Annotated in this window: 109 protein-coding genes and 2 pseudogenes (2 of these 111 running past the window's edge); 28 read left to right on the forward strand and 83 right to left on the reverse strand. The window is 69.6% G+C overall.

Translation table 11 applies throughout. The features are described from left to right. Together MQP27_RS33990 and MQP27_RS33995 are read right to left on the reverse strand one after the other, a co-directional pair. On the reverse strand, positions 1–1,980 hold the 5' portion of the coding sequence (locus MQP27_RS33990; RefSeq protein ID WP_242772246.1) for a serine/threonine kinase C-terminal domain-containing protein. It extends 1,239 nt beyond the left edge of the window; 1,980 of the gene's 3,219 nt are visible here — the first part of the coding sequence; it begins with the start codon at positions 1,978–1,980; its stop codon lies beyond the left edge, outside the window. Positions 1,981–2,137: 157 nt separating this feature from the next. After that, a complete protein-coding gene (locus MQP27_RS33995; RefSeq protein WP_242772249.1) occupies positions 2,138–4,531 on the reverse strand; it encodes a serine/threonine-protein kinase in 2,394 nt (797 codons plus the stop codon). A 487-nt stretch (positions 4,532–5,018) separates the two neighbouring features. Between MQP27_RS33995 and MQP27_RS34000 the strand changes: the two genes are divergently transcribed. Continuing rightward, positions 5,019–6,203, forward strand: coding sequence for a serine hydrolase domain-containing protein (locus tag MQP27_RS34000; RefSeq protein ID WP_242772252.1), 1,185 nt, complete (start codon positions 5,019–5,021; stop codon positions 6,201–6,203). 264 nt (positions 6,204–6,467) lie between these two features. On the opposite strand, the gene MQP27_RS34005 is transcribed toward MQP27_RS34000, so the two are convergent. After that, a complete protein-coding gene (locus tag MQP27_RS34005; RefSeq protein ID WP_242772255.1) occupies positions 6,468–8,174 on the reverse strand; it encodes a glycerol-3-phosphate dehydrogenase/oxidase in 1,707 nt (568 codons plus the stop codon). Between the two features lie 262 nt (positions 8,175–8,436). Here MQP27_RS34005 and MQP27_RS34010 point away from each other — a divergent pair, with 262 nt between their 5' ends. Together MQP27_RS34010 and MQP27_RS34015 are read left to right on the forward strand one after the other, a co-directional pair. Next, positions 8,437–9,645, forward strand: coding sequence for a nucleotide sugar dehydrogenase (locus MQP27_RS34010; protein ID WP_242772265.1), 1,209 nt, complete (start codon positions 8,437–8,439; stop codon positions 9,643–9,645). Positions 9,646–9,779: 134 nt separating this feature from the next. Further along, positions 9,780–10,349, forward strand: coding sequence for a hypothetical protein (locus tag MQP27_RS34015; RefSeq protein ID WP_242772267.1), 570 nt, complete (start codon positions 9,780–9,782; stop codon positions 10,347–10,349). Between the two features lie 697 nt (positions 10,350–11,046). Here MQP27_RS34015 and MQP27_RS34020 read toward each other — a convergent pair. The 4 genes from MQP27_RS34020 to MQP27_RS34035 form a co-directional block, all read right to left on the reverse strand. After that, positions 11,047–12,171: a GuaB3 family IMP dehydrogenase-related protein gene (locus MQP27_RS34020; RefSeq protein WP_242772270.1), complete on the reverse strand. Its 1,125-nt coding sequence runs from the start codon at positions 12,169–12,171 to the stop codon at positions 11,047–11,049. A 105-nt stretch (positions 12,172–12,276) separates the two neighbouring features. Next, the gene (gene guaB / locus MQP27_RS34025) at positions 12,277–13,779 is read right to left on the reverse strand and encodes an IMP dehydrogenase (RefSeq protein WP_242772273.1); all 1,503 of its coding nucleotides are present in this window, start codon (positions 13,777–13,779) and stop codon (positions 12,277–12,279) included. Between the two features lie 173 nt (positions 13,780–13,952). Beyond that, on the reverse strand, positions 13,953–14,540 hold the full coding sequence (locus tag MQP27_RS34030; protein ID WP_242772277.1) for a sigma-70 family RNA polymerase sigma factor: 588 nt from the start codon (positions 14,538–14,540) through the stop codon (positions 13,953–13,955). Between the two features lie 321 nt (positions 14,541–14,861). Next, positions 14,862–15,473, reverse strand: a complete 612-nt coding sequence (locus MQP27_RS34035) for a response regulator transcription factor (RefSeq protein ID WP_003948568.1) — start codon at positions 15,471–15,473, stop codon at positions 14,862–14,864. A 381-nt stretch (positions 15,474–15,854) separates the two neighbouring features. On the opposite strand from MQP27_RS34035, the gene MQP27_RS34040 reads away from it, so the two are divergent. Beyond that, a complete protein-coding gene (locus MQP27_RS34040) occupies positions 15,855–16,184 on the forward strand; it encodes a WhiB family transcriptional regulator (RefSeq protein ID WP_242772286.1) in 330 nt (109 codons plus the stop codon). Positions 16,185–16,312: 128 nt separating this feature from the next. Here MQP27_RS34040 and MQP27_RS34045 read toward each other — a convergent pair whose 3' ends face one another. Beyond that, the gene (locus MQP27_RS34045; RefSeq protein WP_242772289.1) at positions 16,313–17,224 is read right to left on the reverse strand and encodes a LysR family transcriptional regulator; all 912 of its coding nucleotides are present in this window, start codon (positions 17,222–17,224) and stop codon (positions 16,313–16,315) included. Positions 17,225–17,304: 80 nt separating this feature from the next. On the opposite strand from MQP27_RS34045, the gene MQP27_RS34050 reads away from it, so the two are divergent. After that, on the forward strand, positions 17,305–17,973 hold the full coding sequence (locus tag MQP27_RS34050) for an MOSC domain-containing protein (protein WP_242772292.1): 669 nt from the start codon (positions 17,305–17,307) through the stop codon (positions 17,971–17,973). Positions 17,974–18,069: 96 nt separating this feature from the next. After that, positions 18,070–18,843: an SDR family NAD(P)-dependent oxidoreductase gene (locus MQP27_RS34055; protein WP_242772295.1), complete on the forward strand. Its 774-nt coding sequence runs from the start codon at positions 18,070–18,072 to the stop codon at positions 18,841–18,843. Here the strand turns inward: MQP27_RS34055 and MQP27_RS34060 are convergent. Continuing rightward, positions 18,806–22,366 (reverse strand): hypothetical protein, encoded by a 3,561-nt coding sequence (locus tag MQP27_RS34060; protein WP_242772297.1) that lies wholly within the window; start codon positions 22,364–22,366, stop codon positions 18,806–18,808. The genes MQP27_RS34055 and MQP27_RS34060 overlap by 38 nt on opposite strands. Positions 22,367–22,446: 80 nt before the next feature. On the opposite strand from MQP27_RS34060, the gene MQP27_RS34065 reads away from it, so the two are divergent. After that, complete coding sequence (locus MQP27_RS34065) at positions 22,447–23,154, forward strand: ester cyclase (protein ID WP_242772299.1); 708 nt, start codon at positions 22,447–22,449, stop codon at positions 23,152–23,154. Positions 23,155–23,211: 57 nt separating this feature from the next. Here MQP27_RS34065 and groL read toward each other — a convergent pair whose 3' ends face one another. The 4 genes from groL to MQP27_RS34085 form a co-directional block, all read right to left on the reverse strand. Next, on the reverse strand, positions 23,212–24,837 hold the full coding sequence (gene groL, locus MQP27_RS34070; protein WP_242772302.1) for a chaperonin GroEL: 1,626 nt from the start codon (positions 24,835–24,837) through the stop codon (positions 23,212–23,214). A 128-nt stretch (positions 24,838–24,965) separates the two neighbouring features. After that, complete coding sequence (groES, locus tag MQP27_RS34075; protein WP_055493212.1) at positions 24,966–25,274, reverse strand: co-chaperone GroES; 309 nt, start codon at positions 25,272–25,274, stop codon at positions 24,966–24,968. A 213-nt stretch (positions 25,275–25,487) separates the two neighbouring features. Next, a complete protein-coding gene (locus MQP27_RS34080; RefSeq protein WP_242772305.1) occupies positions 25,488–26,213 on the reverse strand; it encodes a polysaccharide deacetylase family protein in 726 nt (241 codons plus the stop codon). Next, a complete protein-coding gene (locus tag MQP27_RS34085; RefSeq protein WP_242772308.1) occupies positions 26,210–27,142 on the reverse strand; it encodes a polysaccharide deacetylase family protein in 933 nt (310 codons plus the stop codon). The genes MQP27_RS34080 and MQP27_RS34085 overlap by 4 nt, the downstream gene beginning before the upstream one ends. A 90-nt stretch (positions 27,143–27,232) precedes the next feature. On the opposite strand from MQP27_RS34085, the gene MQP27_RS34090 reads away from it, so the two are divergent. Then, the gene (locus MQP27_RS34090) at positions 27,233–28,393 is read left to right on the forward strand and encodes a THUMP-like domain-containing protein (protein ID WP_443735761.1); all 1,161 of its coding nucleotides are present in this window, start codon (positions 27,233–27,235) and stop codon (positions 28,391–28,393) included. Positions 28,394–28,396: 3 nt separating this feature from the next. Here the strand turns inward: MQP27_RS34090 and MQP27_RS34095 are convergent, their stop codons facing one another. From MQP27_RS34095 to MQP27_RS34110, 4 genes are all read right to left on the reverse strand, one after another. Further along, positions 28,397–30,421 (reverse strand): cell wall-binding repeat-containing protein, encoded by a 2,025-nt coding sequence (locus MQP27_RS34095; RefSeq protein ID WP_242772312.1) that lies wholly within the window; start codon positions 30,419–30,421, stop codon positions 28,397–28,399. Positions 30,422–30,570: 149 nt separating this feature from the next. After that, positions 30,571–31,848 (reverse strand): RNA polymerase sigma factor, encoded by a 1,278-nt coding sequence (locus MQP27_RS34100; RefSeq protein ID WP_242772314.1) that lies wholly within the window; start codon positions 31,846–31,848, stop codon positions 30,571–30,573. Positions 31,849–31,891: 43 nt separating this feature from the next. Continuing rightward, entirely contained in the window at positions 31,892–32,248 is a 357-nt protein-coding gene (locus tag MQP27_RS34105; protein ID WP_242772316.1) for a YciI family protein, read from the reverse strand. Between the two features lie 156 nt (positions 32,249–32,404). Further along, positions 32,405–33,808 (reverse strand): FG-GAP-like repeat-containing protein, encoded by a 1,404-nt coding sequence (locus tag MQP27_RS34110; RefSeq protein ID WP_242772318.1) that lies wholly within the window; start codon positions 33,806–33,808, stop codon positions 32,405–32,407. 145 nt (positions 33,809–33,953) lie between these two features. Here MQP27_RS34110 and MQP27_RS34115 point away from each other — a divergent pair, with 145 nt between their 5' ends. Then, the gene (locus MQP27_RS34115) at positions 33,954–34,745 is read left to right on the forward strand and encodes a hypothetical protein (protein ID WP_242772320.1); all 792 of its coding nucleotides are present in this window, start codon (positions 33,954–33,956) and stop codon (positions 34,743–34,745) included. Between the two features lie 14 nt (positions 34,746–34,759). On the opposite strand, the gene MQP27_RS34120 is transcribed toward MQP27_RS34115, so the two are convergent. The 3 genes from MQP27_RS34120 to MQP27_RS34130 all read right to left on the reverse strand — a co-directional run bounded on the left by MQP27_RS34120 (position 34,760) and on the right by MQP27_RS34130 (position 38,418). Beyond that, positions 34,760–35,833: an LCP family protein gene (locus MQP27_RS34120; RefSeq protein ID WP_242772329.1), complete on the reverse strand. Its 1,074-nt coding sequence runs from the start codon at positions 35,831–35,833 to the stop codon at positions 34,760–34,762. Between the two features lie 94 nt (positions 35,834–35,927). Continuing rightward, complete coding sequence (locus tag MQP27_RS34125; RefSeq protein WP_242772332.1) at positions 35,928–37,265, reverse strand: endo-1,4-beta-xylanase; 1,338 nt, start codon at positions 37,263–37,265, stop codon at positions 35,928–35,930. 88 nt (positions 37,266–37,353) lie between these two features. After that, a complete protein-coding gene (locus MQP27_RS34130) occupies positions 37,354–38,418 on the reverse strand; it encodes a LacI family DNA-binding transcriptional regulator (protein ID WP_242772335.1) in 1,065 nt (354 codons plus the stop codon). 143 nt (positions 38,419–38,561) lie between these two features. Here MQP27_RS34130 and MQP27_RS34135 point away from each other — a divergent pair, with 143 nt between their 5' ends. Continuing rightward, positions 38,562–40,865, forward strand: a complete 2,304-nt coding sequence (locus MQP27_RS34135; protein ID WP_242772338.1) for a beta-xylosidase/alpha-l-arabinosidase — start codon at positions 38,562–38,564, stop codon at positions 40,863–40,865. A gap of 27 nt (positions 40,866–40,892) precedes the next feature. Next, on the forward strand, positions 40,893–41,288 hold the full coding sequence (locus tag MQP27_RS34140; RefSeq protein WP_242772341.1) for a hypothetical protein: 396 nt from the start codon (positions 40,893–40,895) through the stop codon (positions 41,286–41,288). On the opposite strand, the gene MQP27_RS34145 is transcribed toward MQP27_RS34140, so the two are convergent. The 4 genes from MQP27_RS34145 to tsaB are packed head-to-tail and all read right to left on the reverse strand — an operon-like array spanning position 41,239 to position 43,730. After that, positions 41,239–41,496, reverse strand: a complete 258-nt coding sequence (locus tag MQP27_RS34145) for a hypothetical protein (protein ID WP_242772344.1) — start codon at positions 41,494–41,496, stop codon at positions 41,239–41,241. The two genes, MQP27_RS34140 and MQP27_RS34145, sit on opposite strands and share 50 nt — an antisense overlap. Beyond that, positions 41,493–42,578 (reverse strand): tRNA (adenosine(37)-N6)-threonylcarbamoyltransferase complex transferase subunit TsaD, encoded by a 1,086-nt coding sequence (tsaD, locus tag MQP27_RS34150; protein WP_242772347.1) that lies wholly within the window; start codon positions 42,576–42,578, stop codon positions 41,493–41,495. Before tsaD ends, MQP27_RS34145 begins: the two co-directional genes overlap by 4 nt. After that, entirely contained in the window at positions 42,571–43,077 is a 507-nt protein-coding gene (gene rimI, locus MQP27_RS34155) for a ribosomal protein S18-alanine N-acetyltransferase (protein ID WP_242772349.1), read from the reverse strand. Before rimI ends, tsaD begins: the two co-directional genes overlap by 8 nt. Then, complete coding sequence (gene tsaB, locus MQP27_RS34160) at positions 43,074–43,730, reverse strand: tRNA (adenosine(37)-N6)-threonylcarbamoyltransferase complex dimerization subunit type 1 TsaB (protein ID WP_242772354.1); 657 nt, start codon at positions 43,728–43,730, stop codon at positions 43,074–43,076. The genes rimI and tsaB overlap by 4 nt, the downstream gene beginning before the upstream one ends. A 114-nt stretch (positions 43,731–43,844) precedes the next feature. Between tsaB and MQP27_RS34165 the strand changes: the two genes are divergently transcribed. Continuing rightward, a complete protein-coding gene (locus MQP27_RS34165; RefSeq protein WP_242772357.1) occupies positions 43,845–44,396 on the forward strand; it encodes a hypothetical protein in 552 nt (183 codons plus the stop codon). Here MQP27_RS34165 and MQP27_RS34170 read toward each other — a convergent pair. From MQP27_RS34170 to MQP27_RS34190, 5 genes are all read right to left on the reverse strand, one after another. Beyond that, a complete protein-coding gene (locus tag MQP27_RS34170) occupies positions 44,393–44,563 on the reverse strand; it encodes a hypothetical protein (RefSeq protein ID WP_242772359.1) in 171 nt (56 codons plus the stop codon). The genes MQP27_RS34165 and MQP27_RS34170 overlap by 4 nt on opposite strands. Positions 44,564–44,733: 170 nt before the next feature. Beyond that, positions 44,734–45,246, reverse strand: a complete 513-nt coding sequence (gene tsaE / locus MQP27_RS34175; protein ID WP_242772374.1) for a tRNA (adenosine(37)-N6)-threonylcarbamoyltransferase complex ATPase subunit type 1 TsaE — start codon at positions 45,244–45,246, stop codon at positions 44,734–44,736. Continuing rightward, entirely contained in the window at positions 45,212–46,453 is a 1,242-nt protein-coding gene (locus MQP27_RS34180) for an alpha/beta fold hydrolase (RefSeq protein WP_242772377.1), read from the reverse strand. The genes tsaE and MQP27_RS34180 overlap by 35 nt, the downstream gene beginning before the upstream one ends. A gap of 129 nt (positions 46,454–46,582) precedes the next feature. Next, entirely contained in the window at positions 46,583–47,752 is a 1,170-nt protein-coding gene (gene alr, locus MQP27_RS34185; protein ID WP_242772380.1) for an alanine racemase, read from the reverse strand. Positions 47,753–47,797: 45 nt separating this feature from the next. Further along, positions 47,798–48,703: a L,D-transpeptidase family protein gene (locus MQP27_RS34190; protein ID WP_242772383.1), complete on the reverse strand. Its 906-nt coding sequence runs from the start codon at positions 48,701–48,703 to the stop codon at positions 47,798–47,800. A gap of 134 nt (positions 48,704–48,837) precedes the next feature. Between MQP27_RS34190 and MQP27_RS34195 the strand changes: the two genes are divergently transcribed. Then, positions 48,838–49,215 (forward strand): VOC family protein, encoded by a 378-nt coding sequence (locus MQP27_RS34195; RefSeq protein WP_242772386.1) that lies wholly within the window; start codon positions 48,838–48,840, stop codon positions 49,213–49,215. Between the two features lie 18 nt (positions 49,216–49,233). Here the strand turns inward: MQP27_RS34195 and MQP27_RS51750 are convergent. From MQP27_RS51750 to MQP27_RS34215, 5 genes and pseudogenes are all read right to left on the reverse strand, one after another. Next, positions 49,234–50,391 (reverse strand): annotated as a pseudogene (locus MQP27_RS51750) (NAD(P)H-hydrate dehydratase); the annotation flags it as partial. Positions 50,392–50,874: 483 nt separating this feature from the next. Continuing rightward, positions 50,875–51,192, reverse strand: a pseudogene (locus MQP27_RS51755) (NAD(P)H-hydrate epimerase); the annotation flags it as partial. A gap of 16 nt (positions 51,193–51,208) precedes the next feature. Beyond that, the gene (locus tag MQP27_RS34205) at positions 51,209–51,580 is read right to left on the reverse strand and encodes a holo-ACP synthase (RefSeq protein ID WP_242772393.1); all 372 of its coding nucleotides are present in this window, start codon (positions 51,578–51,580) and stop codon (positions 51,209–51,211) included. A gap of 41 nt (positions 51,581–51,621) precedes the next feature. Next, positions 51,622–51,864 (reverse strand): hypothetical protein, encoded by a 243-nt coding sequence (locus MQP27_RS34210; protein ID WP_242772398.1) that lies wholly within the window; start codon positions 51,862–51,864, stop codon positions 51,622–51,624. 166 nt (positions 51,865–52,030) lie between these two features. Next, on the reverse strand, positions 52,031–52,669 hold the full coding sequence (locus MQP27_RS34215) for a winged helix-turn-helix transcriptional regulator (RefSeq protein ID WP_242772401.1): 639 nt from the start codon (positions 52,667–52,669) through the stop codon (positions 52,031–52,033). A gap of 108 nt (positions 52,670–52,777) precedes the next feature. Between MQP27_RS34215 and MQP27_RS34220 the strand changes: the two genes are divergently transcribed. Further along, a complete protein-coding gene (locus MQP27_RS34220; protein WP_242772404.1) occupies positions 52,778–54,349 on the forward strand; it encodes an MFS transporter in 1,572 nt (523 codons plus the stop codon). Continuing rightward, complete coding sequence (locus MQP27_RS34225; protein ID WP_242772414.1) at positions 54,346–55,176, forward strand: SAM-dependent methyltransferase; 831 nt, start codon at positions 54,346–54,348, stop codon at positions 55,174–55,176. Before MQP27_RS34220 ends, MQP27_RS34225 begins: the two co-directional genes overlap by 4 nt. Positions 55,177–55,183: 7 nt before the next feature. Here the strand turns inward: MQP27_RS34225 and glmS are convergent, their stop codons facing one another. Beyond that, entirely contained in the window at positions 55,184–57,031 is a 1,848-nt protein-coding gene (gene glmS / locus MQP27_RS34230; RefSeq protein WP_242772417.1) for a glutamine--fructose-6-phosphate transaminase (isomerizing), read from the reverse strand. A gap of 176 nt (positions 57,032–57,207) precedes the next feature. Between glmS and coaA the strand changes: the two genes are divergently transcribed. Both coaA and MQP27_RS34240 read left to right on the forward strand, forming a co-directional pair. Beyond that, entirely contained in the window at positions 57,208–58,176 is a 969-nt protein-coding gene (coaA, locus tag MQP27_RS34235) for a type I pantothenate kinase (protein WP_242772419.1), read from the forward strand. A 16-nt stretch (positions 58,177–58,192) separates the two neighbouring features. Continuing rightward, positions 58,193–59,125 (forward strand): DUF389 domain-containing protein, encoded by a 933-nt coding sequence (locus MQP27_RS34240; protein WP_242772421.1) that lies wholly within the window; start codon positions 58,193–58,195, stop codon positions 59,123–59,125. A gap of 7 nt (positions 59,126–59,132) precedes the next feature. Here the strand turns inward: MQP27_RS34240 and glmM are convergent, their stop codons facing one another. The 3 genes from glmM to rplM all read right to left on the reverse strand — a co-directional run bounded on the left by glmM (position 59,133) and on the right by rplM (position 61,653). Continuing rightward, positions 59,133–60,491, reverse strand: coding sequence for a phosphoglucosamine mutase (gene glmM / locus MQP27_RS34245; RefSeq protein WP_242772423.1), 1,359 nt, complete (start codon positions 60,489–60,491; stop codon positions 59,133–59,135). A 154-nt stretch (positions 60,492–60,645) separates the two neighbouring features. Beyond that, positions 60,646–61,167, reverse strand: coding sequence for a 30S ribosomal protein S9 (rpsI, locus tag MQP27_RS34250; RefSeq protein ID WP_242772426.1), 522 nt, complete (start codon positions 61,165–61,167; stop codon positions 60,646–60,648). A 42-nt stretch (positions 61,168–61,209) separates the two neighbouring features. Then, complete coding sequence (gene rplM, locus MQP27_RS34255; RefSeq protein ID WP_242772429.1) at positions 61,210–61,653, reverse strand: 50S ribosomal protein L13; 444 nt, start codon at positions 61,651–61,653, stop codon at positions 61,210–61,212. A 263-nt stretch (positions 61,654–61,916) separates the two neighbouring features. On the opposite strand from rplM, the gene MQP27_RS34260 reads away from it, so the two are divergent. After that, on the forward strand, positions 61,917–62,798 hold the full coding sequence (locus MQP27_RS34260) for a hypothetical protein (protein WP_242772432.1): 882 nt from the start codon (positions 61,917–61,919) through the stop codon (positions 62,796–62,798). Here MQP27_RS34260 and MQP27_RS34265 read toward each other — a convergent pair. From MQP27_RS34265 to MQP27_RS34295, 7 genes are read right to left on the reverse strand one after another with little or no spacing between them, the layout of a single operon-like run. After that, positions 62,771–63,265, reverse strand: a complete 495-nt coding sequence (locus tag MQP27_RS34265) for a GtrA family protein (protein WP_242772435.1) — start codon at positions 63,263–63,265, stop codon at positions 62,771–62,773. The genes MQP27_RS34260 and MQP27_RS34265 overlap by 28 nt on opposite strands. An 8-nt stretch (positions 63,266–63,273) precedes the next feature. After that, positions 63,274–64,035, reverse strand: coding sequence for a polyprenol monophosphomannose synthase (locus tag MQP27_RS34270; protein WP_242772438.1), 762 nt, complete (start codon positions 64,033–64,035; stop codon positions 63,274–63,276). Positions 64,036–64,052: 17 nt separating this feature from the next. Next, the gene (locus MQP27_RS34275) at positions 64,053–65,372 is read right to left on the reverse strand and encodes a UDP-glucose dehydrogenase family protein (protein ID WP_242772441.1); all 1,320 of its coding nucleotides are present in this window, start codon (positions 65,370–65,372) and stop codon (positions 64,053–64,055) included. Between the two features lie 33 nt (positions 65,373–65,405). Then, positions 65,406–66,947, reverse strand: a complete 1,542-nt coding sequence (locus tag MQP27_RS34280; RefSeq protein WP_242772444.1) for a glycosyltransferase family 39 protein — start codon at positions 66,945–66,947, stop codon at positions 65,406–65,408. Then, positions 66,944–68,620, reverse strand: coding sequence for a hypothetical protein (locus MQP27_RS34285; protein WP_242772447.1), 1,677 nt, complete (start codon positions 68,618–68,620; stop codon positions 66,944–66,946). The genes MQP27_RS34280 and MQP27_RS34285 overlap by 4 nt, the downstream gene beginning before the upstream one ends. Beyond that, on the reverse strand, positions 68,617–69,621 hold the full coding sequence (locus tag MQP27_RS34290) for a glycoside hydrolase family 26 protein (RefSeq protein WP_242772450.1): 1,005 nt from the start codon (positions 69,619–69,621) through the stop codon (positions 68,617–68,619). The genes MQP27_RS34285 and MQP27_RS34290 overlap by 4 nt, the downstream gene beginning before the upstream one ends. Next, a complete protein-coding gene (locus tag MQP27_RS34295; RefSeq protein ID WP_242772453.1) occupies positions 69,618–71,084 on the reverse strand; it encodes a glycosyltransferase family 2 protein in 1,467 nt (488 codons plus the stop codon). Before MQP27_RS34295 ends, MQP27_RS34290 begins: the two co-directional genes overlap by 4 nt. Before the next feature lie 464 nt (positions 71,085–71,548). Between MQP27_RS34295 and MQP27_RS34300 the strand changes: the two genes are divergently transcribed. The 3 genes from MQP27_RS34300 (at position 71,549) to MQP27_RS34310 (ending at position 77,780) form a co-directional block, all read left to right on the forward strand. Beyond that, complete coding sequence (locus tag MQP27_RS34300; RefSeq protein WP_242772455.1) at positions 71,549–72,757, forward strand: right-handed parallel beta-helix repeat-containing protein; 1,209 nt, start codon at positions 71,549–71,551, stop codon at positions 72,755–72,757. A gap of 165 nt (positions 72,758–72,922) precedes the next feature. Beyond that, complete coding sequence (locus tag MQP27_RS34305; protein ID WP_242772457.1) at positions 72,923–77,311, forward strand: Ig-like domain-containing protein; 4,389 nt, start codon at positions 72,923–72,925, stop codon at positions 77,309–77,311. A gap of 64 nt (positions 77,312–77,375) precedes the next feature. Beyond that, entirely contained in the window at positions 77,376–77,780 is a 405-nt protein-coding gene (locus MQP27_RS34310) for a DUF6193 family natural product biosynthesis protein (protein ID WP_242772469.1), read from the forward strand. Between the two features lie 18 nt (positions 77,781–77,798). Here the strand turns inward: MQP27_RS34310 and truA are convergent, their stop codons facing one another. The 31 genes from truA to rpsJ all read right to left on the reverse strand — a co-directional run bounded on the left by truA (position 77,799) and on the right by rpsJ (position 95,282). Further along, on the reverse strand, positions 77,799–78,662 hold the full coding sequence (gene truA / locus MQP27_RS34315) for a tRNA pseudouridine(38-40) synthase TruA (protein ID WP_242772492.1): 864 nt from the start codon (positions 78,660–78,662) through the stop codon (positions 77,799–77,801). A gap of 143 nt (positions 78,663–78,805) precedes the next feature. Continuing rightward, entirely contained in the window at positions 78,806–79,315 is a 510-nt protein-coding gene (gene rplQ, locus MQP27_RS34320; protein WP_242772495.1) for a 50S ribosomal protein L17, read from the reverse strand. A gap of 104 nt (positions 79,316–79,419) precedes the next feature. Continuing rightward, on the reverse strand, positions 79,420–80,442 hold the full coding sequence (locus tag MQP27_RS34325; protein WP_003966937.1) for a DNA-directed RNA polymerase subunit alpha: 1,023 nt from the start codon (positions 80,440–80,442) through the stop codon (positions 79,420–79,422). Between the two features lie 144 nt (positions 80,443–80,586). Further along, positions 80,587–80,991: a 30S ribosomal protein S11 gene (gene rpsK, locus MQP27_RS34330; protein WP_003956432.1), complete on the reverse strand. Its 405-nt coding sequence runs from the start codon at positions 80,989–80,991 to the stop codon at positions 80,587–80,589. A 70-nt stretch (positions 80,992–81,061) separates the two neighbouring features. After that, complete coding sequence (gene rpsM, locus MQP27_RS34335; RefSeq protein WP_242772498.1) at positions 81,062–81,442, reverse strand: 30S ribosomal protein S13; 381 nt, start codon at positions 81,440–81,442, stop codon at positions 81,062–81,064. A gap of 196 nt (positions 81,443–81,638) precedes the next feature. Further along, positions 81,639–81,752, reverse strand: coding sequence for a 50S ribosomal protein L36 (rpmJ, locus tag MQP27_RS34340; protein ID WP_003998809.1), 114 nt, complete (start codon positions 81,750–81,752; stop codon positions 81,639–81,641). Positions 81,753–81,781: 29 nt separating this feature from the next. Then, complete coding sequence (infA, locus tag MQP27_RS34345; protein ID WP_003948620.1) at positions 81,782–82,003, reverse strand: translation initiation factor IF-1; 222 nt, start codon at positions 82,001–82,003, stop codon at positions 81,782–81,784. Positions 82,004–82,424: 421 nt separating this feature from the next. Continuing rightward, entirely contained in the window at positions 82,425–83,261 is an 837-nt protein-coding gene (map, locus tag MQP27_RS34355) for a type I methionyl aminopeptidase (protein ID WP_242772501.1), read from the reverse strand. Between the two features lie 97 nt (positions 83,262–83,358). Beyond that, complete coding sequence (locus MQP27_RS34360) at positions 83,359–84,021, reverse strand: adenylate kinase (RefSeq protein ID WP_242772503.1); 663 nt, start codon at positions 84,019–84,021, stop codon at positions 83,359–83,361. Beyond that, a complete protein-coding gene (gene secY, locus MQP27_RS34365; protein WP_242772505.1) occupies positions 84,021–85,334 on the reverse strand; it encodes a preprotein translocase subunit SecY in 1,314 nt (437 codons plus the stop codon). Before secY ends, MQP27_RS34360 begins: the two co-directional genes overlap by 1 nt. A 188-nt stretch (positions 85,335–85,522) precedes the next feature. Continuing rightward, positions 85,523–85,978, reverse strand: a complete 456-nt coding sequence (rplO, locus tag MQP27_RS34370; RefSeq protein WP_242772507.1) for a 50S ribosomal protein L15 — start codon at positions 85,976–85,978, stop codon at positions 85,523–85,525. Positions 85,979–85,980: 2 nt separating this feature from the next. Continuing rightward, on the reverse strand, positions 85,981–86,163 hold the full coding sequence (gene rpmD / locus MQP27_RS34375; RefSeq protein ID WP_004927226.1) for a 50S ribosomal protein L30: 183 nt from the start codon (positions 86,161–86,163) through the stop codon (positions 85,981–85,983). Positions 86,164–86,165: 2 nt separating this feature from the next. Then, positions 86,166–86,771 (reverse strand): 30S ribosomal protein S5, encoded by a 606-nt coding sequence (rpsE, locus tag MQP27_RS34380; protein WP_009190144.1) that lies wholly within the window; start codon positions 86,769–86,771, stop codon positions 86,166–86,168. Positions 86,772–86,807: 36 nt separating this feature from the next. Then, entirely contained in the window at positions 86,808–87,191 is a 384-nt protein-coding gene (rplR, locus tag MQP27_RS34385; RefSeq protein ID WP_071364959.1) for a 50S ribosomal protein L18, read from the reverse strand. Positions 87,192–87,194: 3 nt separating this feature from the next. Beyond that, the gene (gene rplF / locus MQP27_RS34390) at positions 87,195–87,734 is read right to left on the reverse strand and encodes a 50S ribosomal protein L6 (protein ID WP_242772509.1); all 540 of its coding nucleotides are present in this window, start codon (positions 87,732–87,734) and stop codon (positions 87,195–87,197) included. 24 nt (positions 87,735–87,758) lie between these two features. Next, positions 87,759–88,157, reverse strand: coding sequence for a 30S ribosomal protein S8 (rpsH, locus tag MQP27_RS34395; protein WP_007384075.1), 399 nt, complete (start codon positions 88,155–88,157; stop codon positions 87,759–87,761). A 213-nt stretch (positions 88,158–88,370) separates the two neighbouring features. Beyond that, the gene (locus MQP27_RS34400) at positions 88,371–88,556 is read right to left on the reverse strand and encodes a type Z 30S ribosomal protein S14 (protein WP_003956452.1); all 186 of its coding nucleotides are present in this window, start codon (positions 88,554–88,556) and stop codon (positions 88,371–88,373) included. Between the two features lie 5 nt (positions 88,557–88,561). Then, a complete protein-coding gene (gene rplE / locus MQP27_RS34405) occupies positions 88,562–89,119 on the reverse strand; it encodes a 50S ribosomal protein L5 (RefSeq protein ID WP_020135807.1) in 558 nt (185 codons plus the stop codon). Then, positions 89,119–89,442 (reverse strand): 50S ribosomal protein L24, encoded by a 324-nt coding sequence (gene rplX, locus MQP27_RS34410; RefSeq protein ID WP_003992365.1) that lies wholly within the window; start codon positions 89,440–89,442, stop codon positions 89,119–89,121. The genes rplE and rplX overlap by 1 nt, the downstream gene beginning before the upstream one ends. 2 nt (positions 89,443–89,444) lie before the next feature. After that, on the reverse strand, positions 89,445–89,813 hold the full coding sequence (rplN, locus tag MQP27_RS34415; RefSeq protein WP_003998823.1) for a 50S ribosomal protein L14: 369 nt from the start codon (positions 89,811–89,813) through the stop codon (positions 89,445–89,447). A gap of 97 nt (positions 89,814–89,910) precedes the next feature. Beyond that, the gene (rpsQ, locus tag MQP27_RS34420) at positions 89,911–90,198 is read right to left on the reverse strand and encodes a 30S ribosomal protein S17 (protein ID WP_007384073.1); all 288 of its coding nucleotides are present in this window, start codon (positions 90,196–90,198) and stop codon (positions 89,911–89,913) included. Beyond that, on the reverse strand, positions 90,198–90,422 hold the full coding sequence (gene rpmC, locus MQP27_RS34425) for a 50S ribosomal protein L29 (RefSeq protein ID WP_003974259.1): 225 nt from the start codon (positions 90,420–90,422) through the stop codon (positions 90,198–90,200). Before rpmC ends, rpsQ begins: the two co-directional genes overlap by 1 nt. Further along, positions 90,422–90,841 (reverse strand): 50S ribosomal protein L16, encoded by a 420-nt coding sequence (gene rplP, locus MQP27_RS34430; protein WP_030788270.1) that lies wholly within the window; start codon positions 90,839–90,841, stop codon positions 90,422–90,424. The genes rpmC and rplP overlap by 1 nt, the downstream gene beginning before the upstream one ends. 5 nt (positions 90,842–90,846) lie before the next feature. Beyond that, positions 90,847–91,668, reverse strand: coding sequence for a 30S ribosomal protein S3 (gene rpsC, locus MQP27_RS34435; RefSeq protein ID WP_031477835.1), 822 nt, complete (start codon positions 91,666–91,668; stop codon positions 90,847–90,849). Continuing rightward, the gene (rplV, locus tag MQP27_RS34440) at positions 91,668–92,015 is read right to left on the reverse strand and encodes a 50S ribosomal protein L22 (RefSeq protein WP_003974262.1); all 348 of its coding nucleotides are present in this window, start codon (positions 92,013–92,015) and stop codon (positions 91,668–91,670) included. Before rplV ends, rpsC begins: the two co-directional genes overlap by 1 nt. 44 nt (positions 92,016–92,059) lie before the next feature. Further along, positions 92,060–92,341: a 30S ribosomal protein S19 gene (gene rpsS, locus MQP27_RS34445; protein ID WP_019753092.1), complete on the reverse strand. Its 282-nt coding sequence runs from the start codon at positions 92,339–92,341 to the stop codon at positions 92,060–92,062. Between the two features lie 12 nt (positions 92,342–92,353). After that, positions 92,354–93,190 carry a 50S ribosomal protein L2 gene (gene rplB / locus MQP27_RS34450; protein WP_242772511.1) on the reverse strand — a complete coding sequence of 279 codons (837 nt, stop codon included), beginning with the start codon at positions 93,188–93,190 and terminating at the stop codon, positions 92,354–92,356. A 38-nt stretch (positions 93,191–93,228) separates the two neighbouring features. Beyond that, a complete protein-coding gene (gene rplW, locus MQP27_RS34455; protein WP_242772513.1) occupies positions 93,229–93,648 on the reverse strand; it encodes a 50S ribosomal protein L23 in 420 nt (139 codons plus the stop codon). After that, on the reverse strand, positions 93,648–94,304 hold the full coding sequence (rplD, locus tag MQP27_RS34460) for a 50S ribosomal protein L4 (RefSeq protein WP_242772515.1): 657 nt from the start codon (positions 94,302–94,304) through the stop codon (positions 93,648–93,650). The genes rplW and rplD overlap by 1 nt, the downstream gene beginning before the upstream one ends. Positions 94,305–94,311: 7 nt before the next feature. Further along, on the reverse strand, positions 94,312–94,956 hold the full coding sequence (gene rplC / locus MQP27_RS34465) for a 50S ribosomal protein L3 (protein WP_242772518.1): 645 nt from the start codon (positions 94,954–94,956) through the stop codon (positions 94,312–94,314). A gap of 17 nt (positions 94,957–94,973) precedes the next feature. Then, positions 94,974–95,282, reverse strand: coding sequence for a 30S ribosomal protein S10 (rpsJ, locus tag MQP27_RS34470; RefSeq protein WP_003948644.1), 309 nt, complete (start codon positions 95,280–95,282; stop codon positions 94,974–94,976). Between the two features lie 507 nt (positions 95,283–95,789). On the opposite strand from rpsJ, the gene MQP27_RS34475 reads away from it, so the two are divergent. Then, positions 95,790–98,054: a tetratricopeptide repeat protein gene (locus MQP27_RS34475; protein WP_242772521.1), complete on the forward strand. Its 2,265-nt coding sequence runs from the start codon at positions 95,790–95,792 to the stop codon at positions 98,052–98,054. A gap of 34 nt (positions 98,055–98,088) precedes the next feature. Here MQP27_RS34475 and MQP27_RS34480 read toward each other — a convergent pair whose 3' ends face one another. The 7 genes from MQP27_RS34480 to MQP27_RS34510 form a co-directional block, all read right to left on the reverse strand. Beyond that, entirely contained in the window at positions 98,089–98,916 is an 828-nt protein-coding gene (locus tag MQP27_RS34480; protein WP_242772524.1) for a hypothetical protein, read from the reverse strand. A 56-nt stretch (positions 98,917–98,972) separates the two neighbouring features. Further along, entirely contained in the window at positions 98,973–100,112 is a 1,140-nt protein-coding gene (locus MQP27_RS34485) for an acyltransferase family protein (protein WP_242772527.1), read from the reverse strand. A gap of 263 nt (positions 100,113–100,375) precedes the next feature. Then, complete coding sequence (gene tuf / locus MQP27_RS34490; protein WP_242772530.1) at positions 100,376–101,569, reverse strand: elongation factor Tu; 1,194 nt, start codon at positions 101,567–101,569, stop codon at positions 100,376–100,378. A 171-nt stretch (positions 101,570–101,740) separates the two neighbouring features. Beyond that, on the reverse strand, positions 101,741–103,867 hold the full coding sequence (gene fusA, locus MQP27_RS34495; RefSeq protein WP_242772532.1) for an elongation factor G: 2,127 nt from the start codon (positions 103,865–103,867) through the stop codon (positions 101,741–101,743). Between the two features lie 39 nt (positions 103,868–103,906). Beyond that, on the reverse strand, positions 103,907–104,377 hold the full coding sequence (gene rpsG, locus MQP27_RS34500; RefSeq protein WP_003998848.1) for a 30S ribosomal protein S7: 471 nt from the start codon (positions 104,375–104,377) through the stop codon (positions 103,907–103,909). 2 nt (positions 104,378–104,379) lie between these two features. Continuing rightward, positions 104,380–104,751 carry a 30S ribosomal protein S12 gene (rpsL, locus tag MQP27_RS34505; RefSeq protein WP_003948652.1) on the reverse strand — a complete coding sequence of 124 codons (372 nt, stop codon included), beginning with the start codon at positions 104,749–104,751 and terminating at the stop codon, positions 104,380–104,382. A 337-nt stretch (positions 104,752–105,088) separates the two neighbouring features. Continuing rightward, positions 105,089–105,637: a DUF1707 and DUF4190 domain-containing protein gene (locus MQP27_RS34510; protein ID WP_242772534.1), complete on the reverse strand. Its 549-nt coding sequence runs from the start codon at positions 105,635–105,637 to the stop codon at positions 105,089–105,091. 215 nt (positions 105,638–105,852) lie between these two features. On the opposite strand from MQP27_RS34510, the gene MQP27_RS34515 reads away from it, so the two are divergent. The 6 genes from MQP27_RS34515 to MQP27_RS34540 form a co-directional block, all read left to right on the forward strand. Continuing rightward, complete coding sequence (locus MQP27_RS34515) at positions 105,853–106,620, forward strand: Crp/Fnr family transcriptional regulator (protein ID WP_242772536.1); 768 nt, start codon at positions 105,853–105,855, stop codon at positions 106,618–106,620. Between the two features lie 132 nt (positions 106,621–106,752). Continuing rightward, complete coding sequence (locus MQP27_RS34520) at positions 106,753–107,499, forward strand: hypothetical protein (protein ID WP_242772538.1); 747 nt, start codon at positions 106,753–106,755, stop codon at positions 107,497–107,499. Further along, positions 107,496–109,631 (forward strand): hypothetical protein, encoded by a 2,136-nt coding sequence (locus MQP27_RS34525; RefSeq protein ID WP_242772540.1) that lies wholly within the window; start codon positions 107,496–107,498, stop codon positions 109,629–109,631. The genes MQP27_RS34520 and MQP27_RS34525 overlap by 4 nt, the downstream gene beginning before the upstream one ends. Positions 109,632–109,699: 68 nt before the next feature. Next, positions 109,700–110,941 (forward strand): hypothetical protein, encoded by a 1,242-nt coding sequence (locus MQP27_RS34530; RefSeq protein ID WP_242772542.1) that lies wholly within the window; start codon positions 109,700–109,702, stop codon positions 110,939–110,941. A gap of 110 nt (positions 110,942–111,051) precedes the next feature. After that, entirely contained in the window at positions 111,052–111,465 is a 414-nt protein-coding gene (locus MQP27_RS34535) for a Pycsar system effector family protein (protein ID WP_308290041.1), read from the forward strand. A gap of 333 nt (positions 111,466–111,798) precedes the next feature. Further along, on the forward strand, positions 111,799–112,493 hold the 5' portion of the coding sequence (locus MQP27_RS34540; RefSeq protein WP_242772547.1) for a M48 family metalloprotease. It continues 133 nt past the right edge of the window; only the first 695 of its 828 coding nucleotides appear in the window; its start codon is at positions 111,799–111,801; the stop codon falls past the right edge of the window.

Consider the following 112,493-nt stretch of genomic DNA (forward strand, 5'->3'; position numbering starts at 1 on the left):
CCGCGCCCGCTCGGCAGCGAGCGCGGTGGCGGGGCCGCGGGGTGGGGCGGGGGGCGGGGCGGGGGTACCGGCTACCAAGTCGTGCCAGTGGGTGGGGGGTTGGGGGGTGGGGGAGGGGTGGGAGGAGGGTGCTTCGGGGGCGGGGGAAGGGTGGGGGGAGGGTGCGTCGAGGGCGGGGGTGCCTTCGGGAGCGAGGGCGGGCATGCCGGGTGCGGGACTCCCGCCGAAGCCGGGGCCCGGGAGGCCGGTCGGGGGTGCCGTGTCCAGGTCGGCGGGGCCGTTGCCCGTGGCACCGGCAGCCGCGCCGCCGTTCCCGGCAACGCCACGCGGAGTGGCCCCGTGCCAGGACGTGCCGCCCACGCCGTAGGGGTCGGCGATCTGCCCCGGCGGCGTGACGCTGCTGCGGGCATCCTGCACGCCTTCGCCGGAGGCGTACGGCTGTGCGGTGCCGTTGGCAGCCGGGCCGACAGTGCCCTCACCGGGCGCATACGGTTGCAGCGCCGAACCGTTGGCCTGGCCGGCGGAGCCGACGTCACCGGCCGGGTGGGCCTGCGCCGAGCCGTAGGCCTGGTCCCCGAGGCTGCCGTCAACGGCCGGGGCGGACTGTGCTGAACCGTTGGCCTGCCCGCCGAAGCCACCGTCACCGCCCGGGTGAGCGTGTGCCGAACCGTAGCCCTGGCCCGCCAGGCCGCCGTCACCGCCGGGGGCAGCCTGTGCTGAACCGTTGGCCTGCCCCCCGAAGCCGACGTCACCAGCCGAATGGGCCTGCGCCGAACCGTAACCCTGGCCCACCACGCCGCCGTCACCGGCCGGATACGCCTGCGTCGCACCGTTGCCCGTCGCGCCGACCCCGCCCTCGGGTGCCAGGCGCGCTCCCGGCAGGGCCGCGCGGCCGTTCTGCGCCTCCTGCACCCTGGCCGCCGCCCGGGCGCCCGCCCGATACGCGGCGATGGCCCCGGCCCGCGCCGCCCTGACGTCGCCGCCGCTCGCAAGAGCCTTGGGAGCGAGGGCCCCCGCCCCACCACTCCGTTGCCCCGAATCCGTCTCCGCACTCGGCAACCCGCCGGCCGAACGCGCCCTGATGGCAGCACTCCGAGCAGCCACAGGATCCATACCGCCAGGAGCCGCGCCCCCCTGCGCCCCTCCTATGCCGACGTGGCCACCCGGCCCACCGGACAGGCCACCGGGACCGCCACGCCCCAGGGCACCGCCACCAGGACCACCCGGGCCACCCGGGCCACCGAACGTACCGCCGACACCGCCGCTGCCATGCCCTCCAGTGCCACCGCCACCGCCACGGGCACCGGCACCGCCCCCGTCACCACTTCCGCCCCCGACCCCGCCGTCACCCGCCGGCGCCGGTACCGGGTCGTAGCCGCACAGGGCCTCCTCCGCCGCGCCCACCGCCAGGCCCGTCAGCATCACGCGGCCGTCGTCGCAGATCAGCACGGTACGGGCGGTGATGTTCCGGTGTACCCAGCCATGCGCGTGCAGCACCCGCAACGCCATCAGCACGTCGGACGCGACCTCAGCCGCCCGGTACGGCGTCAGCGGCTTCTCCGCGAGGAACGCCGCCAGCGGCCGCGCCGCCACGAACTCGCTCACGATCCACAGCGACCCACCCTCGGCGAACACGTCGAAGACCTGGTCGAGCCGAGGATGATCGGGTATTCGCGCCGCGGCCTGCGCCGCCTCCACCGCGCGCCGCACGGCGGGATCCGTCGGCCGGCGCGGCCCCGTACGCGTCGGCGACCGTCGAGCCCCCCGCTCCCGGGGCTCACGCGCCGTGAACCCGTCGGGCAGCCCCTCCGCGTCGAGCACCTCCGCCTCGACGACCTCCGGCAACGGCACCTGCCGGACGAGGACTTCCTGCCCGCTGTACGTGTCGAAGGCGCGGGTCTCGGTGAGTTCGTACTCGTCGGAGGGCGGCAGCGGCAGGCGGTAGCGGTCGGCGAGAACCCGACCCGCGTAGTCGTCCACATTGCCTCCCTCGGCCGCCCGGTTGGTCAATTCCGTTCGCCTTGTGCCCCGTTCCGGACGCATACCCGGATGCGTACGGTCCGCAAGCCTTCACGATACGTGCCGGAGGCAACCTGCAAAGAGCGGATGCCGGATCTCATTCCTCAAACACGCACAGTTACTTCGACGACTCGGGCTCGAACGTGTTCGCGAGCGTCTTCCACGTGTCCTTACGAAGCTCAGTGCCCCAATTGACCGCTTTCGCGGTGTACATCAGCGCATACCCGAGATGACTGTTGACGACGAACCCGCGGTCGATCGTCCGGTACTCGGTCCCGCTCTCCACATAGGTGAACTCCCAGTCGGCCGTGTTCCAGCCGCGGTAGCTCACCTCCTCTATTCGGATCTTCCGGTACTGCGAGCGCGTCATGTAGCGCTCCTGGTTCTTCCAGTCGGCCACCGGGTCGCTCTTGGGCGTGCTGGTCCAGGCGACCAGCAGCTTCTGCCCGTCGGGCCCGGTGAACCGGTCCCCCGCGGCCCCCGTCGACTCGTACTTCCACCCCTTGGGCAACCCGATCGAGTACCCCTGACCGCCCTTGTACGTCTTCTCGACCGCGCTGCCACCGGACGAACCGTCAACCCCCGCACCGCTGCCACCGGACGCGGACGGACTGTTGCTGGGCGTGCTCCCGCCCGCCGCGGCACCGGGAGACGCCGTCGAACCGCTGCCCGTCCCGCTCCCGCCGCTCTTGTCCTCCTTGGTGTCGGCACTCGCCGACGCGCTCGCAACGGCCTTGCCGCCACCGCCCTTCGCCCCGTCGGAGCTCTTGCCGTCGTCCCCGCTCAGCGTGATCGCCAGCACGGTCCCGAGCACCGCCAGCGCCACGACCACGGCGATGATCACCAGGGTCCGCTTCGGCACCACATCGGTGATCGGCGCCCTCGGCACGGGCCGCGGCGGCAGCTCCGGCAGATCCGGCGGCGTCATCTTGGGCCATCCCGAACTCGCCCCGCCCGCGGCTCCCTTGGCAGAGCCCGCGGAGGAAGCAGCTGCGGAAGATGCCGACCCGGAGGAGGCAGACCCCGAGGAACTCGAGGACCCCGAGGTAGAGGAGAAGCCGGACGAGCCCTTGGCGCCCGCGGACGTCGAGGAACCCACCGGGGCACCCGCCGCCGACCTGCCACCGGACCTGGCCGGCGGAACAGGCGGAGCAGACGGAGCAGACGGAGCGGGCGGAGCAGACGGCGACGACGAAGCCGCCCCCGCCACCGCGGCGGAGCCCGAAGCAGCAGAACCCGAACCCCCCGCAGCCTTACCACCAGAACCGGAACCAGAACCGGAACCAGAACCGGACACCGAACCGGAACCGGCCCCTGTCCGCGTCCCCGCTCCGGCCGCCCCGGCCACCCCGGCGCTCCCAGCCACCCCGGCCGACCCACCCGACGCACTCCCGCCGGTCTCCGAACCCGCCTTGCCGCTCCCCGACTTCCCCCGGGACGCGGCCGCCGATCCGGCCGCCGACCCCGCGGCCACCGCGGCCTTGCGCATCGAACGCAGCGCCCCGCGCAGCTTCTCCGCCGCCTCCTCGCCCCGCTTGCCGACGGAGCCACCCGAACTCCCCTTGCCCGAAGGCCCGTCGGGCTGCGCCGGGATCGGCACGACCCGGGTCGCGTCGGCCGGCGGCTCCGGCTCGGCGGCCTTCGGCTCGGGCGCGTGGATCACCGCGTTGAACATCGCCCGGGCCCCCGCGTCGTCCAGCCGCTTCGCCGGGTCCTTGGTGAGCAGCCCGTAGATGACGTCCTTCAGCGGCCCGGCGTTCTTCGGCTCCTCCAGCGGCTCCGTCATCACCGCGGTCAGCGTCGCGATCGCCGACCCCTTGTCATACGGCGGCACGCCCTCGACCGCCGCGTACAGCAGTCCGCCGAGCGACCACAGGTCGGCCGCGGGGCCCGGCTTGTGCCCGCGGGCCCGCTCCGGGGAGATGTAGGAGGGCGCGCCGACGAGCATGCCGGTCGAGGTGATGGACGGGTCGCCCTCGACCTGGGCGATGCCGAAGTCGGTGAGCACGACGCGGTCGGTGTCGGACTCCAGCAGCACGTTGGACGGCTTCACGTCACGGTGCAGGATGCCCTCGCGGTGCGCCGAACGCAGCACGTCGAGTATCGCGAGCCCCACCTCCGCCGCCCGCTTCGGCTCCAGCAGGCCGTCCTCCCGGATGACCTCGGCCAGCGACTTGCCCTCGACGAGCTCCATCACGATCCAGGGCCGGTCGTCCTCCTCGACCACGTCGAAGACCGTCACCGCGCTGTTGTTGCGGATCCGCGCGATCGCCTTGGCCTCGCGCAGCGTCCGTGTGATCAGCCGGCGCTTCTCGTCCTCGTCGATGTTCGACGGGAACCGCAGCTCCTTGACGGCCACCGTCCGGCCCAGGGTCTCGTCCTCTGCCCGCCACACCGTGCCCATGCCGCCGCGGCCGAGCACCCCTCCCAGCCGGTACCGCCCGGCGAGAAGACGCTCGTTCTTGTCCTGACGAGTGTCCTGACGAGATGTCCCCGCCCGCTCCTCCGACATGCGTCCCCTCATACAACCCGCCCTGACAGAGCCTCCATTGTCCCTCACCCGACAAGTGCCCGACGCCTAGGGTGCCCCTGTTCCCGCACGAGGCCCCGGACACCGGTTCGACACCGCCCCCGTCCCCCCGCGCCCCCACGAACGGCCCCACACAACCACCTCAAAGCCCCCACCCAGCCACGGCCCACGGCGCACCCCACGCAGATCCGCCGCGGTGCCCCGGGGGGCGACCCTCACGGGTCTGTCGCGGTGCCCTGGAGGACAGCCCTCGCGGGTCTGTCGCGGTGTCCTGGGGGACGGCCCTCGCGGGTCTGCCGCGATGCCCGAGGACAGCCCACGCGGGCCCGCCGCGATTCCCGGGAACAGCCCACGCAAGTCCACCGCCGGTCCCGAGGACAGCCCCCCGCAAGTCCACCGCCGGTCCCGGCGGCGACCCGCACAGGTCCGCCCTGCATGATGGCCCGCAACAAGGAAGGGACCCCCCACGATGCCGTCGCTGAGGACGCTCCTGGCCGTGCCGGTGTCCCTGACCCTGCTGGCCCTCGCCCCGGCCACTACCACCAAGCCGCCACCCTCGACCCCTCCCCCAGCCACCGCCTCCACATCCCCGACCTCGGCCCCGGCCTCGGCCCCGACGACGGCCCCGACCGCAGACGCGATCCTCCACCTCCTCACCACCCAGGGCCGCGCCCCCGCCGCCGCCCTCCTCACCCGCGAGGAACCGAACACCCGCACCACGCCCAGCACCGCCGGCATCGGCACAGCCCCCGCCCCCACCCCCGTCACCAGCCCCATCACCACCCACTACGCCCAGGCCGGCCAGGACATCGCCCGCGCCGACCACTTCCGCGCCGGCAGCATCACCAAGACCTTCATCGCGACCGTCGTCCTCCAACTGGCCGCCGAACACCGCCTGTCGCTGGACGACACCGTCGAGCAGCACCTGCCCGGCCTGATCCGCGGCGCCGGCAACGACGGCCGCACGATGACCCTGCGCGCCCTGCTCACCCACACCAGCGGCCTGAACGACTTCACCGTCGAAACCAAGGGCGTCGTCCCCCTCTCCCCGCTTCAGGCCGTACGCATCGCCCTCACCCACCCCCCGACCGACCCCGGCCGCTACCACTACTCCAACACCGACTACGTCCTGCTCGGCATGGTCATCCAGCAGGTCACCGGCCGCTCCTACGCCACCGAGGCCGAGCGGCGCATCATCGCTCCGCTGGGTCTGACCGGCACCTCCTTCCCCGGTTCCCGCACCTCCCTCCCCTCCCCGCACGGCCGCGCCTACGCCGCCGACGGAACCGACGTCACCGAGCTCGACCCGCGGGTGGCCGGGGCCGCGGGCGAGCTGGTGAGCACCCTCGCCGACCTGGACCGCTTCTACGCGGCGCTGCTCGGCGGCGAGCTGCTGCCCCCGCGCCTGCTGCGCGAGATGCTCGACACCCGTACCGCACACGGCCTGTACGGCATGGGCCTGTTTCCCCAGAAGCTGTCGTGCGGCATCACGGTGTGGGGGCACAACGGCCGTATCACCGGCAGCTACGTGCGCACCGCGGCCACCGTGGACGGTCGTCGCGTCCTCACCTTCCGGGTGAACACGACGGCGATCGCAGACCCCGACCTCGAACCGGCCCTGCTCACCGCCGAGTTCTGCCCCCGCACCTCGTAGAACGACCAGCTCCCGAACGAAGATCCCACTCCGCGACACCCGTTCGAGTGAACCGTTCACCGACGGTCCCCCAAGCGCCCCGGGGAGCACCCCCGAACGCCCTGGACATGCCCGGACACCTTGGACGTGCCCGGACACCCCAGATGCCCCAGACACCCCGGACGCCCAGATGTCCCAGACGCCCCGGACACCCCAGATGTCCCGGACGCCCCGGACGCCCAGATGCCCCAGACGCCCCAGACGCCCCGGACGCCCCCAGACCGCCTACAACGGCACGATGTCCGGCGCCCCCAGCCGCGCCGCGTCCGCCGTCAGATCGTCCGGCTGCCGCTGCGACTCCCGCTCGGCCTCCACCCGCTTCTCGTAGTGCTCGACCTCGCGCTCGATCTGGTCCTTGTCCCACCCCAGCACCGGCGCCATCAGCTCGGCGGCCTCACGAGCACTCCGCGTCCCCCGGTCGAAGGTCTCGATGGAGATGCGGGTGCGCCGGGTCAGCACGTCGTCCAGGTGCCGCGCACCCTCGTGCGAGGCGGCGTACACGATCTCGGCGCGCAGATAGTCGTCGGCCGCCTGCAGCGGCTCGCCCAGTGAGGAGTCGGAGGCGACGAGGTCGAGGACCTCCTCCGCCATCGAGCCGTAACGGTTCAGCAGATGCTCCACGCGCACCACGTGCAGACCCGTGCGCGCCGCGATCCGCGCTCGCGCGTTCCACAGCGCCCGGTACCCCTCGGCGCCCAGCAGCGGCACGTCCTCCGTCACGCACTCGGCGACGCGCAGGTCGAGCCCGTGCACCGCCTCGTCCACCGCGTCCTTGGCCATCACCCGGTAGGTCGTGTACTTGCCGCCCGCCACGACGACAAGACCCGGCACGGGATGTGCCACGGTGTGCTCGCGCGACAGCTTGCTGGTGGCGTCGGACTCGCCGGCCAGCAGTGGCCGCAGCCCGGCGTACACGCCCTGCACGTCGTCCCGGGTCAGCGGCACCGAGAGCACCGAGTTCACGTGCTCCAGGAGGTAGTCGATGTCCGCGCTGGACGCGGCCGGGTGGGCCTTGTCGAGGTCCCAGTCGGTGTCCGTGGTGCCGATGATCCAGTGCCGTCCCCAGGGGATGACGAACAGTACCGACTTCTCGGTGCGCAGGATCAGGCCGGTCGAGGAGTTGATGCGGTCCTTCGGCACGACGAGGTGGATGCCCTTGGAGGCCCGGACGTGGAACTGCCCGCGCTCCCCCACCATCGCCTGGGTGTCGTCGGTCCACACGCCCGTCGCGTTGACGACCTGCTTGGCGCGGATCTCGTACTCGCCCCCCGCCTCGACGTCCTGCACGCGCGCGCCGACGACCCGTTCGCCCTCACGCAGGAAGCCCGTCACGCGCGCGCGGTTGGCGACCTTCGCGCCGTAGGCAGCCGCCGTACGCACCAGCGTGGCCACGTAACGCGCGTCGTCCATCTGGGCGTCGTAGTACTGCAGGGCCCCGACCAGCGCGTCCTTCTTCAAGGCGGGCGCCACCCGCAGCGCGTGACGGCGGCTCAGGTGACGGTGTGCCGGCAGGCCCCGCCCGTGCCCGCGGGCCATCGACATGGCGTCGTAGAGCGCGACGCCCGAACCGGCGTACAGGCGCTCCCAGCCCTGGTGCTGCAGTGGGTACAGGAACGGCACCGGTTTCACCAGATGCGGGGCGAGCCGCTCCAGCAGCAGTCCGCGCTCCTTCAGCGCCTCCCGTACGAGGGCGAAGTCGAGCATCTCCAGATAGCGCAGGCCGCCGTGGATCAGCTTGCTGGACCTGCTGGAGGTGCCCGACGCCCAGTCGCGGGCCTCCACCAGCCCGGTGGCCAGGCCGCGTGTCACGGCGTCCAGGGCGGTGCCCGCGCCGACCACGCCACCGCCCACCACCAGCACGTCCAGCTCGCGCTCGGCCATTGCTGCCAGTGACTCGGCGCGCTGCGCCGGCCCCAGTGTCGCTGTCCTCACCGCTGCCTCCTGGTTATCGGTAGCACCGGCCGCACCCGTCGGGCGAAGCCCGTTCCCTCTCCCCCATGCCCAAATTCTGACCGGCTTGCCCGACTTCAGCCACCACTCACCCCCAGCCTGTGGACAACACTCACGGAAACTCGACGAACCAATCCCGCAAATCGGTCATATTTACTCCTAGTCTGACATTGCGCTCGCTCGTTCTGTCCACAGGGCTTGCGCACCTGTCCCGCTTCGGTTACTGGGAAGGACGGCCCACGCCATGCCCGCAGATCTCGCCGTCATCGGACTCGGCCCGTTCGGCCTGCCCCTCGCCCAGGCGGCCGTCGCCGCCGGAATCCCCACCGTCGGCTACAAGACCGGCCCCGAGCCCGGCTCGCTGAGCGCGGCCGACCTGCGCCGGATGCTCTCGGGGGGCTTCCGGCACGCGACCGGCCCGGCCGAACTCGGCCGTGTGCGCACCGCCGTGATCTGCGCGCCCACCCCGCGCGGCGCCGACGGCGGCCTGGACCTCACCCAGGTGGAGTCGGCCGCCCGCACCCTCGCCGCGCACCTGCGCCCGCACACCACGGTCATCCTCGAATCGCCGGTCCCCCCGGGCACCACCGAGGACCTCCTGCGGCCGATCCTCGAAGAGGGTTCGCGCCTGCGCGCGGGACGCGACTTCCACCTCGCCTACTCCCCCAGCCGGGTCGACCCCGGCAACCGCGACTTCACCCCCGCCAACACCCCCAAGGTGATCGGCGGCCTCACACCCGCGTGCACCGAGTCGGCCGCCGCCTTCTACGGCCGCCTCACCGACAAGGTGGTACGCGCGCGTGGACCGCGCGAGGCGGAGACGGTCCAGCTCCTGGAGACCAACTTCCGGCACGTCAACATCGCGCTCGTCAACGAGATGGCCGTCCTCTGCCACGACCTCGGCGTCGACCTCTGGGACGTCGTCCGCTGCGCGGAGACGAAACCCTTCGGCTTCCACGCCTTCCGCCCCGGCCCCGGCGTCGGCGGCCACGCCCTCCCCCAGGACCTGACCGGCCCCACCGGCCGCACCCTGCGCATGGTCGAACTGGCCCAGCAGGTCAACAGCCAGATGCCTCGTTACGTCGTCCAGCGCGCCGCCACCCTGCTCAACGAGCACGGCAAGTCGGCCCGCGCCGCCCGTGTCCTCCTCCTCGGCGTCACCTACAAGACCGACCTCGCCGACCAACAGGCCACTCCCGCGCGCGAGATCGCGATCCGCCTGATGGAGCTCGGCGCCCAGGTCAGCTACCACGACCCGCACGTCCCGTCGTGGAACGTCCTGGACCGCCCGGTCCCGCGCGCCGACTCCCTCTACGAGGCGGCGGCCGACGCCGACCTGACGATCCTCCTCCAGCACCACCGCACGTACGACCTCCAGGGCCTGTCGGTGAAGGCCCAGCTCCTGCTGGACACAAGGGGAACGACTCCTACCGGTGCGGCCCACCGCCTCTGACGCCCGCTGACGTCAAATTCGCTGGTGGCACTGTCACACCCAGCTGTTACTCTCCCCTCACTCGTCGCACACTCGTGCGCACGCATCTGAGCTTCACCATTCCGCTCGTTCCATCCCGTGGGGGGATCTCTGTCATGACCCAGTCAGTTCCACCGCCGCAGCCGCAGCCCCAGCCGGTCGACGGCAACCCGTACGCGCAGGCCGCCGACGGCGCCCCGGATGCCGCCCAGCAGCCGGGTGCCGCCGTACCGCCGCCTCCGGTGCCCGGTGTGCCGTACGCCCCCGTCGCTCCCGCCCCGGCGAAGAACAACGTCGGCCTCGGTCTGGGGGCGGCCTTCGTCGCCGCCGTGGTCGCCGCCGGCGTCTATGGCGCGATCATCGGCCTCACCAAGCACGAGATCGGCTGGGCGGCGGTCGGCGTCGGCTTCCTGATCGGCCTCGCGGCGGGCCGCGTCGGTGGCCGCAACCCGGTCCTGCCGGTCGCGAGCGCGGTCCTGTCCCTCGGCTCCGTCTACATCGGCCAACTGGTCGGCGACGCGATGATCCTCGCCAAGGCGGCCTCGGTCAGCTTCACCGAGGTCTTCTTCCAGCACTTCGACGTCGTCCAGGAGGCCTGGAAGGCGGACGCCGACCCGCTGACGTTCGTGTTCTTCGCGATCGCCGCGTATGTGGCGTTCACGGGGGCCAAGAAGGCGGCGGTCTGACGCTGCCGGTGTGGGGCGGGGCGGCGCGTCGGTTGTGAAGGGGGGCGCGCGGGTGCGACCGGGCTCCGGGGCTGGTGGCATGTGGGGCGCGGCGCGGGTACGGTACCTGGCAGGTGGAGCCCACCGCAGAGGCCAATGCAGTACTGCGGAGGCTCCTGGATGGTTCACGAAGTGTCCGCCCCTAGTTCTTGTAGGGGCGGACACTCACCACCGAAAAGGTGGAGCCCACCGCAGCGGGAACTGCGGCGGGCTCCTGACCGGTTTACGGGTGTCCGCCCCTAGCTGTCATGGGGGCGGCCGCTCACCGGCCGTAAATCCGCAAGATCCACCTCCTCCGGAACTTCAGCAGCCGAAGCCGAACCTGATCCCAGCGGGTGGGCTTGCGGTGACGGCCCATGGGCACGCCCCCTTCCATGACGCCGCCCGTTAACCCGGTTGGGCGGTCCATTGGAGCTCCGGGCCGGGCCCCGGGCACCGGGTCCGGAGACGTGCTCCTTGGAAGGGGGCGCCCCCAAACAGCGGGTCGCCGATCACGGACACTACCGCCCGCTTACGCCCGTTCGGCCCACATTCGCCCCGAACGCAACCACGCGCCCCCGCCTCTCAACACGCGCCCCCACCAGCCCACTTGGGCACGCAAAAGGGCCGGTCACCCACCCCGTGGGATGGATGACCGGCCCTTCAGGCGCCGTAAGCCCTACCGCTTGTGCTGCGAGTCCGCCACCGTCACCTCGACGCGCTGGAACTCCTTCAGCTCGCTGTACCCGGTCGTCGCCATCGCCCGCTTCAGCGCGCCGAAGAAGTTCATCGAGCCGTCGGGGATGTGCGACGGGCCGGTCAGCACCTCCTCGATCGTGCCGACCGTGCCCAGGTCGACCTTCTTGCCGCGCGGGAGCTCCTCGTTGACGGCCTCCATGCCCCAGTGGTGGCCGCGGCCCGGCGCGTCCGTCGCGCGGGCGAGCGGGGAGCCCATCATCACGGCGTCCGCGCCGCAGGCGATCGCCTTGGGGAGGTCGCCGGACCAGCCCACGCCACCGTCGGCGATCACGTGCACGTACCGGCCGCCGGACTCGTCCATGTAGTCGCGCCGGGCCGCGGCCACGTCCGCGACCGCCGTCGCCATCGGGACCTGGATGCCCAGCACGTTGCGCGTGGTGTGCGCCGCGCCGCCGCCGAAGCCGACCAGGACGCCCGCCGCGCCGGTGCGCATCAGGTGCAGGGCGGCGGTGTAGGTCGCGCAGCCGCCGACGATCACCGGGACGTCGAGCTCGTAGATGAACTGCTTCAGGTTCAGCGGCTCGTGCGAGCCGGAGACGTGCTCCGCCGAGACCGTCGTACCCCGGATGACGAAGATGTCCACGCCCGCGTCCACGACCGCCTTGGAGAACTGCGCCGTGCGCTGCGGGGAGAGCGCGGCGGCCGTGACCACGCCGGAGTCGCGCACCTCCTTGATGCGCGCGCCGATCAGCTCCTCCTTGATGGGGGCGGAGTAGATCTCCTGGAGACGGCGGGTCGCCGTGGCCGGGTCGAGGTCGGCGATCTCGTCGAGCAGCGGCTGCGGGTCCTCGTACCGCGTCCACAGGCCTTCGAGGTTCAGGACGCCGAGGCCGCCCAGCTCGCCGATGCGGATCGCGGTGGCCGGGGAGACGACCGAGTCCATGGGGGCGGCCAGGAAGGGCAGCTCGAAGCGGTAGGCGTCGATCTGCCAGGCGATCGAGACCTCCTTCGGGTCCCGCGTACGGCGGCTGGGGACGACGGCGATGTCGTCGAAGGCGTACGCCCGCCGCCCGCGCTTGCCGCGCCCGATCTCGATCTCAGTCACGTCTGTGGCCTTTCCCTGATGCGTTCAGCGTCTTCCAGTATCGCCGACGGGTACGACAGAGGCGGTCCCGGATGCCTCCGGGACCGCCTCCGACAGGACCGCTGCCTACTTGCTGCTGTAGTTCGGCGCCTCGACCGTCATCTGGATGTCGTGCGGGTGGCTCTCCTTGAGGCCCGCCGAGGTGATGCGGACGAAGCGGCCCTTGGACTCCATCTCGTCGATGGTGGCCGCGCCCACGTAGCCCATGGTCTGGCGCAGACCGCCGACGAGCTGGTGCAGGACGCTGGAGAGCGGGCCGCGGTAGGGCACCTGGCCCTCGATGCCCTCGGGCACGAGCTTGTCGTCGGAGGCGACCTCGGCCTGGAAGTAGCGGTCCTTCGAGTACGACTTGCCCTGGCCGCGGGACTGCATGGCGCCGAGCGAGCCCATGCCGCGGTACGACTTGAACTGCTTGCCGTTGATGAACTGCAGCTCGCCGGGCGACTCCTCGCAGCCGGCCAGGAGGCTGCCCAGCATCACGGTGTCGGCACCGGCGGCAAGCGCCTTGCCGATGTCGCCGGAGTACTGCAGGCCGCCGTCGCCGATCAGCGGGATGCCGGCCGGGCGGGCGGCGAGCGAGGCCTCGTAGATGGCGGTGACCTGCGGGACGCCGATGCCGGCGACGACACGGGTCGTACAGATGGAGCCGGGGCCCACGCCGACCTTGATGCCGTCGACTCCGGCGTCGATGAGGGCCTGGGCGCCGTCGCGGGTGGCGACGTTGCCGCCGATCACGTCGACGGAGACGCTGGACTTGATCTTCGACATCCAGCTGAGGGCGTTGCTGTTGTGGCCGTGCGAGGTGTCGACGACCAGGAAGTCGACGCCGGCCTCGGCGAGCGCCTGGGCGCGCTCCAGGGCCTCGGGGCTGGCGCCCACGGCGGCACCGACGAGCAGGCGGCCCTCGGCGTCCTTGGCGGCGTTCGGGTACTTCTCGGCCTTGACGAAGTCCTTGACCGTGATGAGGCCCTTGAGGACGCCGGCGTCGTCGACCAGGGGAAGCTTCTCGATCTTGTGGCGGCGCAGCAGCTCCATGGCCTCCACGCCGGAGATGCCGACCGTGCCGGTGACCAGCGGCATCGGCGTCATGACCTCGCGCACCTGGCGGCTACGGTCGCTCTCGAAGGCCATGTCGCGGTTGGTGACGATGCCGAGCAGCTTGCCGGCCGGGTCGGTGACCGGGACGCCGCTGATGCGGAACTTCGCGCACAGCGCGTCGGCCTCGGCGAGCGTGGCCTCCGGGTGCACCGTGATGGGGTCGGTGACCATGCCGGACTCGGACCGCTTGACCAGGTCGACCTGGTTGACCTGGTCCTCGACGGAGAGGTTGCGGTGCAGGACGCCGACGCCGCCGAGGCGGGCCATCGCGATCGCCATGCGGGACTCGGTCACCTTGTCCATCGCCGCGGAGAGCAGCGGGATGTTGACCCGGACGTTGCGGGAAATGCGGGACGAGGTGTCGACCGCGTTCGGGAGCACCTCGGACGCTCCCGGCAGCAGCAGCACGTCGTCGTAGGTCAGCCCGAGTGTCGCGAATTTTCCGGGCACTCCGTCGACGTTCGCAGTCATGACACCTTCCCCAAATGGCCTTGATCGGTGCGGATGTCCATGCTAACGGGAAGCACACCCATCAAATTCCACGGTTCCGCCTGACCTCGGGCTTCGTATGTTCGTACGGAATCCCCGGGCGGCCTGTTCAAAGAAGGCGGGCCCGTCCGGAAAAGACGCCCGCCGCGCGGGGGTTACTGCTCCGCCAGCGCCCTGAGCCGGCTCAGCGCCCGGTGCTGCGCCACCCGCACGGCGCCGGGTGACATTCCCAACATCTGGCCCGTCTCCTCGGCGGTCAGCCCGACGGCGATGCGCAGCAGCAGCAGCTCCCGCTGGTTCTCCGGCAGGTTGGCCAGGAGTTTCTTGGCCCATTCGGCGTCGCTGCTGAGCAGCGCGCGCTCCTCCGGGCCGAGCGAGTCGTCCGGCCGCTCCGGCATCTCGTCCGAGGGCACGGCGGTCGACCCGGGGTGCCGCATCGCCGCCCGCTGCAGGTCGGCGACCTTGTGCGCGGCGATGGCGAAGACGAACGCCTCGAAGGGCCGGCCGGTGTCCCGGTAGCGCGGCAGGGCGAGGAGGACGGCGACGCAGACCTCCTGCGCGAGGTCCTCCACGAAGTGCCGGGCGTCACCCGGCAGACGGGACAGACGGGTGCGGCAGTACCGCAGCGCCAGGGGGTGGACATGGGCGAGCAGGTCGTGCGTGGCCTGCTCGTCCCCGTCGACGGCGCGATGGACGAGTGCACCGATCGCCCCTACGGCTTTGGCCGCCTCGTCGTCGCGCATCGGTCCATGGTGCCTTGCGCCGTTGCGGTCCGTGGCATCGCGTCCGATGTTGTGCACCGAAGCGTTATGAGCAGGTGCGCCGGAACTCATCCCTTGCGCCCTCCCCTTCCGCTCGACCGACTCGTCCCCGAGAGACTCCACACCTCAAGGATGCGGCATCCGCGCCGAAACGAGCAGCGGATGCCGACGGGACTACTTGACCAACGTCGCATTCCGCGCCCCTTCAGGGGCGCGGGGCGAGACATTGTGCGGCTCCGCCGCGTGGGCGCGACCAGCCACAACGGACCCGCACCCAGCCGACGGCCTGCACCGACCGCGCTCTTAGCGAACCAGGCCCCACCGGAAGCCGAGCGCCACCGCATGCGCCCGGTCGGACGCACCCAGCTTCTTGAACAACCGCCGGGCATGCGTCTTCACGGTGTCCTCGGACAGGAACAACTCCCGCCCGATCTCCGCATTGGACCGACCGTGACTCATACCTTCGAGCACCTGGATCTCCCGCGCGGTGAGCGTAGGAGCCGCCCCCATCTCGGCCGACCGCAGCCGCCGCGGCGCCAGCCGCCACGTCGGATCGGCGAGCGCCTGAGTCACGGTCGCCCGCAACTCCGCGCGCGAGGCGTCCTTGTGGAGGTAGCCCCGCGCTCCCGCGGCCACCGCGAGCGCGACCCCGTCCAGGTCCTCCGCGACGGTGAGCATGATGATGCGCGCACCGGGGTCGGCGGACAGCAGCCGCCGCACGGTCTCGACGCCGCCCAGTCCGGGCATGCGTACGTCCATCAGAATCAGGTCCGAACGGTCCGCGCCCCAGCGGCGGAGGACTTCCTCGCCGTTGGCCGCGGTCGTCACGCGCTCGACGCCGGGCACGGTCGCGACCGCGCGGCGGAGCGCCTCTCGGGCAAGCGGGGAGTCGTCGCAGACGAGGACGGATGTCATGGCCGCCCTCCGCAGCTGATGCACGTCACCTTGAGCCTCCAGGCTGGTACGAAATCGTCACCTGTGCGGTCGACCGTCTCGGACACCAGCCCGAGCACTTGTTGCTTCAACCGCCTCCGCACTCTCAACGACGGTCACTCGAAAGAGTTACGGGGCTGTGTGCCATCTTCGGCACTCTACGTGAGGGTGCGGACACGGTGCAGACATGCGGGGCGGACCCACAACGTTTCATCACAACCGGTGCCCCATTTAGCCCCATTTCTTCCCATCTGCTGGTGTCTGAGGCTAGATTCGCAATGAGTCATATTTTCATCTCCTTAGATCGTAGATGTACGGTCGTGGGCACCGTATCCGCTCAGAACGGCTACAAGGGGTCACGTAATGGCAGATTTCTCCCGCCTTCCCGGACCGAACGCGGACCTTTGGGACTGGCAGCTCCTGGCCGCCTGTCGCGGGGTGGACAGCTCGCTCTTCTTTCATCCGGAGGGCGAGCGTGGCGCGGCCCGGAGCGCTCGCGAGAACTCGGCCAAGGAGGTCTGCATGAGGTGCCCGGTGCGCGCGCAGTGCGCGGCACACGCGCTGGCGGTCAGAGAACCGTACGGCGTGTGGGGCGGCCTGACCGAGGACGAGCGCGAAGAGCTCATGGGTCGGGCGCGGAACCGGCTGGTGTCGGCGGGGGCCAGCAGCGGGGACGGCGCTTCGAACAACTGAAGGAACGTTTCTGCGTTCCAGAGTCTCCGAGCTCCCAGAACCCCGAGCTCCCACCGGGAAGGGCACGCGCGCGTGCCCTTCTTCATTGCCGGGTTCTTCTCACTGCCGGGCGGATTGCCGGGCTCTTCTCACTGCCGGGCGGCCGCGCGCCCCAGCTGTTCCAGCGTGGCCGCGACCGCCGGTACCCGGGCCAGGTCGGGCAGGGTGAGCGCGACGATCTCCCGCCGCACCGCCGGGCGAAGCGTCAGCACGCGCGCGTGGCGGGGTCGTACGGACTCGATGGCGAGCTGCGGGAGTACGGCGACGCCGAGACCGGCGCCGACGAGGCCGACCACGGCCGGGTAGTCGTCGGTGGCGAAGTCGATGCGCGGGGTGAAGCCGGCGGTCTCGCACACCTCCACCAACCGGCCGCGGCAGCGCGGGCATCCGGCGATCCAGGGCTCGCCCGCGAGTTCGTCGATGCCCACGGTCCCGGCGTCCGCGAGCCGGTGCCGCTCGGGCACCAGACCGACCAACCGGTCGGTCAGCAGCGGCCGTACCACCAGGTCCTCCCACTCCCCCTGCTCGCCGCCCGCGCCCGCCGCGCCCTCGTACCGGAAGGCGAGCGCCACGTCGCACTCGCCCTCGCGCAGCATCTCGACGGACGCGGGCGGTTCGGCCTCTTCGAGGGAGACGCGGGTGCCGGGGTGGGCGGCGCGCAGGGCGGCGAGGGCGGTCGGTACGAGGGTGGAGCTGCCGCTGGGGAAGGAGACCAGCCGGACCCGCCCGGCCCGCAGGCCCGCGATCGCGGCGACCTCCTCCTCGGCGGCGGTGAGGCCGGCGAGGATGCCGCCCGCGTGCCGGACCAGCGCCTCGCCGGCCTGTGTGAGCCGCATCTCGCGCCCGTTGCGGACGAGCAGCGGGGTGCCCACGGACGTCTCCAGGGCCTTCATCTGCTGGCTGACGGCGGGCTGGGTGCAGCCCAGTTCGCGCCCGGCGGCGGAGAAGGAGCCGGTGGCGGCGACGGCGCGCAGGACACGGAGATGACGGGCTTCGAGCACGTTCCGAGAATAAGCGAGGCTTTGGTACGACGCCGAATAATCCGTCGACACTTTGAGTCGCGGTCGCCTACCGTGCCGCCATGAGGCTTCTGTCAGTGAACCTGGGCCGGGCGACGGCCGTGCCCTACACGGACCACCCCGAGGGCGTGACCGGCATCGACAAGCGGCCGTTCGCGGGGCCGGTGCGGGTGGCGGCGCCCGGGCCCAAGGGGCTCGCGGGGAGCGGTCTTGCCGGCGACTCGGTCTGCGACCGGCGCCACCACGGCGGCGACGACCAGGCCGTGTACGCGGTGGCGCGCGAGGACCTGGACGAGTGGGAGCGCGAGCTGGGGCGGGCGCTGCCGAACGGCTCCTTCGGCGAGAACCTCACCACCGAGGGCCTCGACATCACCGGCGCGCTGATCGGCGAGCGCTGGCGGATCGGGGCGGAGGTGGTCCTGGAGGTCACGTCCGGCCGGATTCCCTGCCGTACCTTCCAGGGCCATCTGGGCGAAAAGGGCTGGGTGAAGCGGTTCACGCGCCGCGGGGCGTCGGGGGCGTACCTACGGGTGATCGTGCCCGGCGAGATCCGGGCCGGCGACCCGGTGGAGACCGTGCACCGGCCGGACCACGAGGTGACGGTGGGGCTCGCGTTCCGGGCGTCGACGACCGAACGGGAGCTGCTGCCAAGGGTGTTGGCGGCCGGCGCGGCACTGCATCCGGAGGAGCTGGAGGCGGCGCGCAGGTACGTGGCGAAGTACGGCGCCTGACATTCCGTCAGACCGGGCGTCTCCCCAGGTGCTTCACCACCGTCGGGCCGTGTGCAGAGATCGGACTCCCACAGTCCGGGTAACTACCCTTGGGTCATGACAACGGCTCTGATTACGGGATCGACCGCGGGCATCGGCGCCGCGTTCGCACGGCGGCTGGCGGCCGACGGGCACAACCTGGTGCTCGTCGCCCGCGACACGAAGCGACTGCGCGACCAGGCGACCGAGCTGCACGACCGGCACGGCATCGAGGCGGAGGTCCTCACGGCCGACCTCGCGACGGACACCGGCATCGAGGCGGTGGCCGCCCGCCTGTCCGACCGCAAGAACCCGGTCGACCTCCTGATCAACAACGCGGGCTTCGGCAACAAGGGCCGCTATCTCGACGTCTCCATGGCCGACGAGCTGAAGATGCTCAAGGTCCACTGCGAGGCGGTACTGCGGCTGACGTCGGCGGCGACGGAGGCGATGCGGGAGCGGGGCCGGGGCGGGGTCGTGAACGTGGCGTCCGTCGCCGCGTTCGTGCCACGCGGCACGTACGGCGCCTCCAAGGCCTGGGTCGTCCAGTTCACCCAGGGCGCGGCGAAGGACCTGGCGGGCAGCGGCGTACGCCTGATGGCCCTCTGCCCCGGCTTCGTCCGCACGGAGTTCCACCAGCGGGCCGGGATGGGCACGGACAACATCCCGGGGTGGATGTGGCTGGACGCGGACAAGCTGGTGGCGGCGGCGCTGGGGGATCTGGCGCGGGGGAAGTCGCTGTCGATTCCGGATGCGCGGTACAAGGCGTTGATGGGGGTTGTGAAGGTGGCGCCGAGGGGGTTGTTGGGTGGGATTACGTCTCGGACCGGGCGGAAGTACGGGCCGCAGTAGGCGGAGTGGCGGGTGCCGGCCGGCACAGCGTCTCGACGATCAGGGATACGGTACGGGGCTCCACGCGCACCAGAGCCGGCAGGACCTGCTGGAGCCTCATGCGCTGAGCGGCCCTGGCCACGAGGACCCGTGCCCGGTCCGGCTCCAGTCCGGGCGCGAGGGCCAGCCACAGACGGGGGTCGGGGTCGGCGCCCGACTCCTCGATACGGCGGGTCAGTTGAACCGCGCGTGCCTGCTGCCCGGCTGCCACCAGACCTTCGACCAGAGCCAGTCGCCCGGTGTCCTCGCCCGACACAAGCCTTTCGACCCAGTCTTCGGCACGGTCGTACTCCCCCACCTGCACCAGGGCGGTCACCACGTACCCGGTGAAATCAGAGGGACGGACGGGAGCCATCGTGCTCAGGAGTCGTTCGCCCGCCGCGGACCGCCCCAGGGCGAAGTACGCCTGCATCAGGTCCGCGGTCGCCCACCTGTCCGCCCGCCGCGTCCCGTGCTGGGACTCGGCTTCCGCGAGGGCCGCTGCCGCCTCCTCGTCTCCGCGGGCGGCAAGGGAGACCGCGATGCGAGCCCAGGACCGGACGCGGTACTTCGAGTCGGACGTCTCGGCGGCGAGTGACCGGGCCAGTTCCTTCTCGCCCGCGGCCGCCGCATGCGTGGCGATCTCCATGCGGAGGCGGTCGCCCACGTCGGTCCAGGGCTCCACCAGGCCCACGGCCCGGTCGAACTGTCCCGCCACGCACAGCCTGCGGACATGGGACGCCATCAGACCCTCGTACAGGAAGCTGTCACGGAGCCCGCTGAAGAGCGCTTCGGCCTCGTCGAACCGACCCGTGCGCGACAGCGCGGCGGCGATGTTCTCGGCGCCGGCCGGCCGAACGGGGTGTTCCGCCTCCGGAGTCGACTGTCCGGTCTCGGCCTCCGGCCCAACGGGGACGCCGAGGGCGTCGAGCACCGCCTCCGCCTCCTGCCGCCACCCCGCCTCTGCCAGGTCACAGGCCGTGAACGCGGCATCCAGACTTCCGGTCCGGCCCGACCGGCGGCACTCGGCCTCCGCCTCGGCGATCGCGTCCGCCGCCGCGTCGGTGCCGGACGCCTCCGCCGCCAGGACGCCTCGTACCAGCGCCTCGTAGGCCGAGGTCCAGCCGAGTGAACGGGCCAGCTCCATCGATCGGACGAAGGCGCCCGCCCGGGCCCGGGCCTCGATGACGAGTTCGAGCATTTCTTCATGGAAGAGCTCGCCCTCCCCGTCGGCCGCCATGCGCTCGGCCCGGTCGAGCTCCCCCGCCTCGGTCGACGCCTCGACGATCGCGTACCGCAGCCATCCGCGTTGCCGCTCCCCGGACTCGCCGATCCGCCGCTCGATCTCCTCGTACGCGCCCGAGGCCGCCTGTGCCTTCGCCACCGCGCCCAGCGCCCGGAAGCGCCAGTCCTCGTCGTCGTTCCGAGCGACGAGGGACCAGGCACGGGTGAACTCACCGTCATCGGCCAGGGCGGACGCGACACGGCACAGGGCCTCTCCCCACTCTCGCTCCTCCCAGTCGTCCCACCCGCCGTCCTCCCACGGGGTGGGGGTGAGCGCCACCACCCGGTCGTACTCGCCCGCCGCCGTGAGCGCCTCGGCGGCCGGCCGCATCAGGTGCGGGGGACATGCGGCGAAGTCGAGGCGTGCGAGGAGTTCCCGCGCCGCGCCGTCCCGGCCGGCGCGCCGCAGGGCGTCCACGATCCAGGCCCACACCACCAGTTCGGCTTCGGGACCCGCGGCCCGGACCAGGGCCTCCGCCCGGTCCAACCGATCCGCCTCGACCCAGGCGGCCGCCACGACACCGGCACCCCGGGCCCGTACGGATGCGGTCTCCTCCTCCAGGCACAGCGCCTCGGCCCGGTCGAACGCCCCCGAGCGCGCCCATCGCAGAGCGAGATCGGGCAGCAGCCATTCACGGGCCTTGGGGTCGGACACAGCGCGTACGCGGCGTTCGGCGCGATCGAGCTCCCCGGCATGCTGCCAGGCAACGATCACGGCCTTGCCGAGCTCTCCCCTGTCGCCGAGCGGGGCCTCCCGGTCCACCTCGGCAAGGAGCCGCAGGGCGTCCTCGCGGTCCCCGCGGTCGAGGAGCACCTCGGCGACATCGGTCAAGGCGAGCAGCCTCGCCTCCGGTCGCGGAATGCCGCGGGCCAGGGCCTCCGCCCGGCCCGGTCGGCCCAGCGTCGCCCAAGCCCGGGGAAACGTCCGCGTGATGGTGTGGTTGCGGCCCTCCAACTCCTCGCGGCGCAGGGCGAGTCGGACCACGCTCGGCAGGTCGACCGCGCCGGTCTCGATGGCCAGGTCCTCCGTGGTCCGGATCTCGGCCAGCGCCGCCACGTCACCGCCGGTCGCCTCCAGCATCCGGTCGTGGCGCACGGCGTCCAGGGCCCAGTCGGTCATACGCGGCAGATTCCGCGTGGCCCGCAGCATCCGGAAGTACCCCCGCAGCAGGTAGTCCGGAGTCCGGTCCGGCCGGCCCCGCTGCCGCCATGCGTCGGCCCAGTCGTGCAGTTTCCCCCGGTACCGGTCGAGTTCGGCCGCCCCGAGCATCTCCTCGGCCTGTGTCTGAAGTTCCTCGTGACCGAGCAGGTAGACGTGGACCCGCAGTCCGAAGGTCCGGCCCGCGCGGGTGCGCAGGACGTCTCGGACCCGGTAGGGGACCGCCTCGGTCAGCTCGGCCAGGTCGTCCGCCGTAAGGCCACCGCCCGCGGCCGTCACCAGCGCCAGCAGGTCGTACTCAAGGCCACCGGCCTTGATCAGATGCTTGAGCTCGCGTTCCGCTTCCGTGCGGATGGCCTCGGCGTACGGCGACCGCGGCAGCGTCCGTACGATCGCGGGGTCGTGCAGCGGATGGCCACCGGGCACGTCTCCCGGCAACGGCGGATTGAGGCGGCCCGCGACCAGGACCCGCATGCCTTCCTCCGGCCGCGCGGGCAGCAGGCTCGCGATGCTGTGCGCGTCCGGGCCTGTCGTCACGCCCCGGTCCTCGTCCAGACCGTCGACCAGCAGGACCAGGCGCTCGCCACGGGCCCGGCAGGCTCGGGCCGCCTCACCGTACAGGCGAAGGAGGTGCGCCTCCCTGGTCGCCTGGGTCAGGTGGGCGGGAATGCCCTCGTCGGCCAGCTCCGCCAGCTGTTCCAGTACGACATCGACGTACGCCACCACGTCGTTCTGGGCCCCCAGCCGCGCCGTGACGAAGAAGGGGACGATGCGCACGCCCTGCGGGGGGTGCAGTGCGAACCACGACATCAGTGCCGTCTTCCCGGCCCAGGCACCCGCCCGCCACCAGGTGTAGCTCGGCCCCGAGGCCGCCGTGCAGAAGACCGCGAGGTCGTTCAACTCCCGCTCGCGGTCGATGAGTTCGGCGGGTGCGATGCGCCGTACCTGCTCCTGGTAGGCCGAGCGCACGGGTGGCGCCAGCATCACCGTGTTGTGGTCGCCCGTGATGGCGGTACCGATGTTGCCGCCCGCCGATACGGACCGCTCCCCCCGCGCCTCCATGGGCCCATGATGCCAAAGAGAGCGACAATGGTGCTGTTCAACCGGACCCACCCGACCTCACCGGGACCGGAGGCACCACCATGACCTTCGTTCAGATCATCGACTGCAGGACCAGCCGTTTCGACGACATGAACCGGCTGATGGACACGTGGGTCGAGCAGACCAAGGGGAAGCGGACCGCGACGCACAGTGTGATCGGGAAGGACCGGTCCGACGCGTCGCACTTCATCGAGATCGTGGAGTTTCCGTCGTACGAGGAGGCCATGCGGAACTCCAACCTGCCCGAGACGGACCGGATCTTCCAGGAGATGGTCGCTCTCTGTGACGAGATGCCGACCTTCACGGATTTGGACGTCGTGCGGGACGAGCAGTTGAACGCGGACACGGCGCGGCGGTTCTTCGCGGCCATCGCCGTCCCGGGCGCGCTGCCGCCGCTCGACGACCTGGTCGCCGAGAACTACCACGACCACGATCCCGCCAATGAGCAGGACACCATGGGGATGGACGCCCTGCGGCGGGAAGTGGAGATGTGGCGCGGCGGGTTCGAGTTCGTCTTCGACGTGCAGGACCAGATCGCACAGGGCGACCGCGTGTGTACGCGGTGGACCTGGAACGGGACCCAGACCGGTGAGTTCATGGGGCTGCCGGCCAGCGGGAAGAAGGTGTCCATGACCGGCGTGACCACGCACCGGTTCGGCGAGCACGGGAAGATCGTCGAGGCGTGGTGGGAGTACGACCGGCTCGGGCTGATGGCGCAGTTGGGCGCCCTGGACGAGTTGGAGCGGTAGACGCCGAAGGGCCCGGCACCCGTCCCCGGGTGCCGGGCCCTTCAGTGGCTACTGAACTCAGTGCGCGTGGCCGTGACCGTGGCCCGCGGCCGCCGGCTCCTCCTCTTCCTTCTTCTCGACGACCAGGGTCTCGGTCGTCAGGAGGAGGGAGGCGATGGACGCGGCGTTCTCCAGGGCGGAGCGGGTGACCTTGACCGGGTCGATGACGCCGGCCTTGACCAGGTCGCCGTACTCGCCGGTCGCGGCGTTGAAGCCCTGGCCCTTGTCGAGCTCGGCGACCTTGGAGGTGATGACGTAACCCTCCAGGCCGGCGTTCTCGGCGATCCAGCGCAGCGGCTCGACGACGGCGCGGCGGACGACCGCGACACCGGTGGCCTCGTCGCCGGTCTTGCCGAGGGAGTCCTCAAGGACCTTCGCGGCGTGGACGAGCGCCGAGCCGCCGCCGGAGACGATGCCCTCCTCGACCGCGGCGCGGGTCGCGGAGATGGCGTCCTCCAGGCGGTGCTTCTTCTCCTTCAGCTCCACCTCGGTGGCGGCGCCGACCTTGATCACGCACACGCCGCCGGCCAGCTTCGCGAGGCGCTCCTGGAGCTTCTCGCGGTCCCAGTCGGAGTCCGTGTTCTCGATCTCGGCCTTGATCTGGGCGACGCGGCCCACGACGTCCTCGGAGTTGCCGGCGCCGTCGACGATGGTCGTGTCGTCCTTGGTGATGGTCACGCGGCGGGCGGAGCCCAGCACGTCCAGGCCGACCTGGTCGAGCTTGAGGCCGACCTCCTCGGAGATGACCGTGGCGCCGGTGAGGACCGCCATGTCCTGCAGCATCGCCTTGCGGCGGTCGCCGAAGCCGGGGGCCTTGACCGCGACCGCGTTGAAGGTGCCGCGGATCTTGTTGACGACCAGGGTCGACAGGGCCTCGCCCTCGACGTCCTCGGCGATGATCAGCAGCGGCTTGGAGGAGCCGGCCTGGATGACCTTCTCAAGCAGCGGCAGCAGGTCGGCGATGGAGGAGATCTTGCCCTGGTTGATGAGGATGTACGGGTCCTCCAGGACGGCCTCCATGCGCTCCTGGTCCGTCACGAAGTACGGGGACAGGTAGCCCTTGTCGAAGGCCATGCCCTCGGTGAAGTCCAGCTCCAGGCCGAAGGTGTTGGACTCCTCGACGGTGATGACACCGTCCTTGCCGACCTTGTCCATCGCCTCGGCGATGAGCTCGCCGACCTGCTGGTCCTGGGCGGACAGCGCGGCGACGGCGGCGATGTCGGACTTCTCGTCGATCGGGCGGGCGGTCGCGAGGAGGTCCTCGGAGACCGCGGCCACGGCCGCGTCGATGCCCTTCTTCAGCAGCGCCGGGGAGGCACCCGCGGCGACGTTCTTCAGGCCCTCGCGGACCAGCGCCTGGGCGAGCACGGTGGCGGTGGTCGTACCGTCACCCGCGATGTCGTTGGTCTTGGTCGCCACCTCCTTCACCAGCTGGGCGCCGAGGTTCTCGTACGGGTCCTCGACCTCGACCTCACGGGCGATGGTGACGCCGTCGTTGGTGATGGTGGGCGCGCCGAACTTCTTGTCGATGACGACGTTGCGGCCCTTGGGGCCGATCGTCACCTTGACCGTGTCGGCCAGCTTGTTGACGCCGCGCTCGAGGGCGCGACGGGCGTCCTCGTCGAACTTCAGGATCTTCGCCATGGGAGCGGTTCAGCCCTCTCGGAAAACGTTGGTGAAACGAACCGCGCCCCGGACGCCCGGCTTCATAAGGTCGCGGGAACCCGGGGCGCAGCTCACAAGCAAGGTGCTTCGGTGAGGAAGCAGGTGAATTACTTCTCGATGATCGCGAGCACGTCGCGGGCCGAGAGGACGAGGTACTCCTCGCCGTTGTACTTCACCTCGGTGCCGCCGTACTTGCTGTACAGCACGATGTCGCCGGTCTTGACGTCGAGCGGCAGGCGCTCGCCGTTCTCGAAGCGGCCCGGGCCCACGGCCAGGACGACGCCCTCCTGGGGCTTCTCCTTGGCGGTGTCCGGGATGACCAGGCCAGAGGCCGTGGTCTGCTCGGCGTCCAGCGGCTGGACCACGATGCGGTCCTCGAGCGGCTTGATGGCAACCTTGGAGCTGGCGGTCGTCACGATCCGACCTCCCCCTTCGGAGATCTCACGGGGTTAACTGTCTGAGGTGGCGACCAGGTGGATCCGTCGTCGCGGGTGCCGGACCTGCCCGTCGCTATTTGGCACTCTCCAGGGGGGAGTGCCAGACCCGAGACTATGACCGTGATTAGCACTCGGTCAAGCGGACTGCTAATCGCGTCCCTGTGAGAGGTCGGAGACAGTCCTCGCGAGAGGTCAGAGATAGTCCTCCAGGCGACCCACCCGCAGCCCCCGCCCCCGCACCTCCCGCAGCAGCCGCGCCGTCCGCTGCTCCAGCGTCAGACCCGTCCCGCCGTCCGGGTCCACGGCCACGATGTCCCCGGGGCGCAGCCGGTCCTCGCCGTGCGTGTATGCCAGCTGCCCGCTCCCCGTGACCGACGCCCGCCACAGCACGAGCGCCGAGACCCCGCAGTCGGCCGCCGCCCGCAGGGTCGTGGTGTCGTACGCGCCGTAGGGCGGGCGGAAGAGGTCCGGGCGGATACCGAAGCGGGAGCGCAGCTTGTCGCGCTGGCCGCAGATCTCGGCGCGCTGGCCGGCGTAGGGCAGGCCGGGCAGGGCGGAGTGGTCGAGGGTGTGGTTCTGCAGGGTCGCGCCGACCGACTGAAGGCGCGCGAAGTGGCCGTACCCGGGTCCCATGACGTCGTCGGTGAGGAACAGGCTGACGGGCAGCCGCCGTTCGCGGACCAGGTCGACGAAGCGGGGGTCGCGTTCGGCGCCGTCGTCGTAGGTGAGGAAGACGACCCGGTCGCGGGTGCGGACGCGGGAGACGACCGGCGGGAGCTGCGGCGCGGAGGGGCCGTGGGCCCGTACCCGCTGGGCCGCCTTCTTGCCCAGCCGTTCGATGGGGTCGACGGACTGGGCGCAGCCGGTGAGCAGCACCGCGAGGGCCAGCGCACCGGCCGCGAGCGCCGGCCGCCTCACAGGTAGTCCTCCAGGCGGGCCACCGCGTACCCGTCGGCGGTGACCCGGTTCAGGAAGCGGCGCATGTCGTCGACCATCGTGCCCTTCCACTCGTCGCGCCCGCGGAAGTGGGTGAGCACGATGTCGCCGGGGTGCAGGTCCTGGTCCCACTCGCGGTACTCCCAGTGGTCGACGAAGACCTCCTCGTCCCAGATCGGCGCGTACTTGATGCCGCAGGACTTGGCGGCGCGCAGGGTGTCGCGGTTGTAGTTCCCGAAGGGCGGCCTGAAGACTGTGGGCGCCTTCCCGAACTCCTTCTTCATGACCTTCTGCATGCCGCAGATCTCGTGCTTCTGCTCCTCGTACGACAGTCCGGGCAGGAAGGGGTGCGTGAGGGTGTGGTTGTTCAGCGTCACGCCCTCGGACTGCATCCGGCGGAAGTACGGGTAGTCGTCCTTGACCAGGAAGTTGCTGAGGAAGGCGGTGTACGGGATCTTCAGCTCGCTCATCATCCGCAGGAACGCCCGGTCCTTCTCGGCGCCGTCGTCGATGGTGAGGAAGACGATCCGCTCCTTGGTGGGGACGGTGGTGAACACCGGCGGGAGGTTCAGCTCCTCCTGGTCGTCCACCTCGAAGCCCTTGCGCGCGGTGATGTGCGGCTTGTGCGCCGGGGCCGGCGGGGCCGTCAGGGGCACCTGCTTCAGCCCCCAGCGCTTCGCGGCGGCCGCCCGTGCGGTCATGGCGGCGCGCAGCCTGGTGGCGTACGTGTCCAGGGCGCGCGCCTCGGGCGCCTTCAGGCGCTGCTGACCGGGGGCAGGGGGCACCGCCTTGTGCTCGGCGCCCTGTGCGCAGCCGGAGGCGATGGCGGCGACGGCGAGCACGGCGATCCCGCCGCGGATCCCGGCCCCACGCGACGACCGATTTTTGTCATTTTGTACGACTACTCGCATGGTGCCGGATCCTCGCAGGCCACCGCCCCGCCCCCGGGCCGACACCGCGACCGGAGGCACACCATCCACCGACTGGCCCACAATGAGCCGGTGAACGACCTCGCCCCCCTCCTCACCCCCGAAGGCCGCGCCCTCCTCGACGAGGTGCGCGGCACGGCCCCCGCCGACGAACTCGCCGTCGCCACCCGGCTGCGCCGCGAGCACCCCGCGGAGCTGGTGTCGGCCGCGCTCGGGCAGGCTCGGCTGCGGCAGCGGGCGGTGGCGAAGTTCGGCGCCGAGGACGCGGACCGCATGTTCTTCACGCCGAACGGCGTCGAGCAGTCGACGCGCGCGAGTGTCGCCTCGTACCGCGCGGAACGTCTGAAGGCGCTGGGGGTCACCTCGCTGGCCGACCTGTGCTGCGGGATCGGGGGCGACGCGATCGCGCTGGCGCGGGCCGGGATCAGGGTGCTCGCCGTGGACCGGGATCCCCTGACGGCCGCCGCGGCGCGGGCGAACGCGGATGCGCTGGGGCTCGCCGACCTCGTCGAGGTGCGCGAGGCGGACGTCACGGAGGTGGACACGGCGGGATACGACGCCGTGTTCGTGGACCCGGCCCGGCGGGGCGGGCGGGGCCGCGTCTTCGACCCCGAGGCCTACTCGCCGCCGCTCTCCTGGGCGATCGAGGCGGCCCGCGGGGCCCCGCACGCCGCGCTCAAGGTCGCCCCCGGCATCCCGCACGAGGCCGTGCCCGAGGACGCCGAGGCCGAGTGGATCTCGGACGGCGGGGACGTGAAGGAGGCGGTGCTGTGGTTCGGGACGGCGCCGGGGACGGTACGCGCCACCCTGCTGCCGGGCCCGCGCACACTTCTCGGCAGGGGCCTGCCCGACCCACAAGTCCGCTCCGTGGGACGGTACTTGTACGAACCCGACGGCGCCGTCATCCGCGCCCACCTGGTCGCCGAGGTGGCCGAGGACCTCGGCGGCGGCCTGATCGACGCGACCATCGCCTACGTCACGGCCGACGAGCTGCGTCCGACCCCGTACGCCACCGCCTACGAGATCACCGACCGACTCCCCTTCAATGTCAAGAAGTTGAAGGCGCTGCTGCGGGAGCGTGAGGTCGGGATCCTGACCGTGAAGAAGCGGGGGTCGGCGGTGGAGCCGGAGGAGTTGCGGAAGAAGGTGAAGCCGAGCGGACCGAACTCGGCGACCGTGTTCCTGACGCGGGTCGCCGGGGCGCCGACCATGCTGATCGGCGCCCCGGCGTAACCGCTACTGGTGCTGGACCGTCTTCAGCGAGCCCAGGTGCGGATCGGCCGTCGGCCGGCCGGACTTGGTGGCGGCGGCGGTCGCGCTGCCCGCCGTGCGCTGGGCGAAGGTGCTCGTGGACGAGTCGACGCCGTTGTAGAACGGCCGGTACACGAACTGACTGCCGCTCGCGCTCATCGACGCGCCGGCCGTGCTCAGCGCGCCCGCGGTGACCGAGGCGGTCGGGCCGAAGGCGACGGCGGCCTGGGTGCCCGCGGACTCCCGCAGCAGGTAGCTCTTGACCTCGCTGGACAGCGCGGGCCGGGAGGTCCAGACGAGCGGGCCGTAGATGTTCATCGCCGCGCCCGCGGAGATGCCGTCGCGCCAGGCGCCGGTGTAGGCGAGGGCGATCTGGCCCGGGACGCCCCACCAGAACTTGGCGAGGGCCACCGAGAGGCCTTCGCTGGTGGTCGCCGTGACCGGGTAGTAGTAGTACGTCGACGGCCAGTGCGAGAAGTCCGTGTGCGTCAGCGCGTACTTCGCGTCCGAGCCGACCGGGATGACCATCGTCTTGGCCGGGTTGAGGGTGTTGAGGTACGACTTCACCGACGCGGTCAGCTTCTTGCCGGCCGTGAGGACGAGGCCGCCCGTGCTGCCGGTGCCCTCCGCGCCCGCCGCCGAGGCCGCCGGGAGGGCCGCCTTGTAGTCGGTGCCGCTGGCCAGGAACACGTACGTCGGGGCGGTGGTGACGGCCTTGGCCACCTTGACCGAGGTGTCGTAACGGTCCGTGCCGGACAGCCGCTTGGGGACGTACCCGAGCGTCTTCAGCTGCGCGGAGACGTTGGTCGTGAGGGTGGACGTGCCGCCGAGCATCCAGACGCTCGCGCCCTTCTTGAGGGTGCGCTTCAGCTCGTTCTTCACCGCCGTCGACAGGCCCGTCTTCGGCGTCATCAGCACCGGGCCCTGCTTCTTGCCGGCCAGCGCGGGCGCGGTCAGCGAGTACGCCGAGTCGTCCTGGTTGACCAGCACGGCCGCCTTGGCGTTCAGCAGGCCCGGCTCGCTCTGGCCGACCGTGTTCCAGCTGAAGCGGGAGGAGGCGACGGCGGTGGCGTAGCTGTCGGCGCCCCACACCCGGGCGGTGGTGTTCTTCCGCAGCGGCTGCCAACTGGGGTTGCTGCCCTGCCAGTTGGTGGGTACGGCGGTGAACGCACCGGTGGCCAGGTCGACGTACTCGGTGGAGTGGACGTAACCGCCGCCGCCCGTCGCGGTCTCGACGTCGGCGAGGATCCGGGTGCCGGTGGGCGACCAGGACGGGTTGGCGTACGTACGCGCGTCGGTGGTGATCTGCTTGACGTCCGTGCCGTCGGCGTTCGCGGTGAAGATCTTGCCGCCGCGGACGAAGGCCAGCCTGCTGTCGTCCGGCGAGTAGACGGGCTGCGCGGCGTCGGTGAGCACGCGCTTGACGGTCTGCGTGGACGGCTCGTAGACGTAGACGCCCGGGGTGGCGCCGCAGCCGCCGCTGCGCCGCTCGAAGGCGACCAGGCCGGCGCCGCTCACGCTCGGGTTGCTGTCGCAGGCGCTCGACGGGCCCAGGGTGCTCGACAGCAGCGGCTCGGGGGCCCAGGAGCCGTCCGAGGGGCCGTACGCGAGCTGGCCGCCGACGGAGAAGACGACGTAACGGCCGCTCCATCCGAAGGCCAGGTCCGTGTAGCCGGAGCCGCCGGAGCGCATGCCCTGCGCCTTGGGCAGGGTGATCTTCGTGGAGCCGCTGGCGCGCACGCTGGTGATGGTCTGGTCCGAGATGGTGGCGAACCGGCTGCCGTCGGGCGCCCAGGCGCCGTACTGGCCGGAGCCGACGGCCGGGTCGGTGGCCGTACCGGTGGCCGGGTCGATCAGCCGCGGCCCGTCGGTCAGGATCTTGCCCTCGGTGCCCGGCCAGGGCCCGGCGTCGTCGGCGACGGCACCCGGCGCGCTCGCCAGGGTGCCCATGGCGGCCAGCACGGCCGCGGTGGAGAGCGCCGCGGCACGGCGGCGCGTGAACAGTCTCAAGTTGTCGACCCCCCATGGATCTGCACAGGCCCCGCACAGGGGCTGGGTAACTGTAGTGACCAACGAGGCGCGGGGGGAACAGAGTTACGAGTGAACAGTTGCCCGCGATCAGGTTACGAACCGCGATCGGGTTACGAACCGCGATGGGGTTACGAACCGCACTCCTCGGCCCGCGCCAGCAGCAGCTCCCGCTCACGTTCGTTGCGCGCCAGCCCCGCCGCCCGTGCGAACTCCTCCCGGGCCTCGGCGGTCCGCCCGAGCCGTTGCAGCAGGTCCCCGCGCACGCTCGGCAGCAAGTGGTACTCCCGCAGGGCGGGTTCACCGGCGAGGGCGTCGACGATCTCCAGCGCCGGGCCCGGACCGTCGGCCATCGACACGGCGACGGCGCGGTTGAGTTCGACGACGGGCGAGGGCGTGCGGGCGGCGAGCAGGCCGTACAGCGTGGCGATGCTCGCCCAGTCGGTCTCCTCGTAGGTGTAGGCGTGCGCGTGGCAGGCGGCGATGGCGGCCTGGAGGGCGTACGGGCCCGGGGCGCCGGTGGCCGTGGCGTCGGCGCGGTGGAGGGCCTGGATGCCGCGGGCGATGAGCATGCGGTTCCAGCGGCGGCGGTTCTGGTCCCTGAGGAGGACGGGCTCGCCGTTCGGGCCGGTGCGGGCGGCGGCGCGGGAGGACTGGAACTCCAGGAGCGAGGTCAGGGCGTGCACCTCGGGCTCCTTCGGCATGAGGGAGGACAGGACACGGGCCAGGCGCAGTGCGTCCTCGCACAGCGCGGGGCGCAGCCAGTCGTCGCCGGCGGTGGCGGCGTACCCCTCGTTGAAGATCAGGTAGATGACGTCGAGCACGGACCCGAGCCGGGCCTCGCGCTCCGGCCCGTACGGCACCTCGAAGGCGATGTTCTTGGTCGCGAGGGTGCGTTTGGCGCGGACGATGCGCTGGGCGACCGTCGGCTCGGGGGTGAGGAACGCGCGGGCGATCTCGGTGGTGGTGAGGCCGCCGAGGAGGCGGAGGGTGAGGGCGATGCGAGCTTCGGCGGACAGCACGGGGTGGCAGGCCGTGAAGACGAGCCGGAGCAGGTCGTCGTCGATGTCGTCCGGGTCGGCGGGCTCCTCGGGCGGGACGGTGGTCTCCAGGCTGCGGCCGATCTCCGCCAGCTTGCGGGCGTAGTTCTCCCGCCGCCGGACCAGGTCGACGGCGCGACGGCGGGCGATGGCCATGAGCCAGGCGCCGGGATTGTCGGGGACACCGTCACGCGGCCACTGCTCCAGGGCGGCGACCAGGGCGTCCTGGGCGAGTTCCTCGGCGATGCCGATGTCACGGACGACGCGGGTGACGGCGGCGATGATGCGGGGGGACTCTATGCGGAAGACGGTTTCGATGGCGTGCGTGGCGTGCTGCTCGGTACGAGTGGCGGTGGGCTGTGGTTCCACAGCCCACCATGCAACACCCCGGACGGCCTCGGGCCAAGGAATCTCAGCCCTCCGCGATCTCCCGGACCTCACAGGTCACGGTCCAGTGGTCCTCGTGGACCTTCAGGAAACGGGTGGCCCACTCCAGGGCCTCGGCCCGGTCCTTGCACTGCATGATCGCGTAGCCGCCGATGACCTCCTTGGACTCGGTGAAGGGGCCGTCGGTGACGGAGATCTCGCCGCCCTGCCAGGTCACGCGGGTGCCCTGGGCGGACGGGGTGAGCCCGGCGGTGTCGAGCATGACACCGGCCTTGGTGACCTCCTCGATCAGCTCGCCCATGCGCTGCATCAGCTCGGGGCTGGGGCCTTCGGCGGGCATGGTGTTCTCGTCGATCCGGACGAGGGAGAGGTAGCGGGGCATGAGGACTCCTCGGTGAGGTTCTGGTTCGGCGGGCCGGGGGTTTCCGGCCCTTTCACCTGTGCGTCGATCGGGACCCCGCGGGATCGACAACCTCATCGGAAAACCTCGAAGATTTTTTTCCGGGGTACGTCGTGCCCAGCGCGACGGTTCCCGACGTCACTTCACCTCGAACCCGAACTCCGCCTTCGCGTACGGCGCCCCGATCGCCTTCGGGCCGAACAGCAGTGCCGCGTCCGTCACGACCCCCGTCGGGCTTCCCCTCAGCGACCACACCGCCCCGTTCCCGCCGTCCTCCCCCACCGCCGCGGCGGCCAGGTCGGCGTGTCCGTTGCCGTTGATGTCGAGGAGCCGGACCGCGGAGCCGAAGGCGTCGCCCAGTTCGGTCGTGCCCGGGACGGCGGGGGTGTCCTGGGTGAAGGACTGGGCGCCCTTGCCGGTCAGGCCCGCTTTGGTGCCGTACAGGACGTCGACCGCGCCCGCGTCGTCGTCGTAGCCGATCTCGGTGCCCGGGACGCCGACGGCGAGGTCGTCGATGCCGTCGCCGTTGATGTCGCCGGCGGAGACGGAGGCGCCGAAGCGGTCGACGTCGGAGGCGGTGCCGGGGACGCCGGGGGTGTCCGGCGAGAACGTCTTCCAGGTGGTGCGGGGGCGCGGGCCCGAGGCCGACCCGTACACGACGGTGACCTGCGAGAAGTCCGTGCCGCCGACGGACACGTCGACGTGTCCGTCGCCGTTCAGGTCGCCCAGGGCGATCGCGCCGGAGCCGTTCGGGACGGTGTCGTCGGGGGCGGCGGCCAGGCCGGACTCCGAGCCGGTGTAGTAGCGGGTGCAGTAGTTGCCGTCGCCGCAGTAGACGGTGAGCGCCAGGTCGTCGCGGCCGTCGCCGTTCACGTCACCCGTGGCGCCGCCCTCGATGTCGTAGTACTTGAGGTGGTCGGCGTCGAGGGCGGTCTGCGCGCCGTGCTGTCCGGTCCGGGTGAACGGGCCGTTCCACACGGTCGCCGTGCTGCCGTTCGGGTCGTCGCCGGCGGAGGGGCGGGTGCGGAAGAGGGCCAGGTCGGGCTTGTGGTCGCCGTTGAAGTCGCCGGTCTGGGTGCTGGTGGCGGGGACGGACCTCGCGCCGGAGCCGGACAGGCCCTTGCGGACACCCCAGGCGACCACCGCGTCGCTCGTCCCCGCCCGGTTGCCGATGACCAGGTCCGCGTAGCCGTCGCCGTCCAGGTCCCCCCGTGACAGTTGCGCCCCGAAGCCCTCACCGCTCGCCGCGCTGCCCGGAATCCCGTCCGTGGAACGGGTTATGACGGTACGTCGGGTCGCGGAGAGGCCGTGCGGGCCGCCGTACATCACCGTCACGTAACCCGCCTTGGCGTGACCCGCGACCGTGGCCCCGGGAGCCCCGATCGCGAGATCGCCGTAACCGTCACCGTTGAAGTCCTCCCGGACGGGCGCGGGAGTCGCCGCCTCGGCCTGGCCCAGATCCTGCGGCGGAGTCACTCCCAGCGCGACCAGACCGGCGACCACCGGGACCGTCCAACGGGCGGGCAGAGGAAGGGGTAACAAGGGGAGACCTCCTGGTTAACGGCGACACCAAGGAAGACGCGTCACCGGGGACCGGGGTTGTAGGGACTGCGCGGCGGCACGCTGTCCGGACGAACCTCGCTTCTGTACGTTCGAAGGACTGAGCCGTCGCACGAGGGAGCGGGCCATGTCCTTCAAGGAACCGGGCGGGTACGGCGGAGACGCACGTCGTCGGCGCAGGCGCATCTCCCTGCTGCCCGAGGTCCTACCGTTCGATGCGCCGCGCGCCCTCGCTGAAGCAGCCCAGCACTGGGACAACCCTGCGGTTCTGTCCAAGAAGGTCAGCGAGCTCATCGAGAACCTTTCGCCCGACACGACCCGTCGTCCGGCCTCTCCGTCAGCGGCCGAGTTCGCGCATCGCACCGCCCGGAGCACCCTGGTCAAAGAGCTCAAGTCCCTGAACGTGGAGCTGCGTTCACAGAACTTCCCCGCCGCCACGCGCCAAAGGGTTTTCGCCGGGGCGTTCCGGCCGGGCGAAGCGACCGAGTCCCACCCCGGCGAGAGGGCCGTCTCCCTCGGCTTCGAGATCGCCTCCTTGCTCTCGTTGCGGGACGCCGGCGCCGAGGCATGGGCAAGCAAGGCGCTCAGCGAAGCAACGCGGGACAGCAGCAGGGAGATCAAGGCTGCCGTCAAGGTCACTCAGTACCTGCTGGGCCCCTCGCTTCTCACGATCGCGACCGACCTGACCCGGATCCTCGGCGAGGCCGTGGCGGGCATCAACGCGCAGAGGCTGCAGGAGTGCGTGAAAAACGTCTCGCAGGCCGCATCGGAACTTCGGGCCCATCCAGCGCCGCCGGAAGACTTGCCCCCGCCCCCTTCATCGGTCTCGCCCCCTTCACCGCACCAGCTCCCCGAGCCGCCGTCACCCCGCAGGGGAAAGGGCAGGCCTTCGACGCCCGGCCTACCCAGCGCCCACTGACCGCGCCCCACACCTCACTTCAGCGACTCCCACAGCTCGCTCGCCGCAGGCTCCTTCGCCACCACCCGGTTGGGGTCCGACGGGGCCGTGACCACCGGCATCGTCACCGTCTTCACCGAGTCGGAGGAGAGGCTCTCCAGGCTTCGGCCGAGGCCGACCAGTTCGCTGATCGAGTCCAGGCCGGTGTCCGTGGTGAGGCTGCTGGTGACCGCCTGGGCGACCTCGTACAGCTTGGCCGGGTCGGTGAGCAGGTTCGTCGAGGCCATCTGCTCCAACAGGGCCTTCACCAGCTTCTGTTGGAGGCCTATGCGGCCCAGGTCGCTGCCGTCGCCTATGCCGTGCCGGGTGCGGGCGAGGGCCAGCGCCTGCTTGCCGGTCAGGTGATGCGTGCCGGCCTTGAGGTGCAGATGGCTGTCGTCGTCGTCGATGTCCTCGTCGGTCGTGACCGTCACCCCGCCCAGCGCGTTCACCAGCTTCGCGAAGCCCGCGAAGTCGATCTCGATGTAGTGGTCCATGCGGACGTTCGTGATCGACTCGACCGTCTTCACCGCGCACACCGGACCGCCCACCGAATAGGCGCTGTTGAACATCGCGTTGTACGCCACCGCCGTGGAGCCGCCCGACTTCAGCGGGCAGGACGGGCGGGTGACCAGCGTGTCGCGCGGGATGCTGACGATCGTGGCCTTCTTACGCCCCGCGTCGATGTGCACCACCATCGCCGTGTCGGACCGCGCCCCGGAACTGCTCCCCCCGCCCAGCGCCTTGTTCTCCTTGCCGCTGCGCGAGTCCGAGCCCAGGACCAGGATGTTCAGCGAACCGGTGGGCAGCGGCGACGCCGAGGCGGACGCGGACGCGGACGACGACGGGGTCGTCACCCCTTTCGCCGGGCGGTCGTCGCCCAGCGCCTGGTCGATGTCGACGCTCTTGATGTTGCTGTCGAGGTGCCAGTAGGCCAGTCCCGCCGCGCCCGCGGCCAGCACCAGCAGGCCCGCCAGGGTGAGGCCGGCGATCTTCAGTACGGTCGACCGCCGGCCCCTTGGTCTGCCCGCGTCGCCGCTCTCCTCGTGTCCCGCAAGGTGTCCCGTCACGGGCAGGAACGTAAGTCCGAATTATTAGGAGATTGTTAGCGACGACCACGAGCGACGGTTTTCTTCGGAAAATCTCACGCTTCTCAGCAGTCCGTCAGGCGAGCGTCACGGTCGGTACGGGGTTGCTGCCGCTCCAGGACCCGTTGAAGCCGAAGCTCACCGAACCGCCGCTCGGCACCGTCCCGTTGTAGGAGGCGTTGGCACAGCTCACCGTCGACCCGCTCTGCGTGCACGTCGCGTTCCACGCCTGCGTGATCTGCTGCCCGGCCCCGAAGGTCCAGCTCGCCCGCCAGGAGGACAGGGCGGCCGTCCCCGAGCAGGCGATCGTCACCTGCCCGGTGAACCCGGTGTTCCACTGACTCGTCACGCTGTACGTCGCCGAGCAGCCGTCCGTCGACTGGGTGCCGCCGAGCGCCTGGGCGATCGCGTAGTACGCCGGTTTCGGCGCGTAGTTCTCGTCGTACGGCGTCGCGGCCCCGTACCCCGGGAAGGTGCTCGGCACCCAGGAGTCGGAGTCGGTGAAGCCCCAGACGGTGACGCCCGCGCACCGGGTCACCGCGACGCACGCGGCGAGCACCGCCTTGTAGTCGGCGGCCTGCTGGGCGAGCTTCGTGCTGTCGGACGGCAGCGCCATGCGTACGTCCAGTTCGGTGATCGCCACGTCCACGCCGAGGTCGGCGAAGCGCTGGATGTTCTGCTGGAGCGTGGCGGGGACCTGGCCGAGGATCAGGTGGGCCTGGAGGCCGACTCCGTCGATCGGGACGCCCCGGCTCTTGAGGTCCTTCACCAGGTTGTAGAGGGCGTTCGACTTCGCGCCCACGCCTTCGACGTTGTAGTCGTTGATGTACAGCTTGGCGTCCGGGTCGGCGGCCCGCGCCCAGGTCAGGGCGCTGGCGATGTAGTCCGCGCCGAGGCCGTCGTACCAGAGGGTGGAGCGGTAGGTGCCGTCCTCGTTGAAGGGTTCGTTGACGACGTCCCAGGCGGCGATCCTGCCCTTGTAGCGGCCGACCTCCGTGCTGATGTGGTTCTGGAGGAGGCTGCTGAGCTGGGCGGACGTCCAGCTGCCGTTCGTCAGCCAGCTGGGGTTCTGGTTGTGCCAGACCAGGGTGTGGCCGCGCACCTGCTGATTGTGGGCCTGCGCGAAGGCGACGATCTGGTCGGCCTCGGTCCAGTTGAAGCTGCCCTGGGTCGGCTCGACCGAGCCCCACTTCATGGCGTTGCCGGGGGTGAGCGAGTTGAACTGGGCGCCGGCGATGTCGCCGTAGGTGCCGGTGAGCTTGGACCCGGTGACCGCCGTACCGATGACCTTGCCCTTGGCGGTGGCGAGGTCGCGGAGCGGAGTGTCGGCGGCGTGCGCCGCGGGTGCCGTGAAGAGCACGGCGACGCCGGTGACGAGGGCCGCCAGGGATAAGCCTGTTCTCAGAGATCGCATTGCGGGTACCTCCGAAAGTTTCGGCTGAACAACCGATTGGCTTCGGAGCAGTGTGGGGCGACCCACCACGGCCGTCAATACAGTCCCGCTAAACGGCAGGCGGCGCCGCCGTGCTCGAACGCACCACCAGACTCGTCGCCAGCTCCACCCGCGTCGCCACCGGCACCTGGTCCTCCCGCCCCAGGTCCAGCACCAGTTTCGCCGCGGCCTCGGCCATCTCCGTCAGCGGCTGCCGTACGGTCGTCAGCGGCGGCCCCACCCAGCGGGCCACCGGCAGATCGTCGAAGCCGACCACGCTCAGGTCCTCCGGGATCCGCAGCCCCAGTTCGCGCGCGGCCTCGTACAGGCCCAGCGCCTGGAGGTCGTTGAGGGCGAAGACGGCGGTGGGGCGGTTCGGGCGGCGGAGCAGCTGCAGGCCCTGGCGGTAGCCGGTCTCGTGGTGGAAGTCGCCGGTCGCGATGAGCGCCGGGTCGACGGGGAGCCCGGCGGTTTCGAGGGCGGCCCGGTAGCCGTCGACGCGGGCGCGGCTGCACATCATGTGGGACGGACCCGTGATCGCACCGATGCGAGTGTGGCCGAGTTCCACCAGGTGCCGGGTGGCGGCGAGGCCGCCCTGCCAGTTGGTGGCGCCGATCGAGGGCACGTCGACGCCCGGGTCGCCCGCCGGGTCCATCACCACGAACGGGATGGAGCGGCTGGTCAGCAGCGCGCGCTGGGACTCGTCGAGGCCGGACAGGACGAGGATCACGCCGTGCGGGCGGCGCGCGGCGACCTGGTCGGCCCAGGTGCGGCCGGGGGTCAGGCGCCCCGCGCTCTCGCTCAGCACCACGCTCAGGCCGGTGTCCCGGGCCACGTTCTCCACGCCCCGGATGACCTCCATCGCCCAGGCGCTCTCCAGTTCGTGGAAGACCAGGTCGAGGAGGGGCGAGCGGCTGGCCTCGGCGCGCCTGCGCCGGTAGCCGTGCGCGCGCAGCAGTTCCTCGACCCGGGTGCGGGTGGCCGGGGCCACGTCCGCACGGCCGTTGAGGACCTTCGAAACAGTCGGCGCGGACACGCCGGCCTCACGGGCGATCTCGGCGAGGGTCGCGGTCTGTGTCGACCGGCCTGTCGTCGCGGTTGTCGTCCGTGTTTCAACGGGCTCGGGGGGCGTCATGGCGGCGATCGTATCCCTGCGCGACCTCTTGACGAACCCTTGCGACCGGCCTAGGTTCCCGGAACATTCGATACTAACAACGAAACATTCGCAGTCAGCATTCGTGAGAGGGCCGCACCCCACTCGACAAGAGCAGGAGTTTCATGACCACCGCCCCTTGGCGTGACCCCGCCCTGCCCGCCGACTCCCGCGTCGACGACCTCCTCTCCCGGATGACCCTCGAGGAGAAGACCGCCCAGCTGTACGGCGTCTGGGTGGGCGCCGACACCGACGGCGAGGGGGTCGCGCCGCTGCAGCGCGAGATGTCCTCCGACTACGAGTGGGACGAGCTGATCACCCACGGTCTCGGCCAGCTCACCCGCCCCTTCGGCACGGCCCCGGTGGACCCGGCGCTGGGCGCGCAGGCACTGGCCCGCGCCCAGCGCCGTATCGCCGCCGCGGGCCGCTTCGGCATTCCCGCGCTCGCGCACGAGGAGTGCCTGGCCGGCTTCACCACCTGGCGGGCCACCGCCTACCCGGTGCCGCTCGCCTGGGGCGCGAGCTTCGACCCCGGGCTGGTCGAGGAGATGGCCCGCGCCATCGGCCGCGACCTGCGCTCGGTCGGCGTGCACCAGGGCCTCGCCCCGGTCCTGGACGTCGTACGGGACCCGCGCTGGGGCCGGGTCGAGGAAACCATCGGCGAGGACCCGTACCTGGTCGGCACGGTCGCCACCGCGTACGTACGGGGCCTGGAGTCGGCCGGGATCGTCTCCACCCTCAAGCACTTCGCCGGGTACGCCTCCTCGGCCGGCGCCCGCAACCTCGCGCCCGTGCGGGCGGGCGTGCGGGAGTTCGCGGACATCACGCTGCCGCCCTTCGAGATGGCGCTGCGGGAGGCCGGGGCGAGGTCGGTGATGGCCGCGTACAACGACACGGACGGCATCCCGGCCTCCGCGGACCCGGGTCTGCTGACCGAGTTGCTGCGCGAGCGGTGGGGCTTCACGGGCACGGTGGTCGCCGACTACTTCGGCGTCGGCTTCCTGCAGACCCAGCACCGGGTGGCCGGCACGGAGGCGGAGGCGGCGCACGCGGCGCTCGCGGCCGGCCTGGACGTGGAACTGCCCACCCTGAAGTGCTACGGCACCCCGCTCGTCGAAGCCGTACGGGCGGGCGAGATCCCCGAGTCCCTGATCGACCGGGCGGCCCGCCGGGTCCTGCTCCAGAAGTGCGAACTGGGCCTCCTGGACGAGGACTGGACCCCGGAGCCGACCGCCCCCATCGACCTCGACTCGGCGTCGAACCGCGCCATCGCCCGCCGCCTGGCCGAGGAGTCGGTGGTCCTCCTCGACAACCCCGACGGTCTGCTCCCGCTGGCCCCCGACACCCGGATCGCGGTCGTCGGCCCGCGCGCCGCCGACGCCCTCGCCATGCTGGGCTGCTACTCCTTTCCCTCCCACGTCCTGACCCACCACCCCGAGATCCCGATGGGCATCGAGATCCCGACGGTGATCGAGGCCCTGCGCGCCGAACTCCCGGACGCCAAGGTGACGTTCGCCGAGGGCTGCGGGGTGGACGACCCGGACCGGGCCGGCTTCGAGGAGGCGGTGGCGCGGGCGGCCGAGGCGGACGTGTGCGTGGCGGTCCTCGGCGACCGGGCGGGCCTGTTCGGGCGGGGCACCTCGGGCGAGGGCTGCGATGTGACGGACCTTCATCTGCCGGGTGTGCAGGGCGACTTGCTGGACGCGCTGGTCGCCACCGGGGTCCCGGTGGTCCTGGTCCTGCTCACCGGCCGGCCGTATGCGCTGGGCCGCTGGCACGGCCAACTCGCCGCCGTCGTACAGGCGTTCTTCCCGGGCGAGGAGGGCGGTACGGCGGTGGCGGGCGTCCTGTCCGGCCGCGTGAACCCGTCGGGACGGCTCCCGGTGAGCGTCCCGCGGGTGCCGGGTGGCCAGCCGTGGACGTACCTCCAACCGCCCCTCGGCCTCGCGGGCGAGGTCAGCAACCTCGACCCGACGCCGCTGTACCCCTTCGGACACGGCCGCTCGTACACGACCTTCACCTGGGAGTCGGACGCCACGGGTGCGGAGATCGGCACGGACGGCTCGTACGACGTCTCGGTCACGGTCCGCAACACCGGTGCCCGGACGGGCGCGGAGGTCGTACAGCTGTACCTGCACGACCCGGTGGCGAGCGTGACGCGTCCGGACGTACGCCTGATCGGTTACCAGCGCGTGGAGTTGGCGCCCGGCGAGGCGGCCCGGGTCACCTTCGCCTTCCACGCGGACCTGTCGGCGTTCACCGACCGTTCGGGTGCGCGGGTGGTCGAACCCGGCGCGCTGGAACTACGGTTGGCGAAATCGAGCACGGACGCACGACACACCGCCCGGCTGAACCTCGTGGGCCCGACGAGGGCACTCGGCACCGACCGACGGCTGCTGTGCGGGACGGAGGTGTCGGAGGTGGGGTGATCTCCGGCCGGGGGACGCGGGGGGGCGATGCACAGGTACGTGTACCACGAGTTGGCGGCCGGGGTGACGTGGCTGGCGGGCGCTCTGATCGGGTGGACGGTCGCGGTGCTGGTACGGGGGATGCCTGTGGGCGGCGACACCGTGGTCAAGGCGATCGCGTACACGGCCGGCTGCCTCGCCGTGCTGACGCTGCTGCACGTCTCGGGGATCAGGTGGATCAGCGGGATACGGGACCTGCGGGCCGCGCTCCCCCTACCGAGCGACGCCCGGCCCCCGCGGCGTGACTCGTTCGGCCCACAGACTGGCCGGCCCGGCCGGCGGGTGTGGCGGGGCTGCCGCCGCCAGGAACCGTGGTGGCTGACGTACTCCTCCGTCAGGCCTCCGGCACCGGCTCGAACCGCCAGCGATGTACCGCCCGCATGACCAACTCCCCGTCCGGCTCGGGGAGTTCGGGCAGCTCGGTGTCGTAGGCCGCGTCCCACCAGGTGATGACCAGTACCCGGTCCTGGGGCGCGCGGAAGGTCTCCCGGCGGAGGGGCTCGGGTGTGAGGTGCTGGGCCCGTGCCCAGGACAGGAGGTCCTCGCCCCGGCCCTCGGCCGCCCGCGCCTCCCACATCAGGGCGACCGTCACGAGTAGAGGTTCTCCTTGCTGACCTCGTGGACGTGGTCGTGCCCCGGGACGTGCGGCTCCGTCACCGGCAGGGAGGAGTCCGCCGACAAATCCCAGCTGGAGGCGGCGCGGCCCCGGGCGACCATCTCGGCACCCAGCGCGGCCACCATCGCGCCGTTGTCCGTGCACAACTTCGGCCGCGGCACCCGGAGTCGGATGCCCGCCCTCTCGCACCGCTCCTGCGCCAGCGCCCGCAGCCGCGAGTTGGCGGCCACGCCACCGCCGATCATCAGGTGCCCGACGCCCTCGTCCTTGCAGGCCCGCACGGCCTTGCGGGTCAGCACGTCCACGACCGCCTCCTGGAAGGACGCCGCCACGTCACGCACCGGCACCTCCTCCCCCGCCGCCCGCTTCGCCTCGATCCAGCGGGCCACGGACGTCTTCAGCCCGGAGAAGGAGAAGTCGTACGCCGGGTCGCGCGGGCCGGTCAGGCCGCGCGGGAAGGCGATCGCCGAGGGGTCGCCCTCGCGGGCGTAACGGTCGATGACCGGGCCGCCGGGAAAGCCGAGGTTCAGCACGCGCGCGATCTTGTCGAAGGCCTCGCCGGCCGCGTCGTCGATGGTCGCGCCGAGCGGGCGGACGTCGGAGGTGATGTCGGTGGACAGCAGCAGGGACGAGTGCCCGCCGGACACCAGCAGCGCCATCGTCGGCTCGGGCAGGGCGCCGTGCTCCAGCTGGTCGACGCAGATGTGGGAGGCGAGGTGGTTCACGCCGTAGAGGGGCTTGCCGAGCGCGTAGGCGTACGCCTTGGCCGCCGACACGCCGACCAGGAGCGCGCCCGCGAGACCGGGGCCCGCGGTGACCGCGATGCCGTCCAGGTCCTTCGCGCTGACGCCCGCCTCCTTCAGCGCGCGGTCGACGGTCGGGACCATCGCCTCCAGATGGGCGCGGGAGGCGACCTCCGGGACCACGCCGCCGAACCGCGCGTGCTCGTCGACGCTGGAGGCGACGGCGTCGGCCAGCAGGGTGGTGCCGCGCACGATGCCGACACCGGTCTCGTCGCAGGAGGTCTCGATCCCCAGGACCAGGGGTTCGTCAGCCATGGATCTCGGTTCCTTGTACGGAGGTTGATGGGTCTGTCAGCCGCATGACCAGGGCGTCCACGTTGCCCGGCTGGTAGTAGCCGCGCCGGAAACCGATGCCCTCGAAGCCGAAGCGCTCGTAGAGCTTCTGGGCGCGGATGTTGTCGATCCGGCACTCCAGCATCACTTCGGCGCATTCGAAGGCGGTGGCGGCCCGCAGCAGCTCGGTCAGCAGCAGACCGCCGAGGCCGGTGCCCCAGTGGTCGCGGGCGACGGCGATGGTCTGGATGTCGGCGAGGTCACCGGAGGCGGCGAGTCCCGCGTAGCCGACGATGCGGTCGCCCTCCTCGGCGACGACGTACCGCCGCGTCGCCTCGGGGCCGCGCGCATGGGCCAGCTCGGACCAGAACATGCCCCGGGACCAGGCGTCCTCGGGGAAGAGGTCCTTCTCCAGCTCCAGCACGGGATCGATGTCCCACCAGCGCATCTCGCGCAGCCGAGGGGTCACGGGTGTGGTCACTTGGGGGTGACCACCTTGTAGTTCTTGGGGACCTGGGCGTCGGGGCGGCGCAGGTACAGCGGCCGGGGCGCCGGCAGCTCCTCGCCCGCGGCGAGCTTCTCGGCGGCCAGGCTCGCGAGGGCCGCGGCGGACACGTGCTCGGGCTCGTGTGCCTGCGGGAAGGTGTCCGGGTACAGCAGCGCACCCGCGCCGACGGCCGGCAGCCCCGCCACCTGGTCGGCGATGTCGGCGGGCCGGTCGACGGCCGGGTCGGTCAGCCGGGTCCGGGAGTCGGCGTACCGCGCCCAGTAGACCTCCTTGCGCCGGGCGTCGGTCGCCACGACGAAGGGGCCCTGGCCGATGTCGGCCGCGTAGGCGAGGCCGTCGAGCGTGCAGAGGCCGTGCACGGGCACGCCGAGGGCGAGCCCGAAGGTGTCGGCGGTCATCAGCCCGACGCGCAGGCCCGTGTACGGACCGGGCCCGATCCCCACGACGACGCCGGTGACGGCATTGAGCTTCAGTCCGGCCTCGGCGAGCACCCGGTCGACGGCCGGCAGCAGCAGCTCCCCGTGCCGGCGCGCGTCCACCTGACTCGACGAGGCGATGACGTCCGTGCCGTCGTGCAGGGCGACGGTGACGGCCGGTGTGGCGGTATCCAGAGCGAGCAAGAGCACGCAAACAGCCTACGGCTCCTCGAGCCGCGGCATTGCCGCCCGGGTGGGACCCGTCCGTGCTGCTACGGTCGCCGGGATGCACGGCGTACGAGGCGATGGGTCAGGTGGGCGACGGTGGCGAACGGCAGCTCCGGATTCGTGTTCGGGCTCACCACGGCGGCTCTCGTGACGGTCGGGGTCCTCGGCTACCAGGCCTCCGCGACCGTCCCCGCGAACCTGGGCAAGGCGCACGCGAGCGCCTCCCCGGCGGCCGCCGTCAAGGCACCGCGCGACAAGCGGAACCCCACCGCCCTGCCGGGGAACTCCGGCACCGGCGAGCGGGTCGTGTACTCGCTGGACGACGACCGCGTCTGGCTGGTCGACGCCCGCAACAAGGTCACCCGCACCTTCGAGGTCACCCCCGGCAGCGTCGACCCGCTCCCGGGCACCTATCCGGTCACCTCCCGCTCGAACACGATCACCGGCACCGACGGCACCCCCATCGAGCACGTGGTCCGCTTCGCGAACGTGGACGGCGTCGCGGTCGGCTTCAGCGCGGCGGTGAAGGAGCCCAAGTCGGCCCCGGACCCGGGCGTGCGCACGGGCGGGGTCCGCGAGTCGCGCGCGGACGGCGACGCGATGTGGGAGTTCGCGACGATCGGCGCGAACGTGGTCGTGATCCGCTAGGCCGCTTCCCTGCGCTGCTGCACCGGCTGCTTCGACACGTCCGGATCGGGGAGCCGTGGCGGGGTCGAGATCGCGCTGGCCGCGGCGCACGACGCCAGCAGCTCGCGCATGGACACACCCGCGACGACGGCGTACGGCTTCTGCTCGTTGCTCTCGGTGGCCGGCATGGACGCCTCCTGAGGACCCGGGGGCGGGCGTAGTTAGGTAGACCTAACTACGAGCTGGGTACCATGTGACCACGCGCAAGACGCCGAATGCAATATCTTGCCGACGTCTTGTCGGAAACGTTCACGGAAATGTCCGTACGCCGGGCCTGGAGACGTCAGGTCTGGAGACGTCAGGCTGACAGCACGCTCAGGTCCACCATCGCCCAGCGCTCCCCGAGCCCCGTCACGGTGACGTGCCGCACCTCGTCCGTCGTATCGCCGACGGCCCGGTGGATTACGACGTTCAGGCGGTCGTCGGTCAGCTCCTCGACCTTGCCCTCGCCCCACTCGACGACGATCACCGAGTCGGACAGCGAGACGTCCAGGTCGAGGTCCTCCATCTCGTCCAGTCCGCCGCCCAGCCGGTACGCGTCCACGTGCACGAGCGGCGGCCCGTCGCCCAGCGACGGATGCACCCGGGCGATCACGAACGTCGGCGAGGTCACCGCCCCGCGCACGCCGAGCCCCTCGCCGAGCCCGCGGGTCAGCGTCGTCTTGCCCGCGCCGAGCTCGCCGTTGAGCATCACGAGGTCACCGGCGCGCAGCAGCTTGGCGAGCCGACGGCCCAGGTCGAGCATCTGCTCGGGGGACGTGACGGTCAGCTGGGTCTCAACCGGGTTGTGCGGTGCTGCTGGTGCTTCCATAGCCACCCACGGTAGCCCCTGCGGGCACGGCACCCGCACGGGTGAGGAGGTCGGCGAGCCGGTCGGTGACCACTTCCGGGTGTTCCAGCATCACCAGGTGCCCGGCGTCCGGAACCAGCACCAGCTCGGCGTCCGGCAGCAGGTCGGCGATCGCCTCGCTGTGCTCACTCGGCGTGACGAGGTCGCCGATCCCGGCCAGCACCAGCACCGGCAGGTCCGCGAAGTACGCGAGCGCCTCGGTCTTGTCGTGGTCGGTGAAGGCCGGGTAGAACTCGGCGACCACGTCGATCGGCGTCCCCTCGATCATCCGCTCGGCGAACCGGGCGACGGCCGGGTCGACGTCCCGGGAGGCGAACGAGTACCGCTTGATGATCCCGGCGAACAGGTCGGCGGTGGCCCGCCGCCCCTTCTCCACCAGCGCCGCCTGCTGCCCGAGCGCCTTCAGCACGCCCGGCAGCACCCGCCGTACGGCATTCACACCCGCGACGGGCAACCCGAAGTTGACCTCGCCGAGCCTTCCGGACGACGTACCGACAAGCGCGACCGCGACGACCCGGTCGCGGATCAGCTCGGGGTACTGGTCGGCCAGCGCCATCACGGTCATGCCGCCCATGGAGTGCCCGACGAGCACGATCGGCCCGTCCGGCACGGCCGCGTCGATCACGGCCTTCAGATCGCGCCCCAGCTGGTCGATGTCGACCGGCACCCCGTCCTGCACCTGCCGCACCCCGCGCCCGGACCGCCCGTGGCTGCGCTGGTCCCAGTGCACGGTCCGTACGACACCGCGCAGCGCCGCGCGCTGGAAGTGCCAGGAGTCCTGGCTGAGGCAGTAGCCGTGGCTGAAGACGACGGTGACCGGGGCGGGCGCCTTCCGCCCGAACAGCCGTCGGCGGCGCGGGCTGAGCGGCGGTACGGCGGCCGGGTCGACGTCGTCGACCTCGTAGTACAGCTCCGTGCCGTCGTCGGCGTACGCCTTGCCGGGTGTGCCGCGCAGTGAGCCGTACGGTCCCGTCGAGTCGAGCGCGAGCCGTGCCTTCTTCCTCATCCCGCGGCCGACGGTGAGCCGCTCGATGGCGACGCCGGCCGCGGCCCCGGCGGCCACCACGCCTATCGCGGCGCCCGCGATGCCGGTCGCCCTGCGCCAGTTCCCGGCCGCCCCCGTGGCGGAGGCGACGGCTGCGACGGCCTCCGCACTGCTCTCGCTCACGTACCGCTCCTCTTCGCCGGACTCTCGTTCACTGGGTCGGGTGATACACGTGTTACCAATGTTGCCTGTGTTACTGATGCTGCCGGTGCTGTACCGCTGTCGGACGGTGTCGACGGCCCCTTGTGCCGCTTACCCGCTTTGTTCCTCATTCACGTAGACGCGGGGAACACGCGTTCCGATCCGGGTGACGATCTCGTATGCGATGGTGCCCGCGGCCTGCGCCCAGTCCTCGGCGGTGGGCTCGCCCCGGTCGCCGGGCCCGAAGAGGATCGCCTCCGCGCCGGCCTCCGGCTCGTCCCCGCCGAGGTCGACCACGAACTGGTCCATCGCGACCCGCCCCGCGACCGTGCGCCACTTGCCGCCGACCAGGACGGGTCCGGTGCCGGAGGCGTGTCGCGGGATGCCGTCGGCGTAACCGACCGGCACCAGGCCGAGGGTCGTCTCGCCGGGGGTGACGTACTTGTGCCCGTAACTGACGCCGTGGCCCCCCGGGACGTGCTTCACCAGGGCGATGTTGGCCGCGAGCGTCATCACGGGACGCAGTCCGAAGTCGGCGGGGGTGCCGACCTCGGGGCTCGGCGAGATGCCGTAGAGCGCGATCCCGGTCCGTACGAGGTCGAAGTGGGTGTCGGGCCGGGTGAGGGTGGCGGGCGAGTTGGCGATGTGCCGCACCTCGGGGCGGACGCCCCGCTGCTCGGCGTACGCGAGCATCTCCCGGAAGAGGGCGAGCTGGGCGTCGACGGAGGGGTGGCCGGGTTCGTCGGCGCAGGCGAAGTGCGACCACAGCCCGGTGACGCGCACGAGTCCGGCGCGCTCGGCCTCGACCGCCGCGCCGACCAGCTCGGCCCAGTCGGCGCCCGGCTGACAGCCGTTGCGCCCGAGCCCGGTGTCGCCCTTGAGCTGCACGCGCGCGACGAGGCCGGCCGCGCGGGCCGCCGCGGTGACCTCCTCCAGCGCCCACATGTCGCTCACCGACACGTCGATGTCGGCCTCGACGGCCTCCCGCCAGGGCCCGCCCGGCGTCCACAGCCAGCACATGAGCCGCCCGCGCAGCCCGGCCGCCCGCAGCGCGAGCGCCTCCTCGGGCGTGGCGGTCCCGAGCCAGCCGGCCCCCGCCTCGACGGCCGCCCGCGCACACGCCACGGCCCCGTGCCCGTACGCCTCGGACTTCACGACGGCCATGAGCTGCGCACCCGGCGCGAGGGCGCGCAGGGCACGCACGTTGGCCCGCAGGGCGACCAGGTCGATCTCGGCTCGGGCCCGCAGGGAAGCGGCAGGGGCGGCAGCAGTCTCACTCATGACGCCCCCAGTGTCTCAGAGGGGTCGGACACTCCCGGCGGACGCCTACGCCCCGGGCCGCCGCCCCCACACGTACACCCGGTCGCCCTTCCTCAGCACCCCCCACAGCTTCTTCGCGTCCCCGAGCCGCAGATTGACGCACCCCCACGACCCGACGGTGGTGTAGATGCTCCCGTAGACGGCGTGAAAGGCCTGCCCGCCGTCGAAGAACTGGGCATACGGCATGGGCGAGTTGTAGAGCGTCGACCAGTGGTTCTTGTGCCGCCAGTAGATCTTGTGCCAGCCGGGCCGGGTCCGGTGCCCGGCCCGTCCGCTCCGCATCGGCACGGGCCCGAAGACGACCTTCTTCCCCTTCTGCACCCAGGTCAGCTGCCGGTTCAGATCGACACAGGCGACCCGATACCGCCGCACCGGACACTTCTTCCCGGCGTTGGGATTCTTCCTGGCGCCGATGAGCTGCATGGTGGCCCAGGTGACGGGCCCGGCGAACCCGATGGCGGGCTTGATCCCGTGCTTCACCTGGAACTTCCGGATGGCCCGGCAGTCCGCCGCCGACTGCTTCCCGTCCACCCTCAGCTTCAGCCACCGCTCGACGCCCCGCTGGTAGGGCCCGGTCCGCTTGCTGCACGCGACCTTCCCGACGGCGTCCCCGAGCGGCACGTACTCGACGAGGTCGTACGTCCCCACCGCCGCGTCCCGCGGTTCGACGGCGTCCTCGGCGGCGCTGGGCGCGTACACCTTCGGCGCGAGCACCTGGTCGGGCGTGTCGATCTGCCAGGGCTGGGCGGGACCGGGCGCGACACCGGGGACCAGCTCGGCCTCCGGGCCGGGGGCGGGGACGGGGGGTGCGGGGACCGGCGGCGCGGCCAGGGCTTCGGTGCCCAGGGGCATGGCGGTGACGACGGCCAGCGCCACCGCGACACTCCGGCATGCGATACGTGTACTGATCATGCGATCAGAGAAACGCGCGGACAAGGGGAAGCCGGGGCGGCGCGCGGCCGGGTCACCCTTATTCAGGCTTATTCAGGCCGTCGAGTCACCCTTATTGAGGAGCGGGCCTAGGCTGGGGTCAGGAGGTGGTGGACATGTTGGCAGAAACCCCCCTGAACCCCGTGATCCCGGCCAGTGACCTGGGCAGGGCCAAGCGCTTCTACGGCGACACACTCGGACTCAAGGCGGTCATGGACGGGGAGGAGTTCGCGGTCTTCGAGTCCGGCGGCAGCCAGTTCTCCCTCTACTCCACCCCGAGCGGCGGCAAGGCCGCCCACACGCTGGCCACCTGGCTGGTCGGCGACCTCGACACGGAGATGGCGGATCTGCGCGGCCGGGGGGTCACGTTCGAGGAGTACGACCAGCCCGGCCTGAAGACGGTGAACGGGGTCGCGGAGGACGACGGGATGCGGGCGGCGTGGTTCAAGGACAGCGAGGGGAACATCCTCTGTATCACGCAGCAGGTTCAGTAGCCGAGCGACTCCGGACGGTCAGCCCCGTACGCCCCGCGCGTCCCGTAGATCGCGCACATCCCGCACATCCCGCACATCCCGCCAGGCCCCCGGAATCGCGTCCGCGACGTCGTGCGCGCCGGCCGGAGCGCCGTCGGCGGCGAACCTGCCGGCCAGCCCGTGCAGATAGGCGCCCACGCTCCCCGCGTCCAGGGCGGACAACCCGGCTGCCAGCAAGGAGCCGGTAAGCCCGGACAGCACGTCCCCGCTGCCGGCGGTGGCGAGCCACGGCGTCCCGGTCGCGTTGACGCGTACGGCTGTGCCGCCCGGGTCGGCGACGAGGGTGGTCGAGCCCTTGAGCAGGACGGTCGCCCGGTAGCGGGAGGCGAGTTCGCGCGCCCACTTGAGCCGGGCCCCCTCGACCTCTTCCCTGGACACTCCCAGCAGGGCGGCGGCTTCCCCTGCGTGCGGGGTCATGAGAGTGGGCGCGTCACGACGCCGTACGGCATCCCGCTCGGCGAGCCGCAGCCCGTCCGCGTCGATCAACACGGGCACGTCGGCCTCCAGCACCTCGGCGACGGTCCCGGCGTCGTCCCCTGCGCCGGGTCCGACGACCCAGGCCTGCACGCGCCCGGCCTTGGCGGGTCCTTGATCCGACACGAGGGTCTCGGGGAACCGCGAGATGACGGCGCCGCCGGCGGGCCCGACGTACCGAACGGCCCCCGCTCCGCCCCTCAACGCCCCCGACACGGCAAGCACGGCGGCTCCCGGATACCGCGCGGACCCGGCGGCGATCCCGACGACTCCCCGCCGGTACTTGTCGCTCTCGGCACCGGGCATCGGCAGCAGCCGCGCCACGTCGGCGTGCTGCAGGGCCTCCAGTTCCGGCTCATCGGGCAGTACGACGCCCAGCCCGATGTCGACGAGCCGCACCGACCCGGCGTACTCCCGCGCGGGATCGATGAGCAACCCCGGCTTGTGGGTCCCGAAGGTGACGGTGAGGTCGGCCCGGACGGCGACGCCGGGCACTTCACCGGAGTCGGCGTCGACACCGCTGGGCAGATCGACGGCGACGACGGGGACACGGGACTCGGCGAGGAGACCGGCCAACTCGGCTGCTCCTGGCCGGAGTCCACCCTTGCCGCCGATACCGACGATGCCGTCGATGACGAGGTCGGCGCGGAGGATGGCTTCTTCGGTGGGGGTGATACCGGCGGCGGTGGCGGCGCTGTCATGACGGGGGGTGGCGGCGGGGGTGCTTTGCTTTGCCGGGGCTGACGGGTTCGCTGGGGCTTCTGCCGGGGCTGCTGGCTCCGCTGGGGCTTCTGCCGGGGCCGTTGAGGCTTCTGTCGGGGCCGCCGGGGCTGGCTGCCCTGCCGCCTGGCCTGCCTGGTCTAGCTGTCCGGGCTGTCCGGGCTGTCCGGGCTGTCCCGGCTGTCCCGGCTTGCCTAGCTCTCCAGGCTGGCCTGCCTGCCCGCTCTGCGCTGCCTGCCGTAGCTGCCCTGGCTGCTCCGGCTGCCCTGGCTGTCCGGGCTGCCCTGCCGACCCCGCCGAGCCCGCTGGCCCTGCCGACCCTGCCGACCCAGCCGACCCTGCCGACCCTGCCGACCCAGCCGACCCAGCCGACCCAGCCGACCCAGCCGACCCAGCCGACCCAGCCGACCCAGCCGACCCAGCCGACCCAGCTTCAAGGGTCCGCCCCCCGGCCCGCCGCAGCGCCGCCAGGCCCCCCGCGTGCACCCGCTCGGGCGCCAGCAGCACGGCCGTCACCCCCGCCCCGCGCCGGGCGAGCCGAGCGCCGGCGTACAGGGCGTCGCCCCCGTTGTCGCCGCTGCCGACCAGCAGCACGACCCGGCTGCCGTAGACCTTCCCGAGCAGATCCGCGCAGGCGGCGGCCAGCCCCGCGGCGGCCCGCTGCATCAACGCCCCTTCGGGAAGCCGCGCCATGAGCTCGCGCTCGGCGGCCCTTACTGTCTCAACGCCGTAGGCAGTACGCATGCGACCGAGTCTGCCCTCAGCCTTCGGCGATCACCACCGCCGAGGCCACGCCGGCGTCATGGCTGAGGGACACGTGCCACGACCGCACGCCGAGTTCCGCAGCCCGCGCGGCGACGGTTCCCTTCACCCGCAACCGAGGCTGCCCGCTCTCCTCGACATACACCTCGGCGTCGGTCCAGTGCAGCCCGGCGGGCGCCCCGAGCGCCTTGGCCAGGGCCTCCTTGGCGGCGAACCGCGCGGCGAGCGACGCAACCCCCCGCCGCTCACCACTGGCCAACAACAACTCACTCTCGACGAACAGCCGTTCCGCCATCCCGGGCGTCCGCTTCAGCGACGCCTCGAACCGCTCGATCTCGGCCACGTCGATACCGACGCCGATGATGCTCATCCGGGCACTCTACGATCTGACGGCCACCGGAGAACTAACTCTCAGTCCTCGGCCTCGGTGAACAGCTCTTCCGCGCTCTGCACGATCCCGGCCCGATCCAGCCAGTCGTTGAGACGGTCGAGGTCGGTACAGGCGGTGATCCGCGCACGGACATCGTCGCCTACAGCCAGCCCACGCACTTCCAGAACGCGCAGCACCCCCTTGGCCTCGCCTTCTGCCTTGCCTTCGAGGTAGGCCGTCTCTCGAACCGTCCCCCGCCCGGGGAAATAGCTGACGAACGACATGATTTCCTTCAGTTTCTCTCCGGCTGGGCTGTCACCCAGTTCTCCTGAAGGGCGGTCGTAACTGCCCTCAGTATGGCCTCGCAGTCGGTACTACGGGCGTGTGCCAGCGCGGAGAGGACGGCCAGAGCGAGATTCTTCGCCGCGGTTCTGAGGAAACCGCCCCCCTTCACCCCGGAGTAACCGGCCGCAGCCGCCCAAGCACCTCCCGCCGACCGCTCACGGACAACCCCAGCCGACCCGCGGCTTCGAGATCGATCACCCCGGTCAGCAACCCGAGGACAGCCCGCGGCGCCCCCTCCAGGACAAGGTCGGCCTCGGTGGCGCGGCCGAGGCGGGTGTGGATCCGCCCACCCCGTAGCTCGATGACCGCCGACTCACCGTCCGCGACGACCTGGATGACCGCGTCCGGGCCGTCAGGCTCCGCATCCTCCGTGAACCACGTCGGCGCATAGGCCATCCACTGCGCCCGAAACGCGTCGTCCGGCCGTTCCTCGGTCATGAACCGCAGCCCCCACAGCCCGAGCGCCTTCAACACCGGCTCCAGGGCCAGACCGTCCGCGCTCAGGGCATACAGGACAGTAGCGACCGGCGGCGGCGCGTCCTCGCGGGTGATCAGCCCCGCCTCCTCCAGTTCCTTGAGGCGGGTCGACAGCAGGTTCGACGCGATGCCCGGCAGCCCGTTCCGAAGATCCGTGAACCGGCACGGGCCCTGCAACAGCAGCTCCCGGACGATCAACAACGTCCACCGGTCCCCCACGACATCGAGGGCCCGGGCGATCGAACAGTACTGGCCATAGCTCCGCATACGCCCAGCCTAACCCGCACAAGGTTTAATTTCAAAACTCAGAGGTTGAAAAACTCTACCAGCCGTGCTTAATCTTCAACCATGGCTAGTGCACTCGCACCCACGAAAATGACAAAAACCTCTAAACCGCTGGTTCTCGTCGCCCTGCTCACGGCCTCGTTCGTGATCAACCTCGACACCACCCTGGTCAACGTCGCCCTCCCGACCCTCACCCGCGAACTCGGCGCCTCCACCGCGCAGTTGCAATGGGTCGTGGACGCCTACAACCTCGTCTTCGCCGCCCTCCTCCTGACCTCGGGCAGCCTCTCCGACCGCTTCGGCCGCAAGGGCATGCTCATGGCCGGCCTGCTGGTGTTCGGCGTGGCCAGCTTCGTCGGCGGGTACGCAGGCTCCCCGGCGGAACTGATCGCGGCCCGGGCCGCGATGGGGCTCGGGGCCGCGATGACCTTCCCCGCCACCCTCTCCCTCCTCACCGGCGTCTTCACCGGCCGCAAGGAACGGGCGCTGTCCATCGGCCTGTGGGGCGCGACTGCCGGTGTGGCCATCGCGCTGGGACCGATCGTGGGCGGCTTCCTGCTGGCGCACTACAGCTGGTCGAGCGTCTTCTACGTCCTCGGCCCGGTGTCCCTCGCCGTCATCGCCCTGGTGGCGATATTCGTCCCCGCCGCACGGAACCCCGTCCGCCATCGCCTGGACTTCCTGGGACTCGTCCTGTCCGGCGCCTTCATGGCCCTGCTCGTCTACACCATCATCGAGGCCCCGAACCGCGGTTGGGCCTCACCGACAACCCTCGCCGGCTTCGCCGGTTCCGCGGTCCTGCTGGCCGCCTTCATCGCCGGCGAGCGCCGCACCGACCAACCGATGCTCGACGTACGGCTGTTCAAGGACATGCGCTTCAGCGCCGCCAGCGCCTCGGTCACCATCGCGTTCTTCACGCTGTTCGGGTTCATCTTCCTGATGACGCAGTTCTTCCAGTTCGTCCGGGCGTACAGTCCCCTGTCCACCGGCGTCCACCTGCTGCCGGTCGCGGTCTCCGTCGCCATCGGATCGACCCTCGGGACACGGCTGGCGGTCCGGGTCGGCACGAAGGCGATCGTCACGGCCGGGCTGGCCCTCCAGGCGGGCTTCTACTTCTGGGTCGCCACGGACATCTCCCCGACCCTCGGCTACGGGATCATCGCCATCCAGATGGTCGTGTACGGCCTCGGCATGGGCCTGACCTCGGCACCCGCGACCGAGTCGATCATGGGAGCGGTCGCCGCCGACCAGGCCGGCGTGGGCTCCGCCGTCAACGACTCCACCCGCCTCCTCGGCGGGACCCTCGGCGTCGCCGTCATCGGCAGCGTGTACGCCTCGCTCTACGACACCCGGCTCGACGCCACCCTCCCGGCCGCCCTGCCCCATGCCCTGACCGACTTCGCCCACCAGTCCGTGGGTGCGGCATTCGGCGTCGCCGACCAGCTCACCGCCCACGGTCAGAGCACAACCGCCGAAGTCGTACGTCAGGCCGCGACCGGCGCCTTCGACCACGGCCTCAGCATCGGATGCGTCGTGGCCGGAGTGGTCGCGGTCGCCGGCGCGCTGCTCGCCGCCGCCTTCCTGCCCGCGCACCCGGAACCCACGCACCTCACAACCGAATCGGCCGACGCGACCAGCAAGCAAAAGGACCCTGTGCGATGACCTACGAAGAATCCGCCGTCACCCGGACCATCGACCGACTCCTGAACGACCACCAGCACGAGCTCGACCCCTCCGCCGACGGAGCCCTGGACAACCTCGACCAGTTCCACATCGGCGGCGCCGAAGCGGTCGAGCGCCTCATCCCCACCCTCGCCCTCACGCCCGGCGACATCGTCCTGGACGTGGGCTCCGGATTCGGCGGACCCGCACGCCAGATAGCCCGCCGCACCGGCAACCACGTCGTCGGCGTCGACATCACCCCGGCCTACGTCGAGGCCGCACGCGACCTCACCGCCAGGGCAGGGCTGAGCGACCTCGTCCGGTTCCATACGGGGGACATCGCCGACTTCCGGCCGCCCGACCCGCCCGGGGCCTTCGGCGCCGCACTCACCATGCACGTCCAGATGAATGTGCGGGACAAGACCACCTGGTTCCGTCACATCGCCCAACACCTCGCCCCGGGCGCCCACTTGGCCGTATGGGAGATCTGCCAGCCGTACGAAGCCGAACTGCCCTGGCCCACGCCCTGGTCGCTCGACGGCACCGACAGCTTCATCGTCTCCGCCGACACACTGCGCGCCGACATCGAGAACGCGGGCTTCACCGCCACCGACTGGGCCAACGAGTCGGCCTGGGTGAAGGACTGGATCACCAAGACCTTCGCGAACGGCCTCCCCCCAGGCCCCGCCCTGCCGATGCTCCTGGACGACGGCTACACCCGCGTCATCAACTACGCCACCGCCCTCACCGACGGCACCCTCGAAATCTGGCGCGGCTGCTTCACCAAGAACGACTTCGCCAAGAACGACCAGGTGACAAGCTCATAGGCCGCCCCTACTCCACCGTCACCGACTTCGCCAGATTCCGAGGCTGATCCACCTCGTTGCCCCGCGCGGTCGCCAGCTCACAGGCGAAGACCTGCAAGGGGACAGTCGCCACCAGCGGCTGCAACAAGGTGGGCGTGGCCGGGATCCGGATCAGGTGGTCCGCGTACGGCACGACCGCCTCGTCCCCCTCCTCCGCGATCACGATCGTCCGCGCGCCCCGGGCCCGGATCTCCTGGATGTTGGACACGATCTTGTCGTGCAGCACCGACCGCCCCCGCGGCGAGGGCACGACCACCACCACCGGCAGGTCCTCCTCGATCAGCGCGATCGGCCCGTGCTTCAGCTCACCCGCCGCGAAGCCCTCGGCGTGCATGTAGGCGAGCTCCTTGAGCTTCAGCGCGCCCTCCAGCGCGACCGGGTAGCCGACGTGCCGGCCGAGGAACAGCACGGTGTCCTTGTCGGCCAGCGAGCGCGCCAGCTCCCGTACCGGCTCCATGGTCTCCAGAACCCGCTCGACCTCGGCGGAGATCCGCGACAGGTCCCGGATGACGGCGGAGATCTCGTCGCCCCACTTGGTGCCCTGCACCTGCCCCAGATACAGCGCCACCAGGTAACAGGCGACCAACTGCGTCAGGAACGCCTTGGTCGAGGCGACCGCCACCTCCGGGCCGGCGTGCGTGTACAGCACGGCGTCCGACTCCCGCGGGATCGTCGACCCGTTGGTGTTGCAGATGGCCAGCACCTTCGACCCCTGCTCACGGGCGTGCCGCAGCGCCATCAGCGTGTCCATGGTCTCGCCGGACTGCGAGATGGCGATGACGAGGGACCGCGAGCCGAGGATGGGGTCCCGGTAGCGGAACTCGCTCGCGAGTTCTACCTCGCACGGGATCCGCGTCCAGTGCTCGATGGCGTACTTGGCGATCAGCCCGGCGTGGAAGGCCGTACCGCAGGCCACGATGACGACCTTGTCGACCTCCCGCAGCTCGGCGGCGCCGATCCGCACCTCGTCCAGCGTCAGCGAGCCGCCCGCGTCGATCCGGCCGAGCAGTGTGTCGGCGACCGCCTTGGGCTGCTCGGCGATCTCCTTGAGCATGAAGTAGTCATAGCCCCCCTTCTCCGCCGCGGACGCGTCCCAGTCCACGTGGTACGAGCGCACCTCGGCCGGGCTCCCGTCGAAGCCGGTCACCGTCACCCCGTCCCGCCGCAGCTCGACGACCTGGTCCTGCCCCAGCTCGACCGCCGACCGCGTGTGGGCGATGAACGCGGCGACGTCCGAGGCGAGGAAGGCCTCACCCTCTCCAACGCCCACCACCAGCGGCGAGTTCCGCCGCGCGCCCACGACCACATCCGGCTCGTCGGCGTGCACCGCGACCAGCGTGAACGCGCCCTCGAGCCGCCGGCACACCAGCCGCATCGCCTCGGCGAGGTCCGCGCACGACGAGAACTCCTCGGCGAGCAGATGCGCGACCACCTCGGTGTCGGTCTCCGAGGCGAGGTCGTGCCCCCGCTCGGCCAGCTCGGCGCGCAGCGACGCGAAGTTCTCGATGATCCCGTTGTGGACGACGGCCACCCGACCCGCGTTGTCCAGGTGCGGATGCGCGTTGGCGTCCGTCGGCCCGCCGTGCGTCGCCCACCGGGTGTGCCCGATCCCCGTGCTCCCGGTCGGCAGCGGCCGCTCCAGCAGCTCCTTCTCCAGGTTCACGAGTTTCCCGGCCCGTTTCGCGCCGGCCAGTCCCCCGTCCGCCAGAACGGCCACTCCGGCCGAGTCGTACCCCCTGTACTCCAGTCGCTTCAGTCCGGCCATCACGACATCGAGCGCCGACTGCGACCCCACGTATCCCACGATTCCGCACATGCGCGGCAGCCTACGGTCCGACGGCCGCCGAAAAGAGCCTCAGCGTGCCCGAAATCGGAAATTCCCACGGCCATACGAACCCTCGCGGGCCCCGCACAGGAAAGGCGTGACGCACCCCACCCGCCGTCCCGTTCAAACTCCGTTAACAATGGACTGTGATCTCTCCGGTCTCCTCGATGCCCCGGAGCGCCCACCGGCACAGGCCGGAGGCGACTCCCTACGTCGACCTCACCCGTACGGAGTGGAGCGCGCTGCGCGACAAGACGCCGCTCCCGCTCACCGCCGAGGAGGTCGAGAAGGTGCGCGGCCTCGGCGACGTCATCGACCTCGACGAGGTGCGGGACATCTACCTCCCGCTCTCCCGCCTCCTCAATCTCTACGTCGGCGCCACCGACGGCCTCAGAGGTGCGCTGAACACCTTCCTCGGCGAGCAGGGCTCCCAGTCCGGCACCCCGTTCGTGATAGGCATCGCCGGCTCGGTGGCCTGCGGCAAGTCGACGGTCGCCCGGCTCCTCCAGGCGCTCCTCTCCCGCTGGCCCGAGCACCCGCGCGTGGAGCGCGTCACCACCGACGGCTTCCTGCTCCCCACCAAGGAGCTCCAGGCCCGCGGCCTGATGTCCCGCAAGGGCTTCCCGGAGTCGTACGACCGCCGGGCCCTGACCCGTTTCGTCGCCGACATCAAGGCGGGCAAGGACGAGGTGACGGCGCCCGTCTACTCCCACCTCATCTACGACATCGTCCCCGGCGAGAAGCTCGTCGTCCGCCGCCCGGACATCCTGATCGTCGAGGGCCTGAACGTCCTGCAGCCCGCCCTCCCCGGCAAGGACGGCCGCACCCGCGTCGGCCTCGCCGACTACTTCGACTTCAGCGTGTACGTCGATGCCAACGCCGACGACGTGGAGAGCTGGTACCTCAACCGCTTCAAGAAGCTGCGCCAGACGGCGTTCCAGGACCCGTCCTCGTACTTCCGCAAGTGGACCCAGGTCTCCGAGGACGAGGCCCTCGACTACGCCCGCACCCAGTGGCGCAACATCAACAAGCCCAACCTGGTGGAGAACATCGCCCCCACCCGCGGCCGGGCCACCCTGGTCCTGCGCAAGGGCCCGGACCACAAGGTGCAGCGCCTGCGGCTGCGCAAACTCTGACCGCTAACCTGCCCCCATGCTGCACCTGCGCCTGATCACGCCGTCCAACACGACCGACGACGTGGTCCGACTGATCGAGAAGACGGTCGGCACCACCCATCTGGTCGTGGTGCCCGGGGCCGCCCGCAACCCCGTGGGCGATGTCGTGATGTGCGACGTGGCCCGCGAGGCCGGTGACGAACTGCTCACCGGCCTGCGGGAGTTGGGCCTGGACCGGACCGGCTCGATCGCCGTCGAGAACATCGACCTGTCCCTGTCCAAGCGGGCCGACAAGGCGGAGGCGGAGGCCCCCGGCGAAGGCGCGGACGCCGTGCTGTGGGAGCACCTCGCCGACGCGACGCACGAGGAGTCGACGCTCTCCGTCACCTACGTCGCCTTCATCACGATCGCCACGATGATCGCGGCCTGCGGTGTGGTGCTCGACAACGCGATCCTGATCGTCGGAGCGATGGCGGTGGGCCCGGAGTTCGGCCCGCTGGCCGGCATCTGCACGGCGACGGTCCAGCGTCACCCGCGCCTGGCCGTGCGCTCGCTGATCGCCCTGCTGGTGGGCTTCGCGGCGGCGATGGCGCTCACGGCGGGCTTCAGCCTGTTCATGGACGCCGTCGGCCTGTTCACCAAGGGGCAGTTGGAGGCGGACCGGCCCAACACGGGCTTCATCTACGCCCCGGACTGGTTCTCGTTCGTCGTCGCGGTCCTCGCCGGAGCCGCGGGGACGCTGTCCCTCACTTCCGCGAAGTCGGGCGCGCTGGTCGGCGTGGCCATCTCGGTGACCACGGTCCCCGCCGCCGCCAACGCGGCCGTGGCGCTGATCTACAGCGACACCAACCAGGCCGGGCGCTCCTCGGAGCAGCTCCTGCTGAACCTGCTCGGCATCATCCTCGCCGGCACACTCACGCTGCTGGCCCAGAAGTGGCTCTGGGCCAGGCAGCGCAAGGCGGTCTCCTAGGGCCGCTCTAGCCGAGGGCCGACTTCACGACGTCGGCCAGCCGGCCGGCCACGGTCCGCGCCTGGTCGATGTCCGCGGCCTCGACCATGACCCGTACCAGCGGCTCGGTGCCGGAGGGCCGCAGCAACACCCGCCCGGTGGAGCCGAGTTCGCGCTCGGCCTCGGCGACGGCGGCCGCGAGCTCCGCGGAGGTCCGCACCCGGGACCTGTCCACGTCGGGCACGTTGATGAGCACCTGCGGCAGCCGCTCCATGACAGCGGCGAGGTCCCGCAGCGTACGCCCGGTCTGTGCGACCCGCGCGGCCAGCATCAGCCCTGTCAGCGTCCCGTCGCCGGTCGTGGCGTGGTCCAGGATGATGACGTGCCCGGACTGCTCGCCCCCGAGCGCGTACCCGTGCTCCTTCATCTCCTCCAGGACATAGCGGTCGCCGACCGCGGTCTGGACGAGGTTGAGCCCCTCCCGCTCCAGCGCCAGCTTGAAGCCCAGGTTGGACATGACGGTCGCGACAACGGTGTCCGACCTCAGCACCGACCGCTCCCGCATCGCCAGCGCCAGCACCGCGAGGATCTGGTCGCCGTCGACCTCGGCGCCGGTGTGGTCCACGGCGAGGCACCGGTCCGCGTCACCGTCGTGCGCGATCCCGAGCGCGGCCCCGTGCTCGACCACGGCCGCCTTCAGCTTGTCGAGGTGCGTCGACCCGCACCCGTCGTTGATGTTGAGCCCGTCCGGCTCGGCCCCGATCGTCACGACCTCGGCCCCGGCCCGCGAGAACGCCTCCGGCGACACCCGCGCCGCGGCCCCGTGCGCCTCGTCGAGAACGATCTTCAGCCCGTCCAGCCGGTTCGGGAGTACGGCGATGAGGTGGGCGACGTACTGGTCGAACCCCTCGTCGTACGACCGCACGCGCCCCACGCCCGCCCCGGTCGGCCGCTCCCACGGCTCGCCGTGGCGGTGGGACTCGTACACCGCCTCGATCCTGTCCTCCAGCTCGTCGGCCAGTTTGTGGCCGCCGCGGGCGAAGAACTTGACGCCGTTGTCGGGCATGGCGTTGTGGCTCGCGGAGAGCATGACGCCCAGGTCGGCGCCGAGCGCGCCGGTGAGGTACGCCACCGCCGGCGTGGGCAGCACGCCGACGCGCAGGACGTCCACGCCCGCGCTCGCGAGGCCCGCCACCACGGCCGCCTCCAGGAACTCCCCGGACGCGCGGGGGTCACGCCCGACGACCGCCGTCGCCCGGTGGCCCTCGAACGTGCCCGCCTCGGCCAGCACATGCGCCGCCGCGACCGACAGACCGAGCGCCATCTCGGCCGTCAGGTCCGCGTTGGCGACGCCGCGCACGCCGTCCGTGCCGAAGAGTCGTCCCACTTGTCCTCCTGAGGAAGCATGAATTCCGGCGGTCAGCCGATCACATGAGCCTTTGAGCGCCTTGTGCCGTTATACGCCCAAGGCTTTGATAAACGAACGCCCCGGCGGCACTGTGGCGTGCCGCCGGGGCGTTCGGACGTACAGGCAGCTGCGATTAACGCTTGCTGTACTGCGGAGCCTTGCGGGCCTTCTTCAGACCGGCCTTCTTGCGCTCGACCGCACGGTCGTCGCGGCGGAGGAAGCCGGCCTTCTTGAGCGGGCCGCGGTTGTTGTCGACGTCGGCCTCGTTCAGCGCGCGGGCGACACCGAGACGGAGCGCACCGGCCTGACCGGAGACACCGCCACCCGCGATGCGGGCGATGACGTCGTAGCGACCCTCGAGCTCGAGCACCTTGAAGGGCTCGTTGACTTCCTGCTGGTGCACCTTGTTCGGGAAGTAGTCCTCGAGGGTGCGACCGTTGATCTTCCACTTGCCGGTGCCCGGGACGATCCGGACGCGGGCGATGGCGTTCTTGCGACGGCCCAGGCCGGCGGCCGGCTGCGGGTCGCCGAAGCGGGACGCGAGCGACTCCGAGGTGTACTCGCCCTCGACGGGGACCTCGGACTCGGTGGTGTAGCTGTCGATGTCGACGATCTCTTCGCCCTCGACGGGCGTCTCGACGGTGGTCTCGGCCACGATTCTCCTCAGATTCTCTTCAGTCTTAGGGGGTGGCCGGACTTACTGCGCGACCTGGGTGATCTCGAACGGCACCGGCTGCTGGGCAGCGTGCGGGTGCTGGTCGCCCGAGTAGACCTTCAGCTTGGTGAGCATCTGACGGCCCAGGGTGTTCTTGGGGAGCATGCCCTTGACGGCCTTCTCGATGGCCTTCTCGGGGTTCTTGTCGAGCAGCTCGTCGTAGCGGACCGAGCGCAGACCGCCCGGGTAGCCGGAGTGGCGGTACGCCATCTTCTGGGTCCGCTTGTTGCCGGACAGGTGCACCTTGTCGGCGTTGATGATGATGACGAAGTCACCGGTGTCGACGTGGGGCGCGTAGATCGCCTTGTGCTTGCCCCGCAGAAGCGACGCGGCGGTGGTGGCGAGACGACCCAGGACGACGTCCTGAGCGTCGATGACGTGCCACTGGCGAGTCACATCGCCGGGCTTGGGGCTGTATGTGCGCACTTCGCAGCCTTTTCTTCTTCAGTGGATGGATGGTGACACATGGCATCACTGAAGCGATCGTGCAGCTGGGGACGACAGTGCCGGGAACGCTGCCCGTATGCCGCCCACTGGTAACTGCTCCAGGGAACCTAGGTACGGGCCTCGCGCCTGAGAACGACCAGGCCCATACGCATAACAAACGGCAAGAGTACTCGGGCTGCCCCGGACGGGTCAAAACGGCGACCCTCAGCCGCACCATCCGCCCCCCGTCTAAGATGCGCCCCATGAGCTTTGGGCAGCAGGGGGGACCTCAGTCCCAGTGGGATCCCTGGAAACCGCAATCCCAGCAGCCGTGGACCAGCGGCGGCGACGGTCAGACCCCGGACTGGGCCGCGCTGGCCGAGGCGTCCGAGACGCGCAACAAGAGGCGTCGGCTGCTGTTCATAGGCGGCGGTGTGGTGGCGACTATCGCGATAGGCACGGCCGTCGCCATGGCCGTCGTCTCCGCGAACGGGAACAACAAGGCCTCGGGCAACCCGTCCAACCTGCCGGCGAGCGGTTCCATTCCCGGCTCGACGGCGACGGCACCGTCCTTCGCGCCGACCAGCGCCCCGCCGCCGCTGGACCCGAAGGAGTTCATCTCCAGCAAGGCCAAGGACACCGCCCCGCTCAGCGTGGACACCCTCTTCCCCGGCGCCCAGCTGACCCAGGACTCGGTGGTCTACAAGAAGGGCGCCACGTCCGACACGAAGAACTGCGCCTCGGTCGCCCAGGGCACCCTCCCCAAGGTCCTCACCGCCAACGGCTGCACCCGCCTGCTGCGCGCCACCTACAGCCAGGGCGGCGTCGCGGCGACGATCGGCGTCGCGGTCTTCGACACCCAGGCCCAGGCGGCCAAGGCCAGGACCGAGGCCAACAAGAAGGGCTTCGTCAGGGCGCTGGCCGGCAAGGGCGTGAAGGACTTCTGCAACGCCGCGACCTGCCTCACAACAGCCAACTCCTACGGCCGCTACGCCTACTTCACCACCGTCGGCTTCGAGAACGGCAAGGACGTCACGGACAAGTCCGCGACCGTCTTCACCACCGGCAACAACCTCCAACTGTTCACGTTCAACCAGATCGACCGGCGGGGCAGGGTTCAGGCGTCGGCGGCAGCGAACGAGTGACCGCTCGGGACGGGTTCCGGACGGCTGTCGGCCGTCCGGAAGACCCACGTCCGGTACGACCAGAAGCGGAAGAGCGTCGCGATGCCGATGCCGAAGAACTTGCTGATGTTGTTGGCGAGCGCGCCCTCCCAGCCGAGGCCGTAGGTGGCCAGGTAGAGGACCCCGTTCTCGATGACCAGGCCGACCGCGCTGAAAAAGAGGAAGAGGGTCAGCTCCCGCCTCCGGCTGTGCCGGTCCTCCTGGTCGCGGTCCCGGTAGGTGAAGTACCGCAGGCCCAGGTAGTTGGTCATGATCGCGACGGCGGTCGCCACGACGCCCGCCCGTACGGGCTGCAGGTCGGTGACGCCCCTGATCAGGTTGAAGACCGCGAGGTTGACCACGAATCCGGAGGCCCCCACCAGCCCGAACTTCGCGATCTCGCCGTACAGCTTCCCCGCGCGCGAGGGAATTGCGTGCCGTCCGCCCATCGTCGCGTTCAGCCCCGCCGGTTCCGCAGCCGCAGCCGCACCGGCATCACCGCGGACTCGATCTGGGTCGAGAGGTTCATCTTGGACACGCCCTCGGTCCGCTCCTCGAAGCGGATCGGGATCTCGACGGCGCTGTGTCCGGCGCGGACGGCCTTGAACTTCAGCTCGACCTGGAAGCTGTAGCCGGCGCTGTCGAGCGTCGCGAGGTCGATGTCGCGCAGCGTCGCGGCCGACCACAGATTGAAGCCGGCGGTGATGTCCCGGATCTTGGTGCCGAGCACGGTCCGGGCATACCGGTTGGCGAACCGGGACAGCAGGACGCGGTGCCTGCCCCACTCCTCGTCCAGCGAGCCGCCCTCGACGTACCGGCTGCCGACGACCAGCCCGACGCCGGACGCGACGGCCGTGCCGAGCATCCGTGGGACCGCTTCCACCGGGTGGCTGCCGTCGGCGTCCATCTGCACGACGTACTCGGCCCCCTCGTCGAGCGCCGCGCTCATGCCGGCGACGTAGGCCCGCCCGAGCCCGTCCTTCTCGGTCCGGTGCAGCACGCTCATGCGGTACTGCCCGTCCCAGTTGAACTTCTCGGCGAGCTCCTCGGCGATCCGCCCGGTGCCGTCCGGGCTGGAGTCGTCGACGATCTTCAGGTGGAGCCCGTCGATGGGCAGCCCGAGCACCAACTCGGCCATCCGCGGCAGGTTCGCGGCCTCGTTGTAGGTCGGCATCACGACGGTGACCCGTACACCCGGGTATCTGTCGATGCTCGTCATTCTGTTCTCTTCCCTCCCTAGAGGCCCCGAGGGGACCTCTCCCCAGCGGGCGCGGGTCTGCCCAGCGCCCGGAAGTACCAGCCCGCCGCGGTCCAACTGCCCGCGTCGAGCGCCCCCCGGCCGTCCACGATCACGGGACGGGCCACCAGCTGCGCGGCACGCTCCGGGTCGATCTCCCGGAACTGCGGCCACTCGGTCAGATGCAGCACGAGTTCGGCACCCTGCAGTGCCTCCTCGGCCGACATCGCGTAGCCGAGGAGCGGGAACGCCTTGCGGGCGTTGTCCAGCGCCTCGGGGTCGTAGACCGTGACGTCCGCGCCGTCGAGACGCAGCCGGGCGGCCACGTTCAGCGCGGGTGAGTCACGGATGTCGTCGGAGTCGGGCTTGAAGGCCGCTCCAAGTACGGCGATCCGGGCCCCCAGGACCGAACCCCCGCACAGCTCGCGCGCCACGTCGACAACCTTGTCTCGGCGGCGCATGTTGATCGCGTCGACCTCCCGCAGGAAGTCCAGCGAGACCCCCAGTTCCCCCGCGCGGTGCGCGAAGGCCCGGATGTCCTTGGGCAGGCAGCCACCGCCGAAGCCGATGCCGGCCCGCAGGAACTTCCGGCCGATCCGGTCGTCGTACCCGATCGCCTCGGCGAGGACGCCGACGTCGCCGCCCGCTGCCTCGCAGACCTCGGCCATCGCGTTGATGAAGGAGATCTTGGTGGCGAGGAAGGCGTTGGCGGCCGTCTTGACCAGCTCGGCGGTCGGGAAGTCGGCGGTGACCAGCGGGGTGCCGGCGTCGAGGACGGGGGCGTACACCTGGCGGAGGATCGTTTCCGCATGTGAAGACCGCACCCCGAACACCAGCCGGTCCGGCCGCAGCGTGTCCTCGACGGCGAAGCCCTCGCGCAGGAACTCCGGGTTCCACGCGACCTCGACACCCTCGTGTGCCGCCGCCAGCCGCTGCGCCGTGCCGACCGGCACGGTCGACTTGCCGACCAGCAGCGCCCCTTCGGCCGCGTGCTCGGCAATCGCCGCGAAGGCCGCGTCGACGTAGGTCAGGTCGGCGCCCTCGGAGCCCTTGCGCTGCGGGGTGCCGACACACACGAAGTGCACCTCGCCGAAGGCTCCGGCCGCCGCGTAGTCGGTCGTGAACCTGAGCCGTCCGCTCGCCGTGTGCTTCGCGATCAGCTCCGGCAGCCCGGGCTCGTGGAACGGCACCCGCCCCGCCTGCAGCGCGGCGACCTTGTCGGGGTCCACGTCGACCCCTAGCACCTCGTGTCCCAGTTCCGCCATGCAGGCGGCGTGGGTGGCACCGAGATAGCCGGTGCCGATGACTGTGAGCCGCATCCGGCGGCCTCCTTCACAACTCCGTGTCGGCCGCTACTTGCGCTCGAGAACCTGCACCACGATGTGGTTCAGCTTCACCGTGCGACCGGCCTTGAAGGACTTCTCGATCGCCGCCGCGGTCTTCTCGTTCATGCCGGTGAGCAGCGGGCGCCCGTCGCTGATGGTGGAGACCAGCCACAGCCGGTCGGTGCCCTTGAGACAGCTCGCCGGCTTGCGGCACTCGGTGGCGCCGTAGGACCCGTTCTGCTGCGGGGTGTACTCCATGAGCACGTCCTCGGGGGCCTTGCGGTCCCGCAGTTCGTACGCCATGGCCCGGCGCTCCGACATCCCGCCGTTGAAGATCATGCCGTCGCCGGACTTCTCGCCCGCCGCGACGACGTTCGCCGCGCCCCGGAAGTCCGGTTCCATCGGCAGATCCTTCTTGGCGTCGCCGATCGCCGGCCATGCCACGAAGGCATACCCCGCCGCCACGGCCGCGACCAGCAGCCCGCTCAGCACCTGCGCACCGGACCCCCGGCGGGCGTCGGGGTCGAGCCTGCCGACGAGCCTGGTGAGCGCCGCGGCCACCAGCAGCGTCCAGGCCGGGATGGTGAACAGCAGATACCGCGGCAGGAAGAGGTGCAGCTGGTTGGCCGTCACGAAGGTGAGCACCGGCGGCAGGACGGCCCAGGCGGCCAGCAGCACCGAGTACCGCCCGGCCACCAGCAGGCCGACCACGCCGAGGGCCATCACCGCTCCGCCGGTGATCCACGACCCGAACAGGGCCTCCGGGAACTCGGTCAGGTCCTTGGTCGTGGTGACGTTCCAGGCGATCTGGCCGCTCTGCCCGCTGCCCTGCGCCACCATCGGGAAGGTGATGGACAGCCCCAGCATGGCCGCGCCGGCGAAGGCGTAGTGGGCGATGCGGTCGCCGCGCTTCTTGGCCAGGAAGACGAGCCACACATGCCCGGCGAGCACCGCCATGGCGACCAGGTGGCTGAATCCCGTGGCCGCGACGGCGAGCGCGTAGAGCGTCCAGTTGCGCAGGCTCGGCCGGTCCAGCGCCCGGATCAGCCACAGGGTGGCCAGCAGCGCGAACATCGTCGCGAACGCGTACGGCCGGGCCTCCTGGCCGTACCGGGTGATCATCGGCACCACCGCGAACAGCAGTCCGGCCAGCACGCCGGTGCGCAGCGCGAACATCCGGCGCCCCAGCAGCCCGACCAGACCGGCCGAGACCGCCATGGCAAGCGCCTCCGGCAGCCGCAGCAGCGCCGCCGAATCCCCGGCGACGTCGATCCACAGATGCATCGCCGCGTAGTACGGCGCGATCACGACGTCGATGCTGCTGATCAGCCGTCCGAGGTCGTGCCAGGAAATCGTGGACGCCCACCAGGTGGCGTGCTCGTCGCGCCACAGCTGGCGCCCGCCGAGCCCCGGCACCACACAGGCGGCCGCGACCAGCGCTGGCAGCAGAAAGGCGAGCCAGGCAGAGCCCCGGCCTGCGCCCTCGGCAGACCGGCGGTGCGCGGAGGGCGCGCCCTCCTCGGGTTCCTGGGCGGTCGTCTCGTCGACCGGTGGTGTGTACGCCGTCATCGCTTCACCCAGATCCGGTACGGCTCCTGTCCGCCGTCCTTGTCGGAGGGCCGCAGCACTGCCAGCAGCCGGTAGTTCGCGTTGCCGCGCAGCGCCTCGGGAACGGAGGAGGCACGCAGCACGACCGCGTCGTACGAGCCCTTCTTCACCTCGGCCGTCAGAGCCGCGCCCCGCTCGGCCTGGTGCCATTGGCCGGGCTTCGTCTGCGCCCGGAGGTAGTACGCGGAGATCTCCGGATCGTCGGTCAGGTACTGGCCCTTGGTGTCCACGACCTCGCGCAGGGCGCCGATCATCGCGGCCGAGTCCGGCGGCCGGTACAGCCCCCCGGTCTGCGCCATGCCGATGACCAGGGCGGCGACGTAGATCATGATGCCGAGCTGCGGGTACCGGAAGTGGGCGCCCATCATCCGGGACACACCGAGACCGGCCATCGGCACCGCGAAGAGCAGTCCGAAGCCGACGTGGATGTACAGCGAACTGCCGTTGCCCAGCCATGCCTGGTAGAGCGGGGCGAGCAGGGCTGTGCCGCACATCGTCAAACCGAGCAGGGAGCGCCGGATCGCGCCCGGCGCGCTGCCTTCGGCCCACGGCATCTCGCCCATCCGGGCCCGCCGGATGAAGCCGACGGCACCGATCACCGCGACGAGCAGGACGACCCCGCCCCACTGGGCGCTGTCCTTGAGCAGTTCGACGGCGCCGTCGGTGCCCTTGACGTTCCAGCCGCTCGGCGTGCCGGCGAACTGGACGCCCGCGAAGCAGAGGACGCCGGTGACCGCCGCGAAGAGCGCGCCCCGCACGAAGGCGCCCGTACCGCGGAAGCGGTAGGCGGTCAGTACGGCGAGCACGGTCAGCGTGGGCAGGTACAGGGCGGCCGAGTAAGCGGCGAACGGCGCGAGGGCCGCGAAGGGAGCCGCGAGCAGTACGGCCGCGGGGCTGGACTGCCGGGTCCGGGCCAGCAGCCACAGGGCGGCGGCGAGCAGGAACAGTGACAGGGAGTGCAGGGAGGCGTAGCGGCCGGTGAAGGCGGTCGACTCCAGCACGGAGTACATGGCGGCGGCCGCGAGGCCGGCGCGCGCGTTGAACAGCAGCCGGGTGGCGCCGAACAGCAGTGCCGTGGCTCCCAGCGCCCATGCGAGGCTCAGTGCCCGGGCGCCGTCCAGGCCGAGCTGTGCGACGAGCCCCGACAGCTCGCCGTCGGTGGTGAGGAACTTCGCCTCCTGCGCGAAGGCGCTGCCGTCGAGCCGGAAGGACAGCCCGGCCTGTACGAGCAGGATCAGCAGCAGTACGCCGCGGCTGATCCACGCCGAGCGGCTGTTGTCGACCGACCAGGCCGATACCGGGACCTCGGGCAGCACATAGCCCGGCTCGGGCTCCGGCTCGGGTTCGAGGACGGCGTACTCCGGGACGTAGTACTCGGCGTCGGAGCCGCCCGTGTAGGGACGCGCGTAGTGCTGCTGCCCGGCGGTCGGCTGCTGCGGGATGTACGGCTGCCCGGCGTACGGCTGCTGGTAGCCGTAACCCTGCTGGTCACCGTAGGTCTGCTGCTGTCCGTAGGCCTGCTGGTCACCGTAGACCTGCTGTTGCTGCTGCTCGGTGTAGGGCGGGTAGTGCTGCTGCCAGTCCTGCCGCTGCCCGGGTTCCGACCAGCCGCCGTCCTGCTGCTGCGTCGTCATGAACGCGGCACCTCGAATCCGAAGTCGTCGTCGGCGATGAGGCGCTTGAACTCGGCCAGGGCGAGCGGGCTGCTCTGGATGCGCCAGTCGGCCCGCTTGGGGATGTTGAACCACAGGAAGCCGATGACGTCCTCGTCCTCCTTCACGCCCCCGAGCAGCGCGCGCACATCGGCGCGCCGCCGTTCCCCGGGCTCGGACGACGTCTCGCTGATCAGCACCGGCTTGTCGGTGAACTCGGCGATCTGCCTGCGGGTCGGGCCGTAGAGGGTGTCGAAGGTGTGCGCGCCGGTCTGCGCCCAGTAGCCGACGATGCCGACCCAGTCGACGTAGGCGTCACCGGGCCAGTAGGGCTTCAGCTTCACGGAGGGGACCGGGTTGATGATGTTCGGGCTCCATACCCAGATGACGTTGGTGGCGCCGACGTCCTGGAAGACGTCGTGGATGTGCCGCCACGCCTTCACGAAGGTCGCGGGGGTGGTGTCCTTGGTGCCCCACGGGTACCACCCGCCGTTCATCTCGTGGCCGAAACTGATCGCCACGGGCACGTTCGTCTTGCGCACGCTGTTCGCGTACTTCTTGATGTACGTGTCCTGCGAGCCGTCGGCGATCTTGTCGAGGCCGGGCTTGAACGGCTCCCACGACACGTACATCAGGCCGCCGTCACCGAAGACGTTCTGGGCACCCTCGGCGTTGAAGCCGTCACCCCACGACGAGTAGGAGCCGACCATGTTGGGCTTCTTGCCGACGGTCTTCGCGAAGGCGTCCACCGGCTTCAGCGAGCTCGGCGCACCGTTCAGGGCCACCCCGAAGTAGTCCTTGTCGGGGTGCAGCAGCGGTTTCACGTCGTACGGCGGCTGCGCCGCGGTTCCCTTCGAGGAGGACCCGGCGGGTTCCTTGGCGGCCTGTGCGGCGGGGTCGTCACCGCCGAGCACACCGCAGCCGGCGACCGCCGCCAGGGACAACAGCGCCGCGCACAACGGGAGAACGGTCCTGCGGATCAAGCGGGCTCACCTGCCGAGGTGTGTTCCTTGGGCTGGATGAGCGCGCGCGCGACAACCAGCGCGTAGAACAGCCCGGAGGACAGGACGAGTGCGAAGTCCGGCGGGTAGCCGGTGAACAGCCGGTACACGGCCGCGCCGACCCAGACCACGGCGGTGCCGCCGCTCCAGATCCACAGGCCGAGCCAGAACCGGCGGGTCTTGTTCTTCTTCGCGCCCTTGGAGCCGGTCGGCTGCCAGCCCATGCGCTGCTTGCGCAGGATGTCCCAGATGGCGAAGACGTGCGCCCAGCCGTACATCATCCGCGCCGACCAGGCCTCGAGGCGGTACGGCGCCTTATGCCACATCGGGAAGACGAGGGTGGTGTAGGCGATGCTGGGCAGCACCCAGACAAGGTGCTTGACCTGAAGCATCTCGGGGCTGGTGAGCAGCAGCATGATGGGCACGAGCGGTGCGAGGAAGGTGAACAGCGCCGTGTGAATGTAGTAGAAGAAGCCGGACATGTAGCAGAGCCGGCTGGAGAAGCTGATCGGCGCGTCCCAGAACTTCTTGCTGCTGAGCAGCGACATCGAGCCGGAGCACCAGCGGTACTGCTGGTTGAAGAAGGCCCCCGCGGTGTCCGGGCACACGCCCGTGGACAGCGCGACCGGCACGTACTTCAGGTCCCAGCCGAGCCCGCGCAGATCGAACCCGGTGTGCACGTCCTCGGAGTGCTCGATGAGGGTCGTACCGCCGTTGGTGTCCAGCGCGGCCCGCCGGTAGATGGCACAGGAGCCGACGCAGATGGCGCCGTCGCTGTTCTGCCGGGACACCTGCACGGAGCGGTAGAACAGCTCCTGCACCGCACCGGCACCGCGTTCGATCCAGTTCTGCGAGTCCAGCACCCGGAAGTACTGCGGGGACTGGACGATCCCGATGCGCTCGTCGGCCTCCATGTACGGCAGCAGCTCCTCCAGGAGGTCGGAGCGCGGGGTGAAGTCGGCGTCGAGGATCAGGATGTACTTGCCGTCGGACTGGCCGAACCCGAAGTGCAGGTTGCCGGCCTTCTTGAACCAGCCGCGGTTCTCGCGGGTGCCGTAGCGGAAGCCGAAGTCCCGGGCCATGGCGGCGAGCTCGGGGCTCGCGCCGTCGTCGAGGACGAAGGGCACACAGGTGCCGGGGTAGCGGTCGGCCAGCTGCCGCACATGGGTCCAGGTGTTGTGCAGCACCTCGATGGGCTCGCCGCACACCGGCAGGAAGACGTCGACGCTGGGGTAGACCGGCGGCCGCCAGCCACGGACCAGCTGCTGGTGGTATTCGAAGTCGAAGTCACGGGTGAAGCCGTTGACCTTCAGCGACACGAGGTAGTAGACGACGGTGAAGAACAGCGGCGGCGCGAAGATCCACATCAGTGGGCTGGCCTTGGTCAGCGCCACCTGACTGACGGTCAGGCACCCGAAGCTGACGATCGAGGCGAGCGTCAGCACCCACAGGCGCCTCTTGACGTACGAATACTTCTCCGCATGCGACGGCGGCGCGGGCAGAAGTCCCAGGGGCGCCTGCTCGACGCCACGCTTTCCTCCACGCCTTGCGGATCGATGCCCCCCGGCACCGGCCGCTCCGGACATGCGGGCAGAGTCAATGGATGACATTCCTACCCTCCGGGCCATCGGCCCGATGTGTTCCCCACCCCAGACAAGAGCCCCTTTCGAACAAAGGGGCCAGATGCGAAAGGTTATCCGAGAGATGTGAATGACGTAAGAGCATCGTGGAGACGTGCGCCCGACAAGTCCCCTTATGCACCTTATTTTTGTTGAAGAGTGGGGTAACCAACAGGTTTCACATCCAGACGACCCGGGCAGATGCCTCTGTTTGTGCGTTCCTTGTCACACCCGTGTGGGCCTGAAGGGATACTGACTGCCGATCTTCGAGCAGCCCAGGGGGGCACCACATGACCGGTTCGAACTCAAGACGCTCCGTCCTCAGATCGGCCCTCGCGGTGGGCGGCGTCGCCGTGTCCGCCACGTCGGTCTCCGCCGGTGACGCCGCCGCCGTGGCGGCGGATGCGGGGTGGGTGAACGTCAAGGACCACGGCGCCACCGGAGACGGCACCACCGACGACACCGCGGCGATCCAGGCGGCACTGGACGCCTGCCTGCCGGGCAACATCACCGTGCTCCCCGCCGGGGTGTACCGCACGAGCGCTCCACTGCGCGTCGGCCCCTATGTGACCCTCCAGGGCTCGCACGCAGGCGGCGAGTCCCAGCCCGGCGCACGGAACCCGGTGGCTGGGCTCCGCCCCCTGCCGTCCTTCACGGGGCAGGCCGTCGTCGAGGTCCTCGACCAGCAGCTCGGGGGCTACTCGATCCAGGCCAACGCGCAGCGCATCTTCTCGCTGTCCATCGACGGCTCGGACCTGCCGCGCGGCGGAGCGGAGATCGACGGCATCCGCGCCACGGGGCAGATCCAGCATCTGCAGCTGCGCGACGTCCACGTCCGCGCGGTCACCGGCGTCGGGATCAACACCTGGTACAACTTCGACGCCACGGGCGGCCCCCAGGCCCCGTTCTGCCTGCACTACGACCGCGTTTCCGTCCTGTGGACCGGCTCCCACGGCATCGTGCTGAACAACTCCACCGACTCCGTCTTCCACGACGTGTACGTCCTGGGTGTCGGCGGCTGCGGCTGGTGGATGTCGGGCGCGGGCAACTCCTCCTTCACCAGCTGCCGCGCGGAATGGTCCTCGAAGCACGGTTTCGACATCGAGTCGGTACCCGGAGTGATCAAGATGGTGGCCTGCTCCACCGACCGGAACGGCTGGCACGGCATGTACGTGCACGCGACGGACACCACCGGCGTCCTCCTGCTGTCCGCCACGCAACTCACCCGGGACGGCAAGAACGACGGGGCCGGTGGCGGCGGATACGCGGGACTGGGTGTCGCGAGCTCGCAGTGCAAGGTCATCGCCGACGGCCTGGTCGTCCTCACGGGCAAGGACGACGACGGAACGGGTGCGGCGAGCCCGCAGTACGGCGTGAAAGCCGACAACTCGGCCTACGTCGTGGTCAACTCGGGCCACCTCCAGGGAGTCACGTCCCCGTGGCAGAGCGGCTCGGGCAACACGAAGTTCGTGAAGGGCACGCTCGTGGGCACTGGCTGAGAGCACACCGCTCCCGCCGACGTTTCCGAAGCGAAACGCGCCTCATAGGGCCCAAATGGCTCAACAGATGATAGGAACAACCACTCAGTCTTCACATTTGCTCCGCACCTGTGGCCGTTCCGGGCGCGGGCACCAGGGGGAGGTCCTGATTTGCCCGGGTTTTCCATGCCCGCACGCGGTGGCCGCCACCGCAGCCGGCGGCGCAGACGCCTGCTCGCCACCGTGGCCGTGGCCACCGCGGCACTGATCGGCACGACGATCACCCTGGTGGCATCCTCGGCCCAGGCCGACCAGACCACCCAGGGCATCGACAACCTGCGCACCAACTGGGACCAGGACGAGTCCTCACTCTCCCCCGCGGTCGTCCAGTCGTCGGCCTTCGGCCAGCTCTTCGCCACCAAGCTGGACGGCCAGATCTACGCCCAGCCGCTGGTACTGGGCGACCAGGTGATCGCGGTCACCGAGAGCAACACCATGTACGGCCTCGACCGCACCACCGGCGCGATCGAGTGGAGCAAGAACTACGGACCGTCGTGGCCGGCCTCCGCGATCGGCTGCGGTGACCTGGTGCCCAACATCGGCGCGACCGCGACCCCCGTCTACGACTCCGCAACCGACTCCCTCTACTTCACGACCAAGGTCGACGACGGCACCTCCACCCATCGTCACCCGACCTGGCTGATGCACGCCGTGGACCCGACCTCCGGAGCCGAGCGCTCCGGTTGGCCGGTCACCATCGCCGGAAGCCCCGTCAACGACCCGAGCGTCACCTTCGACGCCTACTACGAGCAGCAGCGCCCCGGCCTGCTGCTGATGGACGGCGTCGCCTACGCGGGCTTCGGCGCCCACTGCGACGCATGGCCGTACCGCGGCTATGTGGTGGGCGTCAGCACCACCGCGCACAGCATCACCTCGATGTGGGCCACTGTGACCGGTACCGGCACCGGCGGCGCCGGCATCTGGCAGGCGGGCGGCGGGCTGGTCTCGGACGGGCCCGGCCGGATCTTCTTCAGCACCGGCAACGGCATCAGCCCGGCGCCCGGACCCGGCAAATCCGTTCAGGGAACGTTGGCCGAGTCCGTCGTACGCCTCCAGGTCGGCGCGGACAACAGCCTCAGTACGGCCGACTTCTTCAGCCCGAGCGACGCCTCGACCCTGGACCTCAACGACCAGGACATCTCCTCGGGCGCCCCGATGGCGCTGCCGGACGGCTTCGGCACCAGCGAACATCCCCATCTGCTGGTCCAGCAGGGCAAGGACGGGCGGGTGTTCCTGCTCGACCGCGACAACCTCGGCGGCATGGGCCAGGGCGCCCAGGGCGGCGACGCCGCGGTGAGCGTGTCCGGCCCGTACCAGGGCATGTGGGGGCACCCCGCGTTCTGGGGCGGCGACGGCGGCTATGTCTACGTCGTCGGCAACCAGGGCCCGCTTCGCGCCCTCAAGTACGGCGTGCGCAACGGCGGTACGCCCACGCTCACCCTCACCGGCCAGAGCCAGGACACCTTCGGCTACACCAGCGGCTCTCCCCTGGTCACCTCGAACGGCACGGACGAGTCCAGCGCCCTGGTGTGGATGACCTCCGCGAGCAACGCCACCGGAGCAGACGGCACCCTGCGCGCCTACAGCCCCACTCCCGACGGCAACGGCCGTCTCCAGCTGCTCTGGTCCGCGCCGATCGGCACCGCGACGAAGTTCAGCACGCCGACCGCGGACCGCGGCAAGGTGTACGTCGGTACCCGCGACGGTGTGCTCCACGGCTTCGGCAGCCCGGCCAGGACCGCCCTCACCGCGGCCTCGCTGGACATCGGCCAGGTCGGCGTGGGTGACAGCGGCTCCGCCAAGATGACACTGACGGCCACGCAGGACGTCAGCATCACCGGGCTCAAGGCCTCCGGTGCGTTCTCGGTCGACCCGTCCGCCGTACCCACCGCCGAGCAGCCGAAGGCGCTGGCGGCGAACGCAACCTTGGACGTACCGATCACCTTCACTCCTACCGCCACCGGCGGCGTCAACGGCACGTTGACCGCGAATCTGTCGGACGGCCAGAAGCTGGTCTTCGCCCTCCACGGCATCGGCACCAAACCCGGCTTCGGGGCGGCACCCACCGCCCTGGACTTCGGGGAAGTGCCCACCGGCAGCACCTCCACGCTGAACCTCCAGATCACCAACACCGGTACCGAACCGGAGACCGTCGACTCGGTCGACGCGCCCGGCGGCGCCTTCTCCGCCTCGGGGCTGCCCAGCACGGGGACGGCCGTACCAGCGGGTGGCTCGTTCGTGCTCTCGGTGACTTACACGCCGACCGCCGACGGGACCGACAGCGACGCGCTCGTGGTCAGCAGCAGCGGCGGAGGCGCCACGCACACGCTGAGCGTGCCGGTCAGCGCGACGGCCATCACGGGACAGGGACACCTGGAGTTCTCCACGAGCTCACTGGACTTCGGCCAGGTCCCGATCGGCAGCTCCAAGTCGCTGTCGTTCACCATCACCAACACCGGCAACATCCCGGTGACCGTGACCAAGGCCAAGGCGCCGACCGGTGACTTCAACAGCCCGGTACAGCTGTCGGAGGGCCTGATCATCGGCCCTGACCAGACCGCCGTACAAAGCGTGACGTTCACTCCGCGCTCGGCGGCGGACCTGAGCGCCTCCTACGAGGTCACCGGCACCGGGACCGACGCGAGCGGCAACGGCCAGGGCGCCATGTACGTGCAGATCAAGGGCACCGGCACCGGCAAGGCCACCACCACCTCGGTCGCCGACGGGAAGTGGCAGACCAACGGCTCGGCGGTGTCGGCCGACGGCGGGGTCCAGCTCACCTCGGCCACCAGCAACCAGGCGGGCACGGCGGTTTACACCAAGGCGCTGCGCACCGACGGACTGCGTGCCACCTTCACCGCGAAGTTCGGCCCCGGCACCGGCGGCAGGGGTATGACGCTCACGCTGCTCGACCCGGACCAGAACACCGCCTCGGCACTGGGCGGGACCGGTGACAGCCTCGGCATCGCGGGACGGCCGGGAACGGTGATCGCGCTCGGCAGCGGCTGGAACAACACGCTCAAGGTGCAGAACTTCGTGGGCGTCGGCCGCAGCTCGGCCGGCTCGTCGACGATCACGTACCAGTCGGTGGTCCCCCTGACCACCTCCCTTCGCCAGGGCACCCACCAGGTCGACATCCAGGTCGCCACCGGCCATCTGTACGTCTGGATCGACGGGACGCAGGTGATGGACACGACACCGACGCTGACGTCCACCGCGCTCCCGGCCTTCTCCGGCGCCACCGGCGACACCTCCGACGTGCACACGGTGAGCGCCCCGGTCATCAGCGAGGCAACCCCGGCGACGACCTCACTCCACCTCACCGCCCCGAGCACAGCCGTCCCGGGCCGGTCGCTGACCGTCACCGGCACCCTGGCCTCGTCCACGGCGCTTCCCGCGGGCCAGGTCACGCACATCACCCGGAACGGAACAGCACTGCCCGATGTGACGACGAAGGCGGACGGCTCCTTCACCTTCACCGACACCCCGTCGGCGGAGGGCACGTACACCTACGCCGCGAGCTACGAAGGAGACGCGACACACGACCCGGCAAGCACGACAACCCTCGTCCAGGCGTCCAAGCTGACCACCACGGTCACCCTCACAGCCCCCGCCACGGCCACCCGCACGAAGAAACTGACCGTGTCCGGCACGCTCTCCGGCTCGCCCTTCGCCACCGGCGGGGTCGTCAAGGTGACGAAGACCGACCTCGGACACACGTCCGGCGTCGCGCTCGCCGACGCGAAGGTCGCCGCGGACGGTTCGTTCACGTTCACGGACACCCCGCAGATCGGCGGCGCCAACACCTACAAGGTGACCTACGCGGGCGACGTCTCCCACAAGTCGGCCGGCAGCACCGCCACCGTCCAGGTGTCCCGGACCGCCACATCCCTGACCATCGCCACCGACCACTCGACGTACGCGTACGCCAAGACGGCGAAGATCACCGCTCACCTCGGCACCACGTACAACAGCCGCAAGGTGTCGATCTACGCCAAGCCGTACGGCCGCGACTCAGTCCTGGTGAAGTCGGGCACGGTGGACTCGAACGGCAACCTGGCAGCGACCTACAAGCTCACCCGCAACACCACGTTCAGCGCGGTGTTCGCCGGCGACTACAGGTACGCCCCGAAAACCGCCGCCCGAACCGTCCACACCCAGGTACGGGTCTCGGAGAAACTGTCCGGCTACTACACGAGCACGCACTACGGCAGCACGCTCTACCGCGTGTACCACCACACCGCCAAGGCACAGCTCGACGCCACGGTCACCCCCAACAAGGCCGGCCAGTGCATCGTGTTCCGCGTGCAGCGCTACTACAGCAGCGCCTGGCACACGCAGACCACCACTTCCTGCGCCGCCCTGACCTCCACCAGCACCGGCCGCTACAAGATGTCCCTGACGAAGTGGACCAACAGCAGGTTCCGCATAGCCGCGGAATACGTCCGCAGCAGCAAGGACACCACCAACCTCAACACCTGGGGCACCTGGCAGTACTTCACCGTCAAGCAGTGAGCACGACCACGACCGGACTGAGGCCCCGCCCCCGGCCATCGGACGGGGGCGGCACAATCACGGCATGACCAATCATGTCGGAGCAGCGTGGCACAAGATCCTTGCTACTGCGGGTGAACTTCACCAGCCGGATGAATGGCCTCTTTTCGCACCTTTTGCCGAGCTGGTGCGGGTGGCACATGCCGAGCCGCTGCTTCGACAGCTGTACCCCTGGACCGGCATGTGGGAGCTGCACTTCAGCAGGTGCACAGAGATCCGCCACACCTGGGACATCCCTTACATCGGCACACTGAGAGACGGCCGGTATTACGTCGAAGGGCCAAGCCGCAGCAGCCCGCGGATCGCCGAGACGGACAGCGCGCAAGCCGCAGTAACGACGGTCGTCGATCGGCTGCCACCGCACTGCGGCCCGGCCTTCATCGGCAACGCAGAGGAACTGGCCGCCTACGAGAGCTCCATGAACGGCTGAGCGCCTTGAAGACGGGGCCTAGCCGCAGCACCCACCCCCCACCGGCAACGACCGCTTGTTCCGTGCCTCCTTGTTCCGCGCGGCCAGCAACTCGTCCGCTGGATAGCCGACTTCCTCCAGCGTCAGCCCGTGCGGCCGTACGACATGCACGGCCGAGTCCCGTACGCCCGCGGCCAGCACCTTCCCCGGCCACTCCGGCCCCCGATGCCCGTCCCCCACGAACAGCAGCGCCCCGATCAGCGACCGCACCATGTTGTGGCAGAAGGCGTCGGCGCGGACGGTGGCCGTGATGATGCCGTCGGCCCCTCGCTCCAGGCTCAGCTCCTGAAGCGTACGGATGGTCGTGGCCCCCTCGCGTTTCTTGCAGTACGCGGCGAAGTCGTGCTCCCCCAGCAGCCTTTCCGCCGCCGCGTTCATGGCGTCCACGTCGAGCGGCCAGTCGTGCCACAGGACGTGATTGCGCAGCAGCGGATCCACTCCCCCGGGGTTGTCGGTGACCCGGTACGCGTACCGCCGCCAGATCGCCGAGAAACGGGCGTTGAAGCCGCTGGGCGCCTCCCTGAGCGCCCACACCCGCACATCCCTCGGCAACCGCCCGGCAAGCCGCTTGAGCAGCTTGTCGTGGTGCGCAGCCCAGATCTCCCTAGGAAGATCGACATGGGCGACCTGTCCCCGAGCATGCACCCCGGCATCCGTCCGCCCGGCCACGGTCAACTCGTACGAGACGTCCCCGGACCGAGTGACGGTACGCAGAGCATCCTCGATCTCCCCCTGCACGGTCCGCCGCCCCCCGGCCTGCTTGGCCCACCCGGAGAACTCGGAACCGTCGTAGGACAGGTCAAGACGGACACGTACATAACCAGGCGCTACTTCGTCACTCACACACAGATCCTCTCAGGAACACAAAAGCGGGCCCGCTCCTGAAAAGGAACGGGCCCACTGAGCGCCCCGTAAGGGGCGCGGGGAACTGCGCGATCAGCCACGACGAACCCGCAGCCGCCACCCGAGCAGCTCCCCGCAGACGCTTACGCGTCCTTCGACTCCTCGGCGTCAGCCTCCGGCGCGGCGTCCTCGACGACCTCGTCAGCCTTGGTCTCCTCGACCTTGGCCTCCTCGGCCTCCTTGACCGCACGCTTCGTCGCGGCCTCGGCCTCACCGGTCGCCTGCTGCGCAACCGTCAGCGCCTCGACCAGCTCGATGACAGCCATGGGCGCGTTGTCGCCACGGCGGTTACCGATCTTGGTGATGCGGGTGTAGCCACCCGGACGGTTCTCGTAGCGCGGGCCGATCTCGGTGAAGAGCGTGTGGACGACGCTCTTGTCCGTGATGACCTGCAGCACCTGGCGGCGGTTGTGAAGGTCGCCCTTCTTCGCCTTGGTGACCAGACGCTCGGCGTACGGACGAAGGCGGCGGGCCTTCGCCTCGGTGGTGGTGATACGGCCGTGCTCGAACAGCGACTTCGCGAGGTTCGCGAGGAGCAGCTTCTCGTGCGCGGCGCTGCCGCCCAGACGGGCACCCTTGGTGGGCTTCGGCATTTCCTTCTCCTGTGTGTCTGCCCCGGCCGTGTCAGGTACCGGGGTCAGGAACCCGATGAGCGGATGCTCACCGGCATCAACCGGTCAGTACTGCCCCGTAAGGCTCAGTACTGCTCGGTCTCCACGAAACCCGCGTCCGCGTCGTCGTCGGCGCCGAAGGCGTCGGCAGCGGCCGTGGGGTCGAATCCGGGCGGGCTGTCCTTCAGGGCCAGGCCCATGCCGGCCAGCTTCGCCTTGACCTCGTCGATGGACTTCGCACCGAAGTTGCGGATGTCCAGGAGGTCGGCCTCGGAGCGCGCCACGAGCTCACCCACGGAGTGGATGCCCTCACGCTTGAGGCAGTTGTAGGAGCGGACCGTGAGCTCCAGCTCCTCGATCGGCAGCGCCAGGTCGGCGGCAAGGGCGGCGTCCGTGGGGGACGGGCCCATGTCGATGCCCTCGGCGTCGATGTTCAGCTCGCGGGCGAGACCGAACAGCTCGACCAGGGTCTTGCCGGCGGAGGCCATGGCGTCACGGGGACGCATCGCCTGCTTGGTCTCGACGTCGACGATCAGCTTGTCGAAGTCGGTGCGCTGCTCGACACGGGTCGCCTCGACCTTGTACGTGACCTTCAGCACGGGGCTGTAGATGGAGTCGACCGGGATACGGCCGATCTCCTGGCCCACCTGCTTGTTCTGCACGGCGGAGACGTAACCGCGGCCACGCTCGACCGTGAGCTCCATCTCCAGCTTGCCCTTGCCGTTGAGCGTGGCGAGGACGAGGTCGGGGTTGTGCACCTCGACACCGGCCGGGGGCGCGATGTCGGCGGCGGTGACCAGACCCGGGCCCTGCTTGCGCAGGTACATCACGACCGGCTCGTCGTGCTCGGAGGAGACGACCAGCTGCTTGATGTTGAGGATCAGGTCGGTCACGTCCTCCTTGACGCCCGGCACGGTGGTGAACTCGTGCAGGACACCGTCGATGCGGATGCTGGTGACAGCAGCGCCGGGGATCGACGACAGGAGGGTGCGGCGGAGGGAGTTGCCGAGGGTGTAGCCGAAGCCCGGCTCCAGCGGCTCGATCACGAACCGGGAGCGGAACTCGTCGACGACCTCTTCGGTCAACGAGGGACGCTGAGCGATCAGCATGTGTGGATCAGATCCTTCTTTCGTGGACGCCCGCTATTTGACGCCCGACGGAACCGCCCCCGGCAAGAGGGACGGGTACTGCAAGGGTACGGGCGGTACCGCCCCGAAGAGCCGTACCGCCCGCAACCTCAAGACAACCTGGCCTCAGACGCGGCGGCGCTTGGGCGGACGGCAGCCGTTGTGCGGGGTGGGGGTGACGTCCTGGATCGAGCCGACCTCAAGGCCGGTGGCCTGGAGGGAGCGGATCGCGGTCTCACGGCCGGAGCCGGGACCCTTGACGAACACGTCCACCTTGCGCATGCCGTGCTCCTGCGCGCGGCGGGCGGCCGACTCGGCGGCCATCTGCGCGGCGAAGGGGGTCGACTTGCGCGAGCCCTTGAAGCCGACGTGGCCGGCGGAGGCCCAGGAGATCACGTTGCCCGAGGGGTCCGTGATCGAGACGATCGTGTTGTTGAACGTGCTCTTGATGTGCGCGTGGCCGTGAGCGACGTTCTTCTTTTCCTTGCGGCGCACCTTCTTGGCAGCGCCCTGACGACCCTTGGGGGGCATCTACAAACTCCTACGGGGAGGTGGTCGGTCCTACAGCGAAGACCGCTGATGAAGCGTTGTCCGCTGAGGACTACTTCTTGCCCGGCTTCTTCTTGCCGGCGATGGCGCGACGCGGGCCCTTGCGGGTACGGGCGTTCGTGCTGGTGCGCTGACCGCGGACGGGCAGACCGCGACGGTGACGGAGACCCTGGTAGCAGCCGATCTCCACCTTGCGGCGGATGTCGGCCTGGACCTCACGACGGAGGTCACCCTCGGTCTTGATGTTGTTGTCCACGTACTCGCGGATCGCGACGAGCTGCTCTTCGCTCAGGTCACGAACCCGGGTGTTCGGGTCGACGCCGGTCGCAGCCAGCGTCTCCTTCGAGAGGGTCCGGCCGATGCCGAACACGTAGGTGAGGGCGACCTCCACGCGCTTTTCGCGCGGGATGTCAACACCGGAAACGCGTGCCATTCAATGGCTCCTGGTGATCTTCGGAGGTCTTCCACAGAACCGGTTCCCGGCCGCCGTATCAGGTACGAATCGGGTCCCCGGCCTCCGAACCGGGGGTGTCAGGCGATCGATCGCCTGGGTCCTGCGTATGAACATATTCAGCTCGCGTCGCGCGAATCCCTGCGATGTCGATGCAGAGGGATCGGTCGATCGTGCGTCAGCCCTGGCGCTGCTTGTGGCGCGGGTTCTCGCAGATGACCATGACCCGACCGTGACGGCGGATCACCCTGCACTTGTCGCAGATCTTCTTGACGCTCGGCTTGACCTTCATGGGATTGAGGTTCTCCGAGTCAGAGGGATCTACTTGTAGCGGTAGACGATCCGGCCACGCGTCAGGTCGTACGGAGACAGCTCCACCACGACCCGGTCGTCAGGGAGGATGCGGATGTAGTGCATGCGCATCTTGCCGCTGATGTGTGCCAGGACCTGGTGGCCGTTCTGGAGCTCGACCTTGAACATGGCGTTCGGAAGAGACTCGACGACAGTGCCCTCGATCTCGATGGCACCTTGCTTCTTGGCCACGCTTCGCCCTTCGAATCGACTACCTTGATCGACTCCGGCAACCGCACGCGGACATGCGGAGACACGAGAGCCGACGAGTCAGTCTACGTCAGCACACTCGGAAAGACGAATCGAGTAAGGATGCCCCAGCGGGGAGATCATTAAGCCAGCGGGTCCGGAGCCGCCGTGATGCCGTGCTCCGCCAGCTTCGCCTTGCCGCCGTCGGGGGCGGTGAGGACGAGCGGGCCCTGCTCGGTCAGCGCGACGCTGTGCTCCCAGTGGGACGACCACGTGCCGTCCGTCGTGATGACCGTCCAGTCGTCGGAGAGGACCTCGGACCCAGTTCTGGATGCCGCCCTCGCGGGCTCGGCGCCCGGGGCGCCTCACAAGCTTCGAGCGGCTGCGCCGGCCTCCGACCGGCGGTCGTGGTCCCGGTCCGACGTCACGCCAGCGGATCGGGAGCCGCCGTGACCCCATGCTCCGCCAGCTTCGCCCTGCCCCCGTCGGGAGCCGTGAGTACCAGTGGACCCTCGGGGGTCAGCGCGACCGAGTGCTCCCAGTGGGACGACCACGTGCCGTCCGTCGTGATGACCGTCCAGTCGTCGGAGAGGACCTCGGTCTTCGGGGTGCCCAGGGAGACCATCGGCTCGATCGCCAGGCAGAAGCCGGGGACCAGCTTGGGGCCCTTGCCGCGGCGGCGGTCGACGTAGTTCAGCAGGTGCGGGTCCATGTGCATCTCGGTGCCGATGCCGTGGCCGCCGTAGTCCTCGATGATCCCGTACTTGCCGCCGCCCGGCTTCGGCTGCCGGCGGATGTACGTCTCGATGGCGCGGGAGACGTCGACCAGGCGGTTGCCCTGCTTCATCGCCGCGATGCCGGCCCACATCGACTCCTCCGTCACCCGGGACAGCTCGATCAGCTCCGGAGCGTGACCGGAGCCCACGAACGCCGTGTACGCCGCGTCGCCGTGCCAGCCGTCGATGATCGCGCCGCAGTCGATGGAGATGATGTCGCCGTCCTTCAGGACGACGTCCTCGGAGGGGATGCCGTGGACGACGACCTCGTTGACGGAGGTGCAGATCGTGGCGGGGAAGCCGCCGTAGCCGAGGAAGTTGGGCTTGGCGTTGTGCTCCGCGAGCACCTTGCGGGCGACCTCGTCCAGGTCCTTGGTGGAGGCTCCGGGCACGGCCGCCTCACGCGTGGCCGCGTGGATGGCCGCGACGACCAGTCCCGCCTCGCGCATCTTCGCGATCTGCTCGGGGGTCTTGATCTGCACCATGGGGGGCCTGCGCTCTCCGTCACTCACGTCAACCGGTTACCTGCACAACAGTACGGCCGTGACGCCCTGTGGGTGTCACGGCCGTACTCGCCGACGGCTACTTGCCGTCGTCCTCGCGCTTGAGCGCCTCCAGGGCGCGCTGCGTGACCTCGTCCACCGGGCCCAGGGAGGAGATCGTGACGACCAGGCCCTGCGCCTTGTAGTAGTCGATGATCGGCTCGGTCTGCGTGTGGTAGACCTCCAGCCGGGTGCGGACGGTCTCCTCGGAGTCGTCGTCGCGCTGGTACAGCTCACCGCCGCAGACGTCGCAGACGCCTTCCTTCTTCGGCGGGCTGTACGTCACGTGGAACACGTGCGCCGAGTCGTTGCGGCAGATGCGCCGGCCGGCGATCCGCTTGACGACCTCCTCCTCGGGGACTTCGAGGTCGAGTACGGCGTCCAGCTTGATGCCCTCGGTCTTGAGCAGCTCGTCGAGCGCCTCGGCCTGCGAGACGTTGCGCGGGAAACCGTCGAGCAGGAAGCCGTTCTGGGCGTCCGGCTGCTCCATGCGGTCCTTCGCCATCGCGATGGTGACCTCGTCGGGCACGAGGTTGCCGGCGTCCATGTAGGACTTCGCGAGTTTCCCGAGCTCCGTCTGCTGGCTGATGTTGGCGCGGAACAGGTCGCCCGTGGAGATGTGCGGGATCGACAGCTTCCCGGCAAGGCGGGTGGCCTGAGTGCCCTTCCCAGCACCAGGCGGCCCGACGAGGACGATTCGCATCAGCGGAGGAACCCTTCGTAATTGCGCTGCTGGAGCTGGCTCTCGATCTGCTTCACCGTCTCGAGACCCACACCCACGATGATCAGGATGCTCGTCCCGCCGAAGGGGAAGTTACCGGTTGCCCCGAACCCGACCAACGCCATCGTTGGTACGAGAGCGATCAGACCCAGATACAGCGAACCCGGCCAGGTGATCCGGTTGAGCACGTACGAGAGGTACTCAGCGGTCGGTCGGCCAGCCCGGATGCCCGGGATGAAGCCACCATACTTCTTCATGTTGTCGGCGACTTCTTCGGGGTTGAAGGAGATCGCAACGTAGAAGAACGCGAAGAAAACGATCAGCAAGAAGTAGCTGACCAGGTAGATCGGGTGGTCGCCCTTGGTCAGGTTCGTCTCGATCCAGGTCTTCCAGCCCGAGGTGCCGCCGGAGAACTGAGCGACCAGCGCGGGGATGTAGAGCAGCGACGAGGCGAAGATGACCGGAATCACACCCGCCTGGTTGACCTTCAGCGGGATGTACGTCGAGGTCCCGCCGTAGGAACGGCGGCCGATCATGCGCTTCGCGTACTGGACCGGGATCCGGCGCTGGGCCTGCTCGACGAAGACCACCAGGCCGACCATGACCAGGCCGACGAGGATCACGGTGCCGAACTCGATCCAGCCGCCGGCCAGGGTGCCCTGCTTCTTGATGGCCCACAGCGCGGAGGGGAAGGTCGCGGCGATCGAGATGAACATGAGGATCGACATGCCGTTGCCGATGCCGCGGTCGGTGATGAGCTCGCCGAGCCACATCACGACGGCCGTACCGGCGGTCATGCAGACGACCATGGTGATGGTGGTGAAGATCGCCTGGTCCGGGACGATGCTGGACGCGACCGTGCAGCCGGAGAAGAGGGCGCCGCTGCGGGCGGTGGCCACCAGGCCGGTGCCCTGCAGGATGGCGAGCGCCACGGTCAGGTAGCGGGTGTACTGGGTGATCTTCGCCGTACCGGCCGAGCCCTCCTTCTTGAGGGCTTCCAGGCGCGGGATCACCACGGTCAGCAGCTGCAGAATGATGCTCGCCGTGATGTACGGCATGATGCCCAGCGCGAAGACCGTGATCTGCAGCAGCGCACCGCCACTGAACATGTTCACCAGGCCGAACAGGCCCTGGTTGCCGGAAGCCTCGTCCACGCACTGCTGGACGGCGGTGTAGTTGACGCCGGGGATCGGGATGTGGGTACCGACCCGGTAGACCACGATGATGCCGAGCGTGAAGAGCAGCTTCTTGCGCAGGTCGGGCGTCCTGAACGCCCGGGCGAACGCGGTGAGCACGGTGCCTCCTGCGACCCCCGCGCAACTGCGTCAAGGGTGACGGTCTTGAGGTTCGACGGATACGAATAACGAACGGTGCAGGCTACCTTACCGGCGGCACAGCTCCCCGTGGAACGACCAACCGGGGATACCCCTTTGTGGGATATCCCCGGTCGGGATCGCTCAAGTCATCGAGACGCCTGAGTTGTTCAGACGAGCTCGGTGACGGTGCCGCCGGCGGCGGCGATCTTCTCCTTGGCGGAGCCGGAGACGGCGTCGACCGTCACCTGCAGCGCCACGGAGATCTCGCCCTGGCCGAGCACCTTGACCAGGCTGTTCTTGCGAACGGCGCCCTTGGCCACCAGACCCTCGACGGTGACCTCGCCACCCTCGGGGTAGAGCGCGGCCAGCTTGTCGAGGTTCACGACCTGGTACTCGGTCTTGAACGGGTTCTTGAAGCCCTTCAGCTTCGGGAGGCGCATGTGGAGGGGCATCTGCCCACCCTCGAAGCGCTCCGGAACCTGGTAGCGGGCCTTCGTGCCCTTGGTACCACGACCGGCCGTCTTACCCTTCGACGCCTCACCACGACCGACACGGGTCTTGGCGGTCTTGGCGCCCGGGGCGGGACGGAGGTTGTGGATCTTGAGCGGGTTGTTCTCCGCCATGATCAGTCGACCTCCTCGACCGTCACGAGGTGGCGGACGGTGTGCACCATGCCGCGGAACTCGGGGCGGTCCTCCTTGACGACCTGCGTGTTGATGCCCTTGAGACCAAGGGAGCGCAGGGTGTCACGGTGGTTCTGCTTGCTGCCGATGTAGGACTTGACCTGCGTAATCCTGAGCTGCGCCATGATTACGCACCCGCCCCGGCACGCGCACGGAGAAGAGCCGCGGGGGCGACGTCCTCGAGGGGCAGACCGCGGCGGGCCGCGATCTCCTCGGGACGCTGCAGGCCCTTCAGGGCCTCCACGGTCGCGTGCACGATGTTGATGGCGTTGTCGGAGCCGAGCGACTTCGACAGCACGTCGTGGATACCGGCGCACTCGAGCACGGCACGCACCGGACCACCGGCGATAACACCGGTACCCGGGGAGGCGGGCTTGAGGAGCACGACGCCGGCAGCCTTCTCACCCTGGATGGGGTGCGGGATGGTGCCCTGGATACGGGGGACCTTGAAGAAGTGCTTCTTGGCCTCCTCGACACCCTTGGCGATGGCGGCCGGCACCTCCTTGGCCTTGCCGTAACCGACACCCACGGTGCCGTCACCGTCGCCCACCACGACCAGCGCGGTGAAGCTGAAGCGACGACCACCCTTCACAACCTTGGCGACACGGTTGATCGCGACGACACGCTCAACGTAAGCGGTCTTCTCGGCGGCGGCTGCGCCACCGTCACGACCCTTACGGTCCCGCCGCTCGCCGCCACCGGCACCGCCACCGCGGCGCTGGGGTCCAGCCATTGGATTACCTCTCTCTTTCCGCTAGCTACGAGCGGCTCAGAACTTGAGCCCGGCTTCGCGGGCGGCGTCCGCCAGGGCGGCGATGCGCCCGGCGTACTGGTTGCCACCACGGTCGAACACGACGGCCTCGACACCGGCGGCCTTGGCGCGCTCGGCGACCAGGGCACCGACCTGCTTGGCCTGGGCCGACTTGTCGCCCTCGCCACCGCGGATCGAGGTGTCCAGGGTGGACGCCGACGCAAGGGTGTGACCCTTGAGGTCGTCGATCACCTGGGCCACGATGTGGCGGTTCGAGCGGGTAACGACCAGACGCGGACGCTCCGCCGTACCGTTGATCCGCTTGCGGATCCGGATGTGACGGCGCTTGATCGCGGCGCGCTTGTAGGCGTCGCCCTTCAGGATCTTCTGTCCGTATGCCATGGCTTACTTACCCGCCTTTCCGACCTTGCGGCGGATGACTTCGCCCTCGTACTTGACGCCCTTGGCCTTGTACGGGTCGGGCTTGCGCAGCTTGCGGATGTTGGCCGCAACCTCGCCGACCTTCTGCTTGTCGATGCCCTCGACCGAGAACCGGGTGGGGGCCTCCACCTTGAAGGTGATGCCCTCGGGGGCCTCGACGGTGATCGGGTGGCTGTAGCCGAGAGCGAACTCCAGGTTCGAACCCTTGGCCTGCACGCGGTAACCGACACCGCTGATCTCGAGCTTCTTCACGTAACCCTGGGTCACGCCGGTGATCATGTTCGCCACCAGCGTGCGGGACAGGCCGTGCAGGGCCTTGCTCTGACGCTCGTCGTTGGGGCGGGTGACGTTCAGGACGCCGTCCTCACCCTTGGCGATCTCGATCGGCGCCGCGACGGTGTGGGTCAGCGTGCCCTTGGGGCCCTTGACCGAGACCGTCTGGCCGTCGATGGTGACGTCCACGCCGGCGGGAACCGTGATGGGGAGCTTGCCAATACGCGACATAGCTGTTTCCTCCGTTCCCTTCCGCTACCAGACGTAGGCGAGGACTTCCCCACCCACGCCCTTCTTGCCGGCCTGCTTGTCGGTCAGGAGACCGTGCGACGTGGAGATGATCGCCACGCCGAGGCCACCGAGGACCTTGGGCAGGTTGGTGGACTTCGCGTACACCCGGAGACCGGGCTTGGAGATCCGCTTGATGCCCGCGATGGAGCGCTCACGGTTGGGGCCGAACTTCAGCTCCAGGACGAGGTTCTTGCCGACCTCGGCGTCCTCGACCTTCCAGCCCGTGATGAAGCCCTCCTGCTGGAGGATCTCCGCGATGTGCGACTTGATCTTGGAAGCGGGCATCGTCACGGAGTCGTGGTATGCCGAGTTCGCGTTCCGCAGACGCGTAAGCATGTCTGCGATCGGATCAGTCATGGTCATGAATTGGCCTTCGGCCTCTCTCGCCGGGGTTTCCAGGTGCCCATCCCTCTCCTCGATCCGAGACGAGGCGGGTGCGGTGCGGTGGACCTACGGCGTAGTAAGTCGTAAGGGCAGTCGTCAGACGCCCAACCCTCCAAGCCTAAGCCATGGAGAGGAGGGCGCCTGACACGCCCACTTCTTACCGAGAGCTTCGGGAATCCCTGATTACGGGGATTACCAGGAGCTCTTGGTCACGCCCGGCAGCTCGCCACGGTGAGCCATCTCACGAAGGCACACGCGGCACAGGCCGAACTTGCGGTACACGGAGTGCGGACGGCCGCAGCGCTGGCAGCGGGTGTACGCGCGCACACCGAACTTGGGCTTGCGAGCAGCCTTGGCAATCAGAGCCTTCTTCGCCATCTCGCTCACGCCTCCTTGAAGGGGAAGCCGAGGTGACGAAGGAGCGCGCGGCCCTCAGCGTCGTTGGTCGCCGTGGTCACCACGGTGATGTCCATGCCCCGGGTACGGTCGATCTTGTCCTGGTCGATCTCGTGGAACATGACCTGCTCGGTGAGACCGAAGGTGTAGTTGCCACGGCCGTCGAACTGCTTGGGGGACAGACCACGGAAGTCGCGGATGCGCGGGAGCGCGAGCGACAGGGTGCGGTCCAGGAACTCCCACATGCGGTCGCCACGGAGCGTGACGTGGGCACCGATCGGCTGGCCCTCACGCAGCTTGAACTGCGCGATGGACTTGCGGGCCTTGGTGACGGCCGGCTTCTGACCGGTGATCGTGGTGAGGTCGCGGATGGCGCCCTCGATCAGCTTGGAGTCGCGGGCGGCGTCGCCCACACCCATGTTGACCACGATCTTGACGAGGCCGGGGATCTGCATGACGTTCTCGTACTTGAACTCGTCACGCAGCTTGCCCGCGATCTCCTCGCGGTACTTCGTCTTGAGACGCGGAGTGGTGGTGGTAGCCATCAGATGTCCTCACCCGTCCGCTTGGCAACGCGGATCTTGTTGCCCTCGTCGTCGAAGCGGTAACCGACACGCGTGACGACCTTGTTGCCGTCCTTCTCAACGACCAGCTGGACGTTGGAGACGTGGATCGGCGCCTCGGTCGTGACGATGCCGCCGGCCTGCGAACCGCGAGCGGTGGGGCCGGCCTTGGTGTGCTTCTTGACCCGGTTGACACCCTCGACCAGGACGCGGTCCTCGCGGGGGAAGGCCGCGATGACCTTGCCCTGCTTGCCCTTGTCCTTACCGGTGATGACCTGGACCAGGTCGCCCTTCTTGATCTTCATGCTTACAGCACCTCCGGAGCCAGCGAGATGATCTTCATGAACTTCTTCTCGCGCAGCTCACGCCCGACCGGGCCGAAGATGCGGGTGCCGCGAGGGTCGCCGTCGTTCTTCAGAATGACGGCGGCGTTCTCGTCGAAGCGGATGTACGAGCCGTCCGGACGGCGGCGCTCCTTGACGGTGCGAACGATGACCGCCTTGACGACGTCACCCTTCTTCACGTTGCCACCGGGGATCGCGTCCTTGACGGTGGCGACGATGACGTCACCGATGCCCGCGTAGCGGCGACCGGAGCCACCGAGCACACGGATGCAAAGGATCTCCTTCGCACCAGTGTTGTCGGCGACACGCAGTCGCGACTCCTGCTGGATCACGTCTATCTCCTGTTTGTCTGCCGGTTCCCCGGGGGCCGTTCAAGAACGGCCCCCGGAGCCTGGCGGAACTGTCCTGCGAGGGGTGCCTCGCAGGAAATTACTTGGCCTTCTCGAGGATCTCGACGACGCGCCAGCGCTTCGTCGCGGACAGCGGCCGGGTCTCCGCGAGGAGGACACGGTCGCCGACGCCCGCGGCGTTCTGCTCGTCGTGAGCCTTGAGCTTGTTCGTACGGCGGATGACCTTGCCGTACAGCGCGTGCTTGACGCGGTCCTCGACGGCGACGACGACGGTCTTGTCCATCTTGTCGCTGACGACGAGACCCTCACGGGTCTTGCGGAAGCCGCGGGCCTCTGCAGTCTGCTCAGTCACGTTGCTCTCACTCATCAGGCGCTCTCCACCGTCTCGATGCCCAGCTCGCGCTCACGCATCAGGGTGTAGATCCGCGCGATGTCCTTACGGACGGCCTTCAGCCGACCGTGGTTCTCGAGCTGACCGGTCGCCGCCTGGAAGCGGAGGTTGAACAGCTCTTCCTTGGCCTCGCGGAGCTTCGCCAGAAGCTCCTCGTTGCCCAGCTCGCGCAGCTCGGACGCCTTGGTACCGGCCGACATCACGCTTCACCTGCCTCGCGCTTGACGATCCGGCACTTCATCGGCAGCTTGTGGGCTGCGCGAGTCAGGGCCTCACGGGCGATCTTCTCGTTCGGGTACGACAGCTCGAACATGACCCGGCCCGGGTGCACGTTCGCGATCCACCACTCCGGCGAACCCTTACCGGAACCCATGCGGGTCTCGGCGGGCTTCTTCGTGAGCGGGCGGTCCGGGTAGATGTTGATCCAGACCTTGCCGCCACGCTTGATGTGGCGGGTCATCGCGATACGAGCGGCCTCGATCTGACGGTTGGTCACGTACGCCGGCGTGAGGGCCTGGATGCCGTACTCGCCGAACGCCACGGTCGTACCGCCCTTGGCCTCACCACGACGCTTCGGGTGGTGCTGCTTGCGGTGCTTGACCCTACGGGGGATCAGCATGTCGGTCAGGCCTCCGTTCCGGTGCTCTCAGCCGGAGCGGACGCGGGAGCCTCGGCCTTGGGGGCCTCGGAACCGGCAGCCTGCTGCGGCTTGCGACCGCGCCGCTCGCCACCGCGGCCACCACGGGCCGGGCGGTCGGCACCACCACGGGCCGGGCGGTTACCCGCACGGGCCGCAGCGTTCTCGGCGCGGACCTCGGCGATGTTCTTGACATCGCCCTTGTAGATCCAGACCTTCACACCGATGCGGCCGAAGGTCGTCTTGGCCTCGAAGAAGCCGTAGTCCACGTTCGCGCGGAGCGTGTGCAGGGGCACGCGGCCCTCGCGGTAGAACTCCGAGCGGGACATCTCGGCGCCGCCGAGGCGGCCACCGCACTGGATCTTGATGCCCTTGGCGCCGGCCTTCATGGCGGACTGCATGCTCTTGCGCATGGCCCGACGGAAGGAGACGCGGGAGGAGAGCTGCTCGGCGACGGCCTGAGCGACCAGCTGAGCGTCCGTCTCGGGGTTCTTGACCTCGAGGATGTTCAGCTGGACCTGCTTGCCCGTGAGCTTCTCGAGGTCACCGCGGATGCGGTCGGCCTCGGCGCCACGGCGGCCGATGACGATGCCCGGACGAGCGGTGTGGATGTCCACACGCACGCGGTCACGGGTGCGCTCGATCTCCACCTTCGAGATGCCGGCGCGCTCCATGCCGGACGTCATCATCCGACGGATGGCGACGTCTTCCTTGACGTAGTCCTTGTACAGCTTGTCGGCGTACCACCGGGACTTGAAGTCCGTGGTGACACCGAGCCGGAACCCATGCGGGTTAACCTTCTGGCCCATTACCGGGTTCCTTCCTTGCTGCTGACGACCACGGTGATGTGGCTGGTCCGCTTGCGGATCCGGTAGGCACGGCCCTGGGCACGCGGACGGAACCGCTTCAGGGTCGGACCCTCGTCGACGTACGCCTCGGAGATGAAGAGGCTGTCGGCGTCGGTGTGGTCGTAGTTGTGCGCGGCGTTGGCGATGGCGCTGTCGAGCACCTTGCCGACGGGCACGGAGGCTGCCTGCGGAGCGAATCGCAGAACAGCCTGAGCCTCCGTGGCGTCCATGCCACGGATAAGGTCCACCACGCGGCGGGCCTTCATGGGCGTAACGCGGATGTACCGCGCCTGGGCCCTGGCTTCCATGGTTGTCCCTCTCAGTTACTTACGTGTCTGAATGCGATCCGCTGTTAGCGGCGCTTCGACTTCCGGTCGTCCTTGACGTGACCCCGGAAGGTGCGCGTCGGCGAGAACTCGCCGAGCTTGTGGCCGACCATCGACTCGGTGACGAACACCGGGATGTGGGTCTTGCCGTTGTGCACCGCGAGCGTGTGGCCGAGCATGGCCGGCACGATCATGGAGCGACGGGACCAGGTCTTGATGACGTTCTTGGTGCCGGCTTCGTTCTGGGCTTCCACCTTCTTGATCAGGTGGTCGTCGACGAAGGGCCCCTTCTTGAGACTGCGCGGCATCTAAACCCGCTCCTAGCGCTTCTTGTTCGTCTTGCGGCGGCGGACGATGTACTTGTTCGACGCCTTCTTGGGCGAACGAGTACGACCTTCCTTCTGACCCCAGGGGCTGACCGGGTGGCGACCACCGGAGGTCTTGCCCTCACCACCACCGTGCGGGTGGTCAACCGGGTTCATCGCCACACCGCGAACGGTCGGGCGGACGCCCAGCCAGCGCTTGCGGCCGGCCTTGCCCCAGTTGATGTTGCTCTGCTCGGCGTTGCCGACCTCGCCGACCGTGGCGCGGCAGCGCTGGTCGACCAGGCGGATCTCACCGGAGGGCATACGAAGGTGGGCCATCGTGCCCTCCTTCGCGAGCAGCTGCACGGAGGCACCGGCGGAGCGGGCGAACTTGGCGCCGCCGCCCGGACGAAGCTCCACGGAGTGGATCGTCGTACCGACCGGGATGTTGCGCAGCGCCAGGTTGTTGCCGGGCTTGATGTCGGCCGCGGGGCCGTTCTCGATCCGGTCGCCCTGGTTGAGGCCCTTCGGCGCCAGGATGTAGCGCTTCTCGCCGTCCGCGTAGTGGAGCAGCGCGATGCGCGCGGTGCGGTTGGGGTCGTACTCGATGTGCGCGACCTTCGCCGGCACGCCGTCCTTGTCGTGACGACGGAAGTCGATCACTCGGTAGGCGCGCTTGTGTCCGCCACCCTGGTGGCGAACGGTCACACGACCGGCGTTGTTACGGCCGCCCTTGCTGTGCAGCGGGCGGACCAGCGACTTCTCCGGCGTGGACCGCGTGACCTCGACGAAGTCGGCGACGCTGGAACCACGACGGCCCGGCGTAGTCGGCTTGTACTTGCGGATTCCCATTTCTCAGTCCTCGTCCGATATCGGACGATCCGACCCGCTTACGCGGTCGGACCGCCGAAGATGTCGATACGGTCGCCCTCGGCGAGGGTCACGATCGCGCGCTTGGTGGCCGCACGCTGGCCGAAGCCGGTGCGGGTCCGCTTGCGCTTGCCGATGCGGTTGATCGTGTTGACCCCGGTGACCTTGACCGAGAAGACCGCCTGGACGGCCTGCTTGATCTGGGTCTTGTTGGCGTTCGGGTCGACGATGAACGTGTACTTGTTCTCGTCCAGGAGCGCGTAGCTCTTCTCCGAGACGACCGGCTTGAGCAGCACGTCACGGGGGTCCGTGTACGACTTGCTCAGCGGCGTCTCGACGGTGTTCTTGCCCTCGGCGGCGTGCCGGCGCGCCTTGGCGACACGCGCGGCCTTGGCGGCCTTGGCGGCCTTCGAGGCAATGGCGGGGTGACGGATGGCCATCAGACCTCAGTCCCTTCGGTGTCGTTGGCCTTCGGGCCGGCGACGAAGGACTCGAGAGCGGCCTGGGTGAAGACCACGTCGTCCGAGACGATCACGTCGTACGTGTTCAGCTGGCCCGGCTCCAGGATGTGCACCTGGGGCAGGTTGCGGGCGGACAGCCACGCGGCCTCGTCGGCGCGGTCGACGACCAGGAGCAGGTTCTTGCGCTCCGAGATCTTGCCGAACAGCGTGCGAGCGGCCTTGGTGCTGGGGGTCTCGCCCTCGACCACGCCGGTGACGACGTGGATGCGGTTGTGACGCGCCCGGTCGGTGAGGGCGTGACGCAGGGCGGCAGCCTTCATCTTCTTCGGGGTGCGCTGCGAGTAGTCGCGCGGCACGGGACCGTGCACGACGCCACCACCGGCGAACTGCGGCGCGCGGGTCGAGCCCTGACGGGCGCGGCCGGTGCCCTTCTGGCGGTACGGCTTCTTGCCGCCACCACGGACCTCGCCACGGGTCTTCGTCTTGTGCGTGCCCTGACGGGCAGCGGCGTTCTGCGCGACGACGACCTGGTGGATCAGCGGGATGCTGATCTTCTCCACGCCGAAGATCTCCGCGGGGAGCTCGACGCTACCGGTCTTCTCGCCGGCAGGCGAAAGGATGTCAACAGTGCTCATCGGTACCTCAGGCCCCCTTGGCCGCGGTGCGGACCAGGACGAGGCCGCCGTTCGGACCGGGAACCGCGCCCTTGATGAGCAGCAGACCCTTCTCCGCGTCAACGGCGTGGACGGTCAGGTTCTGGGTGGTGACACGCTCGTTGCCCATGCGACCCGCCATGCGGAGGCCCTTGAACACACGGCCCGGGGTGGCGCAGCCACCGATGGAACCGGGAGAGCGGTGCTTGCGCTGGGTGCCGTGACCGGCGCCGAGGCCACCGAAGTTGTGGCGCTTCATGACACCGGCGAAGCCCTTGCCCTTGCTCTTGCCGGTGACGTCGACCTTCACGCCGGCCTCGAAGACCTCGGCGGTGATTTCCTGACCGAGCGTGTACTCGGCGGCATCGGCCGTCCGGATCTCGACGAGGTGTCGACGGGGGGTGACGTCGGCCTTGGCGAAGTGGCCCTTGAGGGGCTTGTTCACCTTGCGCGGGTCGATCTCGCCGAAGGCGATCTGGACCGACTCGTAGCCGTCGCTGTCGTTCGTACGCACCTGGGTGACGACGTTGGGGCCGGCCTTGACGACGGTGACCGGAACAACACGGTTGTTCTCGTCCCACACCTGCGTCATGCCGAGCTTCTCGCCCAGGATGCCCTTGATCTGCTTAGCCATTCTCAGATCACCGGCCCTCAGAGCTTGATCTCGATGTCGACACCGGCCGGGAGGTCGAGTCGCATCAGAGAGTCAACGGTCTTGGGCGTCGGGTCGAGGATGTCGATCAGGCGCTTGTGCGTGCGCATCTCGAAGTGCTCGCGCGAGTCCTTGTACTTGTGCGGCGACTTGATGACGCAGTACACGTTCTTCTCAGTGGGCAGCGGCACCGGGCCCGCGACCGACGCACCAGTACGGGTCACCGTCTCGACGATCTTCTTCGCCGAGGAGTCGATGACCTCGTGGTCGTAGGCCTTGAGCCGGATGCGGATCTTCTGTCCCGCCATGGCTACTCAGTAGTCCTTTGTCTCTTCACGCTCTGGAACCCGGTCCTCCGTGCGCTCCACCTCCGACCCACGCGGTCGGGCGTGTCGCGCTTTCACTGACACAGATGTCCCTTGTTCGAACATCCCTTGTCTGAGAAAGAGATCCACCGGGTGCCTGGCCAGTGCCGCACCGCACTTCCCGGAAGATTCCCGTACGTCCGCCCCAGTGCTGCCCGAGGGCAGTTAGGACGACGAGTACTGTGGGACTCGCTTCCGGTCCTCCCGGCGGGAGGCGCGCAGCATCAACACTCGACCGAGCAACTCGGACAGTCTGCCATATGGGGCAGGGGCCTGGCCAATCGAGCCGGAGAGAATACCCCGGGCGTGACGCAGGTCAAACACGGGTGCTGTCCCGGCCGGGCGGCGGCCCTGGACGGCCGACAGATCCTGCGGGGCAAGAAGCCCTCCGTCCGGCAAGCTGACCATCGGGTGCGCGTGGCGATTTCCCGGCCCGGGTACCGGACAGACATGCGGATGTGGGGGAACCGCTCGGGGGGCTGGTGGCTGCTCGTCACGGTCGCCGTAGGGGTGTCGGGGGTCTCCTGGCTGGCCAGGCTGCTGCCGGGTGTGGTGGGCGGAGCGATGGTCGCCGTGGCCGCGACGGTCGGTGCGGCGCTGACGCAGCGCGGGCAACGACTCGTCGAGGAGGCGGCGAGCCGAGGTGGCGACTCCGGCGACGGACTGCTGCACGACCGGCAAGGCCGGCTGCCGAGGCTGCGCGACATCGACGACCTGCTCGTGATCGGCGTCCACCCTGCCGCCCCGGAAGGCAGCACGCACGCGCCCGGCTCACGGGTACCTCCCTTCGTACGACGGGACCGCAGCGCGGAGATCGAAGACGCCCTGCGCACGGAGCGCTTCGTACTGGTCTTCGGAGAGTCCACGGCCGGCAAGTCACGGGCGGCGTTCGAGGCGGCACAGGCGGTGCTGCCCCAGGCCGCCCTCGTCCTGCCCGATCCCACCGAGCCGACGGCGCTTCGGGCCGCGGCGACCGCGGTCCGGCGCGAGCGCCGCTCGGTCGTGTGGCTGGACGACGTGGAGCGATACCTGGGTGCCGGTGGCCTCACTCTGCACCTGCTGGAGCGACTCGCGCCCCCGGGCGTGGTGGTCCTGGCCACCATCAGGGCGCAGGAGCGGGCGCGCTACATGGACGTCCAGGGCCTTGCCCGGGACCCGTCCGACGGATCGGGCGGACGGGTGGGGCGGGACGTCCTCGCGCTGGCGCGGGAGATCCGGCTCGACCGGCGGTGGCACGCCGAAGAGGTCGCGCGGGCCCGGGAGTTCGGCGACGACCGGCGTCTGGCGCAGGCGGCCGACATCGCCGACCGCTACGGCGTCGCCGAGTTCCTCGCCGCCGGACCACAACTGCTCGCGGCCTGGCAGGACGCTTGGGCGCCCGAAGGACGACATGTGCGGGGCGCCGCCCTGGTGAGCGCGGCGGTCGAGGCGCGCCGGGCTGGCTGGAACCGGCCGCTCCCGGCCGAGCTGCTCCGGGACTTGCACGAACGTCAGCTCACGGCGCACGGCGGAATCAGGCTGCGCCCCGAGAGCTGGGAGGAGGCCCTGGAGTGGGCGACCAGGCCGCTGTACGCGACGAGCGGCCTGCTCATCCCCTACGACTCGGCTCCGGACGCCTACACCCTGTTCGACTACCTGCCCGACGCCGTGGACGACCCGGTTCTGGACGACACCTGGGAGCGGTTGATCGCGGTGGCCGAGCCGGAGGTCTGCGTGGACATCGGATGGGCGGCGATCAGAGAGGTGAGGCACACGGCTGCCCGCGACGCCTTTCAACGGGCCCTGGACAACGGGGTCGTCGTCGCGGCCGCCGGGCTGGCACTGCTGCTCGGACAGAACTGGCGGCTGGACGAAGCCTGCCAGGTATTGCGGACGGCACTCCACTCGGCCCCGGCCGACACCGACCGGCAGTCCCTGTACGAACTGCGCTCGGATCTGTCCTGGTGGACAGGTGGGGCCGGCAACAAGGAGGAGGCCCTGGAGCTGGCCACGGAACTGCACGAGGAGGCTCGCCTGCGGTACGGCGAAGACCACCCCGAGTCCATTGCCACGGCCTTCCACGTCACCCGCTGGACTGCTCACCTGGGCCGTCCGGCGGCGGCGCTCGACCTGGCTCTCGACGCCCTGGAACGATCCCTGCGTACCTTGGGGCCGACGCACCGCGTGACCCTCGACTGCAGGTTCGAGGTCGCCGGCTGCACCGCCGCGTGCGGGCGAACAGCCGAGGCGGTCCGGCTCTGGGATGAGTTGGCCGACGACGCGACCAGGCTGCTCGGTCCGCTCGACCGGCTCACCGTCGACGCACGCTGGAATCTCGCGGGCGCTGTGTGCGACGCCGGAGACACCGCGCTGGGACTGCGCCTCACGGAGGAGGTCGTCGACGGCCGGACCGCCCTCTACGGTGCCGATCATCCACGTACCTTCGTCGTCCGTCTTCAGCAGGCGGCCCTCACCGCGAGCTCCGTCGGCCGGGACGAAGCACTGGCCCTCCTGGCCCCGCTCCATCAGGACACCATGCGGGCGCTCGGTCCCGAGCACGAACTCACCCTGGCCGCCCGCCACCAACTGGCCCTGTGCGGAAACGCCGATCTCAGGGCGCTGCTCACCGACTGCGAGCGCGCCCTGGAACCGGATCACCCGCTGACCGAGGACTGCCGAGCCCGCCTCACCGACCCGAACAGACCCGCTTGGCACTACGAACCACCGAGTTGGTGAGGAGGTCGACGACACAGGCATCCCGCCTCGGAGGTCAGCGCACGTCCACGTAGTCGGCGCCGCTGGTCGCCGCCCCGGTGGTGTCATTGCCTCCGTACACCCAGCGCCAGGAACCGTCGACGGCCGCGGTCACCGTGGTCGTGAGCCGGCCGGAGCTGTTCGCGGTGACCTTCTTGACCGCCTTGAAGGAGTCGGTGCCCTTCTCCCTGAACTGGAGGGTGACCGTGCGGCCGCCGTAGGGGCCGTACTTCTTGGTGCTCCAGTTCGCCCTGGTGACCTTGCCCGTGACGGTGATCTTCGCACCCTTGGTGACCGGCTCGGGCGTCGCGTTCACCGTGACCTTCGCGGCCCGCTTGAGCCGGACGGTGGCCGACCTTGTCTCGTGCTCCTCGGCGGCGAGCTGGCCGTTGGCCTTGAACAGGCGCAGCGACACGCCCAGCTTCCACTTGGTGGCGTCGCTGTTGGAGTCGACCTGCTCCTGGCTCGGGTGCGGATCGATGTAGAGGGACCCCTCGCAGTCGGCCTTCTTCGAGCTGACCTCGTAGCAGGTGTAGACGCCCGGTCCTATGTAGTTCTCCCCGGTGTCGGCCGCCTTCTCCAGGTCGCCGCGGTAGAGGAAGGGAAACGCGTCGTACCGGTCCGGCTTACTGGTGCTGTAGCCGGCGGGCAGAGTGATGCTGAAGGTGAGGGACGGCTCCACCTCCTTGGTCGTGCCGACGACGATCGGCTTGCCCTTGTTGACGACGATCTTCGACACCGTGATGCCGGTGTCCTTGGCCTGGGCCGCCGGGGCGCCCAGCAGGGTCAGAGCGAGCGCCCCGACGAGCGCGGCCGCGGCGGCCGTTGGTCTGCCTGTTCTCACTTACGCCTCTTGTGCAATGCGGGACATGGGAGCGGGCAGATTAACGCGTGATGTGTTCATGCGGCATTGCGCAACCGCGCGAACGACGTGTCCAACCCCCGCTTCAACACCCTCGCCACCGGCCGCTCCACAAACCGGTGCACCAGCCAGCTCAGCACCATGAACCCGGCGATCACCGACACGACCAGCAGGCGGGCGTCCATCGTGTCCTTCAGGCGGTTGATGACCGTCGTACCGGCGACGTAGTGCGTGAGATAGAGCGGATACGTCAACGCGCCCGCCGTCACCAGCCACTTCCAGCGGATGCGGTCCGTCGCGCCGAGCGCGATCGCCACCATGGCCAGGAGGAAGGCGGTGAAGATGAGGAAGCTCCCCCGCCAGCCGGAGACGTGCTCGACCTCGTCGATCCGGATGCCCAGTTCCCGCTGGCCCATCAGCCAGCACAGCGCGAGGATCCCCCACAGCAGCAGGTCCTGGCCGAAGCGGTGCATCAGGTAGAGGGCGAGGCCGGCGATGAAGAACCACGCGCCGTCCGGGTTCGCGGCCAGCGTGAGGAGGTGGAACTCCGCCACCGGGGCCAGCATCGCGGCCGCGCCCCACACGCAGCAGAAGAGCACGACCTTGCGGTACGTCAGCCCGGTGGCGACGACGACCAGGAAGAGCAGGTAGAAGCGGAGCTCGGACCAGAGCGTCCAGTACACGCCGTCGACGCTGTCCACGTGCGAACCGGACTGCAGCATCGTGAGGTTGAGCAGGATGTCCCGCAGCTTGAGGCGGTCCCAGACGCCGGGCAGGGCGACGACCACGGCCGTGGTGAAGACGATGCCGAACCAGTACGCGGGGTAGAGGCGGATCACCCGGGAGACGAAGAACTGGCGTGGGCTGCGGCCCCAGCAGGACATGCAGATCACGAAGCCGCTGATCACGAAGAAGATCTCGACGCCGATCCAGCCGTACGAGGCGAAGCGGAACACCGTCGGCATGATGTCGGAGGCGGGTCTGACCCAGACCGCGTTGCCCGGCTGGTTCACCCGCCAGGTGCCGGCGTAGTGGTGCACGGCGACCATCAGCGCGGCGAGGAGCCGGATGCCGTCGATGGCGTACAGGCGCGGGCGCTCGCGGCGGAGCGGGGCCGTTGGACGGCGAACCTGCACCTTGCGCAACTGCTGCGTCGGCCGGTCCACCATCACGGACATCGCTGACCATCCCCTGTCTGTCCTCTGCTCCGACCCGGCCACGCTAGGCCGTCACATCCGTCCCACAGCGAGCAGACAGGAACATAGGGGGCATCGGTGTCGGGGAGTTGGTCCAACTCTCCACGGCACGACTCTCAGGGTTCACCGAGACTTCGCCGAACCGCCGTCGCCACCCCGGGGGCCCACCCCGGAGAAGACGGCAAGCGAAAGGGCCCGTACGACCGAAGTCGTACGGGCCCTTCCAGTGGCCTAGCGGCTCAGAGTCACTTGTTGATCTTCGTGACCTGGCCGGCGCCGACCGTCCGGCCACCCTCACGGATGGCGAACTTCAGGCCCTCTTCCATGGCGATGGGCTGGATGAGCTCGACCTTCATCTCAGTGTTGTCGCCCGGCATGACCATCTCGGTGCCCTCGGGGAGGGTCACGACGCCGGTCACGTCCGTGGTACGGAAGTAGAACTGCGGACGGTAGTTGTTGAAGAACGGCGTGTGGCGGCCACCCTCGTCCTTGGACAGGATGTAGGCCTGCGCCTCGAACTCGGTGTGCGGGGTGACCGAGCCCGGCTTGATGATGACCTGGCCGCGCTCGACGTCCTCGCGCTTGATGCCGCGGAGCAGCAGACCGACGTTCTCACCGGCCTGGCCCTCGTCGAGCAGCTTGCGGAACATCTCGATGCCGGTGACCGTGGTGGTGGTCTTCTCCGGCTTGATGCCGATGATGTCGACGGTCTCGTTGACCTTCAGGACACCACGCTCGATACGGCCGGTGACGACCGTACCGCGACCGGTGATCGTGAAGACGTCCTCGATCGGCATCAGGAACGGCTTGTCGACGTCGCGCTCCGGCTCCGGGATCGCGGTGTCGACGGCGGCCATCAGGTCCAGGACCGACTGGCCCCACTCCTTGTCGCCCTCGAGCGCCTTGAGCGCGGAGACCTTGACGACCGGAACGTCGTCGCCCGGGAACTCGTACTCGGAGAGCAGCTCACGGACCTCGAGCTCGACGAGCTCCAGGATCTCCTCGTCGTCCACCATGTCGGCCTTGTTCAGGGCGACGACGATGTACGGAACGCCGACCTGGCGGGCCAGGAGCACGTGCTCCTTGGTCTGCGGCATCGGGCCGTCGGTGGCGGCGACAACGAGGATGGCGCCGTCCATCTGCGCCGCACCCGTGATCATGTTCTTGATGTAGTCCGCGTGACCGGGGCAGTCGACGTGGGCGTAGTGACGGGTCTCCGTCTGGTACTCGACGTGCGCGATGGAGATGGTGATACCGCGCTGGCGCTCTTCGGGAGCCTTGTCGATCTGGTCGAACGCCGAGGCCTCGTTCAGGTCCGGGAACGCGTCGTGCAGCACCTTGGTAATGGCGGCCGTGAGGGTCGTCTTACCGTGGTCGATGTGACCGATGGTGCCGATGTTGACGTGCGGCTTAGTCCGCTCGAACTTCGCCTTCGCCACTGGGGTCCTCCTGTGGAGTGGTTCTGTACGCCTTACTTCATCGGCGCCAGGTGATCTTTGCTGTCAAATCCCGGGCCCCGGGTCATTCCGCCAGGTATACGGAGGAACGACCCGTGAGGCTCCGGGGTCAAGCCTAAAGCGTGTGAACGCGGTGCGTTGAACGCAGGTGCGCTACTCGCCCTTGGCCTTCGCGATGATCTCCTCGGCGACGTTCCGCGGAACCTCGGCGTAGGAGTCGAACTGCATGGAGTAGCTGGCCCGGCCGGACGTCTTGCTGCGCAGGTCGCCGACGTAACCGAACATCTCCGAGAGGGGCACGAGGCCCTTCACGACGCGGGCACCGGCCCGCTCCTCCATGGCCTGGATCTGGCCACGGCGGGAGTTGATGTCGCCGATGACCTCACCCATGTAGTCCTCGGGCGTGGTGACCTCGACGGCCATCATCGGCTCGAGCAGCACGGGGCTGGCCTTGCGCGCGGCCTCCTTGAAGGCCTGCGAACCGGCGATCTTGAAGGCGAGCTCGGAGGAGTCGACCTCGTGGTAGCCACCGTCGATGAGCGTGACGCGGACGCCCGTCATCTCGTAGCCCGCGAGGATGCCGAACTGCATGGCCTCCTGCGCACCGGCGTCCACCGAAGGGATGTACTCCTTCGGGATACGGCCACCGGTCACCTTGTTCACGAACTCGTACGAGGCGTCGCCGCCCTCGATGGGCTCGATCGCGATCTGCACCTTGGCGAACTGACCGGTACCACCGGTCTGCTTCTTGTGGGTGTAGTCCACGCGCTCGACGGCCTTGCGGATCGTCTCGCGGTACGCGACCTGCGGCTTGCCGACGTTGGCCTCGACCTTGAACTCACGGCGCATACGGTCGACCAGCACCTCGAGGTGCAGCTCGCCCATGCCGCCGATGATGGTCTGGCCGGTCTCCTCGTCCGAGTGGACCTGGAAGGAGGGGTCCTCCTCCGCGAGACGCTGGATGGCGACACCCAGCTTCTCCTGGTCGCCCTTGGACTTCGGCTCGATGGCGACCTGGATGACCGGCGCCGGGAAGTCCATGGACTCCAGGATCACCGGCTGCTTGTCGTCGCACAGCGTCTCACCGGTCGTGGTCTGCTTCAGACCCATGACGGCGATGATGTCGCCGGCGCCCACCGCGTCGATCTCCTCACGCTTGTTCGCGTGCATGCGGTAGATCTTGCCGATGCGCTCCTTCTTGCCCTTGACGGAGTTCAGCACGGCGGTGCCGGACTCCAGGCGGCCCGAGTAGACCCGGACGAAGGTGAGCTTGCCGAGGTGCGGGTCGCTCATGATCTTGAACGCCAGCGCGGACAGCGGCTCGTCGTCGGACGGCTTGCGCTTGACGACCTCCTCCGGGTCGTTCACGGCGTGGCCCTCGATGGCCTCGACGTCGAGCGGGGAGGGGAGGTAGCGCACGACCGCGTCGAGCAGGGGCTGGACGCCCTTGTTCTTGAACGCGGTACCGCAGAACACCGGGGTGACCGTGGTGTCCTTGGACTTGCCGGACGCGATGGTGATACGACGGATCGCGGCGTACAGCTGCTCCACGGAAGGCTCCTCGCCCTCCAGGTACAGCTCCATGATCTCTTCGTCGTTCTCGGCCACGGCCTCCAGAAGCTTGCCGCGGTACTCCTCGGCAGCCTCGGTGTGGGTGTCCGGGATGTCGACGGTGTCGTACATCTCGCCCTTGGTGGCCTCGGCGGACCAGACCAGGGCCTTCATCGTCACGAGGTCGACGACGCCCTTGAAGTCGGCCTCGGCACCGATCGGGAGCTGCATGACGATCGGCTGCGCGCCCAGGCGGTCCGAGATCATGTCCACGCAGCGGTGGAACTCGGCGCCCGTGCGGTCGAGCTTGTTGACGAAGCAGATGCGCGGAACGCCGTAGCGGTCCGCCTGACGCCACACCGTCTCGGACTGGGGCTCAACGCCGGCGACGCCGTCGAACACCGTCACGGCACCGTCGAGCACGCGCAGCGAACGCTCCACCTCGACGGTGAAGTCGACGTGGCCCGGGGTGTCGATGATGTTGATGGTGTGGTCGACGTCTTCCAGCGGCCAGTGACAGGTGGTGGCAGCAGAGGTGATCGTGATGCCACGCTCCTGCTCCTGCTCCATCCAGTCCATGGTGGCAGCGCCGTCGTGGACTTCACCGATCTTGTACGAAACGCCGGTGTAGAACAGGATCCGCTCGGTGGTGGTCGTCTTGCCCGCGTCGATGTGGGCCATGATCCCGATGTTGCGGACCTTGGCCAGGTCAAGCGAAGTGGTAGCCATAAGGCTTCAGTCTTCTCTCGGTCTCGATGTGGACTGCGACTACCAGCGGTAGTGCGCGAAGGCCTTGTTGGACTCGGCCATCTTGTGCGTGTCCTCGCGCTTCTTGACGGCCGCACCGAGGCCGTTCGAAGCGTCGAGAAGCTCGTTGAGCAGACGCTCGGTCATGGTCTTCTCGCGACGGGCGCGGGAGTAACCGACCAGCCAGCGCAGCGCCAGGGTGTTGGCACGGCCGGGCTTGACCTCGACCGGGACCTGGTAGGTGGCGCCACCGACACGGCGGGACTTGACCTCGAGGGTCGGCTTGATGTTCTCGAGAGCGCGCTTGAGCGTGATGACCGGGTCGTTGCCGGTCTTCTCGCGCAGGCCCTCCATGGCGCCGTAGACGATGCGCTCGGCGGTGGAGCGCTTGCCGTTGAGCAGCACCTTGTTGATGAGCGACGTGACCAGAGGAGAACCGTAGACCGGGTCGATGATGACCGGGCGCTTCGGGGCGGGGCCCTTACGAGGCATTCTTACTTCTCCTTCTTGGCGCCGTAGCGGGAACGGGCCTGCTTGCGGTTCTTGACACCCTGGGTGTCGAGGGAGCCACGGATGATCTTGTAGCGAACACCCGGCAGGTCCTTCACACGGCCGCCGCGCACGAGCACGATGGAGTGCTCCTGCAGGTTGTGTCCCTCACCCGGAATGTAAGCGGTGACCTCGATCCCGCTGGTCAGACGCACACGCGCGACCTTACGCAGGGCCGAGTTCGGCTTCTTCGGGGTGGTCGTGAACACACGCGTGCAGACGCCACGACGCTGAGGGGAACCCTCGAGTGCGGGCGTCTTGTTCTTCTCGACCTTGTCCTGCCGGCCCTTGCGGACCAGCTGCTGGATCGTAGGCACTACTTCTCCGGTTTCTGTGTGCCGATGGGTACAGCTAACCTGGAACTTCGCCGACCCACGCGGTCGGGTGTGTCGAATCCGGCGGACTCCCGCCGCGAGGCGAAAAGAGCACAGATTACGGTGGCCGCTCACAGCTCGCGATGCGGTTGAAGGCACGCACGAGAGCCAGGGCACACCCCAGGCACAAGGTCTGAGCGTACCTACCTCAAACGCTACGGTCAAAACAAATGGACCTCGCCCGCATCACCATGCGGCCCATGTCAAGACCCCATGCCGGACCCGATCTTCGTTTCGCCGCCCGACGATCTTGTCTTACGGCGGTGTACGCAGGTCAGCGCTAGGACGACGCCAGCCCCGCCGCGATCAGGACGGTGATGATCAGCGCCCAGCCCGCGACCGACAGCCAGCCCAGCACCAGGCCGGTCATCGCGAGGCCCTCGCCGCGCTCGCCGGTGCGCTGCATCTCGCTGCGGGCGGAGTGGCCGAGGATCACCGCGGGCAGACCGGTCAGCCCGGCGGTCACGAGCGTGAGCAGCCCGCAGACCATGGCGCCGACGGCCTTGCCGTTGGTGGGCGGCACGGCCGGCAGGAAGGTCGCGGGCACGGCCGGCGGAGGCGGCTGGTTGACCGGTACGGGGCCCTGCGGCAGGTCGGCGACGAGCAGCGCCAGCTCCCCCACGGTACGGGCGCCGTAGGCCCGCGCGACCCGCTTCTCGAACTCGGCGTGCTCCAGCCTTCCCTCCCCGTACCCCGCTCTGAGCACGTCGACGGCCCGCTCGCGATCGGCGTGCGAGGCCAGCATCGACGGGGCGCTGTGCCCCTGCCACGGCTGCGGGACACCCTGTCCCGTCTGCCACGGCTGCCAAGGCTGCGGCGGATTGGACACGAGCACCTCCCCGGATCCGAGTGCCTTCCATCATGCGCCGAACCACCGTTTCCGGCACAGATGGCCCACCCCGGAAAAAACCCCGAGTCATCCTGCAGGGGACACTGTGGACGGTAGCCCGTCATCTTCGAGCAGTTACGGACAAACCCCTGCCTCACCTCGCCTTCTGGATACGTTTATCGATCGACGGTCGATGAGATAAGGGGAGATGACACATGGCAACGGTGAAGCCAGCGGCCTATACCCCCGACGACAACGGTATGGACGACCGGGTGCCGTTCCTGGCCCGGTTGGAAGCCGTTGACCGGACAGCACTGTTAGGGCTCGGCCGGCCCCTCGTGTTCCCTACCCGGACGGTACTCATCCACCAGCACGAGCCCTCCTCCCACGTTCTCTTCCTCGTACGCGGCTGGACCAAGATCACCGCATCGGCCGCCAACGGTTACGAAGCTCTGCTCGCGCTGCGTGGTCCCGGTGACATCATCGGCGAGTCGGCGGCTCTTACCGGCCGCCCCCGTTCAGCGACGGTGACCACGCTTGAACCGGTCCAGGCGGTGGCCCTGGAGCGCAGAAGCTTCCGAGCCTTTCTCAAGGACTCTCCGGCCGCCGCCCTCGTCCTTCTCGGTCTCACCGCAGACCGCAACAGAGCTGCAGACCGCCGCCGACTCGAGTTTGCCTCCATGAGTGTGCGTGAGCGTCTTGCAATCCTCCTCCTCGAACTGACCCGCACGCACGGCCGCCACACCTTGGAGGGCATCGAACTGGCCGTCTCCCTAAGCAAGCAGGAGTTGGCGGGCGGAGTGGGCGCCTCTCGCGAGATGGTTCAGCGGCTGCTGCGGGAATGGCGGAACAAGGGTGTGCTGGTCACAGGACGGAGAACTCTGCTGATCCTGCGGCCGGACGTCCTACGGCAGATCACCGCCGATGGGGAAGCCGCCTGCTTCGATGCGGTGTCGCCATCGCGGGAGTTACCACTCCCATGACGCGGCGCTGGCCGACGAGCAGGGAAAGTTCTGTGCACATGTTCACACTCCGGATGCGTCATCCGCCCTTATGGCCGCACGCGTGGGCTCGCCACTATGCAGGCCTGCACGGCGCATTCCGAGAGGCGACCCATGACCGACCCCGTGAGCCGCACCATTCTGTTGCTGGACATCGAGAGATTCAGCGACCGCGACGATGTGGAGCAGACATACTTGCGCCGCATGCTCTACGACGTCACCGACCGCACCTTGACCAGCGCGGGCATTGATGAGACCTGGCGGCGCAGAGCGGACCGTGGCGACTCGGTCATGGAGCTCATCGACGCCAATGCCTCGGTCACCGGGTTGCTTCGAGCGCTGCTCCACGAGGTGCCCATACAACTGCGCGCAGTCAACCGCATGGCTTCCAAAGCGGCCCAGATGCGGCTGCGAGTGGTGCTCGCCAACGGGTACGTGTCGATCGACGAGCACTCCGGCTGGGTGGGATCCGACCTGAATCACGCGTGCAGACTGCTCGACGCCGACGTGCTTCGCTCGGCGCTGCGCGAGCGGGCCGGCGACTTCGCCCTGTGCGTTTCCCAGAGCCTGTACTCCGGGGTCGTGCGTCACGACCATCCCGGCGTTCCGGCGGCCGACTTCCACGCTGTCACGGTGCCCAGCAAGAACGGCACGCTCAAGGCCTGGTTGCATGGCCCTGTACCGGAAAGTGGACCCGCTCCTCCCGCGACCACCAACGTGGGAGATGGCCCGCAGAGCGGCACGCCTTCCATGACCGCCACGTCCGCGCAGGGCTGGGCAAGTCCGGCGTCGGGTCTTTGGGCGGGGTCACCGGTTCCTGGCCCCTGCTTCAGCGACGTCAAACGAAGTGACGAGGCATGAACACGCGACAGCTGCACTCCCTGGGCCTCGCGGCGCCAAACACCTCGGCCCGGCCGCACGACTTCCCCCCAGACCCGAATCAGTCGCCGATCGAGGACGGCGGCCCGCACGAATACGGAGGCACGCGCCCGGAACACGAGCGTTCCCAGAGCCCGCAGCGCGCACGACGTGAGTTGGTCGACCACAGCCCCAGGACCATCGACCTCGCTGCAGTGGCGGACATCTCCTTCGGGCGGTCCCCGGTCGCTGAGCCGACCGAGCGACCGCAAACAGTTCCTCGCGAAGCACTCGACCAGTTGGCCGCGTGTTTCACCGCCGCCGAAGCCGTCATGGATCGGATGCTCGCGAATCTGCGTCAGGAGCGTGTCCTCGTACTGGCCGGAATGCCCGATACCGGCAAATCCTCAGCCGCTCTGATGCTGCTTCACCGGCTCGGGGTCGCTACCGTCCGCTGTCTCGCCCCCGACACCGTGCCCGGTGCGCTCGCGGAACAATTACCCCGGGCCGAGACCCTCGCGGCACGGCCCACGGGATACATCCTGTCGGACCTGACCGCGCCAACGGGGCTGCCCTTGCGGGAGATTCACCTGGCGACCGCCCGCGACCGTCTGCGAGACCAGGACGCCTATTTGGTGATCACGGTCACTCCCACCGCCGTACTGGACGGTGTCCCAACGGTGGAATGGCAGCCACCACCGGCAGGGGAGGTCCTCGCTTCTCACCTACGGGCGACGACGGGCGAGGAGACTGCCTCCGAGCTCTTGGCGCTCCCCTGCGTCAATGACTTTCTGGCCCAGAGTCGCAGCATGAGCGAGGTGGCTGCCTTTGCTCAGCTCCTCGGCCGGCACCTCGGCCAAGAGGTACCGGAGGAAGCGGTCCGTCGCCTCTCGCCGACCGCGCTCGAAGACCAAGTTCAGTCATGGTTCACTGCCGAGAACACCTCGTACTCCCTGGGCGACCGAGCCTTCTTGATCGCGCTTGCCGTTTTCGACGGTGGGCCCCTCGCGGTCGCCGCAGAACTCGGCGACTCGCTCCTCCGTCTTCTTCAGAACACGGAGGATCCCACCTGTACCAAGGGGATGCCGGTGTTCGGCTCCCACATCGGCGAGCGTCTGGCACGTGTTCGTGCCAGGGAATACGACGGGTACGAACACACCGCATGGGGGCCAGTGCGCCAGCGTATGGCCGCCTTTGAAGACGAGCGGACGCCCTCGGCCCTTCTACACGAAGTCTGGACAGGACATCCCTCGTCCCGTCCCGCCCTGGTCCACTGGCTCTATCGGCTCGCCGCGGACGGCCGTCCACTTGTGCGCACACGCGCCGCAGCCACAGTCGCGATGATCTCCCGGGCCGATCTGCCCTCGGCGATGGCGCTGATGATCGAGCCCTGGGCCACCTCCGGGTCCGCCCGGCATCGACTCGCCGCAGTGGGAAGCCTGGCCTTCGCTCACTTCGTTGGCACGCCGCACGTCTGGCGGATCATCGACACCTGGCGGGTCTGCGACGACCCCCGGCTGCGCTGGTCGGCCGTGCGCCTCCAAGGGCTGCTGGGCCCCATGAGGCCGGAGCGGGCACTCGCCGGCCTCCGGGACGCTCTCCGCTCGTACACCGCTGTCGACCCGAGTGCTCCGGAGACCGAGGCGACGCACGCCCTCGCGGAATCCGTCGAACTGCTCCTGACGTCACCCGCCGCCGACCGGATTCTGAGCGATCTGCGTCGCACTCTGAACAACGACCAACCTGCCCGCAGCATCACGCTGACCGGTTTCTTGCGCGCCTGTCGGCATACCGAGGACGAAGATCCGCACGGTGCTCCTCTGGTCCTGGCCTGGTTCGCCCGGGCCTTGGCCGAGGACAGTGAGGCCGCGCAGGGCATCCCGGCACTGTGGCGGGCCGCTCTCGCCGACAGCCGGGTCTCGCAGGAGGCCCTCGAGGTCCTGCGCGACTGGGTGCTGATCGCCGACCGGTCGGCCTCCTCTGAACGGGCGCTCACCGAGCTGCTGCCTACCCTGATCAGCACGGAATCCGACGCCCGCAGGCTGAGCCATTTGTTGCGCACGATACCTGCGGAGGGAGGCGCTCGCCCGCCTGTGACAGCGCAACGCTTGCTGACCGCCCTTCACTTCAGATGAACGATGCCAAGCGATCGACGGACGGCCTGCCCCCGAGCCACTTTGGTACCTCTCCAAGGAGACACGCCATGCCCAGCTTCCGCCATCCGCCCGAATGGCAGCCGCCGGCGGACCGGCCCCCTCTGCTTTTCGACCCCGTTATCGTCGTACGGCAACTGTCCCGCTTCGACTTCTCGGTGAAGCGCCTGGCACCCATCGACCGCGCCCTGGTCTTCGCCACTCCTAAGGGCGGCTACGAATCGTATCTGCCGCCCCGACGTCCCACGCGCGCGGAGATCGCGGCGAACAGGTACACAGCCGTGTACGAAGTGGACATGGGCGTGCATCCGCTCTCGGCAGAACTTGCGCTGCCCAGCGACAATGACGCGTTCGAGTTCACGGCCTCGGTCGACCTGTCCTGGCAGGTCCTCGACCCGGCCCGGTTCGTGGCGAGCGGACACCGGGACGTCCCTGTGCTGGTTCTGGGGGAGTTGCAGCAGGCTGCGCGGCCGGTGACCCGACGCTTCGCCATCACCGACAGCGCGAGCGCCGAGCACGAGCTGCTACAGGCAGTCACCGCGCTGGGACCGCTCGGCAAGTCTGCGGGACTGCAAGTGACCTGGACACTGCGGCTGCGGCGCGACCAAGAGAACATCGACCACGAACGTCGACTCCGGGCCATCGACCACTCCGTCGCCGAGCAGATCCGGGCGGCCGAGCGGGGCAGGGAAATCGACGTCGAGGTGGACCGCCGGGATCGGCAGCAGGACCGGCTGCAGATCGAGCGGGCCGCGCGGTACGGGCAGCAGCAGCAGGAGCTGGTACTCCAGCAGCAGCGCCAGCAGCACGAGCAGGCGATGCTCGCGAGCCGGGGCCAGCACGAACTCGCCCTGCAACAGGGGCAGCAGATGCTGGAGTTGCAGCGCATCGAAGCCGAGAAGATCAACTTCTACCAGTGGCACCTGTCCCAGGGCGGCGTGGAGGCCTGGGCCTTGCACCTTGCCCAGCACCCGGAGGACTCCCGGCTGGTCATGCAGAGCATGCGCGAGGATCAACTCCGCATGATCCAGGCCCAGATGGACCTGGTCACACAGCTGCTGAGCGGCGACAAGACCGAAGACTACGAGATGGAGACGCCCAAGAGGCTGGCCCTCAAGACGGTCAGCGACATCCTCAACCAACGCCTGCCCGGCGTGCCGCAGCTCTTTCCAGGGTCCCCACCCCCACCGCCCAGTCCTGACCAAGTGAGCGAATCGTGGCAACCGCCGCCGGGGTACGAGACGCCGTCAGTCGAGCCTCCGCCCGACGACCGAGAAGGCGGTGCCGCGTGACGGCGCCTGAGCCGGCCAGCCCGACCGCTTGCGCCGACTCCGGGCGCACCGCAGAACGGCTCCTGGCAGACGTACGCACGGAAATTTCCCGCGCAGACAACAAAGCGTCCGTGTTGGTCGCCACGCTCGGAATGACGGCCGGGCTGTTCAGCGCTCTGCTGGCCGGGGGCCACTGGAGCCCAGCGGTGCTCTCCTCCCCGGCCGCTGGCCTGTGGTGGACAGGAGCTTGGGCACTGGTCATATCCCTGCTCTGCCTCCTTCTCGCGGTGGTTCCGCGCTACCGTGTCGGCACCTGGGCACCAGGGCAACCTCTGTCGTACTTCGGCGACGTCCAGCAGGCCGCCCGCCTGGGTCGACTAGCGGATGCAATCGCCGACACCGAACGCAATCCGTCGACGGGACTGACCGTGGCACTCGCCGCGAACAGTCGTATCGCGGCACAGAAGCACCAGTGGATCCGCGCCGGACTGATCGCGTTCAGTGTCGGCATCGTGCTGGTCCCGGCCGCGCTGCTCCTCGGCTGACGCCCGCCCCGAAGGAACGCCGTCATGACCCAGCTTCCGTACCCGCTGCCCGAGCCACCCCCGCCCGGGTATCCGACTGAGTCGACCGCGTTCCCCTCCGCCTCTCCGCTCCCGGCTGCCGAGGCCCCACCACCGCCTGGTGCACCGGAATACCCGATTACGGCCGAGACACCGCGGGCGCCCGCTCCCCCTGTCGAGACTCGGTACCCAATCTCCTCCAGCGGCATCCGGCAACGCCGCCTGCATATATCCGCGAAACAGCGCCGGATTGATGTCGCGACCGTCGGAAACCTGCTCCTCCACTTACCGAACTTTCTGTGCAGCCTCTGCGTGGTGTTGGTGCTGTCCTACCTCTTCGGCGCATTGTGGCCAGTCGCTGTGGGCGCCTGGCTGCTGAGCGGCGCACTTGTGTTTCACCGACCCACGGAAAGCGCCATCGCACGCCATGCATTCCGCCTGCGCTACCCCACGGCGCAGGAACGCGCCAGACTCGAACCGGTTTGGCGAGAAGTGACGAGCCTGGCGGGCATCGACGGCCGCACATACGAGCTGTGGCTACAGGACAGCGATCGCTTCAACGCGATCGGCGCCGCAGGCCACATCGTCGGTATCACCACTTTCGCGCTGGACCGCCTCACGCTCCCGGAACTCGCCGCGGTGATGGCACACGAACTGGGCCACCACATCGACGGCCACGCCTGGTCGTCACTGCTCGGCTTCTGGTACGCACTGCCCGGCCGAATCGCCTGGCGAGTACTTGTCAGTCCCGTGGTCGCGCTGTCCAGAACATCTCCGGTCGTCTTCCGCGTGTTCGTGGTCCTTGCTGTGCTGATTCTGGGCGGACTGGTACTGACGACGGTCCGGTTCCTCTACGGAGCACCGCTGCTGATGCCTGCCATGCCGTACGCGATCGCGGCCGTTGGGCGTCGCGCCGAGCTGAACGCCGACCGCCAGGCAGCGGCGCTCGGTTTCGCTCCGACGCTGGCATCCGTGCTCGGCAGACTTCATCAACAAGAATGTGCCGAACA

The sequence above is a fragment of the Streptomyces cylindrosporus genome (genome assembly GCF_022698165.1).
Lineage (GTDB): Bacteria > Actinomycetota > Actinomycetes > Streptomycetales > Streptomycetaceae > Streptomyces > Streptomyces cylindrosporus.

Excerpts from the sequence above, each read along its gene's own strand:
- MQP27_RS34275 (WP_242772441.1), bottom strand. The coding sequence starts at position 65,372 with ATGCGGCTCACAGTCATCGGCACCGGCTATCTCGGTGCCACCCACGCC.
- MQP27_RS34115 (WP_242772320.1), top strand. The coding sequence starts at position 33,954 with ATGTCCTTCAAGGAACCGGGCGGGTACGGCGGAGACGCACGTCGTCGG.
- MQP27_RS34300 (WP_242772455.1), top strand. The coding sequence starts at position 71,549 with ATGACCGGTTCGAACTCAAGACGCTCCGTCCTCAGATCGGCCCTCGCG.
- MQP27_RS34210 (WP_242772398.1), bottom strand. The coding sequence starts at position 51,864 with ATGTCGTTCGTCAGCTATTTCCCCGGGCGGGGGACGGTTCGAGAGACG.
- MQP27_RS34000 (WP_242772252.1), top strand. The coding sequence starts at position 5,019 with ATGCCGTCGCTGAGGACGCTCCTGGCCGTGCCGGTGTCCCTGACCCTG.
- MQP27_RS34530 (WP_242772542.1), top strand. The coding sequence starts at position 109,700 with ATGCCCAGCTTCCGCCATCCGCCCGAATGGCAGCCGCCGGCGGACCGG.
- MQP27_RS34475 (WP_242772521.1), top strand. The coding sequence starts at position 95,790 with ATGCGGATGTGGGGGAACCGCTCGGGGGGCTGGTGGCTGCTCGTCACG.
- rpmD (WP_004927226.1), bottom strand. The coding sequence starts at position 86,163 with ATGGCGCAGCTCAGGATTACGCAGGTCAAGTCCTACATCGGCAGCAAG.
- rplP (WP_030788270.1), bottom strand. The coding sequence starts at position 90,841 with ATGCTGATCCCCCGTAGGGTCAAGCACCGCAAGCAGCACCACCCGAAG.
- rpsJ (WP_003948644.1), bottom strand. The coding sequence starts at position 95,282 with ATGGCGGGACAGAAGATCCGCATCCGGCTCAAGGCCTACGACCACGAG.
- coaA (WP_242772419.1), top strand. The coding sequence starts at position 57,208 with ATGCCCCGGAGCGCCCACCGGCACAGGCCGGAGGCGACTCCCTACGTC.
- rpsM (WP_242772498.1), bottom strand. The coding sequence starts at position 81,442 with ATGGCACGCGTTTCCGGTGTTGACATCCCGCGCGAAAAGCGCGTGGAG.
- rplX (WP_003992365.1), bottom strand. The coding sequence starts at position 89,442 with ATGAAGATCAAGAAGGGCGACCTGGTCCAGGTCATCACCGGTAAGGAC.
- MQP27_RS34220 (WP_242772404.1), top strand. The coding sequence starts at position 52,778 with ATGACAAAAACCTCTAAACCGCTGGTTCTCGTCGCCCTGCTCACGGCC.
- MQP27_RS34190 (WP_242772383.1), bottom strand. The coding sequence starts at position 48,703 with ATGATCAGTACACGTATCGCATGCCGGAGTGTCGCGGTGGCGCTGGCC.
- rpsQ (WP_007384073.1), bottom strand. The coding sequence starts at position 90,198 with ATGAGTGAGAGCAACGTGACTGAGCAGACTGCAGAGGCCCGCGGCTTC.
- MQP27_RS34520 (WP_242772538.1), top strand. The coding sequence starts at position 106,753 with ATGACCGACCCCGTGAGCCGCACCATTCTGTTGCTGGACATCGAGAGA.
- MQP27_RS34060 (WP_242772297.1), bottom strand. The coding sequence starts at position 22,366 with ATGGAGGCGCGGGGGGAGCGGTCCGTATCGGCGGGCGGCAACATCGGT.
- rplO (WP_242772507.1), bottom strand. The coding sequence starts at position 85,978 with ATGGCGGAGAACAACCCGCTCAAGATCCACAACCTCCGTCCCGCCCCG.
- rplF (WP_242772509.1), bottom strand. The coding sequence starts at position 87,734 with ATGTCGCGTATTGGCAAGCTCCCCATCACGGTTCCCGCCGGCGTGGAC.
- MQP27_RS34240 (WP_242772421.1), top strand. The coding sequence starts at position 58,193 with ATGCTGCACCTGCGCCTGATCACGCCGTCCAACACGACCGACGACGTG.
- rplV (WP_003974262.1), bottom strand. The coding sequence starts at position 92,015 with ATGGAAGCCAGGGCCCAGGCGCGGTACATCCGCGTTACGCCCATGAAG.
- MQP27_RS34285 (WP_242772447.1), bottom strand. The coding sequence starts at position 68,620 with ATGACGACGCAGCAGCAGGACGGCGGCTGGTCGGAACCCGGGCAGCGG.
- MQP27_RS34010 (WP_242772265.1), top strand. The coding sequence starts at position 8,437 with ATGCCCGCAGATCTCGCCGTCATCGGACTCGGCCCGTTCGGCCTGCCC.
- MQP27_RS34125 (WP_242772332.1), bottom strand. The coding sequence starts at position 37,265 with ATGCGATCTCTGAGAACAGGCTTATCCCTGGCGGCCCTCGTCACCGGC.
- rplD (WP_242772515.1), bottom strand. The coding sequence starts at position 94,304 with ATGAGCACTGTTGACATCCTTTCGCCTGCCGGCGAGAAGACCGGTAGC.
- MQP27_RS34325 (WP_003966937.1), bottom strand. The coding sequence starts at position 80,442 with ATGCTGATCGCTCAGCGTCCCTCGTTGACCGAAGAGGTCGTCGACGAG.
- MQP27_RS33995 (WP_242772249.1), bottom strand. The coding sequence starts at position 4,531 with ATGTCGGAGGAGCGGGCGGGGACATCTCGTCAGGACACTCGTCAGGAC.
- rplW (WP_242772513.1), bottom strand. The coding sequence starts at position 93,648 with ATGGCCATCCGTCACCCCGCCATTGCCTCGAAGGCCGCCAAGGCCGCC.
- MQP27_RS34400 (WP_003956452.1), bottom strand. The coding sequence starts at position 88,556 with ATGGCGAAGAAGGCTCTGATTGCCAAGGCTGCTCGCAAGCCCAAGTTC.
- rpsH (WP_007384075.1), bottom strand. The coding sequence starts at position 88,157 with ATGACCATGACTGATCCGATCGCAGACATGCTTACGCGTCTGCGGAAC.
- MQP27_RS34140 (WP_242772341.1), top strand. The coding sequence starts at position 40,893 with ATGCACAGGTACGTGTACCACGAGTTGGCGGCCGGGGTGACGTGGCTG.
- MQP27_RS34260 (WP_242772432.1), top strand. The coding sequence starts at position 61,917 with ATGAGCTTTGGGCAGCAGGGGGGACCTCAGTCCCAGTGGGATCCCTGG.
- MQP27_RS34280 (WP_242772444.1), bottom strand. The coding sequence starts at position 66,947 with ATGACGGCGTACACACCACCGGTCGACGAGACGACCGCCCAGGAACCC.
- rpsE (WP_009190144.1), bottom strand. The coding sequence starts at position 86,771 with ATGGCTGGACCCCAGCGCCGCGGTGGCGGTGCCGGTGGCGGCGAGCGG.
- MQP27_RS34030 (WP_242772277.1), bottom strand. The coding sequence starts at position 14,540 with ATGCGCGACGACGAGGCGGCCAAAGCCGTAGGGGCGATCGGTGCACTC.
- MQP27_RS34360 (WP_242772503.1), bottom strand. The coding sequence starts at position 84,021 with ATGCGAATCGTCCTCGTCGGGCCGCCTGGTGCTGGGAAGGGCACTCAG.
- rplC (WP_242772518.1), bottom strand. The coding sequence starts at position 94,956 with ATGGCTAAGCAGATCAAGGGCATCCTGGGCGAGAAGCTCGGCATGACG.
- fusA (WP_242772532.1), bottom strand. The coding sequence starts at position 103,867 with ATGGCTACCACTTCGCTTGACCTGGCCAAGGTCCGCAACATCGGGATC.
- MQP27_RS34225 (WP_242772414.1), top strand. The coding sequence starts at position 54,346 with ATGACCTACGAAGAATCCGCCGTCACCCGGACCATCGACCGACTCCTG.
- MQP27_RS34050 (WP_242772292.1), top strand. The coding sequence starts at position 17,305 with ATGAGGCTTCTGTCAGTGAACCTGGGCCGGGCGACGGCCGTGCCCTAC.
- MQP27_RS34305 (WP_242772457.1), top strand. The coding sequence starts at position 72,923 with ATGCCCGCACGCGGTGGCCGCCACCGCAGCCGGCGGCGCAGACGCCTG.
- MQP27_RS34525 (WP_242772540.1), top strand. The coding sequence starts at position 107,496 with ATGAACACGCGACAGCTGCACTCCCTGGGCCTCGCGGCGCCAAACACC.
- tsaD (WP_242772347.1), bottom strand. The coding sequence starts at position 42,578 with ATGGCTGACGAACCCCTGGTCCTGGGGATCGAGACCTCCTGCGACGAG.
- rpsK (WP_003956432.1), bottom strand. The coding sequence starts at position 80,991 with ATGCCCCCCAAGGGTCGTCAGGGCGCTGCCAAGAAGGTGCGCCGCAAG.
- MQP27_RS34170 (WP_242772359.1), bottom strand. The coding sequence starts at position 44,563 with ATGCCGGCCACCGAGAGCAACGAGCAGAAGCCGTACGCCGTCGTCGCG.
- MQP27_RS34135 (WP_242772338.1), top strand. The coding sequence starts at position 38,562 with ATGACCACCGCCCCTTGGCGTGACCCCGCCCTGCCCGCCGACTCCCGC.
- rpsS (WP_019753092.1), bottom strand. The coding sequence starts at position 92,341 with ATGCCGCGCAGTCTCAAGAAGGGGCCCTTCGTCGACGACCACCTGATC.
- MQP27_RS34270 (WP_242772438.1), bottom strand. The coding sequence starts at position 64,035 with ATGACGAGCATCGACAGATACCCGGGTGTACGGGTCACCGTCGTGATG.
- tsaE (WP_242772374.1), bottom strand. The coding sequence starts at position 45,246 with ATGGAAGCACCAGCAGCACCGCACAACCCGGTTGAGACCCAGCTGACC.
- groL (WP_242772302.1), bottom strand. The coding sequence starts at position 24,837 with ATGGCGAAGATCCTGAAGTTCGACGAGGACGCCCGTCGCGCCCTCGAG.
- glmS (WP_242772417.1), bottom strand. The coding sequence starts at position 57,031 with ATGTGCGGAATCGTGGGATACGTGGGGTCGCAGTCGGCGCTCGATGTC.
- MQP27_RS34485 (WP_242772527.1), bottom strand. The coding sequence starts at position 100,112 with ATGTCCGTGATGGTGGACCGGCCGACGCAGCAGTTGCGCAAGGTGCAG.
- map (WP_242772501.1), bottom strand. The coding sequence starts at position 83,261 with ATGGTGCAGATCAAGACCCCCGAGCAGATCGCGAAGATGCGCGAGGCG.
- MQP27_RS34195 (WP_242772386.1), top strand. The coding sequence starts at position 48,838 with ATGTTGGCAGAAACCCCCCTGAACCCCGTGATCCCGGCCAGTGACCTG.
- rpsC (WP_031477835.1), bottom strand. The coding sequence starts at position 91,668 with ATGGGCCAGAAGGTTAACCCGCATGGGTTCCGGCTCGGTGTCACCACG.
- rplE (WP_020135807.1), bottom strand. The coding sequence starts at position 89,119 with ATGGCTACCACCACCACTCCGCGTCTCAAGACGAAGTACCGCGAGGAG.
- rplQ (WP_242772495.1), bottom strand. The coding sequence starts at position 79,315 with ATGCCGAAGCCCACCAAGGGTGCCCGTCTGGGCGGCAGCGCCGCGCAC.
- rpsG (WP_003998848.1), bottom strand. The coding sequence starts at position 104,377 with ATGCCTCGTAAGGGCCCCGCCCCGAAGCGCCCGGTCATCATCGACCCG.
- MQP27_RS34040 (WP_242772286.1), top strand. The coding sequence starts at position 15,855 with ATGGCAGATTTCTCCCGCCTTCCCGGACCGAACGCGGACCTTTGGGAC.
- MQP27_RS34055 (WP_242772295.1), top strand. The coding sequence starts at position 18,070 with ATGACAACGGCTCTGATTACGGGATCGACCGCGGGCATCGGCGCCGCG.
- MQP27_RS34065 (WP_242772299.1), top strand. The coding sequence starts at position 22,447 with ATGACCTTCGTTCAGATCATCGACTGCAGGACCAGCCGTTTCGACGAC.
- MQP27_RS34215 (WP_242772401.1), bottom strand. The coding sequence starts at position 52,669 with ATGCGGAGCTATGGCCAGTACTGTTCGATCGCCCGGGCCCTCGATGTC.
- MQP27_RS34265 (WP_242772435.1), bottom strand. The coding sequence starts at position 63,265 with ATGGGCGGACGGCACGCAATTCCCTCGCGCGCGGGGAAGCTGTACGGC.
- MQP27_RS34205 (WP_242772393.1), bottom strand. The coding sequence starts at position 51,580 with ATGAGCATCATCGGCGTCGGTATCGACGTGGCCGAGATCGAGCGGTTC.
- rplB (WP_242772511.1), bottom strand. The coding sequence starts at position 93,190 with ATGGGAATCCGCAAGTACAAGCCGACTACGCCGGGCCGTCGTGGTTCC.
- MQP27_RS34105 (WP_242772316.1), bottom strand. The coding sequence starts at position 32,248 with ATGCCCCGCTACCTCTCCCTCGTCCGGATCGACGAGAACACCATGCCC.
- guaB (WP_242772273.1), bottom strand. The coding sequence starts at position 13,779 with ATGACTGCGAACGTCGACGGAGTGCCCGGAAAATTCGCGACACTCGGG.
- MQP27_RS34515 (WP_242772536.1), top strand. The coding sequence starts at position 105,853 with ATGGCAACGGTGAAGCCAGCGGCCTATACCCCCGACGACAACGGTATG.
- alr (WP_242772380.1), bottom strand. The coding sequence starts at position 47,752 with ATGAGTGAGACTGCTGCCGCCCCTGCCGCTTCCCTGCGGGCCCGAGCC.
- MQP27_RS34085 (WP_242772308.1), bottom strand. The coding sequence starts at position 27,142 with ATGCGAGTAGTCGTACAAAATGACAAAAATCGGTCGTCGCGTGGGGCC.
- rplR (WP_071364959.1), bottom strand. The coding sequence starts at position 87,191 with ATGGCATACGGACAGAAGATCCTGAAGGGCGACGCCTACAAGCGCGCC.
- MQP27_RS34035 (WP_003948568.1), bottom strand. The coding sequence starts at position 15,473 with ATGACATCCGTCCTCGTCTGCGACGACTCCCCGCTTGCCCGAGAGGCG.
- MQP27_RS34310 (WP_242772469.1), top strand. The coding sequence starts at position 77,376 with ATGACCAATCATGTCGGAGCAGCGTGGCACAAGATCCTTGCTACTGCG.
- rpmJ (WP_003998809.1), bottom strand. The coding sequence starts at position 81,752 with ATGAAGGTCAAGCCGAGCGTCAAGAAGATCTGCGACAAGTGCAGGGTG.
- MQP27_RS34130 (WP_242772335.1), bottom strand. The coding sequence starts at position 38,418 with ATGACGCCCCCCGAGCCCGTTGAAACACGGACGACAACCGCGACGACA.
- MQP27_RS34015 (WP_242772267.1), top strand. The coding sequence starts at position 9,780 with ATGACCCAGTCAGTTCCACCGCCGCAGCCGCAGCCCCAGCCGGTCGAC.
- rpmC (WP_003974259.1), bottom strand. The coding sequence starts at position 90,422 with ATGTCGGCCGGTACCAAGGCGTCCGAGCTGCGCGAGCTGGGCAACGAG.